Below are 114,429 nucleotides of genomic sequence, written 5' to 3'. Positions count from 1 at the left end.
TAGTGTGCGGTGGTGACGATGGCGCGCCCCAGGCCGGGGCGCTCGAGCAAGGAGGCTCCGTGGGACGACGCCCCGTCGAGGTGCTGCCGGTCGGCGACGACCTGACCCACGTGACGGCCCTGTGGCTGGAGGCCCGGGTCGAGGCCGGCACCAGCCCCGAGGTGTGCGCGCGGGCCGTCGCCGACGGCCGGTTCTCGACCGCGTTGCGCCGCCCGGGCGTCCAGGCGTTCGTGGCCACCCTCGACGGCACCCCGGTCGGGTACGCCATCACGACCGACAACCCGTTCGGGCTTGCGCCGACCGCCGAGGTGGCCATCGAGCAGCTGTACGTGTGCGCCGAGGCGCGCCGGCACGGCGTCGCGAAGGCCCTGCTCGCCACCGTGCTGTCGTGTGCCGAGCGCGCCGGGTGCGAGCAGCTCGTGTCCAACGTCCCGACCACGAGCCGCGACGCCAACCGGTTCTTCGCGCGGCTCGGCTTCGGGTCGGTCGTCACCCGCCGCGTCGTCGCCACCGGCACCCTGCGACGGCGCCTCGCACCCGAGACCGCCGAGACGGGCCTGGAGCTGACCCGCCGCCGGCGGAGCCTGCGGCAGCGGGCCTTCGTGCCGACCCGCTCCGCCTGAGACACCCGCGGCGCGGCGTCACGTACGGGCCCGCACCACCCCGAGGCGCGCGCTCGGCAGGCCGGGGAGCACCGTCCCGGCCGTCAGCCCGCAGCGCCGCTCGAGGATCTCGCCGAGCACCGACCGGTAGTCCGTCGTCGCCGGAAGGTCACCGGCCAGGAGCTGGTCCGGGGCCAGGCCGGGCCAGGCGCCGTAGACCTTGCCACCGTTGACGCCGCCACCGAGCACGAACGACACGTTGCCGTAGCCGTGGTCGACCCCGCCCGAACCGTTCTCGGCGACCCGGCGGCCGAACTCCGACAGGGTGACGAGGGTCACCCGGTCGGCCACGCTGCCGAGGTCGGTCATGAAGGCCGCGAGCGCCTTGCCCACCGAGGTCAGCTGGTCGTGCATCCACCCACCGTCGCTGCGCCCGAGGTCGGCGTGCATGTCCCAGTTGCCGGAGTCGATGGTGACGGCCCGCAGGCCGACGCCGGCCTTGACGAGCCGTGCGGTGTCGCGCAGGGCGTCGGCGAGCGACCCGGACGGGTAGGACGCGCCCCCGGAGGGGGAGTAGCCGGCGGCCTTGAGCGCCGTCGTCGTCGCGAGCGCCCCGAGGGCGGCCTCGGCCGGGACGGCGTACTGGTCGGCCGCCCCGTCGTGCAGCGCCCGCAGGGCCGTCGTCCACCGGGCCACCTCGGTGGCGTTCCCTGCCCCGGAGAGCTGGAAGGAGTCGACCGACCGCAGCGCGAGCTCGACCGACGGGCCGAGGAAGGACCGGGGTGCGCTCGTGGCGCCCATCGCGGTCCCGGCGAACGTGCCCGGCGTGGTCGTGGCCCCGACCATCCGGTCGAGCCAGCCGGTCCGCAGCGAGGAGCCCGGGGCGGCCCGCTCCATCTCGTCCATGTCGGTGAAGTGCGAGCGGGTCGGGTTCGGCTGGCCGACGGAGTTGACGACCGCCAGCTTCCCGCTCGTGTACAGCGGCAGCAGCGGCGCGAGTGCCGGGTGCAGCCCGAACCGGCTGTCCAGGGCCAGCGTCCGCGACGCCGGGACGGCGATGTTCGGTCGGGCGGCGTAGTACGCGGCCTCGGCGACCGGGACGACCGCCGAGAGCCCGTCGAAGCCGCCGCGGAAGGAGAGCACCACGAGGGTGTCGCCGCTGTAGCCGCTGTCGGCGAACGTCAGCGACGTCGCCGCCTGGGCGGTGGGGGCCAGGGCGACCCCGGCGGCGAGGGCGCCGAGACCGGTCGCGCTGCCGAGCACGCCGCGCCGGGACAGCGCGAGGCCGGCCCGGACGTAGTCGGGGCAGCCGCACTCGCCGTCGCCGGGCGGGGCGGCGGGCGCGTCGGCGGCGTCGGACGGGATGGCGAGGTCGGTCATGGGAGGCCTCAACGGGTCGCGAACTCGGGGCTGTCCAGGACGAGCGCCACGACGTAGGGCAGGCGCCAGCCGAGGACGGGGTCGGTGGACTTCAGGGTCGATGCCGCCGTCTTGTCGAGGAACGCACAGACGGCGTCCCGCTTGGCGGTCGGCAGCGGGCCGTCGAGCAGCCGGGAGGCCAGGGCGTCGACGAGGGCGCCGTAGGTGGCGGGCAGGGTGTCGGGCAGCAGGGTGCGGAAGCTCGGGTAGGCGACCCGCGGGGTCGAGGTCTGCATGGCCTCCCAGCCCTGGGCCATGTGCCAGTTCCAGGAGGCCATCGTCGTGCCGGCCCCGGCCCACGCGGCGGCCACGTCCGGGAAGCCGTTGGGGGCGGGCCAGCCCATCGGCGCCTGCCCGGCGACCTTCGCCGACCAGACGAGCTCGGCGAGCCAGCCCTTGGTGTCCTGGCCGGGCTGGACCCCCAGGGTGCGGGCGGTCGAGATCATGTTCTCGAGCGGGCGCTTGGTCTTCTGGCCGGCCGAGGCCGCGAACTCCGGGGACAGCAGCAGCGCCCGCACGACGGGGGCGATCCGGGTGTCGTGGTCGAGGTAGACCTGGGCGAGACGGTCGACGAGCGCGGCCGGGGGGTCGTCGGACACGAACCGGACCGCGAGCTTGGTCGCGATGCGCTGGGCGGTCTTCGGGTGCCGGGCCAGATAGGTGAGGTAGGACGTGGCGACCTGCTCGCCGTACGCCGAGTCGTTGGCGTCGGACCAGCCGAGCACCGAGAGCCGGCCGCGGTGGTGGCGGATCTGGCGGTACAGGTACTCCCCGCTCTCGCGCTCCGTGGAGAGGCCCGTCAGGACCAGGGCCGAGCGCAGCACGTCCGACTCCGGGTACCCGCCGCCGACGCCCACCGTGTGCAGCTCCAGCAGCTCGCGGCCGAAGTTCTCGTTCGGCGCGCGCTTGGTGGAAGAGCCGTTGTCGAGCTGGTTGAGCATCGCCGGGTGCTGCGCCGCGGCGACGAGGAGGTCCGCGTAGCGGCCGAGGGCGTGGCCCCGGATCACGTCGATGTGGTACCGGTGCACCGCATCCCAGGCGTCGCCCCACGGGGCGGTCACGACGAGGTGGTTGGTCCAGAAGTCGACCATGACCTCGAACAGCTGTCGGCGCGACCACAGGGCCCGGGCCACGTACGCCTGGATGACGTCGGTGCCGAGGTCCCCGGTGGAGCTGGGCCAGTACGCGTCGCGCACCTCCCAGATCGCCATCGCGAGGCGGGGCCACTGGGCGGCCACGAGCGACTCGGTGCTCTGGTCGGCGATCGAGGCCGGGTCGAGCTGGGCGTCGACCCACGCGGTGCGACCCATGGAGCGGATCTGGGCGACGAGGTCCGGGGTCGCCCCCCAGGAGGCTCGGCGGGCGAGGTGCACGGCGGGGTCGAGGGTGCTGGCGGCGGAGGTCTGGCGGGTCGTGCGGCTCGTCGTGCGGACCGGGGGCTGCCACGGGTAGGCGCGGTCGACGACCGCGGCGGCCGGCGCGGTCACGGCGACGGGCTCCGCGCCGTCGTAGGACAGCAGCGGCTTCGTCTCCTCCACGGGGGGCGCCGGGGTGGGGGCCGCGGCGGCGGTGGACACGGCCTCCGCGTCGGCGGGCAGCGCCCAGACAGCGGCGGAGAGCGCGGCGAGGACCGACGAGCGGCGAGGGACATCCGTGGGCACGTCGTCGATGATCCGGGGCCGCGGGGCCCCCGGCCTCACCCGTTCAGCCAGGTCCGCGTCGGTCGAAGGGGCCCGGACCCCGGGTTCTTGACCAGCGCTTGACCGAGGCTTGACCGGGCGCTGACCTCCCCGTGGAGGAACCGCGAGGTTCGGGCCGGTGCGGCCCTCAGGCGCCGGGGGCGGCGTCCCGGATGAGGCACGTGATCCGCGAGGTGCAGATCCGGCGCCCCTCGTCGTCGGTGACGACCACCTCGTAGCACGCGAGGGTGCGCCCCAGGCTCAGGGCCGTCGCGGTGCCGGTGACCATCCCGGAGCGGGCCGCGCGGTGGTGGGTGGCGTTGATGTCGAGGCCGACGACGGCCCGGTCCGCGCCGGCGTGCAGGGCCGCGCCCATCGAGCCGAGGGTCTCGGCGAGGACCACCGAGGCGCCACCGTGCAGCAGTCCGTACGGCTGGGTGTTGCCCTCGACCGGCATCGTCGCGACGAGCCGGTCCGGCGCGGCCTCGACGATCTCGATGCCCATCCGGTCCATCAGTGAGTGGGGGTTCATCGCCCGCATCCGGGCGACGGCCGCCATGCGGTCGGAGGTGTCGGTCATGGTCGTTAGGCTGCCACGCGTGAAGCTCCTCCTCCTCGACGGACACTCGCTGGCCTACCGGGCGTTCTTCGCCCTCCCCGCCGAGAACTTCTCGACGAGCACCGGCCAGCACACCAACGCCGTCTACGGCTTCACCGCGATGCTCATCAACGTCCTCCGGGACGAGGCCCCCACCCACGTCGGGGTCGCCTTCGACGTGTCCCGGCAGACCTTCCGCCTCGAGCAGTACAGCGAGTACAAGGCCGGCCGGGCCACGACCCCCACGGAGTTCTCCGGGCAGCTGCCGCTGCTGCGCGAGGTGCTCGACGCGCTGCGCATCACGCATGTGGGGGTGGAGGGCTACGAGGCCGACGACGTCATCGCCTCCCTCACCCGTCAGGCCACCGAGGCCGGGGGAGAGGTCGTCATCTGCACCGGCGACCGCGACGCCTTCCAGCTCGTCACCGACAAGGTCACCCTGCTCTACCCCGTGCGCGGGGTCTCCGAGGTGTGGCGCATGGACCCGGCCACGGTCGAGCAGAAGTACCTCGTGCCGCCGAACCGGTACAGCGACCTCGCGGCCCTCGTGGGGGAGTCCAGCGACAACCTCCCCGGCATCCCCGGCGTCGGGCCGAAGACGGCCGCGAAGTGGATCGGCCAGTACGGCGACCTCACCGGCATCGTCGCGCACGCCGACGAGATCAAGGGCAAGGCCGGCGAGAACCTCCGCGCCCACCTCGACGACGTCCTGCGCAACCGCCGCCTCAACCGTCTCGTCGACGACCTCGAGCTGCCCGTCGGGGTCGCCGACCTCGAGCGCGCCTCGTGGGACCGCGAGGAGGTCCACCGCGTCTTCGACGGCCTCGAGTTCCGGGTGCTGCGGGACCGCCTGTTCCAGACCTTCGACGTCGAGTCCGACGAGGTCGAGGGCGGCTTCGACCTCGACGGCGAGATCTTCACCGCCGACGACCTCGCGGTCCGATTCGGCGACGGGGCGCCGGGGCGGCGGCTGCCGCACGGGGTCGTCGTGTCCGGGCAGTACCGAGCCGGGTCCGGCGACGCCGCCGCCATCGCCCTCGCCGGTGAGGACGGCGCCACGGCCTCCCTCGACCTCACCGCGCTCACCCCCGAGCAGGAGTCCGTGCTCGCGGGCTGGCTCGCCGACCCCGACGCCCCCAAGATCCTGCACGACGCCAAGCCCCAGCTGCAGGCCCTGTCGACCCGCGGCCTGGCCGTGCACGGCGTCGTCAGCGACACCGCGCTCGCCGCGTACCTGGTCCGCCCCGACCAGCGCTCCTACGACCTCGAGGACCTCGTCGTCCGCCACCTCGGCCGCGAGCTCACCGCCGACACCGAGGCCGCGGGCGACCAGGGCCGGCAGGGCACGCTGTCCTTCGACGTCGACCCCGACGACGACACCGCCGAGCGCGACGCGATGGTGCGGGCCCGGGCCGTCCTCGAGCTGTCCGCGGTGCTGGCCGAGAAGGTCGAGGAGACCGGGGGCACCGGGCTGCTCCGCGACCTCGAGCTGCCGCTCGTCGACATCCTGGCCCAGATGGAGCGCACGGGCATCGCCGTCGACGAGGCCGCGCTCGCCGCGCTCGAGGCCGATTTCGCCGCCAAGATGCGCCAGGCCCAGCTCGACGCCTACGAGGCGATCGGCCGCGACGACGTCAACCTCGGCAGCCCGAAGCAGCTCCAGGAGGTGCTCTTCGACCAGCTCGGGATGCCGAAGACGAAGCGGACCAAGACGGGGTACACCACCGACGCCGACGCCCTGGCCGACCTCTTCGCCAAGACCGAGCACCCGTTCCTCGAGGCACTGCTGCGGCACCGCGACACGAGCCGGCTCCGGGTCACCGTCGAGGGGCTCATCAAGTCCGTCGCGCCCGACCGGCGCATCCACACGACCTACCTCCAGACCATCGCGGCCACCGGCCGGCTCAGCTCCACCGACCCCAACCTCCAGAACGTGCCGATCCGCACCGAGGAGGGGCGGCGCATCCGCGACGTGTTCGTCGTCGGCGACGGCTTCGAGTCGCTGCTGTCGGCCGACTACAGCCAGATCGAGATGCGCATCATGGCGCACCTGTCCGGCGACGAGGGCCTCATCGAGGCCTTCCGCACCGGCGAGGACCTGCACCGGTACGTCGGCGCCCGGGTGTTCGGGGTCGAGCCGCAGGACGTCACCCCCGAGATGCGCAGCAAGGTCAAGGCGATGAGCTACGGCCTCGCGTACGGGCTGTCCGCGTTCGGGCTCTCCAAGCAGCTGACCATCTCCACCGGGGAGGCCCAGGGCCTCATGGACGAGTACTTCGCCCGGTTCGGCGGCGTGCGCGACTACCTGCGCGAGGTCGTCGCCGAGGCCCGGGCCACCGGCTACACGGCGACGATGCTGGGCCGCCGCCGGTACCTCCCGGACCTGCTCAGCGACAACCGGCAGCGCCGCGAGGGCGCCGAGCGGATGGCGCTCAACGCGCCCATCCAGGGGTCGGCCGCCGACATCATCAAGCTCGCGATGAAGGGCGTCGACGCTGCGCTGCGGGCCGAGGGCGCCACGAGCCGGATGCTGCTCCAGGTGCACGACGAGCTGGTGCTCGAGGTGGCGCCGGGGGAGCGCGACGCCGTCGAGGCACTCGTCCGCCGCGAGATGGGCGCCGCCACCGTGCTCGACGTCCCGCTCGACGTCAGCGTCGGCGTCGGCCGCTCCTGGCACGACGCCGCGCACTGACCCACGCTCCGTCGTCGCCCTCGGCCGTGCTCAGCGCCTCGGCCACGGCATCGTCCTCCTCCAGGGGGACGGCGGGGTCGTCGGACCACGTGACGACGAGCAGCACCGTCAGGAGGGCCACGTCGACGGCCAGCACGAGCAGCAGCAGCCCCCGGCCGTCCTCGACGAACGGCACCCCGGCGAGCACCGCGACGAGGGCACCCCACACCCAGGCCACCGCGGTGCGGTGCTGGCGGGCCACGGCGGTCTGGACGAGCAGCTGCACCATCGCGGTGGCGGTGCCCAGGGAGGCGAACACCCACAGCTGCCCCCGGACGTCGGCGTAGGCGGGCCCCCCGACGAAGGCGAGCCCGAGGTCGGGCAGGACGAAGACGCCGCACACCGCCACGAGGCCGATGCCCAGAATGATGAGCAGGCCCCGGTGGTGCACGTGCCGGTGGTGGCTCCGGCGCGCCAGCACCGGGTAGGCGAGCACCGTGACGAAGGTCGGGAGGAAGAGGACGGCCTTGGCGAGGATGAGGCCGGAGGCGTAGAGCCCGGCCTCGGCCGTGGGCAGCGTGGCCCGGGCCACGAACACGTCGACCTGGGTCAGCGCGAAGAACGCCAGCAGGAGGTGCGAGTCGTGCAGCACCTCGCGGACCACCCCGAGCGCCGACGCGCCGCGCGGCGACGCACCCGGGGGGTCGGCGACGAGGACGGCACCCACCGCCACCGGTACGAGGGCCCCGAGGGCGACCCCGGCCATCGCGCCGAACGCGGACGGCCACACCCACAGCGCTGCGCCGCCCACGACGACCCGCCCGGCGCCGCTGGCGACGCTGAGCGCGGCGAACCGGCCCCACTGCCGCCGCCCCTGGGCGAGCCCGAGCCGGACGCCCGTGACGGTCAGCGCGCCGGCCGTGACCGCGACGGGCGCCGCCGTCATCCAGGAGTCAAGGCGGAAGACGGCCGCTGCGAGCGGTGAGAGGGCCAGGGCCGCGGCTGCGAGCACCACGGCGGCCCGGCGGCCCGCCGCGACGAGGGGCCCGGGGTCCCGGTCGGGGCCGGCCACCGCCACCCGCCGGGCCGTCGTCGCCTGGACCCCCAGGGCGATGACGTTGGCGACGAGGACGACCCCCATGAGCGCGGCGACGGCCGAGTACTCGGTGGGGCCGAGCCGCCGGGCCGCGACGAGGGTGAAGGCGTAGGCGGCGACGTTCATCGCGGTCATGCCGACGGCGACGAGACCGGCCCCACGGGCCAGCGACCTGCGCCCCGTCCGACTCGACACGGGAGCCAGGGTACGGCCCGCGGGTGCGGGTGCCGGAAACTAGGCTGGCGCGGTGTCGACCGAGCCCGCGCCCGCCTCGCGCCGGCCCGGTGCTCCGGCGGCCGCCGGCCACGTGGCCGCCGCCCTCGGCACCCTCGCCGCCGTGGCCCTGCTCGTGCGCGGCTCCCTGGGGGACGGGCTGTACCTGTTCCGCGACTTCGTCGGGGTGCCGTCACCAGCCGCCCCGGATGGCCTGCTGCCGACGACCTCGGCGGCGCTGCGTGCCTGGCCGCTGGACGGCGTCACGTGGGCGCTGTCCGGGGTCGTGCCGGTCGGGGTGCAACAGGCGGCGATCCTCGTCGGCGCGTTGCTGCTGGCCGGGCTCGGCACCGGCCTCCTCGTCGCCCGGTGGGGGCCGGCGCCGGCGGTGGCGGCGTCCTGGCTGGCCGTGTGGAACCCGTACGTCGCGGAGCGGCTGCTGCTCGGCCAACCCCCCACGCTGCTCGGCTACGCGTGCCTGCCGTGGGTGGTGCTCGTCGTGCGGTCACGCCGGTCCGGGCCGGCTCGGGTCGCGATGCTGCTCGTCGTCGCTGCTCCGGCTGCGCTCACCCCGTGGGGCGGCCTCCTCGTCGCCGTCGCGGCGGTGCTCGCCGACCTCACCCGCGGCGACCGCTCCCCGCGCCGGGCTGCGGTCGTCGCCGGGGTGGGCCTGGCCTGGTGCCTGCCCTGGCTGGTCCCCGCGCTGCTGGCCGACGCGCCGGCGGCAGACCCGGACGGGGCCGTCGCCTTCGCCCTGGCCGACGACTCGGGCCTCGGCACCTGGCTGTCGGCGCTCATGGGCGGCGGTGTCTGGGCCACCGGTGCCCGGCCCCCGTCGCGGACCGACCCCGTCGCGCTCGCGTCCTCGGTGGCCCTGCTCGTCCTCGCCGCCGGGGGGCTGCTCGTGCTGGCGCGCCGGTACCCTTCGCGAGCCCTCGTCGGCGCGGCGCTGCTCCTCGCCCCGGCCACGGTGGCGACGCTGGCCTCCGGCCCGCTGGTCGAGGCGGCCGCCGGGCTGCAGCGCCTGCCGGGGGTGGCGCTGGTCCGCGACCAGCACCGCCTCCTGGCTCCGGCCGTGCTGGCCGCCGCGGTCCTCGTGGCCGTCGCCGTCCGGTGGGTCGGCGCCCGCGGGGGCCGACCGGCGGCCGCCGTCGGCGTGGGCCTGGTGATCTTCCTCACCATCGCGGCCGTGCCCGACCTGCCGCGGCTCGTCCGGGCGGGCTACCACCCGGTGGCCTACCCGGGGGAGTGGGGCGACGTCGTGGCGAGCGTGCGCACCGCGGACGGCTCGCCCCCCATAGTGCTGTCCCTGCCGTGGCAGCCGTTGCGGAGCGCCACCTGGGCGGGCCCCGCGCCGTTCCTCGACCCGCTGCCGCGGGCGCTGCCCGACGAGGTCCTGACCAGCAGCTCCCTCACCGTCCGCCGGGGGGAGTCGACGGTCGTCGTCGACGACGCGCCCCGTTCGGACGGCGCTGACTGGGGTGCGGGCCGGGTGAGCCCGGAGTCGCTGCGCCGCGCCGGGGTGACCCATGTCGTCGAGTGGCTGGACACGCCGGGAGCGCCCGTGGCGGACCGCACCGGGTGGCGGGTCGTCCTCCGTGGGGAGCACTTCGCCGTGTACGACGTCGCCACCCGTCGGTGAGTCGGTACGGCCGGCGCCGTCCACCCGCTACCATGACCCGTACTGACCAGTAGGAAAGGCGTTCGACACCCATGTCCCAGGCATCCATCGCCGGCGGCGCGAGCCAGTCCGGAATCGTCCTGCTCGTCGTGAGCGTCCTCGCAGGGCTGGGGATGTCGTTCGCCGCCACGGCCAGCATCGTGGCCGCCAACGGTCCGAAGGACGACGCCGCGATCACCACCGGGCAGCAGACCGTCCTGTCCCCGGACGAGATGCTCAACTACGGCGGCTGACCGCCCCACCCTGCGCGTCGGTGCCGGACTCCGCCGGCAGCCCCGCCGCCCGATGCGCGAGCAGCGTCTCCCAGGCCTGCGTCGTCCGGGCCCAGCTGAACACCAGTGAGTGCCGCACGGCGGCCGCACCGAGCGCCTGCCGCTCCGCAGGGTCGCCGAGCAGCCGGTCGACCGCCGCCGTCAGCTCGTCGAGGTCCCCGACGAGGACCCCCGTGCTGCCGTCGACGATCGACTCCGACAGGCCTCCCGCGTCGCGGTAGGCGACCGTCGGGGTCGCATGGGATGCGGCCTCCACGACGCACAGCCCCCATCCCTCCTTGACGCTCGGCGCCAGGGCGACCCAGGCCGCCGCGAGCTCGGCGTGCTTGGCGGCCTCGTCGACGTGGCCGAGCAGGTCGACGTGCTCCTCGAGGCCGAGCCGGTGCACCTCCTCGCGCACCCGCTCGCTCCACCACCCGTCGCCCACGACCCGCAGCCGCAGCCCCGGATACCGCTCGCGCAGCCGCGCCGTGACCTCGAGGGCGTGCTCGACCCGCTTGTGCGGCACGACCCGGCCGAGAACGACGAGACGGGGCTCGGGGTGCGGCGCGGTCCCCGTCGCCAGGGGAGGCTCGGTGCCGTTGTGGATGACGGTCACGGCGTCCCGGTCGACGCCCAGCTCGACGAGCTCGGTGCGGGTGCGCTCGGACACCGCGACGTACTGCTGACCGCGGAGCAGCCGGGGCGCCAGGCGCGACTCGACGAACCAGCCGACGCGCGCGGCGACCGGGCCGAACACGATCGGCCACTGCTCGCGGTGGACGTGGTGGACGAGGACGACGACCGGGGTGCGGGTGACGAGGCTCGCGAGGAACGGGATGCCGTTCTGGGTGTCCACGACGACGTCGAAGCGTCCCTCCGCGCGTTCGAGCCGTCGGAGGCGCCGCAGCGTCGCTGCATACACCCCGAGCCGCCCACCCTGCCGCAGCACCCGGTAGTGCTCGCGGAGCTCGAGCCCGGCGGCCCCGTCGGGCCGGGCGCACAGGAGGGTGACGTCGTGGCCGAGCGCCCCCAGCCCGGCACAGACGGTCTCGGCGTACTTCTCGGCGCCCCCGCCCTCGGGATGTGTAGAGTCTCGCCAGTTCAAGAAGGCAATGCGCACGTGAGTTCTTTCCAGACGGCCGGAGACGGATGCTACCCCAGGATCTCGCCCCCGAGCGGGCGGCCGGGGACCGGCTCACCCTCGGGCGGTCGGTGGCCCTCTTCCGCGCCTTCCGGGTGGAGCAGACCGATCCCGCCCGCTTCTACGGGGCCCTCGCGGACGACAGCGTCGCGCTCCTGCGCCGCTGGCTCCCGCTCGGCGGTGCGGCCGTGCTCGACATCGGGGGCGGGCCGGGCTACTTCGCCGACGCGTTCACGCGCGCCGGCGCCCGGTACGCCGGGCTCGAGCCGGACGCCGGCGAGCTAACGGCGCGCGGCGGGGCCACCGGCAACACGGTGCGCGGCTCGGGCCTGCAGCTGCCCGTCGCCGACGGCAGCGTCGACCTCGCCTTCTCGAGCAACGTCCTCGAGCACGTGCCGGACCCCCGCCGGATGGCGGAGGAGATGCTGCGGGTCACCCGCCCCGGTGGAGTGGTGTTCCTGTCCTGGACCCCCTGGCTGTCGCCGTGGGGTGGTCACGAGACCTCGCCCTGGCACTACCTCGGCGGACGCCGGGCCGCGGACCGGTACGCGCGCCGCACCGGGCACCGCCCGAAGAACGACGTCGGCCACTCCCTCTTCCCGTGCCCGGTCGGCCCGATGCTCCGCTGGGCGCGGGCGGCCGAGGACCGCGGCGCGGCCGAGGTGCTCGCCGTCCTCCCGCGGTACCACCCGTCGTGGGCGCACTGGGTCATGCGGGTTCCCGGCCTGCGCGAGGTCGCCAGCTGGAACGCGGTCATCGTGCTGCGCGCGGGTCGTCGGTGACGGCCGCGACCGACCCCGCGACGAGGTGGCGGGCCCGGCTGGACCGTGCCCTGCCGACCGCCTTCCTGCTCGCCCTCGCCCTGGTCCAGCGCCCCGGCTGGACCGCGGCTGACACCAAGCTCGACCTCGTCGTCGACCCCGGGGGGTTCCTCGGCCGGGCGCTCGGCCTGTGGGACCCGCTGGCCGCCGGGGGCCAGCTGCAGAACCAGGCGTACGGCTACCTCTTCCCGATGGGGCCCTTCTTCTGGCTGGGCCACGCCCTGGACGTGCCCCCCTGGCTCGTGCAGCGGCTCTGGTGGGCGCTCATCCTCGTGCTCGCCTACCACGGCATGCGGCGCGTCCTCGAGCGGCTCGACATCGGGACCGGCTCGTCCCGCGTGATCGCCGCGTTCACCTACGCGCTCGCACCCCGGATGCTCATCGGGCTCGGGGCCATCAGCTCCGAGATCTGGCCGATGGCCGTCGCCCCGTGGATCCTGCTGCCGCTGCTCGCGGTCGCCCCGGGGCGCGAACGTGCGGCGGCCCTGCGCTCGGGGGTCGCGGTGCTGGCCCTCGGGGCGGTCAACGCGGTGGCCTCGCTCGCGGTGCTCGTGCTGCCGCTGTGGTGGATCCTCACCCGCCGGGGGCGAGTGCGCGCCGTGCTCCTGGGGTGGTGGTCGGTGGCCGTGGTCCTCGCGACCGCCTGGTGGATCGGGCCGCTGGTGCTGCTCGGCCGGTACAGCCCGCCCTTCCTGGACTGGATCGAGGACGCGCGGGTCACCACCGCCGTCGCCTCGGTCACCGAGGCGCTGCGCGGCACGACCCAGTGGATCGCGACGATCGGCGGTGGGCAGAACGCCGTCTGGCCCGCGGGCTGGGCGGTGCTCACCTCCCGCAACGTCATCGTCGCCGGGCTCGTCGTCGTGCTGGCGGGGCTTCTCGGGCTCGCCCTCGCCCGGGGTCCGTGGGCCGGGTTCGCGCGCGGCGGGCTCCTGCTCGGCCTCGTCCTCGTCACCTTCGGCCATGTCATGGGGCTCGCACCGCCGTGGGCGCCGGCCCAGGCGGACCTCCTCGACGGCGTCCTGGCGCCGTTCCGCAACACCCACAAGTTCGAGCCCGTCGTCCGTCTGCCGCTTGCGCTCGGCGTCGCGCACGCCCTCCCGCTGGCCGCGGCGTGGCTGCGCCGCCGGGGCGCCCCGTGGCCCGGCATCGCCCCGGCACTGGTGGTCCTGGCGCTCATCGGGCAGACGGCGGTCCCGGCCTTCGTCGGGGTAATCCAACGGGGTCCGTTCCTCGCGGTGCCGACCGCGTGGTCCGAGGCGGCGTCCTGGCTGGACGCCACCGACGACGGGGGCCGGGTCCTGCTCCTGCCCGGCGGGAACGCCCCCGCCCGGTTCTGGGGGGAGCCGAAGGACGAGCCGCTCCAGCCGCTGGCCGGGTCGCCGTGGATCGTGCGCGACGCCGTCCCGCTGGGCTCGGCCGCCGCGACCCGCATCCTCGGCGAGGTCGAGGCCCGGGTGGCCCAGGGACGCGGTGGCCCCGACCTCCGGGCGCTGCTCGAAAGCCTCGCCGTGACCCGGGTCGTCGTCGTCGGTGACCATCAGCGCCCGAGCACCGGCAGCACGCCCCCCGTCGTCGTGCGGGCCGCCCTGGTCCGCAGCGGTGCGGAGTCCGTGGCCTCGTTCGGGGAGCTCGTCGGCGGCAGCCGGGACGTCACCATGGCGTCGGACTGGGGTCTGGACCGGCCCCTGCGCGAGATCGAGGTCCTCGAGGTCGGCACCACGACGTCGGTCGCGCCGACCTTCCGCCGGCCGGCCTCGTCGGTGGTGCGGTACTCCGGGGGTCCCGAGGGCGTCGCGGCGATCCCCGACATCGCCGCGGGGGTGTCCGCCGCGGACCCGGACTCGGCGCTGGAGGACGTCGCGGCGGTCGTCACCAGCGACACCCTCCAGCGGCGGCAGGCGGGCTTCGCGACGGCGACCGACCTGTACGGGCCGCTGCTGGCGGCCGGGGAGGAGTACCCGTCCGCCCGGGCCGTGCACGACTACTGGCCGGCACCTCTCACCGAGACCACGGACACGCTCACCGACGAGCAGACCGTGCGGCGTGACGACGGCACCGCCCGGGCGACGGCCTCGTCGACGCTGGCGGAGCCCGCGCTGGGCCAGGGCCGCGAGCTGGCGAGTGACGCCTGGCGGGCCTTCGATGCCAGCGGTGAGACCGGGTGGCGGTCCGCGGGCTACGCGGCGGACGGCCAGTGGGTCCAGCTCGTCTGGGCCGACCCGGCGGCGCTCCCGCCCGCCGTCACCGTCACCCTCGACACGGTGCGGGGTGCCGACGTCGCGGCGTTCTCGGTCGTCACCGATGCGGGCACCGTCCGGACCCCCGTCAGCAGTCCCGACCTGGCGGGGGCGGACGTCGACCCCGCTCGGTATGCGGTGGACGTCCGCGTCCCGGACGGCGCGACGACCTCGTTCCGGCTCGTCGTCGAAGCCGTGCGTGACCGCGCACCGACCGTGCGGGTACTCGACGTGGGGGCCGGAACCCTGCCGCGCACCGAGCCGTGGGTCCGACTCCCGACGACCGACCGGACGCCGGACGTCGTGCGCTTCCAGGCGGGCACCGACGACCGGTCGGCCTGCTACCCGCTGTCGTCGGGGGTGCTGGCGTGCTCGCCGGACCGCCAGCGGGTCGGGGAGGAAGCGACCCAGCTGCGCCGCGTCCTCACCTTGGCCGAGCCGCGGACCTACGAGGTCACCGGGACCGCGGTCGCGCGCGCGCCGGGGGCCGACACGCTGCTGCGTCGGCTCGACGGGGTCCGGGCGGCCGGCTCCAGCCGGTGGGTGCCCGAACCGGGCGTCTCACCGGAGCTCACGGTCGACGGCGACCCCCGCACGTACTGGGCGGCGGCGCCGGACGACGCCGAGCCCACCCTCACCCTCACCTGGCCGAAGACGCGGGCCGTCGGCGGCCTGCGGATCACCACGGACCCCGACGTGGCCGGGCGCCGGCCGCTCGAGGTCGACGTCACCGTCGGCGGGCGCACCGTGCATCGGGTCCTCGACCGTGACGGCGTGGTCATGCTGCCCGAGACCCGGACCCGACGGGTCGTGGTGACAGTCACCGACGCGACGACCCAGGACGCCCTCACCTCCTCGGGCGTGCGGGCCATGCCCGTCGTCATCGGGGACGTCGCCCTCGTCGGCGACGCCTGGCCGGCTGGCCCGACCCTCGAGGATCCCGTCTCCGTCCCGTGCGGCTTCGGGCCCGCCGTCCAGGTCGGCGGGCGCACCCTGCCCACGGCGGTGTCGACGACCCGAGGGCAGGTCATCGGGCGTGACGACGTGCGCCTCCGGGTCTGCGAGACCGTGGACCTCGGGGCGGGTGAGCAGCGGTTCCAGACGCTGGCCTCCGGGCAGTTCGCGGTGCGCTCCCTTCTGCTCGACGCCCGGGAGGCGTCCGCCGCCGCGGACGCCGCCGGCGTCAAGGACCGCTCCCCGGTCCGGGTCGTCACGTGGGGGAACGCCCGGCGCACCGTCGACGTCGGGGAGGCCCGCGACGTCGACACCCTGGTCGTGGTGCGCGAGAACGCCAACCCAGGGTGGACGGCCCGCGTGGGCGAGGCGACCCTGCGGCCGATCCGGGTCGACGGGTGGGCCCAGGGCTGGGTGGTCCCGGCCGGGGCCTCGGGCGCCGTCGACCTGCGCTTCACCCCCCAGGCGGCCCTGACGGCGTCCCTGCTCGGTGGTGCGGGCCTCGCGCTCGTCCTGCTCGTCCTCGCGCTCGCCACGCCGCGTGGGAGGCCCGGTCCGGTGCTGGCGGGCGTCGACGTGAAGGCCGGGTCGGCCCTGGCCGCGCTCGCCGTCGTGGTGGTCGGAGGCGTCGTGGGCGCGGGCGTGGCCGCGGCCGCGTTCGTCCTGCGGTGGGCCCAGGGGTCGGTGCGGCTCGTCGCCGGCGGACTCGCGGCCCTGGCCTGGGTCGGCTGGGTCCTGGCGCGTCCGTGGCCGGGGCCCAACGCCACGAACCGCGACCTCGTATCAGGAGCGCTGGGGCTCCTCCTCGTGGCGCTCGCGTGCCTGGGATCGCGTGGCGCCGCCGGTGCGGCGGCGGGCCCACGCCTGGACCGGCGCCTCGAGGAGGTGCCAGCTGAGCGCGGCGACGGCCACAGAGGCCGCGAGGGTGAGCAGCACGGTGACCCAGAACCCGTACGCGAAGACCTCCAGGCCGAGGGCCTCCCGCACCCGGAACATCAGGGGCAGGTGCCACAGGAACACCCCGTAGCTGATGGTGCCCCCGTAGACGAGGACCCGCGACGACAGGACCCGTGACACGACGGTGCGCGCGCCGAGCACGGACGGGGCGATGACCAGGCCGGCCACGACCGTGTAGCCGAGGTGCTTCACGCTCGCCTCGGCCGGGGTCGGCGGGGTGAGGTCGTAGGGGCCGGCCGTGCGGGTCGTCAGCACCCAGAACACGCACGCGGCGAGGCCGTACAGGTGCCACGGCGAGCTGCGGACCACGGCGGTGACGGGCTCGCGGAGCCGGTCGTCGGCGGTGAGCACCGCGAGGACCATCCCCACGACGAACCAGTCGCCGACCGCGGGCAGGGTGCGGGTCCACGAGAAGCCGTCCGGGAGGGCGCCCACTCCGACGAGGACCCGGAAGCCCCACGTCGCGACCGCCAGCCCGCCGAGTGCCGCGAGGTGGACTCGAGGGCCACGCCCCCCGCTGACCCGGGAGACGAGCACGGCGATGACGGGCAGGGCGAGGTAGAACATCACCTCGGTCGACAGGCTCCACAGCTGGGCCAGGCCCGGCAGGTCCCACTCGAGCCGCAGGCTCTGCAGCTGGAGGAGGTTGGCGACCCACGGGACCGTGCCCGCGGAGCGTGAGAGGGGGACGAGGACCACGGTGCCGGCGAGGACCGCGAGCCAGGCGGGGACGAGCCGGGCGGCGCGGCGCACGGCGTAGGCGCGGGTGGGGGTCGGCGGGACGCCGTCGGCCAGGTGGCGGGCGTGCGGGCGGTACAGGAGGAAGCCGCTGAGGACGAAGAACACGGCGACACCGATGTCCATCCGCGCGAGGAACCCGGGCAGGACCTGCCGGCCGGTGGCCCCCGAGAGGAAACCGGCGTGGGTGAGGAGCACGGCGAAGGCCGCCAGGGCCCGCAGGCCCTCGAGCTCGACGAGGTGGTGGGCCCGACGAGCGCTGCGGGTGGCCGACGCCACGGTCGTGGCCGTCACGAGCCCGGGCCCACCGTGAGGACCTGGGCCGACGTGACGCACACGCCGGCGGTGTTGCCGGTCTCGACCTCGAGGATGACCTCGGACACCGCCACGTCGACGGGAACGAGGGCGTGGATGCGGTGCGGGCCGCGCAGCAGCTCCGGGGGGTCCTCGACGAGGAGGTCGGACGTCGCGCCGTCGCGGCCGGTGACCCGCAGGTTGAGCCGCTCGGCGTCGCCGACGAGGACCCCGAGCTCGAGCATGGACCCGCGGTAGTACGGGGCGGCGTCGTCGAACGGGATCGTCAGGGACCGCTGCCCTACCGGGACGACGAAGCCGCAGAAGCCCTCCGGAACCGGTGCGGCGGCGACCCGCCCGAACGTCGGTGGGACGAGCGATCCGGTCGGGCCGATGACCTCCACCGGCCCGTCGCGGGCGCCGGACAGCGACGCGGGGTTGAGCAGGCGCACGAGGGGACCGGTGGTGAACCCCGGGTCGACCCACCCGGGCATGATCTCCGCGGGAACCGTGGTCGGGAGCACCTGTCCGGTGCCCGAGGTGACCTCGCTGCGCACGGCGGACAGGTAGGCCGTGACGGGGGTGTCGTGCCAGCGCACCCCGAACCCCACCCACGTGACGGCGGTGAGCGCCACGACGACGGCCGCACCTGCGGCGGACAACTGCCGGGGGAACCGTCGGCCCGGCAGCCCCCGCCGGTCGAGGACGGCGCCGAGGAGGGCAGCCAGCCCGAGAGCGACCGCGGCGCTCACGTCGGGCAGGAGCCGGAGGTCGTCGGCCGCGGCGATGTCGTCGACCTGCGCGAGGCGACCGACGTAGACCATCGCCAGCACCGGCACCGCGTAGGCGGCGGCTCCCAGCAGCACCGGGGCCGCCGCCCGCAGGCTGCCGGCGGTCCGCCCGGCCACGAGCAGGCCGAGGCCGAGGAGGGCCGCCGCGAGGACGACGAGGACCGTCGGGGTGGCCGCGAACGAGTAGGGCCCGTTCCCGGTGCGCCAGAGCACGGGACCGCCGACGAACGAGGGGAGGAGGTCGACGAGCACCCACCGGCCGACCTTGACGACGGCGTCCGGGGCGCTCGGCCGCGAGCCCTCGGCGGTGTCGAAGTCACCGCTGAGGTAGGTGGCGAGGAATGCGAGGTTCAGGAGGGTGTGGGGGAGGAGCACGACGGCTCCGCGGGCGAGCCGCCGCACCGTGGTGGTGGGCCGGCGCGGTGCGGTCGTCAGCAGGACGGCGAGCACGACCACCGGGACGGCGAGGGCGCGCTCGGAGAACGTCAGGGCCACGGCGTGGCAGGCGACCGAGAGCGCCCACGGCTGCCACCGGCGGGTGCGCGCATGGTCGATGGCGAGGCTCGTCGCGAGGAGGACCAGGGCCAGCGGCAGCATCGTTGTGAGGGCCTGCCGGAACCAGGCGAAGGTCGGGACGACCGACGCGGCGAAGAGCAGCCACGACAACCCGGCGACGCGGGCCGCGGGGTGGGCCACCACCCGGCGGACCAGGCCCGCGGCGGCGACCCCGTAGAACGCGGCGATGGCGAGCGTGAGGACGGCGGCCGGCCAGTGCTCCAGCGGTGCACGGGTGGCCATGAGCCAGTCGACCGTCCGGGCTCCCGGCGCGAGGTGGGTGGCGTTGCTCTCGACGACGAACGGCCAGAGGGGCCGGCCCGCGGCGTAGGCCTGCGCCCGCAGGTCGTCGATGAACAGGTCGCCGCCGATGGTGAGCCAGCCGACCGCGAGGACGTGGAGGACCACGAGCGCGGTCGACACCGTGCGGACGGTGGGGCGCACCGCCGGCCTCCACCGCTCCCGCCGGGTGTGCAGCGGCGCAGGGCTCGCCGTGACCAGGTCCACCGTCGTCCTTCTTCCGTCTACGGGTCCACGCCGCTCCCGCGCGGCTCCGCGGGGTCGAGTGTACGGACGGCCCGGGGACACGACCGGGGCGACACAGGGTCGGTCGTCGGCGACGGATCTCTCCGGTGTGGCGCGCACGATAGTCACGATCCGCCGCCCCTACTCGCTGGTACGCTCCAGCGACTTCATCGAAGGGAACGACATGCGTCGCATCATCGGCGGCATCCTCGTGGTCGTGGGTGCGCTGCTCCTCGGCATCGGCCTCCTCGCCAAGCCCTACCTCTACGACCGCCTCGCGGTCGTGCCCCTCGACCAGGACTCGACGTCGGTGTCCGTGGGCACCGGGGTCGACGCGATCCGGGCGCACGTCGTCGACGGTGAGAGCCGGATCGACAAGCTGGCCGGCGTCGACGTGAAGAGCACCCGGACCATCAAGGGCATCCCGGGGGTCGTGCGGGACGTGGGCGTCGAGGACACCGACGCGTTCTGGCAGACGAGCGTCCAGTCCCAGGCGCTGGTCGACGGCGAGTACGTCGACCTCAGCTACAGCGACGCCGGCGTGTCCGTGGACCGCCGGACCGGTGAGACCACGAACTGCTGCGGCGACTACGCCTCGGCGGGCGACCTCACGGACCCGACCCGCGTCGAGCCGCGCACCTACGAGGGCCAGTACTTCAAGTTCCCCTTCGACACCCAGCAGCAGGACTACCAGTGGTGGGACTCGGCCGTCCAGCGCGCCGAACCCGTCAGCTTCGTCCAGGAGGACGAGATCGACGGGCTCCCGGTCTACGTCTTCCGGCAGACCATCGGCCCCGAGACGATCGACGCCCTCGAGATCCCGGGCAGCCTGCTCAGCCCGACCGAGACGGGCAACGTCCCGGTCGAGGTGGTCTACTCCAACACCCGGACCCTCTGGGTCGAGCCGGTCACCGGCGTCGTGATCCAGGGCAGCGAGGACGTCTCGGCCACCTACGAGGCCGACGGGTTCGAGCCCGTCGCCCGTACGGTCGGCACCATCGGCTTCTCGCCGGAGACCGTCGCCGACAACGTGGAGACGTGGGCGCCCAAGGCCTCGCTCCTGTCGTTCGTCCGCGACTGGCTGACCCTCGTCGGTGTCGTCCTCGGCGTGGTCCTCATCGGAGTCGGGGCGTTCCTCGTGCTCTCGGGTGGCCGGGCCCGACCCCGCCGGGCCTGAGCGCTCAGCCCGGGCGCTCGGTCACGAGGATCGCGGTGCCCGGGATGAGCCGGCCGCGCAGGGGTGACCAGCCGCCCCACGTCTCGGTGGTGCGCTCCGGCCACTCCGGCTCGACGAGGTCGGTGAGCCGGAGCCCGGCGGCGACCACCTGACGCACGAGGTCGCCCAGGGTGCGGTGGTGCTCGGCGTACGTCACCACCCCCGCCTCGCGCTCGACGTAGGGCGTGCGGTCGAAGTACGAGCTCGTCACGGTGAGGCCCTCGGGACCCGCCAGGTCGGGGAAGGCCCACCGCACCGGGTGCGAGGTGGAGAACACGAAACGGCCGCCGGGGCGCAGTACCCGGGCCGCCTCCCGCAGGACGGAGCGGCTGTCGGCGACGAAGGGGATCACGCCGTACGCGGTGAAGACCCGGTCGACGGAGGCGTCCGCGAGGGGGACGGCCGTGCCGTCGCACTGCAGGAGCGGCACGCCCGGGCCCCCGGCGCCCGCGTCGATGCGCCGGGCCGTGCGGAGCATCCCGGCCGAGAGGTCGCTGGCCACGACCTGCACGTCCCGGTGCCGGGCGAGCCACCGGGAGCACTGGGCCGCGCCGGCTCCGATCTCGAGCACCCGCATGCCCGGCTCCAGCGCGAGCAGCCCGAGCTCGGCCTCGGTCCACCCCTCGGGGCCCCACACGAAGCCGGCGTCACCGAGGAAGCGGCCGTGCTCGGCGTGGTAGCCCTCCGCCTCGGCGTCCCACCAGGCGCGGTTCGCGGCGCGGGTCTCGGCGTCGTCGACATCGCCGCGGGCGGCCTCGAAGCTCATCGGGCGTCACCGTGGTCCGGCGCGCGGACAGGCGTTTTGCCCGGGGGGTGCGCACCCGAGTAGGCTGGGAAGGCACGCGTGTGCCCTGCGAGGCCCACGCGTTCACCCGAAGCATGCCACCGAGTCCATCTGTCCACATCGGAGTTCCTACTACATGACTGCCAGCACGGTCGACACGACCGCCCCTCAGGTTGCCATCAACGACATCGGCACCGAGGAAGACCTCCTCGCCGCGATCGACGCGACGATCAAGCACTTCAACGACGGCGACATCGTCGAGGGTCGCATCGTCAAGGTGGACCGCGACGAGGTCCTCCTCGACATCGGCTACAAGACCGAGGGCGTCATCCCCTCGCGCGAGCTGTCCATCAAGCACGACGTCGACCCCAACGAGGTCGTCGCCGTCGGTGACGAGGTCGAGGCCCTGGTCCTCCAGAAGGAGGACAAGGAGGGCCGGCTCATCCTGTCCAAGAAGCGCGCCCAGTACGAGCGCGCCTGGGGCACGATCGAGAAGATCAAGGAGGAGGACGGCGTCGTCACCGGCACCGTCATCGAGGTCGTCAAGGGCGGCCTCATCCTCGACATCGGCCTGCGGGGCTTCCTTCCCGCCTCGCTCGTCGAGATGCGCCGGGTCCGCGACCTCCAGCCGTACGTCGGCAAGGAGATCGAGGCCAAGATCATCGAGCTCGACAAGAACCGCAACAACGTGGTCCTGTCGCGCCGCGCCTGGCTCGAGCAGACCCAGTCCGAGGTCCGCACGACCTTCCTCAAGGAGCTCGGCAAGGGCCAGGTCCGCACGGGTGTCGTGTCCTCGATCGTCAACTTCGGTGCGTTCGTCGACCTCGGTGGGGTCGACGGCCTCGTTCACGTCTCCGAGCTGTCCTGGAAGCACATCGACCACCCGTCCGAGGTCGTCGAGGTCGGCGACGAGGTCACCGTCGAGGTGCTCGACGTCGACATGGACCGCGAGCGGGTCTCGCTGTCGCTCAAGGCGACGCAGGAGGACCCGTGGCAGCACTTCGCCCGGACCCACGCGATCGGCCAGGTCGTCCCGGGCAAGGTCACCAAGCTCGTCCCGTTCGGTGCGTTCGTGCGCGTCGACGACGGCATCGAGGGCCTGGTGCACATCTCCGAGCTCGCCGAGCGTCACGTCGAGCTGCCCGAGCAGGTCGTCCAGGTCGGCCAGGAGATCTTCGTCAAGGTCATCGACATCGACCTCGAGCGTCGCCGCATCTCGCTGAGCCTCAAGCAGGCCAACGAGGACGGCGCCAACCAGGTCGAGTTCGACCCGACGCTGTACGGCATGGCGGCGGAGTACGACGAGAAGGGTGACTACAAGTACCCCGAGGGCTTCGACCCCGAGACCAACGACTGGCTCGAGGGCTTCGAGAGCCAGCGCGAGGTCTGGGAGAAGCAGTACGCCGAGGCGCACGCCCGCTGGGAGGCGCACCGCGCCCAGGTCGAGGCGGCCATCAAGGCCGACGCCGAGGCCGCCGGCGAGGCTGCGACGACGTCGTACTCGTCCGACAGCGCCGACAGCGCCCCGGCGGTCCGCCCGGCCGCTCCGGCCGAGACGGAGGGCACGCTGGCCTCCGACGAGGCCCTCGCCGCACTGCGCGAGAAGCTCACCGGCAACTGACCTCACAGGTCCCCCGAGGGGCCCCGGACCGTTCGCGGTCCGGGGCCCCTCGTCGGTCCCCGGCCGGGTCGCCGGCAAGGACTGGCGATGTTCGCCCCGCCGACGGAACTCGTTCACCCACTCACCCCCGCACCGCAACTCGCCCCGCTACGTTGGCCCGGTGCAGCCGACGAGCCTCGACACCGGCGCTGCGCAGGGGGAACGGACCGGCCCGCCTGCGCCCGTCGGCCCACCCCCGCGCCGCTCCAGCGGTCGTGCCTGGGAGTGGAGCCTCGCAGCGCTCCTCCTCGCGCCGAACCTCGTGCTGCTCGTCGTCTTCACCTACCGCCCCCTCGTCGACAACATCCGGCTGTCCTTCACGGACTGGAACATCTCCGCGCCGGTGGCCAACCCCGTCGGCGTCGCGAACTACGTCGAGTGGTTCGGCCGGGCGGACACCCGCACCGTCCTCGGCAACACGCTGATCTTCACCGTCGCGACGGTCGGGATCTCGATGGCGCTCGGCCTCGGGCTCGCGATGCTGCTGGACCAGCGGCTGCGCGGCCGCAACCTCGTGCGCTCGGCCGTCTTCGCGCCCTTCGTCATCTCGGGGGCCGCCATCGGGGTGGCCTTCCAGTTCGTCTTCGACCCGAGCTTCGGCCTGGTCCGCGACCTGCTCGCCCGCATCGGCGTGGAGTCCCCGGACTTCTACCAGCGCTCGGGCTGGGCCCTGTTCATGGTGACCTTCACCTACATCTGGAAGAACCTCGGCTACACCTTCGTCATCTACCTCGCGGCCCTCCAGGGCCGGCGGGCCGACCTCGACGAGGCCGCCGAGATCGACGGGGCGTCGCCGTGGGCGCACTTCCGCCGGGTCCTGCTGCCCCAGCTGCGGCCCACGACGTTCTTCCTCTCGATCACCGTGCTGCTCAGCTCGGTGCAGGTCTTCGACATCATCAACGTCATGACCCGGGGCGGGCCGGTCGGGAACGGGACGACCACCCTCGTCTACCAGGTCTACCAGGAGACGTTCGTCAACCAGCGGGCCGGCTACGGCGCCACGGTCGCGACGGTGATGTTCCTGCTGCTCCTCATCGTGACGATCGTCCAGGTGCGCGTCATGGACCGGGGGCAGCGGGCATGAGCGCCCGCGCGCACGGCGCCGAGGCGATCTCGCACCGCTCGCCCCTCAAGACGGTGGCGGGCTACACCGGCATGGTGCTCGTGCTGCTCGTCATCGCCGTCCCGCTCTTCTGGATCGTCATCACCTCGCTCAAGGAGCGCCAGGACATCTACGTCCGCCCCGCGCAGTGGTTCCCGCAGCCGGCGACGACGGCGAACTACTCCGACGTCACGACGCGCATCCCGTTCCTGGACTACATGCGCAACTCGATCGTCATCACCGGCGTCCTGTCGATGTCGAAGATCGTGCTCGGCGTCCTCAGCGCCTACGCCCTCTCGCTCCTGCGCTTCCCGGGCCGGGGCATCGTGTTCCTCGTCGTCATCGCGGCGCTCATGGTCCCCAACCAGATCACCGTCATCAGCAACTACGCGCTCGTCGCCCAGCTCGGCTGGCGGAACACGTTCCAGGGCATCATCATCCCGCTCGCCGGGGTCGCGTTCGGGACCTTCCTCATGCGCAACCAGTTCCTCAACCTGCCGACCGAGATCATCGAGGCGGCGCGCCTCGACGGCGCCGGCCCGCTGAAGCTGCTGTGGCGGGTCGTCCTGCCGATGTCGTGGCCGACCCTCGTCGCGTTCTCGCTGATCACCGTCGTCAACGAGTGGAACGAGTACCTGTGGCCCTTCCTCATGTCCGACGACGAGCGCACCGCGCCGCTGCCGGTCGGGCTGACGCTGTTGCAGAACAACGACGGCGTGACGAACTGGGGGCCCGTCATGGCCGGCACCGTCCTCGCGATGCTGCCCGTCCTCGTGCTCTTCCTCGTCCTGCAACGCCAGATGATCAAGGGGCTCACGGCGGGGGCCGTGAAGAGCTGACCACCGACGCACCACCGACGCACACCACGACGTACACACCGTGCCGGGCAGACCGCCCGGCCGATCAGGGAGGGCACACCATGAACCAGCTCACTCGCCGGGGCTTCCTCGGCCTCGCCGGCACCGCAGGCGCCGCCGGGCTCACCGCGTGCGCGGGCACCGGCTCGCCGGGGACGGGCGGAGGCGGCAGCGGCTCCAGCAACACGATCGAGTTCTGGAGCAACCACCCGGGCAACAGCAAGACGGTGGAGCAGCAGATCATCACGGCGTTCCAGAAGGAGAACCCCGACCTCACCGTCAAGCTCGTCGACGCCGGCAAGAACTACGAGGAGGTCGCGCAGAAGTTCAACGCCGCCCTCGCCGGGGGCCAGCAGCCTGACGTCATCGTCGTCTCGGACGTCACGTGGTTCAACTTCGCGCTCAACAAGCAGCTGACCCCCCTCGACGAGCTCCTCGCGAGCGCCGGCGTCGACACCGGGGACTACGTCGACGCGCTCTACAACGACTACACCTTCGACGACGGGCACTTCGCGCTCCCGTACTCCCGGTCGACCCCGCTCTTCTACTACAACAAGGACCTGTGGCAGAAGGCCGGCCTCGAGGACCGCGGCCCGAAGGACTGGGACGAGTTCAAGGAGTGGTCCGAGGCCCTCAAGGGTGCCGTCGGGTCCGACAGGTTCGCCCTCGAGCTCGCCGACGGCTCCAACTACCTCGACTGGTACTTCCAGAACATGGCCTGGGGCTACGGCGGTGCCTACTCCCAGGAGTGGACGCCGACCTTCTCCGACCCCGGCACCGTCAAGGCCGGCCGGTTCCTGCAGGACCTCGCCAAGAGCGGCGTCGTGAAGTTCAACGCGACGCCCGAGGCGGACTTCTCGGCCGGGCTCGCAGCGTGCATCCTCCAGTCCACCGGGTCGCTCGGCGGCATCAGCAAGGACGCGACCTTCGAGGTGGGCACCGCGTTCCTGCCGGGGACCGACAACTGCCCCACCGGGGGTGCCGGGGTCGCGGTCCCCGCGAGCATCTCCGACGAGCGCAAGGCGAACGCCGTGAAGTTCGCCGAGTTCCTCACCAACGCCCAGAACACCGTGACGTTCACGCAGGCGACCGGGTACATGCCGGTGCGCAAGTCGGCCGTCGAGCTGCCGGAGGAGGTCAGCTACCTCGAGGAGAACCCCAACGCCAAGACCGCCATCGACCAGCTGCCGCACACCCGGTCCCAGGACAACGCGCGAGTGCTCCTGCCCGGGGGAGGCGCGCGCATCGGGAAGGCGCTGGACCAGGTGGCGCAGGGCCAGGACGTCGCGGCCGTGTTCGCGGCGCTCGACGCCGAGAGCCAGCAGGTGTTCGACAACCAGATCAAGTCCAAGCTCTGAGGACGGAGGCCCGATGGCCACGGTGTACTTCGACGCCGCGACGCGCCGCTACGCCGGCGTGCACGCGGCGCCCGCCGTCGACGCGATCACGCTCGACATCGAGGACGGCGAGTTCCTCGTCCTCGTCGGCCCGTCGGGCTGCGGCAAGTCGACGACCCTGCGGATGCTCGCCGGGCTCGAGCCCGTCGACGACGGGCGCATCCTCGTCGACGGGCACGACCAGGCGGGGGTGCGGCCGCGGGACCGCGACATCGCGATGGTGTTCCAGAGCTACGCCCTCTACCCGAACATGACGACCGCCCAGAACATGGCGTTCGCGCTCGACAACTCGCGCACGCCGAAGGCGCAGATCCGGGAACGGGTGGCGGAGGCCGCGAAGATCCTCGAGCTCGAGGACCTGCTCGACCGCAAGCCGGGGCAGATGTCCGGTGGTCAGCGTCAGCGCGTGGCGATGGGCCGGGCGATCGTGCGGCAGCCGAAGGTGTTCTGCATGGACGAGCCGCTGTCCAACCTCGACGCGAAGCTGCGGGTGTCGACCCGGTCGCAGATCGCCGGGCTCCAGCGGCGGCTCGGGATCACGACGGTCTACGTCACGCACGACCAGGTCGAGGCGATGACGATGGGGCACCGGGTGGCGGTGCTCCGGGACGGCCGGCTCCAGCAGGTGGACGCGCCCGAGGTGCTTTACGACAAGCCGGTCAACACCTTCGTCGCCGCGTTCATCGGCTCGCCGGCGATCACGCTCGTCGAGTCGGCCGTGAGCGACGGGCGCGCCGACCTGCACGGGCTCGCCGTGCCGGTGGACCGCACCCTCGCCGCGGCCGCCACCGACCGGGTCGTCGTCGGGTTCCGCCCGGAGTCCTGGCGGATCGTGCCCGAGAGCGACGACGGCGCGCTGCAGCTCACCGTCGAGCTCGTCGAGGCCCTGGGCTCGGAGTCCTTCGTCTACGCGCGTCGCCCGGGGACGGACGGGTCGGGCGCCGAACGGGAGCGGGTGACCATCAAGACCGAGAAGCGTGCCCACGTGGAGGTCGGCGACGTCATCCGGGTCCGCCCCGTCGAGTCCGAGGCACACCTCTTCGACGCCGGGACCGGTGAGCGCCTCGTCGGCTGAGCACGTGGGAGGGTGACTGCCATGGCACGCAGCATCGCGACGAACACGACGGTCGGCCGGGACGAGCTCTTGGACTTCGTCCGCCCGCGGCACCGAATGGTCCTCATCACGACCCGCGGGTCCGACGGCCGGCCGCAGGCCTCACCGGTCACCGGCGGCGTCGACGCCTCCGGGCGGATCGTCGTCACGAGCTACCCGGAGCGGGCGAAGGTCCGCAACGCCCGGCGGGACCCGCACGCGAGCGTCGTCGTCCTCTCCGACGACTTCGGCGGCGCGTGGGTGCAGGTCGACGGTGACGTCGAGGTCGTCGACGCGGCAGACGACGTGGAGCCGTTCGTCGAGTACTACCGCGCGATCGCGGGGGAGCACCCCGACTGGGACGAGTACCGGGGCGCGATGCTGACCCAGGGCAAGTCGCTGCTGCGGATCACGCCGACCCGGTGGTCGCCGGTCGCCACCGGCGGCTTCCCCGCCCGCCTGGCGGACGGCTGACGTGGCCGGGAGCGCGCGCAGGTTGCGGGTCGGGCTCACCGGGGGGATCGGGTCCGGCAAGTCGACGGCGGCCGCGGTGCTCGCCGGGCTCGGGGCGGTCGTCGTCGACGCCGACGCCGTCGCCCGCGAGGTCGTCGAGCCGGGTCGACCCGCCCTGACCGACATCGAGGAGCGCTTCGGAGCAGACGTCGTCGCGCCCGACGGGAGCCTGGACCGGGCGGCGCTGGGCCGGCACGTCTTCGCCGACGCCGGGGCGCTGCGCGACCTCGAGGCCATCACCCATCCGGCGATCTGGGCCCGCACGGCCGAGATCGTCGCCGCGACGCCCGAGGACGCGGTCGTGGTGCACGACATGCCCCTCGTCGTCGAGAAGGGCATGGTCGGGGAGTACCACCTCGTCCTCGTGGTCGGCGCGTCGGAGGCGACGCGTCTCCGTCGGCTCCAGGCGGACCGGGGGATGTCCGAGGCCGATGCCCGGGCCCGGATCGGGGCGCAGGCCGACGACGACGCCCGGCGCCGGGCCGCCGACGTCTGGCTCGACAACGAGGGGACGCCCGCCGCGCTCGAGGCCGCCGTCCGCCAGGTCTGGCACCGCCGCATCGAGCCGTACGCCGTGAACCTGCGCACCGGCACCCGCAGCCGGCTCGTCGCCCCGGTGCTGAGCCCTCCGGACCCCGGGTGGCCCGACGCGGCGGCGCGGCTGCTGGCCCGGGTGCGGCACGCGGTCGGCGACGCGGCGGTGACCCTCGACCACATCGGGTCCACCGCGGTGCCCGGGCTGCCGGCCAAGGACGTCGTCGACCTCCAGGTCGGGGTGCGCTCGCTCGCCGCCGCCGACGAGCAGGCGTTCGTCGAGGGGATGGCGGCGATGGGCCTGGTCCGCCCACCGGGGGAGTGGGCCGACAGCGGCAAGGACGGGACGCCCTGGCCGAAGCGGTTCCACGGCAGCACCGACCCCGGCCGGGTCGCGCACGTCCACGTCCGCGAGGTGGGCAGCCCGGGGTGGGAGTTCGCGCTGCTCTTCCGCGACTGGCTGCGCGCCGTGCCGGACGAGCGTGACCGGTACGCCGCGCTGAAGACCGACCTCGCGGCCCGAGTCCCGGGCATCGAGGAGTACGCCGAGGCGAAGGAGCCGTGGTTCGACGACGCATGGCAGCGGGCCCACGCCTGGGCGCGGTCCACCGGCTGGGCCGGGCCGGGCCCGGCCTGACGGGCGTCAGCCGGCGACGCCGGCGACGGCCTGCGGGCCGAGCCGCTCCAGGGTGGCGACGAGGAGGTCGATGTCCTCGTCCCGCGTGCGGTGGTTGCCGATGGCGACCCGAATCGCGATCCGCCCGCCGAGGGTGGTCTCGCTGACGACGGCCATGCCGCTCTCCTGGACGCAGAGGACCAGCTCGCGGTTGACCGCGTCGACGAGGTCGGGGGGCAGCGTCGACGGCGCGTACCGCAGGCACACGATGTCGCAGCCGACCGGGGCGAGCCGCTCCAGGTCGGGGTGCTGGTCGACGAGCGCGGCGAGGCGCCGCGCCTGCCCCATCGTCTGGTCCATGAGCGCCCCGAACGTGTCGGCCCCGTACGCGACGAACGCCATCCACACCCGCAGGGCCCGGAACCCGCGGCTCAGGTCGATCCCGTACTCGTGGAACCACACCTCGCTCGCGGCCAGGCCACGGGTGGCGTGCCGCAGGTACTCCGGGACCACGGAGAACGTGGCGCGGTGCGCGGCCTCGTCGCGGACCAGGACCAGGCCGACGTCCATGGGCGCCTGCATCCACTTGTGGAGGTCGAGGGCGAGCGAGTCGGCGCGCTCGATGCCGCGGACCAGGTCGGCCCGGCCGCTGAGGCCGAGGAACCCGCCGATCGCGCCGTCGACGTGCATCCAGAGCTGCTCCCGCGCCGCCAGGTCGGCCACCGCCTCGAGGTCGTCGACCGCCCCGGTGTTGATCGTCCCGGCCGTCGCGATGACGGCCAGTGGCGTGATGCCGGCCGCCCGGTCGGCCACCACCGCGGCCTCCAGGGCCGCGACGTCGAGGCTCAGGTCGTCGAGCACCGGCAGCCGGCGGAGGGCGGCATCACCCAGGCCGAGGAGCTCGCAGCTCTTGCGGTGGCAGCTGTGCACCTCCGCCGAGGCGTAGACCGCGACGGGGCCCAGCCCGGCCAGACCGTCGGTGCGCACCTGCGGGCCGAGCCGCGCGGTCCGCGCGACGGCGAGGCCGACGAGGTTGGCCTCCGACGCACCGCTGACGAGCAGGCCGCTGGACCCGCCCGGGTAGCCGGCGGCCTCGGCGCACCACCGGACGACCTGCTGCTCGAGCGCCACCGGGGCGTGGTCCGCGCCGCCGAGGTTGGGGTTGAGCACGCTCGCGACGAGGTCGGCGAGGTTGCCGACCGGGTGGCCGGCGCCCATGTACCAGCCCCAGAACCGGGCGTGGTCGTTCCCCATGGAGTACGGAGCGACCCGCTGGAGCACGGCCTCGTAGGCGGCCTCCGCGCCGAGCCCGGCGCGGGGCAGACCGGTGGTGAAGGTGTCGCGGACGTCGTCGGGCATCTGGTGCCAGACCGGCTGGTCGCGGCGGTGCTCCAGGTGGTCGACCATGTCGTCGACTACGCGGTGGGCCAGGCTCCGGAACGCGTCCCAGTCCCCGGGGTCGAGGGTGACGGGGCCGGGAGGCGGAGCGGTGGTCCTCGTGCGCGCCGGGCGCTCCTCGGTCGTCATGGCGCCGATCGTCCCACCGGGGGCGCCGCGCCACCAGGGGCGGCCGGGGAGGACCGCGATGCTCCGGCCGGCGCGGCTGTCGGTGGCGCGGCATACCGTAGAGCCATGCGTCCCACCACCGAGCTCCGGCGCCGCGTCGCGCCGTTCGAGGTCGTCTCCGAGTTCTCACCCGCCGGCGACCAGCCCAAGGCCATCGCCGAGCTGACGGCCCGCATCAACGCGGGGGAGCAGGACGTCGTGCTGCTCGGCGCCACGGGCACCGGCAAGTCCGCCACCACGGCCTGGCTCGTCGAGCAGGTGCAGCGGCCGACGCTCGTCATGGCGCCGAACAAGACCCTGGCGGCGCAGCTCGCCAACGAGTTCCGCGAGCTGCTGCCGCACAACGCCGTCGAGTACTTCGTTAGCTACTACGACTACTACCAGCCCGAGGCGTACGTCCCGCAGTCCGACACCTACATCGAGAAGGACTCCTCGATCAACGACGAGGTCGAGCGGCTCCGGCACAGCGCCACCAACAGCCTGCTCACCCGCCGCGACGTCATCGTCGTCGCGTCCGTGTCGTGCATCTACGGCCTCGGCACGCCGCAGGAGTACGTCGAGCGGATGGTCCCGCTGCGGGTGGGCGACGAGGTCAACCGCGACGACCTGCTGCGGCGCTTCGTCCAGATGCAGTACACCCGCAACGACCTGGCCTTCACCCGTGGCACGTTCCGGGTCCGGGGCGACACCGTCGAGATCATCCCGGTGTACGAGGAGCACGCGCTGCGCATCGAGTTCTTCGGCGACGAGGTCGAGCGGCTCTACACGCTGCACCCGCTCACCGGCGAGGTGGTGCGCGAGGAGGAGGAGATGTACGTCTTCCCCGCGTCGCACTACGTGGCGGGCCCGGCCCGCATGGAGCGGGCGATCGCCGGCATCGAGGCCGAGCTCGAGGAGCAGCTGGCCACCTTCGAGCGGCAGGGCAAGCTGCTCGAGGCGCAGCGGCTGCGGATGCGCACGACGTACGACATCGAGATGATGCGCCAGGTCGGCTCGTGCTCGGGGATCGAGAACTACTCGATGCACATCGACGGCCGGTCGCCCGGCTCGGCGCCCAACTGCCTCCTCGACTACTTCCCCGAGGACTTCCTCCTCGTCATCGACGAGTCCCACGTCACGGTCCCGCAGATCGGGGCGATGTACGAGGGCGACGCCTCCCGCAAGCGCACCCTCGTCGAGCACGGGTTCCGGCTGCCGTCGGCGATGGACAACCGCCCCCTCAAGTGGGAGGAGTTCCTGGGCCGGATCGGCCAGACCGTGTACCTCTCGGCCACGCCGGGCTCCTACGAGCTCGCCAAGGGCGACGGCGTCGTCGAGCAGATCATCCGGCCCACCGGGCTCGTCGACCCCGAGGTCGTTCTCAAGCCGACCAAGGGCCAGATCGACGACCTGCTCCACGAGATCCGGGTCCGCACCGAGAAGAACGAGCGCATCCTCGTCACGACCCTGACGAAGAAGATGGCCGAGGACCTCACCGACTACCTCCTCGACAAGGGGGTCCGGGTCCGGTACCTGCACTCCGACATCGACACCCTCCGGCGCGTCGAGCTGCTCCGCGAGCTGCGGCTCGGCGAGTACGACGTCCTCGTCGGCATCAACCTCCTCCGCGAGGGGCTCGACCTCCCAGAGGTCTCGCTCGTCGCGATCCTCGACGCCGACAAGGAGGGGTTCCTCCGCAGCGCCCGGTCGCTCATCCAGACCATCGGTCGGGCGGCCCGCAACGTGTCGGGCCAGGTCCACATGTACGCCGACAAGATGACCCCGTCGATGGCCGAGGCCGTCGACGAGACCCAGCGGCGTCGCGAGCGGCAGGTCGCCTACAACCTCGAGCACGGCATCGACCCGCAGCCGCTGCGCAAGCGGATCGCCGACATCACCGACATGCTGCAGCGTGAGGACGCCGACACCGAGGAGCTGCTGGGGTCCGGGCGCGCCCGGTCCCGGGGCAAGGCCGACGGCGGGCGGGGCGGCCGTGGGGCCGCTGCGGCCGACGTCGACGCGGCCCTCGGGGGTCGCTCGGGGCGCAGCGTCCCCGCGAGCGAGCTGGCCGACCTCATCCAGGAGCTCACCGTCCAGATGCACCAGGCGGCGGGCGACCTGCACTTCGAGCTCGCGGCCCGGCTGCGCGACGAGATCGGCGACCTCAAGAAGGAGCTGCGTCAGATGAGCGCCGCCACCGGGTAGGCGCGGCGATCGGCGGCCCTCACCCGGTGTTCTGGAGCCCGGCGGCCAGGCCGTTGATGGTCAGGAGCAGCGGCCGGTTCCACTCCGCACCGTTCGGGGCGTCCGACCCGGTGGCGTGGTCGGGGTCGCCGGGCGCGCGCACTTCAGTCAGGCCCCGGAGCAGCAGGTGGCTCAGCATGTCGACGAAGGGCCGGCGCAGCCCGACGGCGGTGTACAGGTGGGGCTTGTGCGCGAGCATCTCGTCCTGGTCGAGCAGCTCCAGCACCATCCGGCGGGTCAGCGCCAGCTCGGCGAGGACCCGCTCGGCGAGGTCCGGCCGGCCGCCGAGCGCGAGGAACTGCGCTGCGAGGTCGTCGTCGGTCTTGGCCAGGCTCATCTCCGCGACGTCGACGAGGGCCCCGAACACCGGCCACTCGCGGTAGGCCGCCCGCGCCGCGTCGAGGTTCTCCAGGGCCGCCAGCCCACTGCCGAGGCCGTACCAGCCGGGGAGGTTGACCCGGGTCATCGACCATGCGAAGACCCACGGGATGGCCCGCAGGTCGTCGAGGCTGCGCCCCGACTCCGTCCCGCTGCGGCGTGACGGCCGGGACCCCAGCCGGAGGTCGGCGAGGAGGTCCAGCGGGCTCGACATCGCGAAGAAGTCGGCGAACCCCGGCTCCTCGACGAGGGCTCGGAAGGCACGGCGGCTCGCCACGTCGACGACCTTCCCCACCTCGGCGAACCGGTCGAAGGCCTCGTCCCGGGCCTGGGCGTGGGCCGGTGAGTCGGTGAGCAGCACCGCCGAGGCGACCCGTTCCAGGTGCTGCTCGGCGATCCGGATGTCGGCGTACCGCGCGAAGATCACCTCGCCCTGCTCGGTCACCTTGAAGCGCCCGTCGACCGACCCCGTCGGCTGGGCGGCGATCGCCCGGTGCAGCGGGCCGCCGCCCCGGCCGAGCGAGCCGCCGCGGCCGTGGAAGAGCGTCAGCTGCACGCCGTGCCGCGCGGCCCAGGTGACGAGTCCGACCTGGGCGCGGTGCAGCGCGATGGTCGCCGAGGCCGGGCCCACGTCCTTGGCCGAGTCCGAGTAGCCGAGCATCACCTCGACCCGGCGGTCGACGCGCGCCAGCCAGGTCGTGGTCGAGGGCAGCGTGACCCACTCCTGGAGGATGCGGTCGGCCGCGTCGAGGTCGGCGCCGGTCTCGAAGAGCGGTACGACGTCGAGAGCGAGCGGCCGGTCGCCGACGGCGAGCCGGGCGAGTGCCCGCACGGTGACGAGGTCGGCTGCGGACTGGCTGAACGACACGACGTACCGGCCGCAGCTGCTGCGCCCCCACCGCTGCTGGAGCCAGGCCATGACACGCAGGGTGTCGAGCACCTCGCGGGTGCGATCCCCGGGGGTCCCGACGAGCTCGGGCCACCCGTCCACGGCGAGCCGGTCGAGCACGGCGGGGTCGGTGGCGGCGGCGGCGGGGTCAGCGGGCCGGACCGCCTCGGGCAGCAGGCCGAGCGCCTCGGTGAGGGCGGCGCGGTGGACCGCCGAGTGCTGGCGGACCTCGAGCTCGGCGAGGTGGAAGCCGAAGGTCTGCACCATCCACACGACGTCCTGCAGCTCGCCGTGGGCCGTCCGGGCGTCGCCGGCGGTCACGAGGGAGTGCTGCACGAGGCGCAGGTCCGCCAGGGCCTCCTCGGGGTCGGCGTACGCGGAGCCAGCCCGCTCCTCGCGGGTGGCCGCGAGCCGTGCCGCGACGACGAGCAGCTTCTGCCGGTGCGGCTCGTTGGGGGAGTCCTTGGTCACCTCCGCGAGGAGCCTCGGGTGGGCCGCGGCGTCGTTCGCGAGCGCGTCCCGCAGCGCGGCGGTGGGGGGCGTGGACTCCTCGTCGACGGTGATCATCCGGGCGACGCGGTCGACGGCGTCGTGCAGCACCTCCAGGGCCTGGTCGGCGTGGGCGCGCACCGTCTCCCGGGTCACCTCGGCGGTGACGAACGGGTTGCCGTCGCGGTCGCCGCCGACCCACGAGCCGAAGCGCACGATGGGCGGCAGGGGGGTACGGGTGGGCCGGACGTCGTCACCGAAGGCGGCCTCGACGGCCCGCTGGAACCGCGGGACGGCGTGGACGAGGGACTGCCGGAACACGGTGAGGACGGTCTTGACCTCGTCCGCGGGGGTCGGGCGGGTGATCCGCAGCGTCGAGGTGCGCTGGAGGATGTCGATGTCCTCGAGCATCCGGCGCCGCGCCCGACCGCGCTCGGACGGGCCGGAGCCCGGGTCGTCGTGGCTGTCGAGGTGCTCGGCGATCCGCCGCAGCGCGGAGGCGACGGCCCGCCGCCGGGCCTCGGTGGGGTGCGCGGTGAGGACGGGGTGGATGCGCATGCGCTCCATCCGCTCCCGGGCGTCGGGGCCGGCGGCCGCGACGGCCGGGCCGATGTCCCCGGTCTCGGCGCCGCCGCCGTACTCGCCGTCCTCGCGGCGCAGCGACCGGGCGCGCTGCCGCTCCTCGGCGAGGTTGGTCAGGTGGAGGTGCACGGTGATGAGCCGGGCGACGCGCGCCGTCGTGTCGGGGTCGAGGGCCGCGACGAGCGCGGCCGGGTCGCCGTCCTCCTCGCCTCGGCAGCGTCGCTCCAGCGCGTCGGTGACCTCCAGGAGGTCACCGCGCCCGGACTCCTCGACGACCTGGCGGTGCAGGCTCGTGAGCAGGGACAGGTCTTCGAGCATGCTCGCCATGGCACCAGGGTAGGAGGGGCGTCGCAGTGCGCGCCGGGGCGTCCGCGCCCGGCTAGGCTGACGCGGTGCTGCCAGCGACCCTCTCCGCCGCGACGCCCTCCCTCGACCTCGAGCCGTGGGTGTGGTGGGTCACCATCGGGCTGGCGACGGCGGTCCTGGTCTTCGACGTCGCCGTCATCGCGCGTCGCCCGCACCGGCCCTCCACCCGCGAGCTGACCATCGCTCTGTCGGGGTACGTCGGCGCGGCCGTGCTGTTCGGCATCGGGATGTGGTACTTCGCCGGCGCCCAGCTCGCCGGGGAGTTCTTCGCCGGCTGGCTCACCGAGTACTCGCTGTCGGTCGACAACCTGTTCATCTTCATCCTCATCATGGCGAGCTTCTCGGTGCCCGAGAAGTACCAGCAGTTCGCCCTCATGGTCGGGATCGTCATCGCCATCGTCCTGCGCGGCATCTTCATCGCGGTGGGCGCGGCCGCCATCAACAACTTCAGCTGGGTCTTCTACGTCTTCGGTGCGTTCCTGGTGTACACGGCGGTCAAGCTCGCGGGCGAGGGCGAGACCAGCGACGAGGAGTACGAGGGGAACCGCTTCATGCGCTTCGTCGCCTCGCGGTTCCGGACCACCCCGGAGTACGTGGGGACCAAGCTCTTCACGCACGTCAACGGCGCCCGGGTCGCGACGCCGCTCTTCTTCGTGATCCTGGCGCTCGGCACCACCGACCTGCTCTTCGCCCTCGACTCGATCCCCGCCATCTACGGGCTGACCCGTGAGCCCTACATCGTGCTCGTCGCCAACCTCTTCGCCCTGATGGGGCTCCGGCAGCTGTACTTCCTCATCGGTGGGCTGCTGCGCAAGCTCATCTACCTCAACATCGGGCTCGCCGTGCTGCTCGGCTTCATCGGGGTCAAGCTGATCCTGCACGCCCTCCACGAGAACGAGCTGCCGTTCATCAACGGCGGCGACAACGTCCCGGTCCCGGAGGTGCCGATCTCGATCTCGCTCGGCGCCATCGTCGTCATCCTCGGGGTGACCACCGTGGCCAGCCTGTGGGCGACCCGGCGCAACCCGGACCTCGTCAACCGCTGACCCGGCTCAGGTGGCCGCCGACTGAGCGGGGTCCTTGCGTGCACCCACCCCCAGGATCAGCGCCGAGGCCGCGACGACCAGGGCCATCCCCGCGAGCTGGCTGGGCGCGAGGCGCTGACCGAGCACGATGAGCCCGGCGAGGGCCGCGAAGGCGGGCTCCACGCTGAGCAGGATCCCGAAGACCTGAGCCCGGAGCCGGCGCAGCGCGAGCAGCTCGAGCGAGTAGGGCAGCACCGAGGACAGCACCGCGATACCGAGGCCCTTGGCGAGGATGGCGCTGTCCCACTGCGGGATGCTCGCGACGCCGAACGGCAGGGTGACGACGGTGGCGACCACCATCGCCAGGGCGAGACCCTCGAGCTTGGGGAACTCGGCGCCGGTCCGGCCCGACAGGACGATGTAGGCGGCCCAGAACGCCCCGGCGGTCAGGGCGAGCAGGATGCCGGCCCACTCGAGGTCGGCGAACGGCACGTGCAGCGCCTCGGAGATGAGGACGACCCCGGCCGCCGCCGCGAGCACCGCGAGCCCGTCGACGAGGCGCCGGGACAGTGCCGCGGCGAGCGCGAGCGGCCCGATGAACTCGATCGTCACCGCCACGCCGATCGGCAGGTAGGCGAGGGAGCCGTAGAACGCGAAGTTCATCAGGCCCAGGGCGACACCGAACGCCCCGACGGTCACCCAGGCCCGGCGGGAGTGGCCACGCCAGCGGGGCCGGACCACGAGGAGCAGGAGGGTGGTCGCGAAGAGGAGCCGCATGACGACCGAGCCGCCGGCGCCGATGACGGGCACGAGGGTCTGCGCGAGCGCGCCCCCGAACTGGACCGAGATGATCCCCCCGAGGACCAGCAGCGGCGCGGGCACGCGGTCGGCGGCGGTGGTCACCGGGTCAGGCTAGTCACGGCCTTCCCTGCACGGGGAATCGTCCGCGGTCGGTCACCAGCCGCGCTCGCGCCACTCCTGGAGGTGGGGCCGCTCGGCGCCGAGGGTCGAGTCGCCGCCGTGGCCCGGATAGAACCAGGTGTCGTCTGCGTACACGCCGAAGACCCGCTCGACGACGTCGGCGTACAGGGACTCGAAGCTCTGGCCCGGGTCCGCGGTGTTGCCCACCCCGCCGGGGAAGAGCGAGTCCCCGGTGAACAGGTGGGTCACCCCGTCGGGGTCGCCCCACGCGAGCGCCACCGAGCCCGGGGTGTGGCCACGCAGGTGGACGACGTCGAGCACGAGGTCCCCGACCCGCAGCGTGTCGCCGTGGCGGAGGCGGACGTCCGGGGCGAGCGGCAGCGCGTCGGCGTCGTCGGCCCCGGCGTAGGTCCGGGCCCCGGTGGCACGCGCGACCGCCTCGAGGGCGCGCACGTGGTCCCAGTGCTGATGTGTCGTGACGAGGTGGTCGAGCCGGCCGGTGCCCTCGGCGACGAGGGCGAGGCAGCGGGCGGGGTCGTCGGCGGCGTCGACGAGCAGCTGCTGGCCGGTGGCGGTGCAGGTGACGAGGTACACGTTGTTGTGCATCTCGGACACCGACATCTTGCGGATCGTGGCCGCCCCGAGCTCCCGCACGTCGCTGGGCCCGCCCGGGGTGACGTCGCCGGTGTACGCCATCAGCCCACCTGCTGGAGGTGGGGGAGCGGGTCGGCGGTCACCCCGGCCGTGTGCCCGCGGGTCAGCCAGGCGAGCAGCCCCGCCCGGCTGCCCCGCACCTCGACGGTGCCGGCACCGAGCGACCACTCGTCGCCCTCGGCCGACCGCAGGGTCATGTCGGGCACGTCGTCGTCCCGCCGGAGCAGGCCGACCTTCCGGTCGATGAGGAGGGCCAGCAGCTCGGGCTCGAGGTCGGCGAACCCGAACCCGGCATCGAGGTCGACGTGGTGGATGACGACCTCGCGCAGCCGCATGTACGGGAGGTCCTCGGAGGCCACGAGGACCACCCCGGGGGTGCGTTCGAGGAGCCGGCCCGCATGCTCGGGTCGCAGCCGTCCCAGGTCCGCGCGCACCGCGGCCGCGGTGCGCAGGAGGTCCTCGCGCTGGCTCTCCAGGTCCCGCCCGGCACCGGCCTCGATCTCGGCGTCACGGTCGGCCGAGGAGGCGTACATCGTGTCGCCGGTCCCGTCGACCGCGGCCCGGACGAGCCGGCCGATCGCCTCGGCGTTGCGGGCGAGGTGGGTCACGACGTGGCCGCGGGTCCACCCGGCGCACAGGCTCGGCGCGCCGAGGTCGTCGAGGCCGGCCACCGTACGGTCCAGCAGCTCGGTGTGGCGGTCGAGGAGGGCGAGCAGGTCCGGCTCGGAGGAGGCCATGGTCCGACGCTACTCCGCGGCGCGGACCCGGTCGGCCTCCTCGATCGCGTCCGCCGCCTGCACGAGCGCGAGATGCGAGAACGCCTGGGGGAAGTTGCCGACGAGCCGCTCGGTGTGCGGGTCGTACTCCTCGCTGAGCAGCCCGAGGTCGTTCGAGACGGCGATGACCCGCTGCATCATCGCGTGCGCGTCGTCGAGGCGGCCGCACCGCGCGTAGGACTCCGCCAGCCAGAAGGAGCACGCGAGGAACGGGTTCTCCTCGCCGTCGAGCCCGTCGACGCCGCTCTCGGTGCGGTAGCGCCGGAGGAAGCCGTCCTTGAGGAGGTCCTCCTCGACGGCCTTGATGGTGCCCTGCACCCGCGGGTCGTCGCCGGGGAGGAACCCGACCGTGGGGATGAGGAGCAGCGAGGCGTCGAGCTCGTGGGTGTCGTAGTGCTGGGTGAAGGTGTTGCGGGCGGCGTCGTAGCCGCGCTCGCACACCTCGGCGTGCACCCGGTCCCGCAGCTCGCGCCAACGGTCGACGTCGCCGTCGTGACCGTGGTCCTCCACGGCCCGGATGGCCCGGTCGAAGGCCGCCCACACCATGACCCGGGAGTGGGTGAAGTGACGGGCCGGCCCGCGGATCTCCCACAGCCCGTGGTCGGCCTGGTCCCAGTGGCCGGCGAGGTCGTCGACGAGGAGGCGCTGGACCTCCCACGTCTCGTGGGACTCGCTGAGGCCGGCGGTGCGGGCGCGGTCGAGCGCGATCATCACCTCCCCGAGCACGTCGCTCTGGCGCTGGTCGACGGCGCCGTTGCCGATCCGGACCGGGCGGGACCCCTCGTAGCCCGGCAGATGGTCGAGCTCGCGCTCGGGGAGGTCGCGGGAGCCGTCGACCGCGTACATGATCTGCAGGTCGGCCGGGTCGCCGGCGACGGCGCGCACCAGCCAGTCGCGCCACAGCCTGGTCTCCTCGACGTACCCGCAGCCGAGGAAGGCCTCGAGGGTGAGGGAGGCGTCGCGCAGCCAGCAGTACCGGTAGTCCCAGTTGCGCTCCCCGCCGATGTCCTCGGGAAGGCTGGTCGTCGGGGCCGCGACGATCCCGCCGCGCACCTCGTCGGTGAGGAGCCGCAGGACGAGGAGGGAGCGCGTCACCGCGTCGCGGTAGGGCCCGTCGTGCCCGTGCCGGGAGGCCCAGTCGTCGAACCGGCGCACGGTGTCCTCGATCCGCGGGTCCACGTCGAGGGCCTCCGGGACGTCGCACCACGAGGGGACGCGGGTCATCGAGAACCGGAGCCGCTCGCCGGCGCGGACGGTGAAGCGGTCCCGGTGGTGGTGGTCCTCGGGCTCGGGCAGCCGGTCGCCCCGCAGGACGAGCAGGTCGGGTCCTGCGATGGCGCGGATGACGGTCGTGCCCTGGGCGTCCTCGATGCGCGACACCCAGGGCAGGATCTTCCCGTAGCCGGTCCGCACCACCCACTCGTGGACCATCTCGACCTCCCCGTCGAGCCCCTCCACGACCCGCACGAGGTCGGCCCGGTCGTCGTCGAAGGGCATGAGGTCGGTGACCCGGACCCGCCCGGACGCCGTCTCGTGGACGGTGTCGAGGACGAAGCTGTTCTCCCGGTAGGCGCGGGTCGAGCGGGCCTCACCGGCCGGGCCGAGGAGCCACCGCCCGTGCTCCTCGGTGCCGAGGATCGCCGCGAAACAGGCGGGGGAGTCGAACCGGGGCAGGCAGAGCCAGTCGACAGAACCGGCCCGGCTGACCAGGGCGGCGCGCTCGGTGTCACCGAGCAGGGCGTAGTCCGCGATGGGGGTGCTCACCTCCCCGACCCTAGACGGCGCACCTCCGTGGACGGCCCTGTCGGTGTCTCCGCCTAGCATTGCCCGGGTGAGTCATGACCACCTCGTCGTCCGTGGTGCCCGAGAGCACAACCTCAAGGATGTCAGCGTCGAGCTTCCGCGCGACGCCCTCGTCGTCTTCACCGGCCTCTCGGGTTCCGGCAAGTCCTCGCTGGCCTTCGACACGATCTTCGCCGAGGGTCAGCGCCGCTATGTCGAGTCGCTGTCGGCCTACGCGCGGCAGTTCCTCGGCCAGATGGACAAGCCCGACGTCGACTTCATCGAGGGCCTGTCGCCCGCGGTGTCCATCGACCAGAAGTCCACCAACCGCAACCCGCGCTCGACCGTCGGCACCATCACCGAGGTCTACGACTACCTGCGGTTGCTGTTCGCCCGGGCCGGGCGGCCGCACTGCCCCGTGTGCGGTGAGCCCATCACCCGGCAGAGCCCGCAGCAGATCGTCGACCGCCTGCTCGAGCTGCCCGACCGCACCCGCTTCCAGCTGCTCGCCCCCGTCGTGCGGGCCCGCAAGGGGGAGTACGTCGACCTCTTCGCCGAGCTCCAGACCAAGGGCTTCTCCCGGGCCCGCGTCGACGGCGAGGTCGTCTCGCTGGCCGACCCGCCGAAGCTCGAGAAGCAGGTCAAGCACACCATCGACGTCATCGTCGACCGGCTCGTCGCCAAGGGCGCCGCCGACACCTCGGCCAAGCGCCGGCTCACCGACTCCGTCGAGACCGCGCTCGGCCTCGCGGGGGGAGTCGTCGTCGTCGACTTCGTCGACCGGGACGCCGACGACCCCGAGCGCGAGCGGCGCTTCAGCGAGAAGATGGCCTGCCCCAACGACCATCCGCTGTCGATGGACGAGGTCGAGCCGCGCTCGTTCTCCTTCAACAGCCCGTTCGGCGCCTGCCCCGAGTGCACCGGGATCGGGACCGAGCTCGAGGTCGACCCAGAGCTCATCGTCCCCGACGAGGACCTCAGCCTCGCCCAGGGCGCGATCGCCCCGTGGGCCACCGCCTCGGGCGCGGCCGACTACTTCCAGCGCGTCATGACGGCCCTCGCCGACGAGATGGCGTTCTCGATGGACAAGCCCTGGCGCTCGCTGCCCAAGCGGGTCCAGGAGTCGCTGCTCCACGGCAAGAACCACAAGGTGCACGTGCGGTACCGCAACCGGTTCGGGCGGGAGCGGTCCTACTCCACGGGGTTCGAGGGGGCCGTCCCGTTCGTCAAGCGGCGGCACTCCGAGACCGACTCCGACTGGAGCCGGGAGCGCTACGAGGGGTACATGCGCGAGGTGCCGTGCCCGACGTGCCAGGGGGCCCGGCTCAAGCCGGAGTCGCTCGCCGTGCTCGTCGGGGGCCGGTCGATCGCCGAGGTCTCCGGCCTGGCTATCGCCGACGCGGCGGAGTTCTTCGCGACCGTCGACTTCACCGACCGGGAGCGGCAGATCGCGGCGCGGGTCATCAAGGAGATCGACGCCCGGCTCGGCTTCCTCCTCGACGTCGGCCTCGACTACCTCAGCCTCGACCGTCCCGCCGGCACGCTCTCCGGCGGTGAGGCGCAGCGGATCCGGCTCGCGACCCAGATCGGGTCCGGGCTCGTCGGCGTCCTCTACGTCCTCGACGAGCCGAGCATCGGGCTGCACCAGCGCGACAACCACCGCCTCATCGAGACCCTCACCCGGCTCCGCGACCTCGGCAACACCCTCATCGTCGTCGAGCACGACGAAGACACCATCGCCACCGCCGACTGGGTCGTCGACATCGGTCCCGGTGCGGGCGAGCACGGGGGCCAGGTCGTGCACGCGGGCACCGTGGCCGACCTCCTGACCCACCCCGACTCGCTCACCGGCAAGTACCTCTCCGGCCGCCGTGAGATCCCCACGCCGTCGGTCCGCCGGCCCCAGGAGAAGGGCCGCGAGGTCACCGTCGTCGGGGCCACCGAGCACAACCTCGACAAGGTCACCGTCGGCTTCCCGCTCGGCAACCTCGTGGCCGTCACCGGGGTCTCCGGCTCCGGCAAGTCGACGCTGGTCAACGACATCCTCTACAACGTCCTCGCCAACAAGCTCAACGGTGCCCGGCACGTCCCCGGCCGGCACAAGACCGTCACCGGGCTCGACCAGCTCGACAAGGTCGTCCACGTCGACCAGAGCCCCATCGGCCGCACGCCCCGCTCCAACCCGGCCACCTACACCGGGGTGTTCGACCACGTCCGCAAGCTCTTCGCCACGACCGAGGAGGCGAAGATCCGCGGCTACCAGCCCGGGCGCTTCTCGTTCAACGTCAAGGGCGGCCGCTGCGACGCGTGCTCGGGCGACGGGACGATCAAGATCGAGATGAACTTCCTGCCCGACGTGTACGTGCCGTGCGAGGTGTGCCACGGCGCCCGGTACAACCGCGAGACCCTCGAGGTGCACTTCAAGGGCAAGACCATCGCGGACGTCCTCGACATGCCCATCGAGGAGGCCGCCGACTTCTTCGCCGCCGTCCCGGCCATCGCCCGGCACATGAAGACGCTCAACGACGTCGGCCTCGGGTACGTCCGCCTCGGCCAGCCGGCGCCGACGCTCTCCGGCGGCGAGGCGCAGCGCGTCAAGCTCGCCTCCGAGCTGCAGAAGAGGTCCACCGGCCGCACCGTCTACGTCCTCGACGAGCCGACGACCGGCCTGCACTTCGAGGACATCCGCAAGCTCCTCGGGGTCCTCCAGGGCCTCGTCGACAAGGGCAACACCGTCATCGTCATCGAGCACAACCTCGACGTCGTCAAGAACGCCGACTGGGTCGTCGACCTCGGCCCCGAGGGCGGCAGCGGCGGCGGCCGGGTCGTGGCACAAGGCACCCCCGAGCAGATCGCCGCCCGCGAGGACTCCCACACGGGCCGGTTCCTCGCACCGGTCCTGGCCCGCACCGCGCGCACGACGGAGCCGAGGCGCGGTGCAGGGGCGGTCAAGAAGACCGCCACGAAGAAGACCGCGGCCAAGGGAGCACCGGCACGGCGCGAGCCGACCCGCGGCAAGGGTGCCGCCACCCGCAAGGCCGGCTGAGGCCGGGTCCCACGCGAGGCGGGGGACCCGGCCCCCGCCTCAGTCCTCGCCGAGGTAGGCCTTGCGGACGTCGTCGCTCTCGAGCAGCTCGCGGCCCGAGCCCGACAGCACGATCGAGCCCACCTCGAGCACGTAGCCCTTGTTCGCCCGCTTCAGCGCGGCCTGGGCGTTCTGCTCGACGAGCAGGATGGTCGTCCCCTGCTGCTGCAGCGTCGTGACGGTCGTCATGATCCGCTTCATCATGATCGGGGACAGGCCCATCGACGGCTCGTCGAGCATGAGCATCTTGGGGCGGCTCATCATCGCCCGGCCCATGGCCAGCATCTGCTGCTCGCCGCCCGAGAACGTGCCGGCCGGCTGCGAGCGGCGTTCACGCAGGATCGGGAAGAGGTCGAAGGCGGCCTCGAGGTCGGCGCGGATGCCCTTGTCGCGGCGCGCGAACGCACCGAGGTTGAGGTTCTCCTCCACCGTGAGCTTCGGGAAGATGCGCCGCCCCTCGGGGGAGTGCGCCAGGCCGAGCTGGACGATGTCGTGGGCCTGCACCTTCGTGAGGTCTTGGCCCTTGAAGGTGATCGAGCCCGAGACGGGCCGCAGCAGCCCCGAGATCGTCCGCAGCGTCGTCGTCTTGCCCGCACCGTTGGTGCCGATGAGCGTGACGACCTCGCCCTCCTCGACCGAGAAGCTGATCCCCTTGACGGCCTTGATCTTGCCGTAGGAGACGACGAGGTCCTTGACCTCCAGCATGGCGCTCACGCGTTCTCCTCCTCCTCGTCGTCCTCGGCGTCGCCGCCGATGTAGGCCTCGATCACCCGGGGGTCGGACTGGACCTCGCCGGGGCTGCCCTCGATGAGGACCTCGCCCTGGACGAGGCAGAGCACCCGGTCGCACAGGTTGAAGATGAACCGCATGTCGTGCTCGATGACGACGACGGCCAGGCCGCTCTCCCTGATCTTGAAGATCAGGTGCATCGTCTCCTCGGTCTCGCGCGGGTTCATGCCCGCGGTCGGCTCGTCGAGGAGCAGGATCTGCGGGTCGGTGGCGATCGCCCGGGCGATCTCGAGCCGGCGCTGGTCGCCGTAGGGCAGGTTGCGCGCGAGGATCTCGGTCGCCGAGCCGAGGCCGACGTAGTCGAGCAGCTCCTGGGCCCGCTCCCGGGTCTCGGCCTCCTCGCGCCGGAACTTCGGCCCTCGCAGGATCGAGGTGAGCGCCATCGACGACGTCCGGCAGTAGCGGCCGACCATGACGTTCTCGAGGGCGGTCATGTTGTTGAAGAGCCGGATGTTCTGGAACGTGCGCGCCATGCCGGCGCGCACCACCTTGAGCGGCTTCGGCGGCAGGGTGGCGCCGTTGAGCGTGACCTTGCCCTCGGTGGGGATGTACAGCCCGGTGAGGCAGTTGAAGAACGTCGTCTTCCCGGCGCCGTTGGGCCCGATGAGGCCGACGATCTCGCCCTCGTGGACGGTCATGCTCACGGAGTCGACGGCGGTGAGGCCGCCGAAGCGCATCGTGACGTCGTTCGCCTCGAGGACGACCTTGTCGCCGATGTGGTGCGCGGACGACTGCGGGGACTCGGTGACGGTCACTTGGACTCCTCCAGGTGCTCGGTCTGGGCGAGCTCGACGAGATGCTCGTCGTCCTCGTGGAACTCCAGCTGGCGACGCTTGCTCGGCACGAGGCCCTCCGGACGGAACCGCATCATGAGGACGAGGAGCAGACCGAAGCTGAAGAGCCGGTAGTCGTTGACCTCGCGCAGCTTCTCGGGGAGGAGCTTGAGGATCGTCGCGCCGACGAGGACCCCGGCGACCGTGCCCATGCCGCCGAGGACGACGGCGGCGAGCAGGAACGCGGACTCGAGGAAGATGTACTGGTCCGGCGTCACCGACGTGTCCTGGTGCGCCTTGATGGTGCCCGCCAGGCCGGCGAGCGAGGCGCCGACCGCGAACGCGAGCAGCTTGAGGCCGAAGACGTTGACGCCCATCGCCTCGGCGGCCCGCTCGTCCTCGCGGATCGCGACCCAGCCCCGTCCGATCCGGCTGTCGTTGAGCCGCGAGAAGACGAGGATGACGAGCGCGACGAGGAGCAGGAGCAGGAAGTAGTAGTTGCTGAAGCGGCCCAGCGGGATGCCGGCGACGGTGTGCGTCTCGCCGAAGTCGAACCCGAAGAAGTTGAGGTCCGGGATGCCGGGGATGCCGTTGGGGCCGTTGGTGAGGTCCGGGCCGTTGTTGCCGTCGAGGTTGAACATGGCGAGCCGGAAGATCTCGCCGAAGCCCAGGGTGACGATGGCGAGGTAGTCGCCGGAGACCCGCAGCGTGGGGGAGCCGATGATGAGGCCGAAGACCGCGGCGACGGCCATGCCGCAGAGCATGACGACGAAGAACGGGGGCTTCCAGCCGATCGTCGCGAACGTCGACTCCGACAGCATCGCGCCGACGTAGGCGCCGGTGCCGAGAAAGGCGATGTAGCCGAGGTCGAGCAGGCCGGCGAGGCCGACGACGATGTTCAGGCCGAGAGCCGTCGCCGCGAAGATGAGGATCTGGGTCGCGATCGACATGTTCGCGTTCGAGCCGCCCTGGGTGAACGGGAAGAGGAAGGCGACGAGGAACGCCGAGAGCACGAGCGGGCGCCGGTTGTTCTGGCCGATGAAGCCGATGTACTCACCGAGGCCCGCCATGAGCAACCCGACCGTCACCGTGAGGATGGTGACCAGGAGCGTCCCGAAGGTCGCCGAGTTCTCGACGTCGAGGGTGTACGCGGTGACGAAGAGCAGCATGGCCAGCGCCAGCACGATGATGAGGATCTCGTAGGAGCTCTTCAGGCGCGGCCAGGTGCGGACGTCGAGGTCGACCTCCGCAGCCAGGCCGCCGCCGGCGAGGACCAGGAGCGCGCCGACGAGCGCCACCCAGGCGCCCTCGTTGACATTGACCAGGCCACCGGCCTGGACGGTGATGGCGAGCAGCGCACCGGCGACGAAGACGAGCGACCCGAGGCCGATCGCCTTGAGTCCCCGGCCGGGGTCGAGCCAGCCCGGGCGACGGAACAGGAGCACCGCCAGGGCGATGGCGACCGCGCCGAGCACCATGACGTAGACCTGGATGCCCGCCGGGTAGAAGCGGATGCTGATGTCGCCGAGGATGCGGTCGTCGTAGGACCAGGACAGCAGGCCGCTGAGCAGCAGGACGACACCGCCGGCCAGGGCGAGCCCGGCCGCGCGCGGAGCCAGCCGGTTGCGGATCCCGTCGACCCGCGAGTCGTTTCCGTGTTCGAGGACGGTGCTCATGCCCGGTCCACCACCTTCGCGCCGAGGAGTCCTTGTGGTCGGAAGACGAGCACGAGGATGAGGATGGCGAACGCCCAGACGTCCTTCCACGGGCTGCCGCCGAACGTGCCGGGGACGAACTGGACGGCCATCGACTCCACGATCCCGAGGGTGAGACCGCCGAGCACGGCGCCCCAGACGTTGCCGATGCCGCCGAGGACCGCCGCCGTGAAGGCCTTGAGGCCCGCGAGGAAGCCCATCTTGAAGTTGATGTTGGTCACCTGGAGCCCCTGGGCGACGCCGGCGATGGCCGCGAGGGTCGCCCCGATGATGAAGGCGACGACGATGATCCGGTTGACGTTGATGCCCATGAGCCGCGCGGTGTCGGGGTCCTGCGAGACGGCCTGCATGGCGCGGCCGGTCTTGGTCCGGTTGACGAAGATCCACAGCCCGATGGCGCACACGACGAGCGCGAGGATCGTGAACGCCGCCGCGCGCTGGATGACGATGTTGCCGGGGTTCCAGGACTGGCCGGTGATCCCGTCGATGACCGGGAAGGGGACCTTCTGCTTGGCGTCCGGGAAGCCGGGGACCTTGCCGTACAGGAGCCGGACGCCCTCCTGGAGGAACACCGAGATGCCGATCGCGGTGATGAGCGGCGCGAGGCGGGGAGCGCCCCGCAGCGGCCGGTAGGCGGCGCGTTCCATGATCACCGCGGTGACGACCGACGCCGCGATCGCGCCGACGATCATGACGGGCAGCATCCACAGGGCCGTCTGGCCCTTGAACAGGACGATCCAGGTCGAGAGGGCGCCGAACGCGCCGATCATGAAGATCTCGCCGTGGGCGAAGTTGATGAGCTGGATGATGCCGTAGACCACGGTGTAACCGACCGCGATGAGCGCGTACAACGACCCGAGGGTCAACCCGTTGACGAGCTGCTGGGCAAAGGCGTCCACACGAACTCCCGATGGTGACGTGCTTGCTGGCTGGGGGGACTGTAGCGGGTGGGGTGTGGCCCCACGGCACGCCACTCGGGACCCGCCTCGGAGGGGGCGGGGCGCACTGTCGGTGGCGGGCATCGACAGCGGGGGTGGTCGGGAAGACCACCCCCGCCGTCGGGTGTCACGGCTGAGCCGTCACGGGGAGGTTTACTTGAACTCCTCCGTGTTGACCGCGGTCCACGCGTCGCCGTCCACCTCGTAGACGGTGAGGACGCGCGAGGTCGTGTCGCCGTACTCGTCGAAGGCCACCTTGCCGGTGACGCCGTCGAACGCGACGTTGCTCATGGCGTCGATGGTGCCCTGACGGGCGGCCTCGGCCGACTCGGCGTCCTTGAGCGAGACCTTGAGGGCCTCGATGATCGCCGTCGCCGCGTCGTACGCGTAGGCACCGTAGGCCTCGTACTTCTCGGAGTAGCCGGCTGCGTCGTACGCCGCGACGAAGTCCTTCGCCGAGGCGAGGGTGTCGGTCGGGGCGCCGATGGCGGTGCTGAGGTCACCGTCGGCGGTGGAGCCCGCCAGCTTGATGAACTCGCCCGAGTAGATGCCGTCGCCACCCATGAGCGGGACGTTGAGCCCGGCCGCCTTCATCTGCTGCGAGAACGGACCGGCCTGCGGGTACTCACCGCCGTAGTAGACGGCGCCCGGGTTCTTCGGCTTGATCTTGCTGACGACGGCGTCGTACTTGTCGTCGTCGGGGTTGATCGTCTCGGTCGCGACGACCGTGCCACCGAGCTTCTTGTACTCCTCGGTGAACGCGTCGACGAGGCCCTGGCCGTAGGTCTTCTTGTCGTGGACCGTCGCGACCTCCTTGACGCCCGCCTTCTCGTACAGGTAACGCGCCGCGAAGGGGCCCTGGATCGAGTCGGTGGTGCAGGTGCGGAAGTAGTTCGGGTACGCACGCTCCGGAGCGGTCGCGAAGTCCGCGCCCTGGGTGAGGGCCGGGTTCGTGTTGGCCGGGGAGACCATCGTGATGTTGGCCGACGCGAGGACCGGCTGCACCGTCTGGGCGACCGAGGAGTTGAGGGTGCCGACGACACCGACGACCTCGGGGTCCGAGGCCAGCTTCGTCGCGGCGTTCTTGCCCACGTCGGGGGAGGCCTGGTCGTCCTCGGCAGCGAGCTCGAGGGTCCAGCCGGGGATGGCGCCGGACTCGTTCGCCTGCTTGATGGCGAGGTCCACCGAGTGCTCGATGCCCTTGCCGAGCGCGGACAGGTCACCCGAGAGCGGCGAGATGACGCCGATCTTGGCGACCTTGTTGTCGCTGGAACCGCCACCGGTTTCCCCGCCGTCGTCGCCACCGCGCGTGCCGCAACCAGCGAGCGCGAGCGAGGCCACGAGGAGCGAGGCGCCAACGGCAACCACGGAACGCTGAGGCACGTTTCCTCCTGTATGTATCTGGATCTGGAGCAGATCTGCTCCGGCTCGCGAGGGCGAGCAGGAGGAATGTATCCACACGGGGGGCCCAGAACCGAGCATTGACGGGACAGTGGTGCCGAGTTGTTACCTGGCCGTGCGGAGCCTGGTGGACGTTCGACCGAGTCCGCGTCTGCGCGGCCGTCTCCCAGCCGGCGGCGTGATACTGGGGGACCGGCCACCCACGGAGAGGGCGAACCCATGAGTACCGAGCACGTTCCGACCCACGAGCACGAGTGCGCCTGCGTGAGCCGGCGCCAGACCTTCCGGGCGGCCGGAGGTGTCGGAGCGGCCGTCGTCGGCGCGGGCGCGCTGGCCGGCTGTGGCTCCGGGGACGTCGAGGAGGCGGCCGACTCGGTGGCGGGGGCGGCCAGCTCGGCCGCGGCCGAGGCCATCGCCGCCGCGGACGTCCCGGTCGGCGGCGGGCGGGTGTTCGAGAGCATCCAGACGGTCGTCACGCAGCCGACGGAAGGCCAGTACAAGGCCTTCTCGTCGGTGTGCACCCACCAGGGCTGTCAGGTCGGTGGGGTCGAGAACGGCGTCATCTCGTGCCCGTGCCACGGGAGCCAGTTCGACATCACGAGCGGCGCCGTCGTCCAGGGCCCGGCGACCAAGCCGCTCCCCGAGAAGTCCGTCACCGTCAGCGGCGACGGCCTCTCCGTCTCCTGAGTCGCGAGCAGCCGACGCCGGTCCGCCACGTCGACGACGACGAGCGGCGGGCCCGGCTGGCGCGCCGCCAGGGACTCGCTGCCGGCTGCGGCTTCCCGGACGCGGTGGCCGCCGCCGACGCCCTCGCCGGCCTGCACGCGACCGAGCCGGCCACCGTGCACCTCGGGGTCCTGGCCCGCGTGCCCGGTAGCGACGTCGCCGGCGTCGAGAACGCGCTGTACGTCGACCGCGACCTCGTCAAGCAGACGGCCATGCGGCAGACCCTCTTCGCGGTGCCGCGGACGCTCCTGCCGGCGATGCTCGGGGGGCCGGCGGCGCGGGTCGCGACGAGCCTCTCGGCCCGGATCGCTCGCGACGTCGAGCGCTCCGGGGTGGCCCAGGACGGCGCCCGCTGGCTCGAGGAGGCCCGGGCCACGGTGCTCGAGGCTCTCGGCGAGGGCGAGCTGACCGCACCCGAGGTCCGCGAGGCCGTCCCCGACCTCGACGTGACCATCGACCGCTCCCCGGGCACGCGGTGGGGGGCGAGCGTCCCCGTCGTGCCCCAGGTGCTGTGGGTGCTCACCGCCCAGGGGCGGGCGGTCCGGGCCGGCAACGCCGGGCACTGGCGACTCTCCAGGCCGCGGTACGCCACGGTGGAGTCCTGGCTCGGCGAGCGGCCGGAGCCGCTCGAGCCGCGGGCGGCCCACGCCGAGGTCGTCCGCCGGTGGCTCCACGCGTTCGGCCCCGGTACCGAGGACGACCTGCGGTGGTGGCTCGGCGGCACGCTCGGGACCGTGCGTGGGGCCCTCGCGGACCTCGGGGTCGTCCCGGTCTCGCTCGACGGCTCCGCCGTGGTGGGCTGGCTGCTGCCCGACGACCTCGAGCCCGTCGAGCCGCCCGACCCGTGGGCGGCCCTGCTGCCGACCCTCGACCCCACGGTGATGGGCTGGCGCGGGCGGGGCTTCTACCTGGGCGACCACGGCCCGGCGCTCGTCGACACCGTGGGCAACGCGGGGACCACGGCGTGGTGGGACGGGCGGGTCGTCGGCTGCTGGGCGCAGGCCGAGGACGCCTCGGTGCGGCTCGGTCTGCTCGACGACGTGCCGGCCGCCGGACGCCGAGCCCTCGACGCCGAGGCCGAGCGGCTCACAGCGTGGCTCGACGGGGTTCGCGTCACGACGATCTACGTCTCGCCGGCGATGCGGGACGCGGCGGGGTGACGGGCCCGCCTGTCGGGGGAGCGGCTTAGGGTTGGCGGGTGGCCGACCCGTCGACGTACCGCCCCCGTCCGGGCGAGATCCCCACCGACCCGGGTGTCTACCGGTTCCGCGACGTCGACGGGCGGGTCATCTACGTCGGCAAGGCCAAGAACCTCCGCTCACGGCTGTCGTCCTACTTCCAGGACATCTCCGCGCTCCACCACCGCACGGCGTCGATGGTGCGCACCGGCGCCAGCGTCGAGTGGACCGTGGTCGGCACCGAGGTCGAGGCCCTCCAGCTCGAGTACGCCTGGATCAAGGAGTTCGACCCCCGCTTCAACGTCAAGTACCGCGACGACAAGTCCTACCCCTACCTCGCGGTGACGATGGGGGAGGAGTTCCCCCGGGCGATGGTCATGCGGGGCTCGAAGAAGAAGGGCACCCGGTACTTCGGGCCCTACGCCCACGCCTGGGCGATCCGCGAGACGCTCGACCTCGCGATGCGGGTCTTCCCGATGCGGACCTGCTCGGCGGGCGTGTTCAAGCGGGCCGGCCAGGTCGGGCGGCCGTGCCTGCTCGGCTACATCGACAAGTGCAGCGCCCCGTGCGTCGAGCGGGTCGATGCCGCGCGCCACCGCGAGATCGCCGAGGACTTCTGCGACTTCATGGCCGGCAACAGCGGGCGGTTCCTGTCCCGGATGACGCGCGAGATGAAGGAGGCCGCCGGCGAGCTCGACTTCGAGCGGGCGGCCCGGATCCGCGACGACATCGGCGCCCTCGAGAAGGTGCTCGAGAAGTCGGCCGTCGTCCTCCCGGACGCCACCGACGCCGACGTGTTCGGCCTCGCCGAGGACGAGCTCGAGGTCGCCGTCCAGCTCTTCCACGTCCGGGGCGGCCGGGTGCGCGGCCAGCGCGGGTGGGTGGCCGAGCGCGCCGCCGAGACCACCCCCGAGGTCGTCGAGCACCTGCTGCAGCAGGTCTACGGCGGCGAGTCCAGCGAGGGCGTCCCGCGCGAGGTGCTCGTCCCGGTGCTGCCCGACGACGCCGACGCCCTGTCGGCCTGGCTCACCGGCATCCGGGGCGGCCGGGTCGCGGTCCGGGTACCGCAGCGTGGCGACAAGCGCGCCCTCATGGAGACCGTCGCCCGCAACGCCACCCAGAGCCTGGCCCGCCACAAGGTGACCCGCGCGGGCGACCTCACCAACCGGAGCCAGGCCCTGCAGCAGCTCCAGGAGGCGCTCGACCTCGAGGACGCCCCGCTGCGCATCGAGTGCTTCGACATCAGCCACGTCCAGGGCACCCAGGTCGTCGGCTCGATGGTCGTCTTCGAGGACGGCCTGCCGCGCAAGTCCGAGTACCGGCGCTTCATCGTCCGCGGCGACGAGACCGGCGCCACCGACGACACCGCCGCGATGCACGAGGTGCTCACCCGCCGGTTCCGTCGCGGCCGCAAGGAGGCCGAGGAGCACGAGCAGGAGGTCGCCGAAGGCCGCGACCGCCCGGCGCGGTTCGCCTACCGGCCCAACCTCGTCGTCGTCGACGGTGGCCTGCCCCAGGTCAACGCCGCAGCCCGTGCCCTCGAGGACGCCGGGGTCGTCGACGTGGCCGTCGTCGGACTCGCCAAGCGCCTCGAGGAGGTCTGGGTGCCGGGGGACCAGCACCCGATGGTCCTGCCCCGCACGAGCGAAGGCCTCTACCTGCTCCAGCGCCTCCGCGACGAGGCGCACCGGTTCGCGATCACCTTCCACCGCCAGCGGCGGTCCAAGGCCATGACCTCGAGCGCCCTCGACGCGATCCCGGGACTCGGCGAGAAGCGCCGCAAGGCGCTGCTCGCCCGGTTCGGGTCGGTCAAGCGCATCCGGGCCGCCTCCGTGGAGGAGCTGGCGGACGTTCCGGGCATCGGGCCTGCGCTCGCAGGCGTGGTTGCGGCAGAGTTGGGGTCGACCGACACCGGGACCCCGGCGGTCGACCCCGCCACCGGCGAGGTCATCGAGGACTGAAGGAGCAGCAGTGGCTGAGGCACCGGCGGAGCCGGAGGACCGGGCGGACTTCCTCGTCGTCACGGGGATGAGCGGCGCGGGCCGCTCCACCGCGGCGAACGTGCTCGAGGACCACGGCTGGTACGTCGTCGACAACCTCCCCCCACAGCTCATCCCCGCCATGGGCGTGCTCGCGACGCAGGCCCGCGACGACGGCCACCGTGACCTGCGGATCGCGGCGGTCGTCGACGTGCGGACCCGCCCGTTCAGCAGCGAGCTGCAGGAGGGGCTGGCCGCGGTGCGTGAGCACGGCTGGCGGCCCCAGCTGATGTTCCTCGACGCCACCGACGAGGCCCTCGTGCGCCGCTTCGAGAGCGTCCGCCGCCCGCACCCGCTCCAGGGCGAGGGGCGGCTGCTCGACGGGATCCAGGCCGAACGCGAGGTGCTCGGCGACCTCCGCGCCGACGCGCACGTCGTCATTGACACCTCAGGCCTGAACGTCCACCAGCTCGGGCGCAAGCTCACCCCGATCGTCGGGGTCGCGGGTGGCCCCAGCCTCCGTCTGGCGGTCATGTCGTTCGGCTTCAAGTACGGCGTCCCCCTCGACGCCGACTTCGTCTTCGACATGCGCTTCCTGCCCAACCCGTTCTGGGTGCCCGAGCTGCGCTCGCTCACCGGGGTCGACGCGCCCGTCTCCGAGTTCGTCCTCGCCCAGGAGGGCGCCGGGTCCTTTCTCGACCGGGTGGTCAGCGTCATGGAGCCGGTCACGGCGGGGTACCGCCGCGAGGGGCGCCGGTACGCCACGATCGCCGTCGGGTGCACCGGCGGCAAGCACCGGTCGGTGGCCGTCGCACAGGCCCTGTCGGCACGGCTCGCGGACGACGACACGGCCACCTTCGTCGTCCACCGGGACCTGGGGCGCGAGTGAGCGGCCCCGTCGTCACCGCCCTCGGCGGTGGGCACGGGCTGGCCGCGACACTGACCGCGCTGCGGTTCGTCACCGACGACGTCACCGCGGTCGTCACCGTCGCCGACGACGGGGGGTCCAGCGGGCGGCTGCGCGAGGAGTTCGGCGTCCTGCCGCCCGGTGACCTGCGGATGGCCCTCGCCGCGCTGTGCAGCGACAGCGAGTGGGGCCACACCTGGCGCGACGTCCTGCAGCACCGGTTCGCAGGGGACGGCCCGCTCGGCGGCCACGCCCTGGGCAACCTCCTCATCGTCGCCCTGTGGGAGCTGCACGACGACCCCGTCGCCGGGCTCGACCTCGTCGGGCGTCTGCTGCAGGCGCAGGGGCGGGTGCTGCCGGCCGCGGCGGTCCCGCTCGTCATCGAAGCGGAGGTGAGCGGGCTCGACCCCGCCGACCCGGCCGCCCGCACCGTCGTGCGCGGCCAGGCCCAGGTCGCCCGCACCCCCGGCACCGTCGAGGAGGTCCGGCTCGACCCCGCCGACCCGCCGGCGTACCCCGAGTCGGTGGCGGCCATCCGGTCCGCCGACTGGGTGATCCTCGGGCCGGGCTCGTGGTTCACGTCGGTGACCACGCACCTGCTCGTCCCGGAGGTCCGCGAGGCCCTCGAGGTGACCCGGGCCCGTCGGCTCCTCGTGCTCAACCTCGACCCGGCGTCCGGTGAGACCGAGGGGTTCGGGGCCGCCCGGCACCTCGAGACTTTCGCGGCGATGGCGCCGGGGCTGCGGCTGGACGCCGTACTCGCCGACCCCGAGGCCATCGACGACGGCCCGGCCCTCGCGGAGCAGGCGGCGCGCCTCGGGGCGGCCCTGCACGTCGTCCCGGTCGCCCGCCGCGACCACCGCGGCGAGCACGACGCCCTCCGATACGCCGCGGCGCTGCGGGACATCCTGTACAGCCCGCGTCCGGGCCGCTGACGCGTGGCAGGATGACGAACATGGCGATGACGGCGAAGGTGAAGGACGAGCTGAGCAGGCACGTCGTGACCAAGCCCTGTTGCCGCAAGGCAGAGGTGGCCGCGATGCTGCGGTTCGCCGGGGGGTTGCACATCATCGGTGGGCGCATCGTCGTCGAAGCCGAGCTCGACACCGCGAACGCGGCTCGCCGGCTGCGGCGCGAGCTCACCGAGGTGTACGGGCACACTCCGGAGGTCCTCGTCCTGGCGGCCGGCGGGTTGCGCAAGGGGAGCCGGTACGTCGTGCGCGTCGTCAACGACGGCGAGGCCCTCGCGCGGCAGACCGGGCTCATCGACAGCCGTGGCCGTCCCGTGCGCGGCCTGCCCGCGAAGGTGGTCAGCGGGTCGGTGTGCGACGCCGAGGCGGCCTGGCGCGGCGCGTTCCTCGCCCACGGGTCGCTCACCGAGCCGGGCCGTTCGTCGGCGCTCGAGGTCACCTGCCCGGGCCCGGAGGCGGCACTCGCGCTCGTCGGCGCGGCCCGCCGGATGGGGATCCAGTCCAAGGCCCGCGAGGTGCGTGGCGTCGACCGCGTCGTCATCCGCGACGGCGACGCGATCGGGGCGATGCTCACCCGTCTCGGAGCCCACGACGCCGTCCTCGCCTGGGAGGAGCGCCGCATCCGCCGCGAGGTCCGTGCCACGGCCAACCGGCTCGCCAACTTCGATGACGCCAACCTGCGCCGGTCGGCGCGTGCCGCCGTCGCCGCCGGGGCCCGCGTCGAGCGGGCGCTCGAGATCCTCGCCGAGGACGTCCCGGACCACCTGCGCGAGGCCGGCGAGCTGCGGCTCCAGCACAAGCAGGCCTCCCTCGAGGAGCTCGGCCAGCTGGCGAGCCCGCCGATGACCAAGGACGCCGTCGCCGGGCGCATCCGCCGACTGCTCGCGATGGCCGACAAGAAGGCCGACGACGACGGCATCCCGAACACCGAGGCCGGGCTGACGGCCGACATGCTCGACGGCTGACAGCGGTTACCCGCCCGTACTCCGGACGGTTGATCGACCCTCGGGCACGGGGTCTAGGGTGTGAGGCGGACCACGATGCCGCGCCTCAGCCGCGGCACTCCGACCCCTGGAAGGCAAGTCACAGTGACCGTTCGCGTAGGGATCAACGGCTTCGGCCGCATCGGGCGCAACTTCTTCCGCGCCGTGCAGGCCTCCGGCGCCGACATCGAGATCGTCGCCGCCAACGACCTGATGGACAACAAGACCATCGCGCACCTCCTCAAGTACGACTCCGTCCTCGGTGTGCTCCCCGACGACGTGTCCTACACCGACGACTCCATCACCGTCGGCGACACGACGATCCGGATCTTCGCCGAGCGCAACCCCGCCGACATCGCCTGGGGCGACGCGGGCGCCGACATCGTCGTGGAGGCCACAGGCATCTTCACCGACGCCACGAAGGCCCGCGCGCACATCGACGGTGGCGCCAAGAAGGTCATCATCTCGGCGCCGGGCTCCAACGAGGACGCCACCTTCGTCATGGGCGTCAACCACGCCGACTACGACCCGGACAACCACCACGTCATCTCGAACGCGTCGTGCACCACCAACTGCCTCGCGCCGATGGCGAAGGCGCTGCACGACGAGCTGGGCATCGTCCGTGGTCTCATGACCACGATCCACGCCTACACCTCGGACCAGAACCTGCTCGACGGCCCGCACCGGGACCTCCGCCGGGCCCGCGCCGCCGCGCTGTCGATCATCCCGACGAGCACCGGTGCGGCCAAGGCGATCGGCCTGGTCATGCCCGAGCTCAAGGGCAAGCTCGACGGCTACGCGCTGCGCGTGCCCACCCCCACCGGGTCGGCCACCGACCTCACCTTCGAGGCCGGGCGCGAGACCACCGTCGAGGAGGTCAACGCCATCGTCAAGGCCGCGGCCGAGGGTCCGCTCAAGGGCTTCCTCAAGTACACCGAGGACCCGATCGTCTCCGCCGACATCGTCACCGACCCGAGCTCGTGCATCTTCGACTCCGGCCTCACCAAGGTCATCGGCAACCAGGTCAAGGTCGTCGGCTGGTACGACAACGAGTGGGGCTACTCCAACCGCCTCATCGACCTCGTCGCGCTCGTCGGCAAGAGCCTCTGACGGCCGGGGCCGACCGACCCATGGCTGACATCGCCGCACTGGGCGACCTGCGCGGCAAGCGCGTCCTCGTCCGGTCAGACCTCAACGTGCCCCTCGACGGCACGACGATCACCGACGACGGCCGCATCCGGGCGTCGGCCCCGACCATCGCCGAGCTCTCCGAGGCGGGCGCACGCGTCATCGTGTGCGCCCACCTCGGGCGGCCCAAGGGCGAGCCGGAGCCGAAGTACAGCCTCCGGCCGGTCGCCGGGCGGCTCGCCGAGCTCCTCGACCGGCCGGTGACCTTCGCCGACGACACCGTCGGGCCGTCCGCCCGGGCGGCGGTCGACGCGATGGCCGACGGCGACGTCGTCCTTCTCGAGAACCTCCGCTTCAACGCGGGGGAGACCGCCAAGGCCGAGGGCGACCGCGCCGAGTTCGCCGACGCGCTGGCCTCGCTCGCGGACGCCTACGTGTCCGACGGTTTCGGGGTCGTGCACCGCAAGCAGGCGTCGGTCTACGACGTCGCGACCCGGCTGCCGGCGGCGATGGGCGGGCTGGTCCGGGACGAGGTCGAGGTGCTCGAGCGCCTCACCGAGGACCCCGCCCGCCCGTACGCCGTCGTGCTCGGGGGCGCGAAGGTGGCCGACAAGCTCGCCGTCATCGACAACCTCATGGGCACCGCCGACCGCCTTCTCATCGGCGGCGGGATGGTCTTCACGTTCCTCGCCGCGCAGGGCCACGAGATCGGCAAGAGCCTGTACGACGCCGACAGCCTCGACGCGTGCGCGGGCTACCTCGAGCGTGCCGAGGCCCAGGGCGTCGAGATCATCCTCCCCGTCGACATCGTCGTCGGGAAGGACTTCTCGGCGGACACCGAGACCGCCACCGTCGACGCGGGTGCCATCCCGGCCGACACGATGGGCCTGGACATCGGCCCCCGCTCGGCCGAGATCTACGCCGCCAAGCTCGCCGACGCCGAGACGGTGTTCTGGAACGGCCCGATGGGTGCGTTCGAGATGGCGCCGTTCGCGGCCGGCACCCAGGCCGTGGCCCAGGCCCTCGTCGACGCGACGAGCCGCGGCGCGCTCACCGTCGTCGGCGGTGGCGACTCCGCTGCCGCCGTCCGGCAGCTCGGCTTCACCGACGAGCAGTTCGGCCACATCTCCACCGGCGGTGGCGCCTCCCTCGAGTACCTCGAGGGCAAGGAGCTCCCCGGTATCGCGATCCTCACGAAGGAGAACTGACCCATGGCCACCGGCCGCACCCCCCTCATGGCGGGGAACTGGAAGATGAACCTGGACCACCTCCAGGCCACCCACCTCGTGCAGAAGCTCGACTGGACCCTGCGCGACGGCAAGCACGACTTCGGCGCCGTCGAGGTCGCCGTCCTGCCGCCGTTCACCGACATCCGCAGCGTCCAGACCCTCATCGACGGGGACCGCCTCGAGCTCAAGCACGGGGCGCAGGACCTCTCCGTGCACGACTCCGGCGCCTACACCGGCGAGATCAGCGGGGCCTTCCTCGCCAAGCTCGGATGCACCTACGTCACCGTGGGCCACAGCGAGCGGCGCGAGTACCACGCCGAGGACGACGCGGTCGTCAACGCCAAGCTCCAGGCCGCGTACCGGCACGGCCTCACCCCGATCTTCTGCGTCGGCGAGGGCCTCGAGATCCGCCAGGCCGGCACCCACGTCGAGCACGTGCTCGCCCAGGTCGAGGCCGGGCTCCAGGGCATCACCGCCGAGCAGGCCAAGAGCATCGTCGTCGCGTACGAGCCCGTCTGGGCGATCGGCACCGGCGAGGTCGCCACGCCCGAGGACGCCCAGGAGGTGTGCGCCGCCATCCGGACCCGGCTCGCCGAGCTGTACAGCGGCGACGTCGCCGACGGCATCCGCGTCCTCTACGGGGGCTCGGTGAAGTCCGGCAACATCGCGGCGATCATGGCCAAGGAGGACGTCGACGGAGCGCTCGTCGGCGGCGCCTCCCTCGAGGCCCCCGAGTTCGCGGCCATCTGCCGCTTCCGGGACCACCTCGCGACGTCCTGACGCACCGGTCGCCGCGCCCCCGGCCGGGGGTCGCGGTGACCGAGCCGGTCAGCGGTTATCCTTGACCGGTTGTCCCGACCCCCACCCGAAGGAACCATCCGTGGACGCGGTTCGCATCGGCCTCCAGGTCCTCCTGGTCCTGTCCGGCCTCTTCATCACCCTGCTCATCCTGTTGCACAAGGGCAAGGGTGGCGGTCTGTCGGACATGTTCGGCGGCGGGATGTCCAGCTCACTCGGCGGGTCGTCCGTCGCCGAGCGCAACCTCGACCGGATCACGGTCGGCGTCGCGCTCATCTGGTTCACGACGATCGTCGGTCTCGGCGTTCTCGAGCGATTCGCCTAAGAAGGGTTCGACGATGGCTGGTGGTAACGCGATCCGTGGCTCGCGCGTCGGGGCGGGCCCCATGGGCGAGGCCGAGCGCGGCGACGCCGCCCCGCGGCGCTTCGTCTCGTTCTGGTGCTCCAACGGGCACGAGACCCGGCCGAGCTTCGCCGAGGAGTCCGGGCTCGTCGTCCCCGAGAACTGGGACTGCCCGCGCTGCGGGCTCCCGGCCGGGCAGGACCAGGACAACCCCCCGGCGGCGCCCAAGGTGGAGCCGTACAAGACCCACCTCGCCTACGTGAAGGAGCGCCGCTCCGACGAGGACGGCGCCGCGATCCTCGAAGAGGCGCTCGAGACGCTGCGCGACCGCGGCCTCATCCAGTGAGGCGCTGACCCGCGTCCCGCGACGTCAGCCTCGCGCGATCCGCGCGAGGTGCCCGACGACCCCGTCGATCCACCCGGTCTCGCGCTGCATCCAGCGCAGCGCCACGAGGGTGCGGACGACGACCGGGACCCCCCGACGGGGCGGCTCGACCGCGATGTCGGTCCCGAACGGGTCGGTGCTCATGACCCACCGGTAGCCCGTGCCGACGAGGTGGTCGCCGATCGCCGTCGCGACGACCGTCACGACCTCGGCGGCCTCCGCCTCGTTCCCCGCCGCCACCGCGCGGTCCCATGCAGCCGCGATGCTCGCGAGGTCCGCGGGGTCGATGCCTCGTGGCTCGTAGCGCAGCCGGTACGCCTCGAGACGCGCCTCCTCCTCCGCGGTCAGCGGACGGGTCGCGACCTCCTCGGGGGGCTCGTCGTCGAGCGAGTCGTCCACGACGGGATCGGGCCCCGACGCTGCAGGCTCGTCGCGCCGGCGCCACCGGTCCAGGAGTCCCATCGGGCTCAGTCCAGGTCCGTGGCGGCGTCGGTGTCCACGAGCCAGAGTGTGCGCTCCCGGCCGTGCACGTGGGCGGCCGGCGTCTCCGCGAACGGTGCGCCCGCCACGCCGCGCCGCACGGCGTCCGCCTTGTCGGCCCCGCTGACGAGGAACCACACCTCGCGGGAGCGCTCGAGGCACTCCAGGGTCAGCGAGACCCGGTCGGGCGGGGGCTTGGGGGAGTCGTGGACGGCGACCGCGATGGCGCCCGTGGTCCCCGCCGCGGGGTGGTGTGGGAACAGTGAGGCGATGTGGCCGTCGGGGCCGACCCCGAGGACCATGACGTCGAACGCGTCGTGGCCGGCCGCGCGCACCGCCTGGGCGTACCTCGAGGCAGCGTCCTCGGTGGAGTCCGCCTCGTCGGGTCCGGCCACCCGGTGCACGTTCGCCGGGTCGAGCCCGAGGGACGCCAGGCCGGCGGCGTCGTTCTGGGTGTCGTTGCGGTCGGGGTCCCCGGCGGGCAGGTACCTCTCGTCACCCCACCACACGTGGACCCGGCCCCAGTCGACCGCGTGCCGCCCCGGCTCGGCCGCGAGCGAGCGGACGATCTCGGATCCCATCGACCCCCCGGTCATCGACATGTGCGCGACGCCGCGGGCGCTGAGCGCGTCGACGAGGGCGACGACGAGCCGGGCCGCGCCGGCGTCCGCCAGAGCCTGCTTCGACGGGTGGACCACGACGGTGGCAGGTGTTGGGCTCATGATCGACGCTCCTTGGCCTCGGCGAGCTGGGTGGCGGCAGCCTTCTTCACGGTCTCGGTGTCGGCGCCGTCGGCGGGCATCGGCATCTTCTCGACCATCGCGCTGCTCCCCGCGGCCCGCGCCTCGCGGCGCAGCCGCTGGGTGGCCTCCTCGGCCTCGGCGGGGGAGGGCGCCACCCCGGCGCGGACGGCCTCGCTGGCGGTGCGCGAGGAGCGACGGACACCGGCGAGCCCGGTCGTCAGGGCCTCGGCGTACACCTCGTCGGGGTCCAGTCGGCGCAGCTCGTCGGCGAGGCACTCCGCGTCGCTGCGATGGTGCAGGGCGAGGGTGCGGTCGGGCTGCCCGGGCTGGCGCAGCATCGCGGTGTTGCCGTCGAGCGGCCGGACGAGGTCGACCGAGCCGCTGGCGCGCTCGAGGCGCACCGAGATGATGCCCGTGCCCTGGCGGGCGCGGGGCAGGGACACCGGGCAGCGCAGCCGGGCCGCGAGCCACCCCGCGAGCAGCTCCCCGGAGGGCGAGTCGGGGGCCGCGACGACGGTAGCGGCCGTCACCGGCTCGAAGGGCGGCTGGTCGAGGGCGGCGGCGAGCAACGCGCGCCACAGCGTCACCCGGGACCACGCGAGGTCGGTGTCGCCGGGGGCGTAGGACGCGGCGAGCCGCTTGAGGGTCGCTCGCGGCGCGATGCTCGCGCGTGCCGAGTCGGTGATCCGCCGCTGGGCCATGGCCCCGATCGGGTCGGCGGCCGGGTCCTTGGGGCCGTCGGTGGGCCACCACACGACGATCGGGGAGTCGGCGAGCAGCAGGGGGGTGACGACCGAACGCCCGTGCTTGGCCAGCGGGCCGTAGAGGCGCAGCACGACCACCTCGGACGCGCCGGCGTCGCCACCGACCCGGATCTGGCCGTCGAGCCGGGCGGACCCGCGACGGTTGCCCATGACGACGACGATGATGCGGCACGGGTGCTGCCTGCTGGCGTCGTTCGCCACGTCGATGGCGTCCTCGGCCTCCGCCTCGTCGACGACGACGACGAGGGTGAGGACCCGCGAGAGCGCCATCGCGCCGGTGTCGGAGCGCAGCTTGACGAGCCGTTTCGAGACGGCCGCGGTCGAGGTGTTCGGCAGGTCGACGATCACGGGAGCCTCCACTGGCGGCCGTCGCGGCGCATGAGCTCGTCGGCCGACTCCGGCCCCCACCCACCGGCCGGGTACGGCTCGGGGGCCTTGCCGTTGCGGGCCCAGTAGCGCTCGATGGGGTCGAGAATCTGCCAGGAGAGCTCGACCTCCTCGTGCCGGGGGAAGAGCGGCGGGTCCCCGAGCAGCACGTCGAGGATGAGCCGTTCGTACGCCTCGGGCGAGGACTCGGTGAAGGAGCGCCCGTAGCCGAAGTCCATCGTGACGTCGCGGACCTCCATCTGGGCACCGGGGACCTTCGCGCCGAACCGCATCGTCACCCCCTCGTCGGGCTGCACCCTGATGACGACCGCGTTCTGGCCGAGCTCCTCGGTGGCCGTGTCGTTGAACGGCAGGTGCGGGGCCTGCTTGAACACGACCGCGATCTCGGTGACACGCTTGCCGAGCCGCTTGCCCGTGCGGAGGTAGAACGGCACGCCCGCCCAGCGGCGCGTGTCGACGTCCAGCCGGACGGCGGCGTAGGTCTCGGTCGTCGAGCCCTCGGGCACCCCCTCCTCCTGGCGGTAGCCGACCACCTTCTCGCCACCCTGCCACCCGGCGGCGTACTGGCCGCGGGCCGTGCCGGTCGCGAGGTCGTCGGGGAGGCGGACGGCCGCCAGCGCCTTCTCCTTCTCGAGGCGCAGGCCGTGGGCGTCGAACGACACCGGCTCCTCCATCGCGGTGAGCGCGAGGAGCTGGAGCAGGTGGTTCTGGATGACGTCGCGGGCGGCGCCGATGCCGTCGTAGTACCCGGCCCGGGCCCCGATGCCGATGTCCTCGGCCATCGTGATCTGCACGTGGTCGACGTAGTTGGCGTTCCACACCGGCTCGAACATCTGGTTCGCGAACCGGAGCGCGAGGAGGTTCTGGACGGTCTCCTTGCCGAGGTAGTGGTCGATCCGGAAGACGCAGTCGGCGGGGAAGACCTTCTCGACGATGTTGTTGAGCTCGCGAGCGGAGGCCAGGTCGTGGCCGAAGGGCTTCTCGATGACGACCCGGCGCCAGGACCCTTCGTGCGGCTGGGACAGCCCCGAGCGCTCGAGCTGCTGGCTCACCGTCGCGAACGAGCCCGGCGGGATCGACAGGTAGAAGGCGTGGTTACCGCCGGTGCCCCGTTGCTCGTCGAGGTCGGCGACCGTCGCGGCGAGCAGGTCGAAGGCGGCGTCGTCGTCGAAGGTGCCGGGGACGAAGCGGAACCCTTCGGCCAGGGTGCGCCACACCTCCTCCCGGAACGGCGTGCGGGCGCGCTCCTTGACCGCCTCGTAGACGATCTTGCCGAAGTCCTGGTCGGCCCAGTCGCGGCGTGCGAAGCCGACGAGCGAGAAGCCCGGAGGGAGCAGGCCACGGTTGGCGAGGTCGTAGATCGCCGGCAGCAGCTTCTTGCGGGCGAGGTCGCCGGTGACGCCGAAGAGGACCATCGAGCACGGCCCCGCGATCCGCGGGAGCCGCTTGTCACGAGGGTCGCGCAGCGGGTTGGCGTCCGCGGTCACCCGTGCTGGCCTCATTCGCCGCCCTGGCCGAGCAAGGAGCGGACCTGGGCGAGCCCGGCGTCGTGCGTGACGAGGTGGAGCCGCAGCACGGGCCGGTCGTGCTCGGCCAGCACCCGCGCATCGCCGGCCGCCTGGGCCGCGATGAACTCGCCGAAGGTGAAGTCCCGGCCGGGGACCGGCAGGTCCTGCGCGGGGGTGGACGTGACCTGGAGGTACACCCCGGTGGCGGGGCCACCCTTGTGGTACTGCCCCGTGGAGTGCAGGAACCGCGGACCCCACCCGAAGGTCACCGGTCGCCCGGTGCGCTCGAACAGGTCCCGGGCGAGGTGCTCGAGGTCGGCGTCGGCCTCGCGGTCGAGGTAGGCCATGACGGCGAGGTAGCCGCGGTCGGGGTCGAGCCGGCCGAGCAGCGCCGCCAGCGCGTCGTCGAGGCTCGCCGCGTCGCCGAGCCAGTCCCCGCCGAGGGCGCGGACCTCGACGGCCCCGTCGGTGAAGGCCGGGGCGTCGCCCGAGCCGATGCCCTCGCCGAGCAGGTCCCGGGCCGCGGACTTGGCGCTCTCGACGTCGGGCTGGTCGAAGGGGTTGATCGAGAGCAGCCGCCCGGCGACGGCCGTGGCCGCCTCCCACAGCAGCAGCTGGGCCCCGAGCGGGCCCGCCACCGTGACGAGCGAGTCCAGGCCCGCCCCGGACTCCGGGGCGTCGTCGGCCTCGCTCGACACGAGCCGGACGACGGTGCCGTCGGGGTACAGGGTGGCCGGCTGGTCGCCGATCGCGACGACGGGGAGGATGCCGGTGCCCTCCTTGCCCGTCGACTCGGCGATGAGCTGCTCGGCCCACGCGGCGAAGCCGACGTTCTCGGTGCCGGCGTCGACGAGGACGAGCTTGTCGCGCAGCGGACGGGTGCCCGCCATGGCGGCACCGAGCCGCAGCGCGGGGTTGGCGTCGTCGTCCTCCGCCAGGAGGTCGGCCACGGCCTCGGCGTCGTCGAGCAGGGCCTCGATGTCGGCCCCGGCCAGCCCGCTGGGGACGAGCCCGAAGGCGGTGAGCGCGGAGTAGCGGCCGCCGACCGCCGGGTCGGCGCGCACGACCCGGAAGCCGTCGCCGCGGGACTGCTCTTCGAGCGGGCTCCCCGGGTCGGTCACGACGACCATCCGGTCGGTGGGGTCCAGGCCGGCGTCACGGAAGGCCTGCACGAAGGCCCGGCGCTGGCTGTCGGTCTCGACGGTGGACCCGGACTTGCTCGACACGACGACGACGGTGCGGTCGAGGTCGGTGAGGCCCGCCCGGACGACGTCGGGGTCCGAGGAGTCGAGGATGACGATCGGGACGCCGGCGGTGGCGCAGATGACCTCGGGGGCGAGCGAGGAGCCGCCCATCCCGCAGAGGACGACGCGGTCGTAGCCGACGTCCTCGAGCTCGGCCTTGAGCGCGGCGACCTCGCCGACGAGGGGCCGGGAGGTGCGGGGGAGTGCGGTCCAGGCGAGACGCTTGGACGCCTCGTCCTCGGCGGCCGGACCCCACAGCGTGGGGTCCTGCGCGAAGAGCCTGCTCGCGACCCGGTCGGCGACGAGGGTGGGGACGTGCGCGGCCACCGCGTCGGCCGCCGCGCCCACGGCGGCGACGTCGAGGGTGCTCACGCCACGGCCTTCTCGAGCTCGTGCGCCACGCCCTGGAGCAGCTCCTCCCAGGACTTCTCGAACTTCTCGACGCCCTCGCGCTCGAGCAGGTCGACGACCTCCGAGTAGGAGATGCCGAGCCGCTCGAGGGTGTCGAGGACCTCGGCGGCCTCCGCGTACGCGCCGGTGACGGTGTCGCCGGTGATCTCGCCGTGGTCCGCCGTCGCGTCCAGGGTCTTCTCGGGCATCGTGTTGACGGTGCCGGGCGCCACGAGCTCGGTGACGTACATCGTGTCCGGGTAGTCGGGGTCCTTGACCCCGGTGGACGCCCACAGCGGCCGCTGCGGGTGGGCTCCCGCGGACTCCAGCGAGGCCCAGCGCGGCGTCGAGAAGACCTCCTCGTACGCCTGGTACGCCAGCCGCGCGTTGGCGATGCCGGCCTTGCCCCGGACGGACCTGGCCTCGTCGGTGCCGATGGCGTCGAGCCGCTTGTCGACCTCGCTGTCGACCCTGGAGACGAAGAACGACGCGACCGAGCGGATCGTCGAGAGGTCCTTGCCGTGCTCCCGGGCCTGCTCGAGGCCGGTGAGGAACGCGTTCATGACGGCGCGGTAGCGGTCGAGGCTGAAGATGAGCGTGACGTTGACCGAGATGCCCTCGGCGAGCACCTGCGAGATCGCCGACAGGCCCTCGACGGTCGCCGGGATCTTGATGAAGACGTTCGGCTGGTCGACGGCCGCGGCGAGCGCCTTGGCCTCGGCGACGGTCTTGGCGGTGTCGTGGGCCACCCGCGGGTCGACCTCGATCGACACCCGCCCGTCCTCCCCGTCGGTGCGCTCGAAGACCGGCTTCATGATCTCGCAGGCGTCGCGGACGTCCTTGGTGGTCAGGGCGAAGACGGCCTCGTCGACCGGAGTCGCGTCGCGGGCCAGCTCGTCGACCTGGGCGTCGTAGGCGTCGCCCTCGGCCAGGGCCGCCTGGAAGATCGACGGGTTCGTCGTCACGCCGACGACCCCCCGCTCGTCGATGAGCTCCTGGAGGTTGCCGGTGGAGATGCGCTCCCGCGAGAGGTCGTCGAGCCAGACCGAGACGCCGTGGGCGGCGAGGTCCTGGATGGGCTGGGGAATGGTCATGTTCACGTCACTTCCTCTTCGAGGCGGCACTCTTACGGCTCGGCGGGGTGGAGGCCCCACCGGCGCGAGACTCCTTGGCTCGGGGTGCGGTGTCGGTGACAGCGGGGACGCCGCCGGCAGCGCGGGCCGCCTTCAGCGAGTCCTTCGCCGCCTTGACGACGGCCTCGGGGGTGAACCCGAACTCGCGGAAGAGCCGCGCACCGTCGGCCGAGGCACCGAAGTGCTCGAGGCTGACGCAGCGGCCGGAGTCGCCGACGATGTCGTGCCACCCCATCGAGACGCCCGCCTCGACGCTGACGCGAGCCTTGACCTCGGGGGGCAGCACCTTGCTCTGGTAGGAGCGCGGCTGCTCCTCGAACCATTCCCGGCAGGGCATCGAGACGACGCGGGTGCTGATCTGCGCGTTCTCGAGCTTCTCGCGGGCCGCGAGCGCGATGGAGACCTCCGACCCGGTGGCGACGAGGATCACCTCGGGCGCCTGGTCGCCACCGGGCCCGCCGTCGACGAGGACGTAGGCGCCCTTGCGGACTCCGCTCGCCTTGGCGTGCGTGGAGCGGTCGACCGTCGGCAGGGCCTGCCGCGAGAGCGCGAGCCCTGCCGTGCGCCGACGCCGCAGGATCTCGGCCCACGCCTCGGCCGTCTCGTTCGCGTCGGCCGGCCGGACGACGTCGAGCTGGGGGATGGCCCGCAGCGAGGCGAGGTGCTCGACCGGCTGGTGCGTCGGGCCGTCCTCACCGAGCCCGACCGAGTCATGGGTCCAGACGAAGGTCACGGGCAGCTGCTGGATCGCCGCGAGCCGCACGGCGGGGCGCATGTAGTCGGAGAAGACGAGGAAGGTGCCGCCGTACGGGCGGGTGAGGCCCTCGAGGGCGATCCCGTTGAGGATCATGCCCATGCCGTTCTCGCGGATGCCGAAGTGCAGGGTGCGGCCGTACGGGCCGCCCTTCCACTCCGCGGTCTGCTTGCCGGTGGGGATGAAGGACTGCGCGCCGGCCATCGTCGTGTTGTTCGACTCGGCGAGGTCGGCGGAGCCGCCCCACAGCTCGGGGACGACCTCGCCGAGGGCGCTGAGCACCTTGCCGGACGCGGCTCGGGTCGCGATGCCCTTGGGGTCGGCGTCGAACGTCGGCAGGGCCTTGGCGAAGTCCGCGGGCAGCTCGCCGGAGACCAGCCGGTCGAGCAGGGCCGCGGTATCGGGGTTGCCCGTCCGCCACGCCTTGTACGTCTTGTCCCACTCGCGGTGGGCCGCGCGGCCGCGCTTCTTCACCTCGCGGGCGTGGGTGAGGACGGTCTTGTCGACCTCGAAGGTCTTGGCCGGGTCGAACCCGAGGAGCTCCTTGGTGGCGGCCACCTCGTCGTCGCCGAGGGCCGAGCCGTGCGCCTTGCCGGTGCCCCGGGCGTTCGGTGCCGGCCACGCGATGACCGTGTGCAGCCGGACGAGCGTCGGGCGCTTGCCGGGCCGGCGGCTCTTCTCGAGGGCGACGAGGAGCGCGTCGACGTCCTCGGTGTACCCCGGGGTCCCCGCGGGGTCGTCGGACTGGCGCCAGTCGACGTCGACGACGTCCCAGCCGTAGGCCTCGAAGCGCTTGGCGACGTCCTCGCTGAACGCGATGTCGGTGTCGTCCTCGATGGAGATCTGGTTGGCGTCGTAGACGACGGTGAGGTTGCCGAGCTCCTGGTGGCCGGCCAGCGAGCAGGCCTCCGAGGCCACGCCCTCCATGAGGTCGCCGTCGGAGGCGAGCACCCAGACGTGGTGGTCGAACGGGCTCTGCCCGGGCTTGGCGTCCGGGTCGAGGAGGCCGCGCTGCCGGCGCTGGGCCATGGCCATCCCGACGGCGGAGGCGAGCCCGGAGCCGAGCGGCCCGGTGGTGATCTCGACGCCGGTCGTGTGATGCACCTCGGGGTGGCCGGGGGTGAGCGAGCCCCAGGTGCGCAGCGCCTTGAGGTCGCCGAGCTCGAGGCCGTAGCCCGAGAGGAAGAGCTGGACGTACTGGGTGAGCGACGAGTGCCCGCAGGACAGGACGAACCGGTCGCGCCCGAGCCAGGCCGGGTCGGACGGGTCGTGCCGCATCACCTGCTGGTAGAGGAGGTAGGCGACCGGCGCCAGGCTCATCGCGGTGCCGGGGTGGCCGTTGCCGGTCCGCTGGACGGCGTCGGCGGCGAGGACGCGAGCGGTGTCGACGGCGCGGACGTCGAGGTCGCTCCACTTCGCCTTCTTCGCGACCGGCCGGCTCAGCTCCGGGGAGCGGCCGGCCAGGGGGGAGTCGGAGCGCGTGCGGCTGGTGGTGCTCAAGGGGAACCTCTCTCGCGGGGACGTGCTTTCGGACGTCGCCACCGGCTGTGAGGGCGCCGTGTGACGCAGCTGTCGACCACCCTAGTCCCGACATGGGCCGTGCGGTCAGGGGTGGTCGGGACGGCCGTGCGCCTCGGCAGATAGAATCGGCGGGCACCGAACCGGTCGACCCGAAGGACGACGTGGCCACCACCCCCGTGACGACCGCACCCGCGGCTGCCACCACGCTGTCCGCACGCAGGCGGGTCGCGGCGTTCGTCGCCCTCACCAAGCCCCGGATCATCGAGCTGCTGCTCGTCACGACGGTGCCGGTCATGTTCCTGGCCGAGCGGGGCGTCCCGTCGCTGTGGCTCGTCGTCGCCACGCTCGTCGGCGGCATCATGAGCGCGGCCGCGGCCAACACCTTCAACTCGGTGTACGACCGCGACATCGACCGGCTCATGCACCGCACGAGCAGCCGCCCGATGGTGACCGGCGAGGTCGGCGTCCGGGCCGCGCTCGTCTTCGGCGGGGTCCTCACCGTCGCGTCGACGGTGTGGTTCGCGCTCGTCGTCAACCTCGTGTCGGCGGCGCTGTCGCTGCTGGCGATCGCGCTGTACGCCGTCGGCTACACGATGCTGCTGAAGCGCCGCACGTCGCAGAACATCGTCTGGGGTGGCATCGCGGGCTGCATGCCCACCCTCATCGGCTGGTCCGCGGTCACCGGGTCGGTGGCCTGGCCGGCGGTCGTGCTCTTCCTCGTCATCTTCTTCTGGACGCCCCCGCACTACTGGCCGTTGTCGATGGCGTTCCGCGACGACTACGCCACGGCCGAGGTGCCGATGCTCCCCGTCGAGCGGGGGCCGGTGGCGGTCGGCCGGCAGATCGTCGCCTACTCGTGGGTCATGGTGGCGACCTCGCTCGTGCTCGTCCCGGTGGCCCCGATGGGCTGGCTGTACGCGGGCACCGCCGTCGTCGCGGGCGCGCTGTTCATCGCCGAGGCGCACCGCCTGCTCGGGGCGGCCAAGCGCGGCGTCGTGGGCCCGGCCCTGAAGCCGATGCGGCTCTTCCACTACTCGATCACGTACGTGACGGTCGTGTTCCTCGCCGTCGCGGTCGACCCGCTGGTGTACCTGCCGATCGGCTGACCTGAGCGCCTGAGGTACCTCAGGCGCTCGGTGCGGCTCCAGGTCACGCAGTTCGCCCGATGTGGCGGGGTGCCTCACCCGGCGACCGTGGACGGTGTCGGTGGCACCCGGCCACCGGCTCCGTTCGAAAGGGCGCCAGCCATGAGCAGCCTGTACTCCGACCCGTTGTTCGTCCGTGCCGAGGTCGCCTACCGCCTGGAGCGGTACGGCGTCGGGGGCCCGGGCGCCCACACCGGGGCGTGGCCCCCGCCGGCCGGGCCCTGGCGGCGCTGGCGGTCCCGGCACCGCCACCTCCGCCCTGCACCCGCTCCTCGAGGGGTCCCCGCGATGAGGCACCCCCGCCACCCGTGACCGGTGCCATGATCGGGACCGTGTCCCCCGTGTCCGCGTCCGAGCTCGTCGGCCGAGACCGTGAGGTCGGTCGGCTCACCGAGGCCCTCGGGTGGGCCGGTGCCGGCGGCGCCGTCCTGCTCGGCGGCGACGCCGGCATCGGCAAGACGGCCCTCGTCGGGCGCCTCGTCGACGCGGCCACCGACCGGCGGGTCCTCGTCGGCCACTGCGTCGGGGACGTCGGCGCGAGCCTCTCCTACCTGCCCGTCGTCGAGGCCTTCGCCGCGCTCGACGCCCGCGAGCGTGACCTCGTCGACGAGCTCGTCGCGGCCCACCCGGGGCTGGCGCCGCTCGTCCCGCGGATCGGGCTCGGGGCCCGCGACGACACCGACCGGGCCGGGCTCGTCGAGGCGGTCCACGGGGCGCTCGCCGACCTCGGCCGACGCGGGCCGCTGCTCGTCGTCGTCGAGGACGTCCACTGGGCCGACGAGTCCACGCGCGAGCTCCTCACCGTCCTCTTCACCCGGCGGCGCCTGGAGGGCGTCAGCCTGCTCGTGACCTGGCGCAGCGACGACGTCCACCGCCGGCACCCGCTGTCGGGCCCGCTCGCCGTCTGGTCCCGGCTCCCGGACCTCGCGCGCATCGACCTGGGTCCGCTCTCCGAGGCGGACCTCCAGCAGATCGTGCGGCGGGCCCGCCCCGACCTGCCCGCCGGCGCGGTCGAGGACGCGGCCCGCCGGGCCGAGGGCAACGCGTACTTCGCCGAGGAGCTCGCGGCGGCGACCGGCACCGGGAGGGCCGCCCCCGGGGACCTCGGCCGCCTGCTCCTCGCGCGGGTGGACCGGCTCGACGAGGAGGCACAGGCCCTCGTGCGGGTCGCCGCGGTCATCGGCCGGCGGGTGCCGCACGCCCTCCTCGAACGCGTCGCGGGCGTCGACGGCCAGGCGCTGCGGGCCGGGCTCCGCGCCGCGGTGGAGCACCACGTCCTGGAGCCCTGGGGCGAAGGCGGGTACGCCTTCCGGCACGCGCTCCTGGCCGAGGCGGTGTCCGACGACCTCCTGCCGACGGAACGGCTCCAGCTGCACCGCACCTGCGCCGAGGCACTGCGCGAGGACCCCGACCTGGGCACGGCCGCCGACCTCGCGCGGCACGCGCTGGCCTCCGGGGACACCCGGACGGGGCTGGACGCCTCCGTCGAGGCCGGTGAGCACGCCGCCCGGATGGGTGGCCCCGCGGAGGCCCTGAGCCACTACGAGACCGCCCTGCGGCTGGCTGCCGAGGATCCGGCCCGGGTCCATGACCTGACCCTGCGGGCGGCGGTCGCGGCGAACGGCAGCGGCCGCCCGGAGCGAGCGATGGCCCTGCTGCGGGGCGCGCTCGCGGGGCCGGCGCCGACCCCGCTGCACCGGGCCGAGCTGCTGGGCGCGCTCGCGTTCGCCGCCCGGATGACCGAGGAGCCGGTGGACCGGCTCGCGGTGACCGAAGAGGCGCTGGCCCTGCTCACCGACGACGCCCCGGTGCGGCTGCGGGTCTCCCTGCTCGCCCGGCACGCCGAGGCGCTGATGGACGCCGGATCCTCCGCCGAGGCACTGGTCGTCGCAGACGACGCGATGGCCCTGGCCGCCGAGCACGACCTCACCGTCGACCGGACCGACCTCGCTGCGATCCTCGCGCGGCTCAGCGACTCGGCGGGGGACCCGGACGAGTCGATCCGGCGGCTGGAGGGCGCCGTGGCCGCCTGGACGAGCGCGCCGGACCTGGCGGTCCTGCGGGCGATGGACATCCTCGCCGCGGTGCACCACCGCCACGGTGACCACGCGGCGGCGCGTGCGGGCTTCGAGCGCGCCCTCGGCGCGGCGCGGCGGGCGGGACTGGAGTGGTCGGCCTTCGGGGTGCACGCTCGCGCGCTGCTCGTGACGACCGCGTACGAGATGGGCGAGTGGGACCTCGCGCTGTCCGTGGCCGACCACGGGGCGGAACCGGAGATCCCGGCGTCGGCGGCGGCCAACGTCGACGCCGCGGCGGCCGGCGTGCGCGTCGGCCGCGGCCTGGCCTCGGCGGACGAGGTCCTCGCCGCCACCCGGCCCTGGTGGTCCAGCGACGGGCGGGTCGCGGTGCAGGCCGGCGCGGCTGCTCTCGACGCGCTCGGACGGGCCGGCGAGCTCGACCGGATGCTCGCGCTGCACGAGGAGGTCGTGAGCTTCCTCCGCGGTATCTGGGGCGTGGGCTGCATCGCTGCCGAGGTGCGCCTCGCCGCGCTGGGCATCGGGCACCTCGGCACGGCGGTCCGCACGCAGGCCCCGGGCCGGCGGGTCGAGCTGCTCGCCGAGGTGGACCGGCTCGAGGCCGAGGCGCGGGCCGTCTGGGGCCCCGGCTCGGTGCTCCCCCCTCCGCTGCTCGAAGGGCGGGCGTGGCAGGCGCGTGTCGCGGCTGAGGCGGCCCGGGCGCGGTGGCTGGCCGGGCAGGACGTGCGGCCGGACGACCTCGTCCGGGCCGCGCGCGAGGTCCGTGACCTCTTCGCCCGGTACGGGGAGCCCTACGAGGAGGCGCGGGCCCGGGCCCGCCTCGGGGAGGTGCTGCTCGCCTCGGGCGACCCCGGGGCCGGGGACGAGCTCGACCGCGCCCGCGCGACCGCCGTCGAGCTCGGAGCGGCGCCGCTGGTCGCCGCCGTCGACGCGCTGCGCGTCCGCAGCGCACCGGGCACCCTCACCGCACGGGAGGCGGAGGTGCTGGACCTCCTGGCCCTGGGCCGCTCCAACGGCGAGATCGGCCGGGCCCTGTTCATCAGCACGAAGACCGCCAGCGTCCACGTGTCGAACATCCTCGCCAAGCTCGGGGCCTCGTCCCGCGGTGAGGCCGTCGCCGTCGCCCGGTCCCGTGGGCTGCTGGGGGACCGCCCCCGCTGAGACCCGCGCGGATCAGCGCTCCGCGCCGGAGCGGACGCGGTGCTGCTCGGCGTCGTCGTGTCGTGCGCCCGGGGCGCCGTTCACGAGCAGGACCAGCCACGTCGCGGCGGCCACGAGCGCCGCGGCTCCGAGCAGGTGCAGGGTCACGAGGGGCACGGGCAGGCCGGTCCAGTACTGGACGAACCCGACCGCTCCCTGGGCGAGCTCGACGCCGAGGACGACGGTGGCGGCGCGGCGCAACGGGGTGCCCCGCACGGCCCACCAGAGAGCGAGGGTCACGGCCACGAGGGCGTACACGGCGACGGCGTGGATGTGGCTCCAGGTCTCGGGGGAGAGCCCGTTGCGGGGGGCGTTCGCGTCACCGGCGTGCGGCCCGCTGCCCGTGACGACGGTGCCGAGGTACACGGCGACCCACACCAGCGCGTACAGGGCGGCGGCGAGCCGTCGGACGCCGCGGTCCGCGGCCGGCCCCGCGACACCGCGGACGCGCACGACGAGCCACACCGAGAGCGCGACGAGGACGAGGGAGAGCAGGAGGTGGACGGCGACGATCCACGGGTTGAGGTCGGTGAGGACGGTGATGCCGCCGACGACGCCCTGGAGCGGGATGCCGAACGCGAGCACGACGGCGTGCTGACGCAGCGACCGGCTCGTGCCGGCCCAGCGCCACACGGCGACGACGGTGGCGAGGACGATGGCGATGAGGACGTAGGTGAGGAGCCGGTTGCCGAACTCGATGAGGCCGTGCGCGCCGAGCTCGCGGTGCGGGACGAACGAGTCGTCCGTGCAGCGCGGCCACGTGGGGCAGCCGAGGCCCGAACCGGTCAGCCGGACGAGCCCGCCGGTGAGGATGATGACGACGTTCGCGACGAGCGTCGCCCAGGTCCAGCGCCGCACCCACACGGACGAGACGGACTGTGGCAGGAGCGTCGCGGTCACAGCATCGATGGTACGTCGGGGGCGCTCGTCGCCCGGACGGGCTCCGCCTCAGCCGGACCAGCGGAACCAGCGGCCGGCGGCTGCTGCGGCCGCGAGGCCCCAGGCCGTCAGGACGAGCCATTGCTGCCAGGGCCAGGTCCCGTCGAGCAGCGAGGCGCGCACCGCGTCCCCGAGCGCCCCGGACGGCAGCGCCCGGGCCACGCCCCCCAGGGCGTCCGGCAGCTCGGCGGTCGGCAGGAGCACGCCGAGGCCCAGCAGCAGGATCCACGCGAGGTTCGCGAGGGCGAGGACCGCCTCCGCGCGGACCGTCCCGGCGAGGAGCAGCGCGAGCGCGACGAACGTGCCGGCGCCGAGCAGCAGGCCGAGGAGGGCCGGCAACAGCCCGCCCGGGTCCGGTCGCCACCCGAGCGCCGCGCCGAGCGCACCGATGACGAGGACCTGGAGGGCCAGCACCGTCAGCACCGCCACGGCCTTCCCCGCGAGCAGCCCGCCGCGCCCGAGCGGCGTCGTCCCGAACAGGCGCAGGACGCCGGCCCGGCGGTCGAAGCCGGTCGCGATGGCCTGGCCGGTGAAGGCCGTCGACAGGACCGCGAGCGCGAGCGCGCCGGCCGTGGCGACGTCGACCCGACGGCTCGGGCCCAGGTCGGGCACGGCGGCGAGGGTGAGCCCGGCCAGCGCCAGGGCGGGCAGGACGAGTGAGACGAGCAGCTGTTCGCCGTTGGCGAGGAGCGTGCGGGTCTCGAACCGCGCCTGGGCGAGGACGCGCCGGCGGGCCGGCGCGGGGGTCGCGGTCATCGGGCGTCCCGGGTCAGGGCGAAGTAGACATCCTCGAGCCGGCTGCCGCTGCGCACCTCGTCGAGCGTGCCGTCGGCGACGACCCGGCCGCGGGCCATCACGACGACCCGGTCGGCGAGCCGCTCGGCCTCCTCGAAGGAGTGCGTCGTGAGGACGACCCCGGCGCCGCGCCGGGACTCCTCGCGGACGAGGTCCCACACGTCGAGGCGGGCGTGCGGGTCCAGCCCGGCCGTGGGCTCGTCGAGGAAGAGGACGTCGGGGGTGCCGACGAGGGCGGCGGCGAGGGCGACCCGCTGCCGCTGACCCCCCGACATCCGGCGCACCGCGGTGCGGGCGAACTCGTGGATGCCGAGCCGCGCCGCGAGGTCGTCGACGGACCGTGGCGTGTTGTGCAACGCGGCGAGATGGACCAGCAGGGGCAGGGGGCGGGCGGTCGTGGGGAGCCCGCCCTCCTGGAGCATCACCCCCACCCGCGCGCGGTGCTCGGCCGGTGCCCGCCACGGGTCGGCTCCCAGGACCCGGACCGACCCGGCGTCGGGGCGCTGGAGGCCTTCGAGGCACTCGATGGTCGTGGTCTTGCCGGCCCCGTTCGGGCCGAGCACCGCGGTGACCGAGCCCGCTGCGGCGCTCCACCCGGCGCCGTCGACCGCGACCGTCCCGCCGAACACGCGGCGGAGCTCGCGCACCGCCGCCACCACCGTCATGGCTGCTCATCCTAGGGTTGGGCCCATGCCACGCATCGACCGGGAGGCCGGACCCGCCACAGCGGTCGCCGCCGTGCCCGCCGCCCTCGCCCTCCTCGCACGCCGCCCCGGCGCGGCGCTCGTCCTGGGAGCCCTGCCCCTGGCCGTGGCCGCGTTCTTCCGCGACCCGGACCGCACGCCCGACCACACCCCGGTCCCGGTCGACGACGTGCTCTCCCCGGCCGACGGCAAGGTCATGTACGCCGGGGACGGCCAGGACGGTGTCGCTCCCGAGGGGGACTGGCAGCAGGTGAGCATCTTCCTGTCGGCCTTCGACGTCCACATGAACCGCTCGCCCTACGGGGGGCGGGTCACCGAGGTGGTGCAGAAGCCGGGCCGCTGGTTCGCGGCCTACCGGCACGAGAGCGCGCACCTCAACGAGCGGTCCGAGATCACCCTCGAGCGCGAGGTCGACGGGGCGACCCGCCGGGTGCACGTGCGCCAGATCGTGGGACTCATGGCGCGCCGGGTCGTGACCCGGGTGGCGCCCGGCGACGAGCTGAGCACCGGGCAGCGCATCGGCCTCATGAAGTTCGGCTCCCGGATGGACGTCTTCGTCCCGCCCGAGTGCGAGCTCCTCGTCACCGTCGGGCAGCGGGTCGTCGCGGGGGAGACCGTCATCGCGCGCTGGCCCGCCTCGGCTGCGGCGGCGACCACGTGAGCGGCGACCCGGCCCCGCGCCGGCGGATCCTGGACCGCTGGCGGCTCGTGTCGCCGACCGGGGCCCAGGTCGTCTCGCTCCGCCAGCTGCCCAAGCGCGAACGCGCCCGGTTGCTCGCACCGAGCACGTTCACGACGTTCAACCTGATGAGCGGCTTCGCGTCGGTGCTGCTCGCGTTCCGTGGGCATTTCACCGCCGCCGCCGTCCTCATCGCGCTGTCGATCGTCCTCGACATCGCCGACGGCTTCGTGGCGCGGCTCGTCGGCGCGACATCGCCGTTCGGCCTGCAGCTCGACTCGCTCGCCGACCTCATCTCGTTCGGGGTGGCCCCGGCCGTGCTCGTGCACACCTGGGCCCTGGACGAGTGGCCGATCCTGGCCTGGCTCGTCGCGTTCCTCTGGCTGGCGTGCGCTGCCTTCCGGCTGGCGCGGTTCAACGTCACCATCGACCCGGCCGAGGACAAGCGCTACTTCGTCGGGCTGCCCTCGCCCGGTGCGGCCGCCGTCGTCATCGCGACGATCTTCGCGCTCGACTCACCGCACTGGGGGCCGGGCACCGGGCCGTGGCGCGCGTGGTTCCCGCTGCTCGTCAGCATCGTGCCGGCCCTGCTCATGATCATGACGATCCGGTTCCGGTCCTTCCGCAACCTGCTCTCGCCCGAGACGCCCCGGGCCCGCGTGGGCACCGCGGCCGTCGTCGTCGCCGTGCTCCTCGGGCTCGCCCTCGCACCGGGCCTCACCCTCGTCGTCGTCGCCTACGGCTACGTCCTCACCGCGCCGCTGGGGGTCATGTCGGCGCCGCTGCGGGAGCGGGTCTTCGGGGCGGAGTCGGTGGCCCCGCCCCGCCGGCGGATGCCCTCGGTCTTCCTCTCGATCGAGGACGACGACACCGCCGACGGGCCGGACCCGGAGCCCAGCGGCGTCCGGGACGCACCCGGACCGACCGGTTAGGGCACCCTTCCTTGGACGTCGTCCCCGCAATTACCTAACATGGGTGTGTGGTTAATACCGACACCCGCACCGATGAGTCGCGCACCCGCGACCGGCTGCTGCGTGTCGTGAGCCAGGAGGGCCCGGTCAGCATCACCGCTCTCGTCGAGACCCTCGGCTTCACCGAGACCGCGGTGCGCCGCCACGTCGACAACCTGCACGCCGCCGGGCTCGTGGAGTCCCGCGAGGCCGGGGGGCCGCGCCGCCGGGGCCGGCCCGCCAAGGTGTGGGTCCTCACCGAGGCCGGCCACCGGGCACTCGCCTCGGGCTACGACGACCTTGCCGGCGAGGCGCTGCGCTTCCTGCGCCGCACCGGGGGCGAGGACGCCGTCCACGCCTTCGCCGTCGAGCGGATGGCCGGTCTCGAGGACCGCCTCGCCGACCGCGTCGACGCGGCGGGCGAGGACGCCGAGGCGCGCACCGACGCGCTCGTCGAGGCGCTCAACGCCGAGGGCTACGCCGCCTCCGCCCGCCCGGTGGGAACACCTGGCGCCCCCGCAGCGCTCACCGGGGTGCAGCTGTGCCAGGGTCACTGCCCGGTCCAGCACGTCGCGACCGAGTTCCCCGAGCTGTGCGAGGCCGAGACCGAGGCGTTCTCCCGCCTCCTCGGCGTCCACGTCCAACGCCTGGCGACCCTCGCCCACGGCGACCACGTCTGCACCACGTTCGTCCCGACCCCCACCACTGAGAGGCCATCGCGATGACGAGCCACATCGAAGAGCTCAACCCCGGTCTGAAGGACCTCGGGAAGTACGCGTTCGGCTGGGCCGACAGCGACACCGCCGGCGAGACCGCGCGGCGGGGCCTGTCCGCCGAGGTCGTCCAGGACATCTCCGACCGCAAGAGCGAGCCGCAGTGGATGCAGGACCTGCGCCACAAGTCGCTCCGGCTGTTCGAGAAGAAGCCCATGCCGACCTGGGGCAGCGACCTCACCGGCATCGACTTCCAGAACATCAAGTACTTCGTGAAGTCCACCGAGAAGCAGGCCACCAGCTGGGAGGACCTGCCCGAGGACATCAAGAACACCTACGACCGGCTCGGCATCCCCGAGGCCGAGAAGCAGCGTCTGGTCGCCGGCGTCGCGGCCCAGTACGAGTCCGAGGTCGTCTACCACCAGATCCGTGAGGACCTGGAGGAGAAGGGCGTCATCTTCGTCGACACCGACACCGGGCTGCGCGAGCACGAGGACCTGTTCCGCGAGTACTTCACCTCCGTGATCCCCGCGGGCGACAACAAGTTCGCCGCCCTCAACACCGCGGTCTGGTCCGGCGGCTCGTTCATCTACGTACCCCCGGGCGTCCACGTCGACATCCCGCTGCAGGCGTACTTCCGGATCAACACCGAGAACATGGGCCAGTTCGAGCGGACGCTGATCATCGCCGACGAGGGCTCCTACGTGCACTACGTCGAGGGCTGCACCGCGCCCATCTACAAGTCCGACTCGCTGCACTCCGCGGTCGTCGAGATCGTCGTGAAGAAGAACGCCCGCGTCCGCTACACGACGATCCAGAACTGGTCGAACAACGTCTACAACCTCGTCACCAAGCGCGCCACGTGCGCCGAGGGCGCGACGATGGAGTGGATCGACGGCAACATCGGCTCCAAGGTCACGATGAAGTACCCGGCGGTCTTCCTCCTCGGCGAGCACGCCAAGGGCGAGACGCTCTCGATCGCCTTCGCGGGCGAGGGCCAGCACCAGGACGCCGGGTCCAAGATGGTCCACGCCGCGCCCAACACGTCGAGCTCGATCGTCAGCAAGTCGGTCGCACGCGGCGGCGGGCGCACCTCGTACCGGGGGCTGGTCCAGATCCTGGAGGGCGCCACCGGCTCGAAGAGCTCGGTCGTGTGCGACGCCCTGCTCGTCGACACGATCAGCCGCTCCGACACCTACCCGTACGTCGACATCCGCGAGGACGACGTCCAGATGGGCCACGAGGCCACGGTCTCGAAGGTGTCCGAGGACCAGATGTTCTACCTCATGTCCCGCGGGATGACCGAGGAGGAGGCGATGGCGATGATCGTGCGCGGCTTCGTCGAGCCCATCGCCAAGGAGCTCCCCATGGAGTACGCCCTTGAGCTCAACCGACTCATCGAGCTGCAGATGGAAGGAGCGGTCGGCTGATGTGCACCCCACGAAGTTCTTCCCACGCAGACCGTGGGACCCGCTCCGCTCCGCTCCCCCAGATACTTCGCGAGGACCCCACACGATGAGCCTGCTGACCCCACAGCGCCCCGCCGACGGGGCGCACACCGACAGCGCCGCGACGATGGTCCCCGACCAGTCGCGCGCCGAACGCACGTCGTCCTTCGACGTCTCCGCCTTCCCGGTCCCGGCCGGGCGCGAGGAGGAGTGGCGGTTCACCCCCGTCGACCGCCTCGGCCGGTTCTTCCGTGACGAGGCCACGGGTGCGTGCCTGGACTGGTCCCAGGACCTGCCCGCGGGCGTCACGCTGACGACGATGCCGGTCCAGGAGTGGCGTGACCTCGGTGTCCCGCAGCCCCAGGACCGGGCCGCCGTCGTCGCCGCCGAGCACAGCGGCGGCGTGGCCGTCGTCGACGTGCCGGCCGACACCGAGCTCTCCGAGCCGGTCCGCATCCGGCTGTCGGGCGCGCCCGAGCAGCTGGTCCATGGGCACCTGCTCGTGCGGGTGGGCCGGTTCAGCCGGGCCACCGTCGTGCTCGAGCACTCCGGTGTCGCCGACTACTCCGAGATGCTCACCGTCCTCGCGGGCGACGGCAGCGACGTCACGCTCGTCTCCGTCCAGGAGTGGGACGACCGCAGCCACCACCTCGCGCAGCACGACGTCGTCGTGGGCCGGGACGCGAGCGCACGGCACATCGCCGTCACCCTCGGGGGCGGCGTCGTGCGGCTCAACACCAACACGTCGTACACCGGGCCCGGCGGGTCCTTCGAGGGCCTCGGGGTGTACTTCGCCGACGCCGGCCAGCACCTGGAGCACCGCCTGTTCGTCGACCACGAGGCCCCGCACTGCCGGAGCAACGTCGAGTACAAGGGCGCCCTCCAGGGCGACACCGCACGCACCGTGTGGGTCGGTGACGTCCTCATCCGGGCGAGCGCCGAGGGCACCGACACCTACGAGCTGAACCGCAACCTCATCCTCACCGACGGCGCGCGCGCCGACTCGGTGCCGAACCTCGAGATCGAGACCGGCGAGATCGAGGGCGCGGGGCACGCGTCGGCCACGGGCCGCTTCGACGACGAGCAGCTGTTCTACCTCATGGCCCGCGGTATCCCCGAGGACGAGGCCCGGCGCCTCGTCGTGCGGGGCTTCTTCGCCAGTGTCGTCGCCCGGATCGGCGTCCCCGAGGTGCAGGAGCACCTCATGGAGGCCATCGAGCGCGAGCTCTCGGCAGGTGTCGCATGAGCGAGCAGCTGACCGAACAGGGATTCGTGCGGGTCTGCGCCCTCGACGAGCTCCCCGCCGTCGGGGCCGCGGCCGCCGACATCCACGGCCGCCGGGTCGCCCTGGTCCGCACCGAGGACGGCGCGGTCCACTGCGTCGACGACACGTGCAGCCACGCCAACGTCTCGCTGTCCGAGGGCGAGCTCGACGGCTGCACCCTCGAGTGCTGGCTGCACGGCTCGCGCTTCGACCTGCTCACCGGCCGGCCCACCGGGCTGCCCGCCACCGAGCCCATCGCCGTCCACACCGTCCGTATCGAGGGCGACGACGTCCATGTCGCCCTGTCCGAAGAGAGCTGAGCTGCCATGTCCACCCTTGAGATCAAGGACCTGCACGTCACCGTCGACACCGACCAGGGCACCAAGGAGATCCTCCGCGGTGTCACCCTGACGATCGAGTCCGGCCAGACGCACGCCATCATGGGGCCGAACGGCTCCGGCAAGTCCACCCTCGCGTACTCGATCGCGGGCCACCCCAAGTACACGATCACCTCCGGTACCGTCACCCTCGACGGTGAGGACGTCCTCGCGATGAAGGTCGACGAGCGGGCCCGCGCCGGCCTGTTCCTCGCGATGCAGTACCCCGTCGAGGTTCCCGGCGTCACCGTCTCGAACTTCCTCCGCACGGCGAAGACCGCCGTCACCGGCGAGGCCCCGAAGCTGCGCACCTGGGTCAAGGACGTCAAGGAGGCCATGGGCAACCTGCGCATGGACCCCGTCTTCGCCGAGCGCAACGTCAACGAGGGCTTCTCCGGCGGCGAGAAGAAGCGCCACGAGATCCTCCAGATGGAGCTCCTCCAGCCGAAGATCGCCATCCTCGACGAGACCGACTCCGGCCTCGACGTCGACGCCCTGCGCGTCGTCTCCGAGGGCGTCAACCGCGCCAAGGAGACCACCGGCGCCGGCGTCCTCCTCATCACGCACTACACGCGCATCCTGCGCTACATCAAGCCCGACTTCGTCCACGTCTTCGTCGACGGCCGGATCGCCGAGGAGGGTGGCTCCGAGCTCGCCGACCGGCTCGAGGCCGAGGGCTACGACCGCTTCCTCACCACGCCCGCCGAGGCCTGATGAGCGCCGCCCCCCTTTCCGACGAGGAGCTGGCCCGGCTGCGGGCCGACTTCCCGATCCTGTCGCGCACCGTGCGCGGGGGGCGCCCGCTCGTCTACCTCGACTCCGGGGCCACCTCGCACAAGCCGACCGCGGTCCTGGACGCCGAGCGGCACTTCTACGAGCACACGAACGCCGCGGTCCACCGTGGCGCGCACCAGCTCTCCGAGGAGGGCACCGACGCCTACGAGTCGGCCCGCGAGACGATCGCGGCGTTCATCGGGGCGCAGGCGTCCGAGATCGTGTTCACCCGCAACGCCACCGAGGCCATCAACCTCGTCGCCTACGCCTTCACCAACGGGGCGCACGGCGGCGGTGGCGGCACCGGTGACCGGTTCACGCTGGGACCGGGCGACGAGGTCCTCGTCACCGAGATGGAGCACCACGCGAACCTCATCCCGTGGCAGGAGGCCTGCAAGCGCACCGGCGCCACGCTGCGCTGGGTCCCGGTCACCGCGGACGGGCGGCTCGACCTCACCGACCTCGACACCCTCCTCACCGAGCGCACGAAGGTCTTCGCGTTCACCCACGTGTCCAACGTCCTCGGCACGCTCAACCCGGTGCGCGAGCTCGCCGCGAAGGCGCACGCGGTCGGTGCGCTCACCGTGCTCGACGCCTGCCAGTCGGTGCCGCACCTGCCCGTCGACGTCACCGACCTCGGGGTCGACCTCCTGGCCTTCTCGGGCCACAAGCTGCTCGGCCCGCTCGGCATCGGCGTCCTCTGGGGCCGGCCCGAGCTGCTCGAGCAGATGCCGGTCTTCCTCACCGGCGGCTCGATGATCGAGACCGTCACGATGGAGGGCGCCACGTACGCGCCGGTGCCGCAGAAGTTCGAGGCCGGGGTGCCCGTGGCGGCGCAGGCCGTCGGGCTCGCGGCCGCCTGCGACTACCTCAGCGCCCTCGGCATGGACCGGGTGCACGCCCACGAGCAGGCGCTCACCGAGCGGCTGCTGCGCGGGCTCGCCGAGCGCTCCTGGGTCCGCGTCCTCGGACCTGCGGACCTGCGCGACCGGGGTGGCGCCGTCGCCTTCGTCGTCGACGGGGTCCACGCCCACGACGTCGGTCAGGTGCTCGACGACCGAGGCGTCGAGGTGCGGGTCGGTCACCACTGCGCGTGGCCGCTGCACCGCGCGCTGCGGGCCGCGGCCAGCACCCGCGCGTCCTTCGCCGTGTACACCACGCCCGGTGAGGTCGACGCGCTCCTCGAGGCGCTCGACCGGGTGCCGGCCATGTTCGGGATGGAGGTACCGGCCTGATGGACCTGTACCAGGAGCTGATCCTCGACCACTACAAGAACCCGGTCCGGGCGGGCCTGCGCGAGCCGTTCGACGCCCAGAGCCACCAGGTCAACCCGACGTGCGGCGACGAGGTGACCCTGCGGGTCCGCGTCGCCGGCACCGGGCCGGACGCGGTCGTCGAGGACGTCTCGTACGACTCGATGGGCTGCTCCATCAGCGTCGCCTCCGCCTCGATCCTCGCCGAGGAGGTCACCGGGCGCAGCGTCGCGCACGCCCGCGCCACCTACGAGGCGATGCGCCGGATGCTGACGAGCAAGGGTGCGGACCCCGGCGACGAGGACGAGATCGGCGACGGCGTCGCGCTCTCCGGCGTCGCGAAGTACCCCGCCCGCGTCAAGTGCGCCCTCCTCTCGTGGGCCGCGTTCACCGATGCCCTGTACCAGGCCGAAGGAGCGAAGCAGTGACCCAGACCACCACGCCAGCCAACGTCGCGGACGTCGAGGAGGCCATGCGCGACGTCGTCGACCCCGAGCTCGGGATCAACGTCGTCGACCTCGGCCTCGTCTACGGGATCACCGTCGACCCGCAGAACCACGCCGTCATCGACATGACCCTCACGTCCGCGGCCTGCCCGCTGACCGACGTCATCGAGGACCAGGTGGCGCAGACCCTCGAGGGCCTCGTCACCGGCCACCGCATCAACTGGGTCTGGATGCCCCCGTGGGGCCCGGACAAGATCACCGACGACGGCCGCGAGCAGCTGCGCGCCCTCGGCTTCAACATCTGAGCGTGGGCACCCGCGCCGTCGAGGTCGCACCCGAGCGGTACGACCGGTGGCGCGAGCGCTTCGACGCGAACAACCCCGACGGCCCCCAGCGGGTCGTCGGGGTCTCGCGTTTCGAGCACGACCCGCTGGCGCTCCTGCTCGTCCGGCGCGGCGGCTACGCCACGGGCACGGCCGCCGGGGGCCGGCTGACGTCGCACAAGGCGGGCACCCGGTACGTGCAGTCCAGGACCGCCGCCGGCGGGTGGAGCCAGCAGCGGTTCGCGCGTCGACGCGCCAACCAGGCCGACGAGCTCGTCGGTGCGGTCGCCGAGCACGCGGTGCGGCTGCTGCGGGGGAGCGGGGCGCGCGGGCTCGTCCTCGGGGGCGACCGCGCCCTGGCCGAGGCCGTCCTGGAGGACGACCGCCTCGCGGAGCTGCGGGACCTGCCCCGGCGCGAGCTCTACGACCTGCCGGACCCCAGGTTCGCGGTGCTCGAGGAGGCGCTCCGGCGCGCTCGTGCGGTCCTGGTCACCATCGAGGAGTGACCCGCAGGGTCACTCGTAGACCGACCCGACGGCGAAGGTGTCGCACCGGTTGAGGTCCCCGGTCTGGAAGCCGCGCATGAACCACTGCTGGCGGGCCTCCGAGGACCCGTGCGTCCACGACTCCGGGTTGACCTGGCCGGAGGTGGCCTCCTGGATGCTGTCGTCGCCGACCGCCGCTGCCGCGGACAGCGCGGAGGCGATGTCGGCGTCGGTCAGCGGCTTGAGGAAGGGCGTGCCGGTGTCCTCGTCGGGCACGGCGCTCGCGTGCTGGGCCCACACCCCGGCGAGGCAGTCCGCCATCAGCTCGATCCGGACGGCCCCCGACTCCGCGCCCTGGGGGTCCTGCTGGGCCCGGCCGAGCAGGCCGAGCTGGTCCTGGAGGGCGTGCCCGTACTCGTGGGCGACGACGTACTCCTGGGCCAGGGCGCCGTCGTCGGCCCCGAACCGCGAGGTGAGCAGGTCGAAGAAGCTCGCGTCGATGTACACGCTCTTGTCGAGGGGGCAGTAGAAGGGGCCGACCTGGTTGCTCGCCGTGCCACACCCGGACTGGGTGGAGCCGCTGTACAGGACGGTGGGGGTCTGCTGCCAGCGGTACTTGGAGCGGGAGAGCTCGCCCTCCCAGAACGCCTGCACCGAGTTGACGGTCCCGATGACCCGGCACTCGACGTTGGCGTTGGCGTCGGCCCCGGTGCGGCACTCCGAGAACGCGTTCGCGTCCTGCTCACCGCCGGCCTGGACCTGCCCGGGGTCCAGCTGGCCGCCCCCGGTGGGGATGGACGACGGGTCGATCCCGAAGATCATCGCGACGATGAGCAGGACGATGCCGCCGAGCCCGCCGCCCACGACGAGGCCGCCCGGGCCGCCCCCGCCCCCGCCCGAGCGCACCTGTGAGGTGTCGAGCGTGACGTTCTCGTTGAAGCTCATCCCGCGGCCTCCGTGGTCCTTCGTACCGGAGCAGTCCCCGGCCCGCCTTAGACTAGGGGGGACCGCGCGCCGGTGGGCCCCTCCGCTGCCCATGTCCGTGTGCGCAGACCCCGACCCGAAGGACCCTGCCGTGCTCACCGCTGCCTCCGTCGAGCTGCGAGCGGGCTCCCGCCTGCTCCTGGACGGTGCGACCTTCCGCGTGGCCCCGGGCGACCGGATCGGCCTCGTCGGTCGCAACGGCGCGGGCAAGACGACCCTCACCAAGACCCTGGCCGGGGTCACCCAGCCGGCGGCCGGCACCATCACCCGCTCCGGCGAGGTGGGGTACCTGCCGCAGGACCCCAGGACCGGTGACCTGCACGTGTCGGCGCGCGACCGGGTGCTGTCGGCGCGGGGCCTGGACACCATCGTCCGCGACCTACGGGCCGCCGAGCAGGCGATGGCCACCGAGACCGGCGAGAAGCAGGAGCGCGCGATGCGCCGCTACGGCCGGCTCGACGCCGAGTTCACCGCCGCCGGCGGCTACGCCGCCGAGTCCGAGGCCGCGCAGATCGCGGCCGCCCTCGGCCTGGAGGAGCGGCACCTCGACCAGGAGATCGGCACCCTGTCCGGCGGGCAGCGGCGCCGCGTCGAGCTCACCCGCATCCTCTTCTCGGGCGCCGAGACACTGCTGCTCGACGAGCCGACGAACCACCTCGACGCCGACTCGATCGTCTGGTTGCGGGACCACCTCAAGGGCTACAGGGGCGGTCTCGTCATCATCAGCCACGACGTCGACCTCCTGGGGGTCGTCGTCAACAAGGTCTTCCACCTCGACGCCAACCGCGGCGAGCTGGACCAGTACAACCTCGGCTGGAAGGCCTACCTCCAGCAGCGCGAGACCGACGAGCGGCGCCGCAAGCGCGAGCGGGCCAACGCCGAGAAGAAGGCCTCGGCCCTCATGGCGCAGTCCGACAAGATGCGCGCGAAGGCGACCAAGACGGTGGCCGCCCAGAACATGGCGCGGCGGGCCGAGCGGCTCATGTCCGGCCTGGAGGCCGAGCGGGCCCACGACAAGGTGGCCCGGCTCCGCTTCCCCAAGCCCTCGCCGTGCGGCAAGACCCCGCTGCGCGCCACCGGGCTGTCCCGCTCGTACGGCTCCGCCGAGGTCTTCACGGACGTCGACCTCGCCATCGACCGGGGCTCGCGCGTCGTCGTCCTCGGGCTCAACGGGGCCGGGAAGACCACCCTGCTGCGGCTGCTGGCCGGAGTCGACCAGCCCGACACCGGGCAGGTCGAGCCCGGGCACGGGCTCAAGCTCGGCTACTACGCCCAGGAGCACGAGAACCTCGACGTCGACCGGACCGTGCTCGAGAACATGAAGTCGGCCGCGCCGGACCTCGGCGAGACCGAGGTGCGCAAGGTCCTCGGGTCGTTCCTCTTCAGCGGTGACGACGCCCTCAAGCCGGCCGGGGTGCTCTCCGGCGGCGAGAAGACGCGGCTGTCGCTGGCCCTGCTCGTCGTGTCCTCGGCCAACGTCCTGCTGCTCGACGAGCCGACGAACAACCTGGACCCGGCCTCCCGCGACGAGATCCTCGGGGCGCTGAGCACCTACGAGGGCGCGGTCGTGCTCGTCACCCACGACGAGGGAGCCGTGGACGCGCTGGAGCCCGAGCGCATCCTGCTGCTGCCCGACGGGGTCGAGGACCTCTGGGGCGCGGACTACAAGGAGCTCATCACCCTGGCCTGAACGTCGGCGGACCGTAAGGACCCGGTCGTGGTGCGACCGAGCCTGCGGGGCGCAGACTGGAGTGGACGTCCGGCGCCCCGGAGCGTGGTGCCCGTCAGCGAGAAGGGTGGCCGACCGTGGGAGCTGTGGACCGCACGCTCGCGGGCGGCGCCCCGGACACCGTGGCGGGCTGGCGGGCCGCGGCCGACGCGCTGCTGAGCCCCCCGTGCTGCACGTTCCACCGCAACATGGAGATCTCCTCCCGCTACGCCTGGCTCCACTCCCAGCAGCCCACGTACTTCAAGTGGGCGGCCATGGCCGCGATCGCGTCGCACCACGTCCGCCTCGTGCTCTACCCGTTCCGCCTCGACGCGGACCGCACCGGCTACGTGGACCTTCCCCGCAGCCTGAGCCGCCGGCGGATGCTGACCGACGACGCGAACACCATGCGCGAGGTCAACAACGCGATCTACGACGACATCGTGTGGGTCCACCTCGCCTATCTCGGCGCCCAGGACGGGATCGGGACGCTGCGGCGGCTGCTCGGCCCGTATCCCGAGCGGGCGCCGCTGCTCACGGCCTTCGAGGCGATCGACCGGGGGCGGGTGGTCCTGGCGGACGAGACGGCCACGGACGCTGCGCGCCGGGCGGCCGCCGACCTGGTCTGGGCCGGGAACCTCGCCCTGCTCCAGCACGAGCAGCGCGCCGTGGTGCAGCCGCTCTTCGACCGCCTGTCCGGGACCTTCGCCCGGCTGATCTCGATGGGCTCGACGACGACGTTCGAGGTGCGCGGTCTCCGCCAGGAGGTCAGGTACTTCACGTCCTTCTCGCTGTACTCGCTCACGCGGGGGTTCTCCGGTGCGGTCCGGACCCGGACGGTGCCGCGAGTCACCCGGTTCGAGGACCGGTGGCGGTGGCTGGAGACGAGCGTCGTGCCGCGGTTCCGGCGCTTCGACGCCGACCCGGACCTGGTCGGGCGCACCCTGCGCCGGGTCGTCGAGGAGGCGGAACGGTACGCCTCCCAGCCGTGCCTCGAGCCGACCTGACGGGCCTCCCGCGCCACCGTCACCCTGGCCCCGGGGCATGCCGGTGGACCATACTCCGGGGATGGGGCCCCGGCTGTCCGCAGCGGGAAGGGCCGCGGCGGCGGTGGTCGTCGGCGCGGCGCTGGTGGGCTGCGCGCCCGACCCACCCGTCCCGGCGGTGTCGTCGAGCCCCACCTCGCCGTCCGCCGCTGTGCCGAGCCCGACCGAGCCGGCCCCGACCGGGCCGACGGCCACGCCGCCCGCCGGTGAGCTGCGCCTGTCGGTGCTCGGGGACGTGGGGGACGGCGGGTCGGCGTCCGCGGTGCTCGAGAGCATCGCCGCCCGCCAGGACGACCTCACCCTGGCCGTCGGTGACCTGTCGTACGGGGACACCGGGGCCGAGGCGCAGTGGTGCCGGTTCGTCACGGACCGGCTCGGCGCGGAGTACCCGTTCCAGATCGTCGCGGGGAACCACGACGACGACGGGCCGAACGGGGTCATCGACGCCTTCACGGCCTGCCTCCCGAACCGGCTGCCCGGCCTCGTCGGCGACTACGGGCGGCAGTGGTACGTCGACCTCCCGGCCGGGCGCCCCCTCGTGCGGGTCGTTCTGGTCTCGCCCGGCCTCGACTTCGGCCAGGGCCACCTGTCCTACGCCGAGGGCACCGAGCACTACCGGTGGACCGAGGACGCGATCCGCTCGGCCCGGGCGACCGGCGTGCCCTGGCTCGTCGTCGGTATGCACAAGCCCTGCCTGTCGGTGGGCAAGTACGACTGCGACCCGGGACCCGACCTGACGAACCTCCTCGTCCGGGAAGGGGTCGACCTCGTCCTCACCGGCCACGAGCACATGTACCAGCGCTCCGCAGCGCTGGCGCTGGGGGCGGGCTGCCCGAGGATCGAGCCAGGCCGGTACGAGCCGGGCTGCCTCGCCCCGTCGGGGGGCACGACCTTCATCACCGTCGGAACCGGCGGGAAGTCCCTGCGCGACTCCTCGCCGGGGGACCCGGAACGCCCGTACTTCCGGGCGGTCAGCGCGGCCAACGAGAACCCCGCCCACGGCTCGCTGGCGGTGACGGTGCGACCCGACACGCTGACCGCGACCTTCGAGGCCGTGGAGGGCGCGGCGTTCTCGGACACCGTCGAGCTGCGCCGACCGTGACGGCGCCCGGGAGCGCACCGACCCGGGCGGGTCAGCCCGGCACGGCCGGCAGCCGGGTGAGGGCCCGGGCCACGGACTCCTGGAGCTCGGTGTCGGCCCAGGTGTGGTCGACGAGGTCGCCGCGCAGGTAGGCGTCGTAGGCCGGCAGGTCGAGGTGGCCGTGGCCGCACAGCGCCGTGAGGATCACCTTCTCCTCGCCGGTCTCGATGCAGGCGATGGCCTCGTCGACCGCCGCCGCGAGGGCGTGCGTGGGCTCCGGCGCCGGGACGATGCCCTCGGTCCGGGCGAAGAGCACCCCGGCGGCGAAGCAGTCCTTCTGGGTCTTGGCGCTGGCCTCGATGAGCCGCTCCTCGTAGAGGTGGCTGATGAGGGGGCTCATCCCGTGGTACCGCAGCCCGCCCGCGTGGATCGGGTCCGGGATGAAGTCGTGCCCGAGGGTGTGCATCTTCATCATCGGCGTGAGCCCCGCGACGTCGCCGAAGTCGTAGGCGTACGTGCCCTGGGTCAGCGAGGGGCACGACGCCGGCTCCACGGCCCGGATGACGGGGCCGGCACCCCCGGCGGCGAGCTTCTCGCGCAGGAACGGGAAGACGAGACCGCCGAAGTTCGAGCCGCCGCCGGTGCAGCCGACGATGAGGTCGACCGTCTCGCCGACCTTCGCGAGCTGGAGCAGTGCCTCCTCACCGATGACGGTCTGGTGCAGGAGGACGTGGTTGAGCACCGAGCCGAGCGCGTAGTTGGCGCTGGGGTCCTGGGCCGCGACCTCGACGGCCTCGCTGATCGCTACCCCGAGCGAGCCGGGGGAGTCGGGGTCGGCGGCGAGGATCGCGCGCCCGGCCTCGGTGAGGTCCGACGGGCTCGGGTGGACCGTGCCGCCGAAGGTCTCGATCATGATGCGCCGGTACGGCTTGGCGTCGTAGGACGCCCGGACCTGCCACACCTCGCACTCGAGGCCGAACTGGGCACAGGCGAACGCCAGGGCGGTTCCCCACTGGCCCGCGCCGGTCTCGGTGGTGAGCCGGCGGACGCCGGCCTTCGCGTTGTAGTAGGCCTGCGGGACGGCGGTGTTCGGCTTGTGCGACCCGGCGGGGGAGACGCCCTCGTACTTGTAGTAGATCCGGGCGGGGGTCCCGAGCGCCTTCTCGAGGCGGTGCGCCCGGTACAGCGGCGAGGGTCGCCACAGCCGGTAGACGTCGAGGACCTCCTCGGGGATGTCGACGTAGCGCTCCGTGGTGACCTCCTGTGCGATGAGGTCCATCGGGAAGATCGCCGCGAGGTCGTCCGGGCCGACGGGCTGCCCGGTGCCCGGGTGCAGCGGCGGCGGCGGCGGGGTCGGCAGGTCGGCGAGGATGTTGTACCAGCGCGTCGGCATCTCGTCCTCGTCGAGCAGGATCTTGTGGCGCAGCGGGTCGGTCACGGGGAGCCTCCGGGGCGTCGGCGTCGACGATGGTGCGAACGATGGTGCCGCCATCCTCGGCCGCGCGGCGCCGCGTCACAAGGGGGCGTCCAGCGCCGGCGCGGAACACCTGTCGGCGCGCGGTGGTTGACTGACGCGGACGACACCGACAGGAGGCCCGACCGCACGTGAGTATGAACTGGCAGGTCATGCACTCGATGACCAAGGACTCCAGCGTGGCCGAGCGGAGGCTCGCCCCCGGCACCCGGCGGCGCGTGCTGCAGTACGCGCGGCCCTACCGGCGTCAGATCGGCTGGTTCCTGCTGCTCGTCGTCCTCGACGCCATGCTCGTGGTCGCGGTGCCGCTGCTGTTCAAGTCGATCATCGACGACGGGGTCATCCCGCAGGACTCCAGCGTCGTCGTGCGCCTGTCGATCGTCGTCGCGGTGCTCGCCCTCGTCGAGGGTGCGCTGACGCTGGTCCAGCGCTGGTTCTCGGCGCGCATCGGCGAGGGGCTCATCTACGACCTGCGCACCGAGGTGTTCGGGCACGTGATGCGCCAGCCGGTGGCGTTCTTCACCCGCGCCCAGACGGGCGCCCTCGTGACGCGGCTCGGCAACGACGTCATCGGCGCCCAGCAGGCCTTCACCTCGGTGCTGTCCAACGTCGTGAGCAACGCCATCTCGCTCGTCGTCATCGTCATCACGATGATGACCCTGTCGTGGCAGCTCACCCTGGCCGCCCTGGTCCTCGTCCCGTTCTTCGTCATCCCGGCCCGGCTCATGGGCCGGCGCCTCGCCACGCTCACGCACGAGCAGATGACGGTGAACGCCGACCTCGGCACCCGGATGAACGAGCGGTTCAACGTCGCCGGCGCGCTGCTCGTCAAGCTGTTCGGGCGGCCGAGCACCGAGGACGCCGAGTACGGCGAGCGGGCCTCCCGCGTCCGCGACATCGGCGTCACGATCGCCCTCAACCGGTCCTTGTTCTTCGTGGCGCTCACGATGATCGCCTCCCTCGCGACGGCGATGATCTACGGCGTCGGCGGCGTCATGGCCGTCGGGGGGACCCTCACCGTCGGCACCCTCCTGGCGCTGGCGGCCCTGCTCGCCCGCCTCTACGGGCCGCTCACCGCCATCTCCAACGTCCGGGTCGACGTCATGACGGCGCTCGTCTCGTTCGAGCGGGTCTTCGAGGTCCTCGACCTCAAGCCCCTCGTCGCCGAGGCCGAGGACGCCCGGGCGCTTCCGCCCGGGCCCGTCCGGGTCGACGTCGACGGCGTCTCGTTCTCCTACCCGGCCGCCGACGAGGTGTCGCTGGCGTCGCTCGAGTCCGCTGCCTCCGGCGACCGCCGGGCCGGCGGCCCGGTCCTGCGCGACGTCTCCTTCTCGGTCGAGCCCGGCTCCCTCGTCGCGCTCGTCGGGCCCAGCGGCGCCGGCAAGACCACCATCACCTCGCTCGTCGCCCGGCTCTACGACCCCACGAGCGGGTCCATCCGGATCAACGGCGTCGACCTGCGCGAAGCGACGCTCGAGTCCCTCCAGGAGGCCGTCGGCGTCGTCACCCAGGAGGCCCACCTCTTCCACGACACGATCCGGGCCAACCTCGACTACGCGGCCCCCGGGGCCACCGACGAGCAGATGGAGGCCGCGCTGCGCGCCGCGCAGGTGTGGGGTCTGGTCGACTCCCTGCCGTCCGGCCTGGACACCGTCGTCGGCGACCGCGGGCACCGGCTGTCCGGCGGCGAGAAGCAGCGCCTGGCCATCGCCCGCCTGCTGCTCAAGGGCCCGGGCCTCATCGTCCTCGACGAGGCGACCGCGCACCTCGACAGCGAGTCCGAGCAGGCCCTGCAGCGGGCCCTCGACGAGGCGCTGCGCGACCGGACCGCCCTGGTCATCGCGCACCGCCTGTCCACGGTGCGGCACGCCGACGAGATCCTCGTCGTCGACGACGGGCGCATCCTCGAGCGCGGCACGCACGCCGAGCTCGTCGAGCGCGGCGGCCTCTACGCCGACCTCTACCGCACCCAGTTCGCCGAGCAGGCCGCCGACCTCACCGCCTGAGCGGGAGCCCGCTCAGGCGTCCTCCTCGTCCCACACCCGGACCTTCTTCGGCTTCGGCGGGTACTTCACCGGGTCCGACAGCCGCTCCTCGCGGCGCACCCCGAACCCGACGAGAACGAACCCGAGCACCGAGGAGATCCACCACTGGTAGGCGTAGGCCAGGTGCGGGCCGAGGCTCCGGTCGGGCGCGGCGAGCGCGGCCGGCCGCGGCGGGGTCGAGCCGCCCGGCAGGATCTCGTCCTGGAGGAGCACGTAGTCGGGGGCGACGGTGGCGCCGAGGGCCTGGGCCGCGTCCGGCACCGACACGTTGGCGATCTGCCCCGGCGAGGGCGGCTTGCCCCGCGACTCCTCCGACTGGCGCACCCACCCGACGACGGTGACTGGCCCCGCCGGGGCGGGCTCGACCTCGGGCAGGACGCTGGCGCCCCGGTCGGACGCCGGGACCCAGCCGCGGTCGACGAGCACGTCGGGGCCGCCGGCGTCGGGCGCGAACACCCACAGCGCCTCCAGCCCGACCTCGCCGTCGTTGGGCCGGCCGCGGGCGAAGAGCGGGCCCGCCAGGTACCTGCCGGTGGCGGTGACCCGGGTCCACTCCTCGCCGGGCGTGATCCCCTCGGGGGTCAGGACCTCGGTGACCGGGACGGGGTCCGCGCGGTAGTGGGCGTCGAGCAGGGCGTTGCGTTCGGCCTTGGCCTCGTGGCGGTGGTACTGCCAGTACCCGAGGTGGTAGGACGCGACGGCGAAGAGGGCCGAGAGGACGAGGGCACCCACCCATCGAGGCGATACGAGCCGGCGCAACACCCCGTCACGCTACCCGTCGTACGCTGGCCTCCTATGACCGACCTCCCCGAACCCCGCCTCCTCGACCGCTTCGGCCGCGTCGGGAGGGACCTGCGCGTGTCGGTCACGGACCGGTGCAACCTCCGCTGCACGTACTGCATGCCCGCCGAGGGGCTGGACTGGCTGCCGAAGCCCGAGATGCTCACCGACGACGAGCTCGTCCGGGTCGTGCGGGTCATGGTCGGCCTCGGGGTCACCAACGTCCGCCTCACCGGGGGCGAGCCGCTGCTGCGCCGCAGCCTCGTCGACGTCGTGCGCGCGGTCGCCGCGCTCGAGCCGCGGCCCCGGATCGCGATGACGACCAACGGCATCGGCCTCGACCGCCTCGCCGCGCCGCTGGCGGATGCCGGCCTGGACCGGGTCAACGTCAGCCTCGACACCGTCGACCCGCAGCAGTTCCGCGACCTCACCCGGCGCGACCGGTTCGCCGGGGTCGAGGCGGGCCTCAAGGCGGCCGCCGACGCCGGGCTCACCCCGGTGAAGGTCAACGCGGTCGCGATGCGCGGGGTCAACGACACCGGCGTCGCCGAGCTGCTGCAGTGGTGCCTCGACCGCGGGTACGCGCTGCGCTTCATCGAGCAGATGCCGCTGGACGCCCAGCACGCCTGGGACCGCACCCAGATGGTGTCCCAGGCCGAGATCCTCGAGCGGCTCGGTGAGCGTTTCCGGCTCACGCCGGTGCAGGAGCGCGGGAGCGCCCCGGCCGAGCTGTTCCTCGTCGACGGTGGCCCCGAGACGGTGGGCGTCATCGCGAGCGTGTCGGCGCCCTTCTGCGCGGCCTGTGACCGGGTGCGCCTGACGGCCGACGGCCAGCTGCGCAACTGCCTGTTCTCGCGGTCCGAGATCGACCTGCGGGGGCCGCTGCGCGATGGTGCCTCCGACGAGGAGGTCGCCGCGCTCGTCGTCGGCGAGATGTGGGCCAAGAAGGCCGGCCACGGCATCGACCGCCCCGACTTCGTGCAGCCCGACCGGCCGATGTCCGCCATCGGCGGCTGACCGGGGCCGAGGGCGGCCTCAGCGCGCCGGGTCGTCCGGGTGGAAGCGGTCGGTGATCTGCGGGGTGTCGTCCCGCACCGGGACGACGGGCCGCACCCGGCCACGGATCCGCGGGGCCACGGCGTTCGCCGCGACGACCGCGAAGAAGGGCAGCAGGATGGCCGCGGCCGCGAAGACCCAGCGGACCCAGCCGTCGGTGACGATGGCGAGCACGAAGCACACCGTGCGCACCGACATCGTCGCGAGGTACTGCCGCAGCCGGTGCACCTGGTCCTCGGAGCGGGACTGCGCGGCCGTCGTCACCGACTGGGTGACGGGGCGGTGACTGTGGGTCAGGGGCACCTCTCCACTGTACGTCCGGCGGGCCCGTGCGCCCCGGTCGCCGGGGCGAGGTTCGACAGCCGGTGGACGGGACGCGGCACGACTACCGCCGGGTAGTCCACTAGGTTCGGACGCATGAGCGATCCCCGCACCGTTCTCGTCACCGGCGGCAACCGCGGCATCGGTCTCGCGATCGCGCGATCGTTCGCGGAGGCCGGCGACAAGGTCGTCGTCACCCACCGCAGCGGCCCGCCACCGGAGGGGCTCGACGGGGTCCAGTGCGACGTCACCGACCGCGAGAGCGTCGACGCCGCCTTCACCGAGGCCGAGCAGAAGCTCGGCGGGCCGGTCGAGGTGCTCGTCGCGAACGCCGGCATCACCAAGGACGGCCTCCTCATGCGGATGAGCGACGAGGACTTCGGCGCGGTCCTCGAGACGAACCTCACCGGCGCCTTCCGCTGCGTGCGCCGGGCCAGCACCGGGATGATCCGGCTGCGCCGCGGGCGGATCGTGCTCATCTCCAGCGTCGTCGGCCTGTACGGGGGCCCCGGGCAGGCCAACTACGCCGCGAGCAAGGCCGGGTTGGTCGGACTGGCCCGGTCGGTCACCCGCGAGCTCGGCGGTCGCGGCATCACCGCCAACGTCGTGGCGCCGGGGTTCATCGAGACCGACATGACGGCGGCGCTGCCCGAGGACACCCAGAAGACCTACAAGGCCGCCATCCCCGCCGCCCGGTTCGGGGCCGCCGACGAGGTCGCCGGGGTCGTCCGCTTCCTCGCGAGCCCCGAGGCCGCGTACATCTCCGGGGCCGTCATCCCCGTCGACGGCGGCCTCGGCATGGGCCACTGACCGCTGACCACCCCACCCCCAGACCCTGCCGACGAAAGGTCCCCACATGCTGCTCGAGGGCAAGACGCTGCTCGTCACCGGAGTCCTCATGGACTCCTCGATCGCCTTCCACGTCGCCCGGCTCGCCCAGGAGCAGGGCGCCGAGGTCGTCCTCACCTCCTTCGGCCGGACGACGAAGATCACGACCGCGATCGCGCGCCGGCTGCCCAAGCCCGCGCCGGTCGTCGAGCTCGACGTCAGCAACGACGAGGACCTCGCCGCCCTGGCCGACCGGCTCCGTGAGCACGTCGACCACATCGACGGGGTGGTCCACTCGATCGGCTTCGCGCCCCAGGGCGCCTTCACCTTCCTGGACGCCACCTGGGAGGACGTGTCGACGGCGGTCCAGATCTCGGCCTTCTCCCTCGCGGCGCTCACCAAGGCCGCGCTGCCGCTGATGTCGGCGGGCGGCTCGGTCGTCGGGCTCACCTTCGACGCGAAGTACGCCTGGCCGGTCTACGACTGGATGGGGGTCGCCAAGGCGGCGTTCGAGTCCACGAACCGCTACCTCGCCCGGGACATGGGGCCGCAGGGGATCCGCTGCAACCTCGTCTCCGCCGGCCCGATCCGCACGACGGCGGCGAAGTCCATCCCCGGGTTCGAGCAGTTCGAGGAGGCCTGGGGCAGCCGGGCGCCGCTGGGCTGGGACGTGCGCGACGCCGAGCCGGCCGCCCGGGCCTGCGTGGCGCTGCTCTCGGACTGGTTCCCGGCGACGACCGGCGAGATCGTCCACGTCGACGGCGGGTACCACGCGATCGGCGCCTGAGCGCGCGGTCGTGGTCCGGCCGGTCAGCCCGGCTCGGTGAGGCCCTCGGCGTCCTCGATCTCCTCCCGGCTCACGCCGAGCAGGAAGAGGACGGTGTCGAGGTAGGGCACGTTCACCGAGGTGTCGGCCTGCTCGCGGACGACCGGCTTGGCGTTGAAGGCCACCCCGAGCCCGGCCACCCCGAGCATGTCGAGGTCGTTGGCGCCGTCCCCGATGGCGACGGTCCGGGAGAGGGGGAGCCCCTCGATCTCGGCGAACTCGCGCAGCGCCGCGGCCTTGCCCGGGCGGTCGACGACGGTCCCGACGACGCGTCCGGTCAGGACCCCGTCCCGCACCTCGAGCCGGTTGGCGCGGACGTGGTCGACGCCGAGCTCGGCGCCGATGGGCTCGACGACCTCGGCGAAGCCGCCCGAGACGAGCGCCACCGTGAAGCCGAGGGCCTTGAGGGTGCGGACGAGCGTGCGGGCCCCCGGGCTGAGCCGCACCGAGCCCCGCACCTCGTCGAGCACCGCGACCGGCAGCCCCGCGAGCGTCGCGACCCGGGCGTGCAGGCTCTCGGCGAAGTCGAGCTCGCCGGCCATGGCCCGCTCGGTGACGGCGGCGACCTCCGCCGCCGTCCCCGCGTGCTCGGCGATGAGCTCGATGACCTCGTCCTGGATGAGCGTGGAGTCGACGTCCAGGACGACGAGCCGGGCTCCGCGGCGGGCCAGGCCGGCGGGCGCCACGGCGATGTCACAGCCGGTCTCGGCCGACACGAGCGCCAGGTCGCGGCGCATTCGGGGCAGGTCGGCACCCGAGACGTCCAGCTCGACGGTCGTGACGGGCCAGCGGGAGAGCCGCCGGATCCGGTCGATGTTGGCGCCGTGCTCGGCCACCGACCGTGCGACCGCGGCGACGTGCCGGGTCTCGAGGGGGGCGCCCATGACGACGACCGCCGCGCGGCCCGTGCGCCGCCGGGCGTTGTCGCCGCGTCCGACGACGAGGTCGACGGTCATCCCGAGGGCCTCACCGGCCCGGGTCAGCCGGTCGGTGAGCACGTTCTCGTCGGTGCCGGGGGAGAGGAGCACCGACAGCGCGAGGTGGCCGCGGACGACGACCTGCTCGACGTCCAGGACGGTGGCGCCGACCGTGGACGCGGCCTCGAAGACGGCGCTCGTGACGCCCGGGCGGTCCCGGCCGCTCAGCGACACCAGGAGCGTGCGCGCCGTGGGATCGGGCTGCGGAGGGAGGAGCGGTGGCTCGGGGGAGGGCACGCCCGCAGGTTAGCCGCGCCCGGCGTTCCGCCACGCGACGAGGTCGCGGATCGGACCGGGGTCGTAGTGCGGGCCGCTCAGCCCGACGGTGAAGAGCCGGGTGCCGACCTCGTACAGGGCTTGCGCACCCGCGGCGTAGTCCGCGACGTCCTCCGGGAGCCGACCCGGCCGGGCGGACACCCCGGCGGACCGTTCGATCTCGGCCGGGTTCCGGCCCACCTTCGCGCACCACTCGTCGAGGACGGCGTGCTTGTGGGCGATGGTCTCGGGGCCCCCGAAGCCGTGCCAGATGTCGGCGTGCTCGGCGACGATGCGCAGCGTCTTCCGCTCGCCGCCGCCGCCGATGAGCACGGGGATGTCGCGGGTGGGCGCGGGGTTGAGCCGTGCCCAACGCTGCTCGATGAGCGGCAGGTCGCGTGCCAGTGCGTCGAGCCGCCCGCCCGCCGTGCCGAACTCGTACCCGTACTCGTCGTAGTCGCGCTCGAACCAGCCCGACCCGATCCCGAGGATGAGCCGGCCGTCGCTGATGTGGTCGACGGTGCGCGCCATGTCGGCGAGCAGCTGCGGGTTGCGGTAGCTGTTGCACGTGACGAGGGCACCGATCTCGACCCGCTCGGTGGCCTCCGCCCACGCGGCGAGCATCGTCCAACACTCGAAGTGCGCCCCGTCGCGGTCGCCGTAGAGCGGGAAGAAGTGGTCCCAGTTGAAGAGCACGTCGACGCCGAGCTCCTCGAGCCGGGCGCAGGCGCGCCTGATCTCGGGATACGACGCGTGCTGCGGCTGGAGCTGGGCGCCGATCCGGACGGGCCGGTCGGAACCGCTCACGCCGTGATCTCGTGGCCCTTGCCGACGACGACGATGCCCGACTCGGTGATCGAGAAGCCGCGCGCGAGGTCGTGCTCGTGGTCGAGCCCGATCGAGGTGCCGTCGGGGATGACGACGTTCTTGTCGATGACGGCCTTCTGGATGTGGCAGTGCCGCCCGACCTGGACGCCGTCGAGGACGACGCTGTCGTCGATCTCGGTGTAGCTGTGCACGTGGACGTCGGGGGAGATGACCGACCCGTTGACCCGCGCGCCCGAGATGACCACACCCGGCGACACGGCCGAGTTGAGCGCCTCGCCGAAGCGCCCGTTGGCGCCGTGGACGAACTTGGCGGGCGGGAAGTAACCGTACGTCGTGTAGAGCGGCCAGTCGTAGTTGTAGAGGTTGAAGACCGGGTGGATCGACACCAGGTCCATGTGGGCGTCGTAGTAGCTGTCCATCGTCCCGACGTCGCGCCAGTAGCCCATGTCGCGCTCGGTGCCGCCGGGGACCACGTTGTTCTTGAAGTCGTAGGCGTAGGCGGCGCCCTGCTCGACGAGGGCCGGCACGATGTCGCCGCCCATGTCGTGCTTGCTGCCCTCGAGCGTGGAGTCGGCCGTCACGGCGTCGACGAGGGCGTCGGCGGTGAAGACGTAGTTGCCCATGCTCGCGAGGATCTCGTCGGGCGAGTCCGGCAGGCCGTCGGGGTCGGTCGGCTTCTCGAGGAAGGCGCGGATCCGCTGCGGGTCCTCGGGCTCGACGTCGATGACCCCGAACTGGTCGGAGGTCGACTTCGGCTGCCGGATCGCGGCGACGGTGACCCCGGCCCCGGTGGCGATGTGCTGCTCGACCATCTGCGAGAAGTCCATCCGGTACACGTGGTCGGCGCCGACGACGACGACGATGTCGGGGCGCTCGTCGGTGATGGTGTTGAGGCTCTGGAAGATGGCGTCCGCGCTGCCCATGTACCAGGACTTGCCGATGCGCTGCTGCGCGGGGATCGGCGCCACATAGTTGCCGAGCATCGTGCTCATCCGCCACGTCTTGGTCACGTGCCGGTCGAGGCTGTGCGACTTGTACTGGGTGAGGACGACGATCTTGAGGTAGCCGGAGTTCACGACGTTCGACAGCGCGAAGTCGATGAGGCGGTAGATGCCGCCGAACGGAACGGCCGGCTTGGCCCGGTCCCGCGTCAGCGGCATGAGCCGCTTCCCCTCCCCACCCGCGAGGACGATGACAAGAACCTTCGGACCTCCGCTGCGGTACGCCATGACCCCACGCTATTGGGTCGGCGCCCTCGCCGGGAGGCCCGGACGCCCACTACGGTGAAAAGGTGCGCATCGACATCCTGTCCAAGGAGTACCCGCCCTCGATCTACGGAGGAGCCGGCGTCCACGTCGCCGAGCTGACCCGGGCGCTGCGATCGCGCGGCGACACCGACGTGCGGGTCCACGCGTTCGGCGGCCCCCGGGACGAGGAGGGGACGACGAGCCACCCCGACCTGCCGCAGCTCGACGGCACGAACGCCGCGCTGTCCACGCTCGGGGTGGACCTGACGATGGCGGCCGCGTGCGCCGGCACCGACCTGGTCCACTCGCACACCTGGTACGCCAACTTCGCCGGGCACGTTGCGGGCCTGCTCGAGGGGGTGCCGCACGTGCTGTCCGCCCACAGCCTGGAGCCGATGCGCCCCTGGAAGGCCGAGCAGCTGGGCGGGGGGTACCGGCTCTCGTCGTGGGTCGAGCGGACGGCGTACGAGGGGGCCGCGGCCGTCATCGCCGTCAGCGCCGGCATGCGCGAGGACATCCTGCGCTCCTACCCGAGCGTGGACCCCGAGAAGGTCAAGGTCGTCCACAACGGCATCGACTCCCAGCTGTGGCAGCCGCGCCCCGACCCCGACGCGGTCCGCCGGCACGGCATCGACCCGGACCGCCCCAGTGCGGTGTTCGTCGGCCGGATCACCCGCCAGAAGGGGCTGCCCTACCTCCTGCGGGCCGCGGCCGAGCTGCCCCCCGAGGTCCAGCTCGTCCTCCTCGCCGGCGCGCCCGACACCCCGGAGATCAAGGCCGAGGTCGAGGCGCTCATCGAGGGGCTCCGGGCGCAGCGGGACGGCGTCGTGTGGGTTCCCGAGATGCTGCCGCGCGACGAGGTCGTCGCCGTGCTCAGCGGCGCGTCGGTGTTCCTGTGCCCGTCGGTGTACGAGCCCCTCGGCATCGTCAACCTCGAGGCCATGGCGTGCGGGCTGCCCGTCGTCGCGACCGCCACCGGCGGGATCCCGGAGGTCGTCGTCGACGGCGAGACCGGGTGGCTCGTGCCCATCGAGCAGGTCCAGGACGGCACGGGCATCCCGGTCGACGAGGACCGGTTCGTCGCGGACCTCGCGGCGGCGATGAACAACGCCGTCGCCGACCTCGACCGGGCCCAGCGGATGGGGCGGGCCGGCCGGGAGCGGGCGGTCGAGTCGTTCTCGTGGGAGACCATCGGCGACCGCACGATGGAGGTCTACCGCGCGGTGCTCGGTCAGTGAGCGACACCCGCCACGACCCGGTCCGGGGGAGCGGAGCGAGGCCCGTCGACGGCCCGCTCGGTCGGCTCGTCGTCGTCTTCGACAACCACATCGCCTCCGCGCTGGGCGCCATCGCCGGGGCGACCGGCTGGGCGGTGACCACCCTGGCGGCGGCGCCCGCCGGGGACGACCCCGGCGCGATGGACGGCGTCGACGCGCTCGTCGTGTGCAACCACGACGGTGCGGGTGCGTACGACCTGCTGCGGCGGGCCATGACCGCCGGGGTCCCGTACGTGGCGATGATGGCGAGCCGGCACCGCTCGGCGGCGCTGCTCGAGATGCTGCGGGCCGAGGGGTTCGACGACGCGCAGCTGGCGCGCCTCCATGTACCGGCGGGTCTGTCGATCGGGGGCGGCTCGGCCGGCGAGATCGCGTTGTCGGTCATGGCCGAGATCGTCGCCGACGCCCACGGCCGTCCCGGCGGACCGATGCGCGGGCACTGAGCGTGCCGCCGATCCGGTTCGGGGAGCGTCAACTAGGGTCGGCTCCATGAGCGACGTCCTGGCCCTCGCAGGCGTCAGCGTCGTGCGCGGGGACACCACGATCCTCGACGACGTCTCGTGGGAGGTCGAGGAGGGCCAGCGCTGGGTCGTCCTCGGGCCCAACGGGGCGGGCAAGACGACGCTGCTCCAGCTCGCCGCCGCGCGGATCCACCCGAGCACCGGCGTCGCCGGCGTGCTCGGGGAGGTGCTCGGCGCCGTCGACGTCTTCGAGCTGCGTCCGCGCATCGGGCTGTCGAGCGTGGCCCTCGCCGACCGCATCCCGGCCCGCGAGCTCGTGCGCGACGTCGTCGTCACGGCCTCCTACGGGGTCGTGGGCCGTTGGCGGGAGGCCTACGACCGGCTCGACGAGGGCCGCGCCGCCGAGCTGCTCGACGCGCTCGGGGCGAGCCACCTCGTCGACCGCCGCTACGGCACCCTGTCCGAGGGTGAGCGCAAGCGTGTCCAGATCGCCCGGGCGCTGATGACCGACCCCGAGCTCATGCTCCTCGACGAGCCCGCCGCCGGGCTCGACCTCGGGGGGCGCGAGGACCTCGTGCGCCGGCTCGGGGACCTCGCCGCCGACCTCACCGCCCCGGCCCTCGTCCTCGTCACCCACCACGTCGAGGAGATCCCCCCGAACTTCACCGACGTCCTCCTCATGCGGGAGGGCCGGATCGTCGCGCAGGGCCCCCTCGAGATCACGCTCACCGAGCGCAACCTCGAGGCGACCTTCGGGATGCCCCTGGAGCTGGAAGTGCGCGGGGGTCGCTATGCCGCCCGGGCGCGCTGAGCACCGGCGGAACTTCACCCGGTCCCCACACGTCGGACCGATAACGGAAAGGGGAAGCCGATGGAGTGGCTGACCGAGAACGCCTGGCTCGGCTGGCTCGGGGTCGCGCTGGTCCTGGCGGCGATCGAGGCCGCTACGGTCGACTTCGTGTTCGTCATGTTCGCCGGGGGAGCGCTGGCGGCCGCCATCGCCGCCGCCCTGGGCGCGCCGTTCATCTTCCAGGTGATCATCGGCGTCGCCGCGGCGGTGCTCTTCCTCCTCGTCGTGCGCCCCATCCTCAAGAGCAAGTTCATGGACACCGAGACCGACCACCACATCGGTGCCTCGAGCCTCGTCGGGCGCGAGGCCTGGGTCCTCCAGGCCGTCACCGAGACCGACGGCCGGGTCAAGCTCGCCGGCGAGACCTGGTCGGCCCGTCTCGCCACCGGCAGCACACCCGTCGAGCCCGGCGACCAGGTGCGTGTCATCGCCATCCACGGGGCGACCGCCATCGTCGCGCCCGTGCCCCCAGCCACCCCGACCACCTGACCCGCGCTCCGGCGCTCACGGAAAGGCTCCACCATGGACGGCATCGGTCCGCTCATCGTCATCCTGCTGCTCGCGGCGTTCGCCGTCATCGTGCTCGTCCGCACGGTGCGGATCGTGCCGCAGCAGACGGCGCTCATCATCGAACGGCTGGGCCGGTACTCGCGGACCCTGACCGGCGGGCTGCACTTCCTCGTCCCGTTCGTCGACATCGTCCGGGCCAACATCGACCTGCGTGAGCAGGTCGTCTCGTTCCCGCCGCAGCCGGTCATCACCAGCGACAACCTCGTCGTGTCCATCGACACCGTCATCTACTACCAGGTGATCGACGCCAAGTCGGCGGTCTACGAGATCGCGAACTTCATCGCCGGCATCGAGCAGCTCACGGTGACGACGCTGCGTAACGTCATCGGCTCCCTCGACCTCGAGCAGACCCTGACGAGCCGCGACCAGATCAACGGCCAGCTGCGCGGGGTCCTCGACGAGGCCACCGGCAAGTGGGGCATCCGCGTCAACCGGGTCGAGCTCAAGGCGATCGACCCGCCGGCCTCGATCCAGGAGTCGATGGAGAAGCAGATGAAGGCCGAGCGGGAGCGCCGCGCCATCATTCTCACCGCCGAGGGCTCCAAGGCCAGCCAGATCCTCACCGCCGAGGGTGAGAAGCAGAGCCAGATCCTGCGCGCCGAGGGCTCGGCCCAGGCCCGCATCCTCGAGGCCCAGGGCCAGGCGCGGGCCATCCAACAGGTGTTCGACGCGATCCACCGGGGCAAGCCGACCCAGAAGCTGCTCGCCTACCAGTACCTTCAGGTGCTGCCCCAGATCGCCCGTGGCGACTCGAACAAGATGTGGATCATCCCCAGCGAGCTCACCGACGCCCTGCGGGGCATCGGCGGCGCGCTCGGTGCCACCAAGCCCGGCGCCGACGGCGACGACGACGACTGGGTGGAGCCCGAGCAGGCCATCAGCAACGCCTTCGAGGAGACCACCCTCGCCGACCCGGCCACCGCGCTGGCGGAGGCCCGGGGCCAGGCCGCGCAGTCCAGCAAGGAGGCCGAGGAGCACGCGCAGCCGGCGTCACGGGTCCAGCCGCCGGTGCGGCCCGGGGCCGACGCGGTCCCGCCGCGCCAGGCGCCGCCCGCCCAGACCCCGCCGCCGCCCCCCGCGGCACCTGCGGAGGAGCCCCCCGCGGACCGCTGAGTCCGTTCGCGGACACCGACACCCGAACACCCGGACACCCGGACATAGGGTGTCCGGGTGTCCGTCGGTGAAGCCCTCCTCGTCGTGCTCGCCGGCATCGGGGCGGGCACGATCAACACCATCGTCGGGTCGGGGACGCTTCTCACCTTCCCGACCCTGCTGCTGCTCGGGGTGCCGCCCGTGACGGCCAACATCTCGAACAACATCGGGCTCGTCCCCGGCAGCCTCACGGGGGCCGTCGGGTACCGCGCCGAGCTCGCCGGGGCGGCGCCCGCGCTGCGCCGGCTCGTGCCGATGTCCCTCGTCGGTGCGCTCGGCGGGGCCGTCCTGCTGCTCGTGCTCGACCCCGCCGTGTTCCGCACCGTGGTCCCGGTGCTCATCCTCCTCGGGGTCGTCCTCGTCCTCGTCGGGCCGCGGGTCAACGCCTGGGCGCTGCGCCGCCGCGAGTCCGGCGACGGGTCCGAACGCACCCACCTCCTCGTCATGCGCGGCGGGATCCTCGGAGCCGGGGTGTACGGCGGCTACTTCGGGGCGGCTCAGGGCGTCATCCTCATGGGCATCCTGGGCGCCCTGTCGAGCGAGCCGCTGCAGCGCCTCAACGGCTACAAGAACGTCCTCGGGACGGTCGTCAACGCAGTCGCGGCGCTCGTCTTCATCGTCGTGGCGCCCGACCGGATCGACTGGGTCGTCGTGCTCCTCATCGCCGTTGGCGCGACGGTCGGGGGCGTCGTCGGCGCCACCGTCGGCCGGCGGCTCCCGACCCCGGTCCTGCGGGGCGTCATCGTCGTCGTCGGACTCGTCGCCGTCGCCAAGCTCGTCCTCTTCCCCTGATGGACTGGCCGGTCGTCCTCACCCTCGGGGTGGCGGTGCTCGGCGGCGCCGTCGTGCAGTCGAGCATCGGGTTCGGGATGGCTGTCGTCGCGGCCCCGGCCGTCGTGCTCCTGGCCCCTGAGCTCATGCCGGCGGCCCTGCTCGTCCCCGGGGTGACGTTGCCGCTGCTCCAGCTCACGCACGGCGTCCGCGACATCGCGTGGCGGCCCCTGGGCTGGGCGCTCGGCGCCCGCGCGCTGTTCGTCCCGGTCGGGGTCGCCATCGTCGTGTGGTTCTCGCCCCGGGCGATCGGCGCCCTCGTCGGGGTGCTCATCCTCGTCACGGTGGTGCTGTCCGTGCGGTCCCTCCACCTGCGGGCCACCCCGCGCAACGCCGTCGTCGCCGGGGCGGTGTCCGGCGTCTCGGGCACGGCGGCCGCGATCGGGGGCCCGTTCCTCGCGCTCGTCCTGCAGCACGAGCGCCCCGACCGGGCGCGCTCGACCCTCGCGGTCTTCTTCACGGCCGGCTCGCTGCTGGCGGTGGGCGGGCTGGCCGTCTGGGGCGCGGTGACGCGCGAGCAGCTCCTCACCGACCTGGTGTGGGTGCCCTTCGCCCTGCTCGGGTACGCCGCGGCCGCGCCCGTCCGGGCCCGGGTCGACGAAGGCCTCTTCCGCCGGGCCGTCCTCGCGTTCTGCGTCGTGGCGGGGCTCACCGTCATCGCCCGCGCGGCCCTGGCCTAGCCTTGCGGGCGTGCCGACGCTGATCGAGGATCCCGCCGACCCGCGTCTGCTGGACTACGTCGGACTCACCGACGTCGCGCTGCGCCGTCGCACCGAGCCCGATCGCGGCCTGTACATCGCCGAGTCCGAGAAGGTCATCCGCCGGGCGCTGGCCGCGGGTCACCGCCCGCGCTCCTACCTCATGGCGGAGCGCTGGCTCACCGACCTCGCCGACCTCGTCGACGCCGCGGAGGCCGACGGCGTCCCGGTGTTCGTCGGGGACCACGAGATCATCGAGTCGCTCACCGGCTTCCACCTCCACCGGGGAGCCCTCGCCGCGATGCACCGCCCGGTGCTGCCCACCGTGGCGTCGGCCCTGGACGGGGCGCGGCGGGTGCTGGTGCTCGAGGACGTCGTCGACCACACCAATGTCGGCGCGGTCTTCCGGAGCGCAGCGGCTCTCGGGGTGGACGCCGTCCTCGTCACGCCACGGTGCGCGGACCCGCTGTACCGCCGGGCGATCCGGGTCTCGATGGGGACGGTGTTCCAGGTGCCGTGGACGCGTATCGACCCGTGGCCGGGCGGCATCGCGGACCTGCACCGCCTCGGCTTCCACGTGGCGGCCCTCGCGCTGTCCGACGACTCCGTGGGCCTGGACGCCCTGGCCGCCGACCCTCCGGAGCGGCTGGCGCTCGTGCTCGGTACCGAGGGCGACGGGCTGTCGACGCGCACCGTCGCATCGGTGGACACCGTCGTGCGGATCCCGATGCGTGGCGGCGTCGACTCGCTCAACGTCGCGGCCGCAGGCGCCGTCGCGGCGTGGGCGCTGCGGGTGCCTGCCGGCTAGCGGACGAGGCGGTCGAGGAGTCGCTGCACCTCGGCGTCCGGGTCGTCGGTGGCGCCCCCGTGGACCGGGCCGGGCTGCAGCACCGTCGAGCGGGGGGCGCTGAGCCAGCCGAAGCGCTTGCCCTGGGTCGTCAGCGTCGCGTCGACGCCCGGGGGTGGGGTGTGACACATCTCGGCGACGGCGTCGAGGGCCGCCCGCAGCACCTCCAGGTCGGCGTCGGGAGCGACCGCGCGGATGCGGTCGTCGTCGACGTGCCAGGCGCACTGGAGCACCCCGGCGGACTGGGAGTGCAGCACGACCCCGACGTTGAGGCACTCGCCCCGGTCGACGCGCGGGACGAAGCGGATGACGACGTACTGGTAGGGGTGGCTCATGCGGCACCTCCGAGCCAGGCGTCGGGCTGCTCGAGCCGCAGGACGAGGTGCTCGAGGTAGGTGGCCCGGACCGTGTCGAGGTCGGGCAGGCTCGCCGTGGTCTCGAGCCACTGCTCGGGCACCTCGGCGACGACGTCGCGCAGGACGTCCGCGGTGAGCCGGGGTGCGAGGCGGTCGTGCGTCTCGCGCAACGGGGCCGCCACCGGGGCCAGGACGTGGCCGCTGTCGTCGAACGGCTGGCCGACGAACCGGCCCACGTCCGGGGGCCGGCTGGGCCACGCGTGGTGGAACCACAGCGCGGCGCCGTGGTCGATGGCCCAGGTGCGCCCGTGCCAGACGAGCAGGTTCGGGTTGGCCCAGGTGCGGTCGACGTTGGCGGTGTAGGCGTCGAGCCAGCGGATCGCGCCGGCGTCCTGCGCCGTCGGCGGGCGGGACCCGTCGTAGCCGAACGCACCGGGGAGGAAGTCGACGCCGAGGTTGTGCCCCGGGCTCGCGGTGAGCAGGTCCTGGACCTCCTCGTCGGCCTCGTAGCGGGCGATGGCGCTCGGGAGGTCGACGACGGCCAGTCGCGGCGTCGGGATGTCGAGCCGGCGCGCGATCTCCCCGACGATCACCTCGGCGACGAGGACCTTGCGGCCCTGGCCGGCGCCGCTGAACTTCACGACGTACGTGCCGAGGTCGTCGGCCTCGACGAGCCCCGGCAGCGAGCCGCCCTCGCGGAGCGGGCTCACGTACCGGACGGCGGTGACGGTCTCGAGCACGCCCCCAGGTTAGCGATGCCGGTCCTCGGTGCCGACCGGGAGCACCTCGTCACTAGGCTGCCGTGGGTGAGCACCGACGACACGCGCCCTCTCGCGGACCGCTACGTCCTCGACACTCCCATCGGCCGGGGCGGCATGGGAGAGGTCTGGCGGGCCACCGACACCGTCCTCGGCCGCCAGGTGGCGATCAAGACCATCGACCTGCGGCGGGTGCCGGACGAGAGCGGCGCGGCCCGGTTCGAGCGGGAGGCGAAGGTCACCGCTGGGATGAGCCACCCCAACATCGTGACCGTCCACGACACCGGCGTCGAGGGCGACACCGCCTACCTCGTCATGGAGCTGCTGCCCGGCCCGAGCCTGGCCGACCGCCTGGCCGAGGGGCCGCTGCCCGTCGAGGAGGTCGTCGAGGTGGGCCGGCAGGTCGCCTCCGCCCTGGACGCGGCGCACCGGCGGGGGCTGGTGCACCGTGACATCAAGCCGGCGAACCTCGTGTACGCCGCGGACGACCGCGTGCGCGTCGTCGACTTCGGCATCACCCAGCTCGGGGAGGCCGGCGCCGAGCAGGCGTTGACCGCCACGCACACCGTCATGGGCACCGCGGAGTACCTCGCCCCGGAACAGGCCACGGGCGGGCGGGTCGACGGTCGCGCCGACCTCTACGCGCTCGGCTGCGTCCTGTTCGCGCTGCTCACCGGGAAGGCCCCCTTCCGCGGCGCCACCCCCGTGGCGACGATGATGATGCACGCCAACGACCCCGTCCCCGACCTGCAGGCGCTGCGCCCCGACGCGCCCGCCTGGCTCGTGGGGGTCGTGCGGGGGCTGCTCGCCAAGGACCCCGCCGACCGCCCCGAGGACGCCGCGGCCCTCGTCACCGCGCTCGCGTCGCGACGTGCCCCGTCGGGAGCCGCTGCGGCCGGTGCAGCGGCGGCGGCCACGTCCGTCCTGCCGGCCTCCGGCGCGGACCCGACCCAGCGCCTCGACCCCACTCCCGCGCCGCCACCGCCGCCGCCCACGTCGCCGTCGACGGCGCTGCCGCCCCCGGAGCGGGCCCGTGGCGGGTCCTCGGCGGCGCTGTGGGTCCTGGCCGCCGCGGCGCTGCTGGCGCTCGCTCTCGTCGCGTGGCAGGTCTTCGGTGGGGACGACACGGGTGGGGAGCCGGCGCCGTCGGTGACCCCGACGGCGACGTCCCCGGAGCCCGCCCCGTCGACGACCGAGCCGGAGCCCACCCCGTCGACGACCGAGCCCTCGCCGACGCCCACCGAGGAGGCGCCGGACCCGGCCCCGGTCGCCGACGCCCGGCAGGCGCTGGGCGAGGAGGTCAAGGCGCTCCAGCAGGAGGACGTCATCGACAAGGACGGCGCCAAGACGGTCGAGGACCCGCTCAAGGACGTCGACAAGGCCCTGCGGGAGGACGACCAGGAGGCGCTCGTCGAGGCCCGGGACTCCCTGCTCGAGGACTACCGCGAGGCCGTCGACGAGGGCGTCATCCCCGCCGAGGGCAGCGCCCGGCTCGACCCGCTCGTCCAGGGCTTCTCGGACGCGGTCGACACCTACGTCGGCGGCTGAGCGGGCCCGCACGACGAAGGCCCCGAACCTGTGTGGTTCGGGGCCTTCGTGCTGGTGTCCGAGGGGGGACTTGAACCCCCATGCCCTATACGGGCACTAGCACCTCAAGCTAGCGCGTCTGCCAATTCCGCCACCCGGACGAGTGGTGCGGGAGCGGCCCCTGGGGAGGGCCTCCTGCGACCCGGAACGATACACGGTCCTGCGTGTGGAACCGAAATCGACCCGGCGTCCGCGTCCCTCCTAGGGTGGGTGCCATGACCGACACGCTGCGCCCCGAGGACGAGGTCGTCCGGATCTGCCAGGAGCTGATCCGGATCGACACGAGCAACTACGGCGACGGCAGCGGGCCGGGGGAGGCCGAGGCGGCCGCCTACGTCGTCGCGCAGCTGCGCGAGGTGGGCCTGGAGCCGCAGACCTACGAGTCGGACCCGGGGCGGGTCAGCGTCGCCGTCCGGATCCCCGGGGCCGACCCCGAGCGCGGCGCGCTGTGCGTGCACGGCCACCTCGACGTCGTCCCGGCGAACGCGGCCGACTGGTCCGTCGACCCGTTCGCGGGGGAGGAGCGCGACGGCTGCGTCTGGGGGCGCGGTGCCGTCGACATGAAGGACATGGACGCGATGATGCTCGCGTGCGTCCGCGACATCGCCCGGCGCGGGGTCGTGCCGCCGCGCGACCTCGTCGTCGTCTTCTTCGCCGACGAGGAGGCCGGCGGGGTCAAGGGGTCGCACTTCATGGTCGAGCAGCACCCCGAGGTGTTCGAGGGCGTCACCGAGGCGATCAGCGAGGTGGGCGGCTACAGCGTGACCGTCACCGACCGGCACGGTGACGAGAAGCGCACCTACCTGCTCCAGACGGCCGAGAAGGGCATCGCCTGGCTGCGGCTCACCGCCGACGGCCGGGCGGGCCACGGGTCGGTGCCGAACGACGAGAACGCCATCGTCCGGCTCGCCGAGGCCATCGCCCGGATCGCCGAGCACAAGTGGCCGCGGGAGTACATCCCGTCGGTGCGCACGCTGCTCGACGGCCTCTCGGAGCTGACCGGCACCGGGTGGTCCGACGAGGACCTCGAGGAGCTGCTCGCCCACCTCGGCGGCGCCCAGGGGTTCGTGCGCGGCACGCTGCAGGACACGAGCAACGTCACGATGCTCGACGCGGGCTACAAGCACAACGTCATCCCGCAGCACGCCTCGGCGAACGTCGACTGCCGCTTCCTCCCCGGCCACGAGGAGGACCTGCTCGACACGATCCGGGAGCTGGCCGGCGAGCACGTGCAGGTGGAGGTGCTGCACCGGGACATCGCCCTCGACGCCCCGTTCGAGGGGGACCTCGTGGAGCGGATGGTCGAGGCGCTGCGCACCGAGGACCCCGAGGCCGAGGTGCTGCCGTACTGCCTGTCGGGTGGCACCGACAACAAGGCGCTGTCGCTGCTCGGCATCACCGGCTACGGGTTCGCGCCGCTCCGGCTCCCGGCCGACCTCGACTTCGCCCCGATGTTCCACGGCATCGACGAGCGGGTGCCCACCGACTCGCTGCGCTTCGGCGCCCGCGTGCTGGGTCGCCTGCTCGGGACCTGCTGACCGGCGCGGGTCACCAGCCGGAGGCCACCGAGGTCCGGCGGGCGCGGATGATGCGGCGGCGCAACCAGGTCCGGGTCCGGCCGCCCACGTAGGTGCGGGTGCGAGCGAGCTCCCAGTGGCCGTACTCGGCGTGCTCGGTGAGCGTGCGGCAGATGGCGGAACGGTCCGCCTCACGCCCGAAGTTCAGGACGAGGTACTCGTAGTCGGCCACCACCACATTCTGCGCCAGGACCGGTACGGTTCGATGCATGACCACGGATCCGCGTGCCGCTCTGGCCCAGCTCATCTCGGCGTTCGAGCGCCACCTCGAGGTGTGCAGCACGCGCCGCGGGGACGACGACCCGAACGTCGTCGCCGCGTACGACGACCTGGCCGACGCGTTCGAGGAGTACGACGCCTCGCTGTACGAGGCCTACAGCGAGATGACGCCGCTCGACATCTACGGTGCCGACGACAACGGCGACGATGACGACGACGACGACGACGATGACGACGACGACGACGAGGACGGCGTCGACGACCACGACGACGAGGACGGCGACGACAGCCGGACCTACGCGGGCCTCGACGGCGACGACGTCGACTTCGAGGACGACGAGGACGACTGAGCCGGCCGGCCGCGCCGCTCGTCAGGAGTGGTCGAGCGAGACCTCGTCGAGGGCGTCGATGATCTGCCGCGGCAGCTCGACCTCCTCGGACGTCAGGAGGACCGCCAGCTGGGCGGCCGTGCGGGGGCCGATGATCGGCGCGGTGACCCCGGGTCGGTCGCGGACCCAGGTGAGGGCCAGCACGGCGGGTGAGACCCCGAGCCCGTCGGCCGCGGTACGCACCGCCTCGACGACGCCCTTGGTGTGGTCCCCGGCGTGCCGGCCGGTGAACCGAGCGAACTCGTCCGAGGCGAGGCGGGAGTCGGCGGGGACGCCGGTGCGGTAGCGCCCCGCGAGGACCCCGCGGCCGAGCGGGGACCAGGGGAGCAGCCCGAAGCCGAGGGAGGCGGACGCGGCGACGAGCTCACGCTCGGGGCGCCGCTCGACGAGGCTGTACTCGACGGAGTTCGCGGCGAGCGGGACGCCCTCGGCGGCCAGGAGCGACATCGCGCGGGCCGCCTGCCAGCCGACGTGGTTCGACACCCCGACGTAGCGTGCGCGACCGCTGCGCCAGGCGTGGACGAGGGCGCCGACGGTCTCCTCGAGCGGGGTGTCGTCGTCCCAGGTGTGGGCGAGCCAGACGTCGACGTGGTCGGTGCGCAGGCGCCGCAACGACAGGTCGAGCTGCGCGAGCATCGTGCGCCTGGAGCAGTCGACTACGCGCTCACCCGAGGCGCGGCTGATGCCGGACTTGGTGACGATGACGACCTCGCCCCGGTCGGGCCCTTCGAGCAGGTCGCCGAGCAGGTCCTCGGCCGCACCGCCCGCGTAGCCGTGCGCGGTGTCGACGAGGGTGCCCCCGGCGGCCCGGAACGCGGTGAGGAGGTCGCGGGCGTCCTCGGGGGAGGTGCGGGTGCCCCAGGCCATCGTCCCGAGGGCGAGCCGCGACACGGTGAGCCCGGTGGCCCCGAGGCGGCGGGTCAGCATGCGGGCGACCCTACCGTCGCCGCGAGCGGGCGACCCGGAGGCCACGTGGAGTGGACGCCACGCGTCGTCCCCTCTGCGCCAGACCGATCGGGGCTCTAGGGTGACGCGATGGACGAGGGCCTCGAGTGGGACGGCGCCCCCGGTGCCGCCGTCCTTCGGCTGCCGGACGGCGCTGTCTCCGCGGGCCTGGTCATGCTGCACGGGGCGAGCGACGGCCGTGCTCGTCAGCCGCTGTTCGACGGGCTGGCCGCGGCTCTGGCGCCTCTGGGCATCGCTGCCCTCGGCTACGAGCGCCGCGCCGTGGCCGGCGGCGACACCCCACTTCGTGTGCAGGCAGCAGACGCGGTCGGTGCCGTGCGAGCCCTGCAGGCCCGGCTGGGACGCCCGGTGGGCGTGTCCGGGTTCAGCCAGGGCGCGTGGGCTGCGGCGCTGGCGGCCGCCGACGATGCGGTCGGCTTCCTCGTCGTCCTCGGCTGTAGTGGCGTCACCCCTGCCGAACAGATGCGCTTCCACACCGATGAGCTGCTGCGGCGCCGCGGGTTCTCCGACCGTGAACGGGGCCGGAACCGCGAGCTGCGTCTCAGACTCGAGGACCACCTGCGGCAGCCCGTCCTCGACCGGTCGGTGCGCGACGCGCTGGACGCCGACCTGCGTGCGGCGGCACGCGAACCGTGGTTCCCCGTGTCCTACCTGCCGTCGGCGGTGCCGCCCGGCTCGTCGGGGTGGGACGACATGGACTTCGACCCAGTCCCGTCCTTCGGCGCGGTCCGAGTCCCGGTCCTGGCCATCTGGGGAGAGGACGAGGAGTGCGTGCCCCGCGAGGTGAGCCGCGACCGATGGCAGGAGTCCGGCGCAGACGTCACCCTCGTCGACCTGCCGGGTTGCGGGCACTGGCCGGTGGTCGGCAGCAGTCACCCCGACTACGCAGGGCAGGAGGAGGACGCACTCGCGCCGAGCTTCACCGCGAGCGTCGCGACGTGGCTGGGCCGATGGCTCAGCACCGCAGGCTAGAAGGGTGGCGGGTCGGTGGCCGAGGGGCGGGCGCGTGAGCGTCGGCGCCGGTGTGGGGGTCGGGGGTCGAGGTGGAGGTTGCGGGCGGTGAGGTCGTGGAGGTCGACGCGGCAGCGGGGGGCGGTGAGTGCGCCGCTTAGGTGGTGTTCGAGGGTGAAGTCGAGGGGGGAGTGGGGGCCGTCGGGGACGGCGAGGCTGGGGGTGCCTGGTGCCGGCGGGGTGGGGTCGGTGCCGGTGTCGGGGAGGGTGGCGTGGTGGCGGTGGTCGGTGGGGTGGGTGGTGCGGTGCCGGCCGGTGGGGTCGGTCCAGGTCATGGTGGCGTCGGGGTGCAGGGTGGCGCGCCAGCCGGGGCGTTGTTTGGTGCGGTGGTGGCGGCGGCAGAGGGTGGCGAGGTTGGTGGCAGTGGTGGGGCCGGTGGGCCAGGGGGTGACGTGGTCGAGGTCGCAGAACCGGGCGGCGACGTGGCAGCCGGGGAACCGGCAGTGCCGGTCGCGGGCCCTGACGAGCGCGGTGAGGGCGGCGCCGGGTCGGTAGGCGGTGGTGGCCAGGGCGTCGCCGAGGTCGGTGAGGGCCCCGGTGCCGGGGTGGCACGGCACGACCCGGGCCCGGCCGAGGCTGTCCCGGCCGGTGGTGGTGGCGCGGATGGCGTCCTCCAGCCAGCCGCGCGGGACCAGGACCGGGTCGGCGGCCGCCGGCCCGGTCACCTCGACGAGGTCATCCGCGGCGGACGCGGTCGTCACCACCGCGGGGTCCGGCGCCAGGGCCGGGCGTGCTGGGGGAGCGACGCGTGCGGTGGTGGCTGGTGGCTCCGTGCTACCCGGGGTGGCCGCAGCGGCTGGGGTGTCATGGGCGAGGGATGTCGTGCCTGGCGTGGTCGCGGTGGCGGTAGCCGACGTGTCCGCGGTGGCTGGGGTGGCCGCTGTGGCCGCGGTGGTGAGGACGACCTGGACGTCGATGGTGGCCTGGCCGGTGACGAGGTCGGTGAGGGCCTTGGCGCGGGCCCGGTCGATCCGCTCACAGACGCCGTC

The 114,429-nt window shown here is 73.2% G+C and carries 100 protein-coding genes, 1 tRNA gene and 1 pseudogene; 60 read left to right on the top strand and 42 right to left on the bottom strand.

Annotated features, from left to right (window positions below; all coding sequences use genetic code 11):
- Positions 1 to 59 precede the first annotated feature (59 nt).
- On the top strand, positions 60 to 623 hold the full coding sequence (locus Q0963_RS10415; RefSeq protein ID WP_299445436.1) for a GNAT family N-acetyltransferase: 564 nt from the start codon (positions 60 to 62) through the stop codon (positions 621 to 623).
- An 18-nt stretch (positions 624 to 641) separates the two neighbouring features.
- Here the strand turns inward: Q0963_RS10415 and Q0963_RS10410 are convergent, their stop codons facing one another.
- The 3 genes from Q0963_RS10410 to Q0963_RS10400 all read right to left on the bottom strand — a co-directional run bounded on the left by Q0963_RS10410 (position 642) and on the right by Q0963_RS10400 (position 4,280).
- A complete protein-coding gene (locus tag Q0963_RS10410) occupies positions 642 to 1,982 on the bottom strand; it encodes a DUF1501 domain-containing protein (RefSeq protein WP_299445434.1) in 1,341 nt (446 codons plus the stop codon).
- Between the two features lie 8 nt (positions 1,983 to 1,990).
- The gene (locus tag Q0963_RS10405) at positions 1,991 to 3,682 is read right to left on the bottom strand and encodes a DUF1800 domain-containing protein (RefSeq protein ID WP_299445432.1); all 1,692 of its coding nucleotides are present in this window, start codon (positions 3,680 to 3,682) and stop codon (positions 1,991 to 1,993) included.
- Between the two features lie 166 nt (positions 3,683 to 3,848).
- The gene (locus Q0963_RS10400; RefSeq protein ID WP_299445430.1) at positions 3,849 to 4,280 is read right to left on the bottom strand and encodes a PaaI family thioesterase; all 432 of its coding nucleotides are present in this window, start codon (positions 4,278 to 4,280) and stop codon (positions 3,849 to 3,851) included.
- Between Q0963_RS10400 and polA the strand changes: the two genes are divergently transcribed.
- On the top strand, positions 4,279 to 6,990 hold the full coding sequence (polA, locus tag Q0963_RS10395; RefSeq protein ID WP_299445428.1) for a DNA polymerase I: 2,712 nt from the start codon (positions 4,279 to 4,281) through the stop codon (positions 6,988 to 6,990). The genes Q0963_RS10400 and polA overlap by 2 nt on opposite strands.
- Here polA and Q0963_RS10390 read toward each other — a convergent pair.
- Positions 6,947 to 8,260, bottom strand: coding sequence for a lipopolysaccharide biosynthesis protein (locus tag Q0963_RS10390; RefSeq protein WP_299445426.1), 1,314 nt, complete (start codon positions 8,258 to 8,260; stop codon positions 6,947 to 6,949). The two genes, polA and Q0963_RS10390, sit on opposite strands and share 44 nt — an antisense overlap.
- 52 nt (positions 8,261 to 8,312) lie before the next feature.
- Between Q0963_RS10390 and Q0963_RS10385 the strand changes: the two genes are divergently transcribed.
- Entirely contained in the window at positions 8,313 to 9,920 is a 1,608-nt protein-coding gene (locus Q0963_RS10385; protein ID WP_299445424.1) for a hypothetical protein, read from the top strand.
- Between the two features lie 71 nt (positions 9,921 to 9,991).
- On the top strand, positions 9,992 to 10,192 hold the full coding sequence (locus Q0963_RS10380) for a hypothetical protein (RefSeq protein WP_299445422.1): 201 nt from the start codon (positions 9,992 to 9,994) through the stop codon (positions 10,190 to 10,192).
- On the opposite strand, the gene Q0963_RS10375 is transcribed toward Q0963_RS10380, so the two are convergent.
- Complete coding sequence (locus Q0963_RS10375) at positions 10,176 to 11,333, bottom strand: glycosyltransferase family 4 protein (RefSeq protein WP_299445420.1); 1,158 nt, start codon at positions 11,331 to 11,333, stop codon at positions 10,176 to 10,178. The two genes, Q0963_RS10380 and Q0963_RS10375, sit on opposite strands and share 17 nt — an antisense overlap.
- 29 nt (positions 11,334 to 11,362) lie before the next feature.
- Here Q0963_RS10375 and Q0963_RS10370 point away from each other — a divergent pair, with 29 nt between their 5' ends.
- Both Q0963_RS10370 and Q0963_RS10365 read left to right on the top strand, forming a co-directional pair.
- Positions 11,363 to 12,136 carry a class I SAM-dependent methyltransferase gene (locus Q0963_RS10370; RefSeq protein ID WP_299445418.1) on the top strand — a complete coding sequence of 258 codons (774 nt, stop codon included), beginning with the start codon at positions 11,363 to 11,365 and terminating at the stop codon, positions 12,134 to 12,136.
- Positions 12,049 to 14,139 (top strand): annotated as a pseudogene (locus Q0963_RS10365) (alpha-(1->3)-arabinofuranosyltransferase family protein); the annotation flags it as partial. The gene Q0963_RS10370 and the pseudogene Q0963_RS10365, both read left to right, overlap by 88 nt.
- A 2,013-nt stretch (positions 14,140 to 16,152) precedes the next feature.
- Here the strand turns inward: Q0963_RS10365 and Q0963_RS10360 are convergent.
- Entirely contained in the window at positions 16,153 to 17,358 is a 1,206-nt protein-coding gene (locus Q0963_RS10360; protein WP_299445416.1) for an acyltransferase, read from the bottom strand.
- Positions 17,355 to 19,211 carry a hypothetical protein gene (locus Q0963_RS10355; RefSeq protein ID WP_299445415.1) on the bottom strand — a complete coding sequence of 619 codons (1,857 nt, stop codon included), beginning with the start codon at positions 19,209 to 19,211 and terminating at the stop codon, positions 17,355 to 17,357. The genes Q0963_RS10360 and Q0963_RS10355 overlap by 4 nt, the downstream gene beginning before the upstream one ends.
- Positions 19,212 to 19,413: 202 nt before the next feature.
- Between Q0963_RS10355 and Q0963_RS10350 the strand changes: the two genes are divergently transcribed.
- Positions 19,414 to 20,406, top strand: a complete 993-nt coding sequence (locus Q0963_RS10350) for a DUF3068 domain-containing protein (RefSeq protein ID WP_299445413.1) — start codon at positions 19,414 to 19,416, stop codon at positions 20,404 to 20,406.
- A gap of 4 nt (positions 20,407 to 20,410) precedes the next feature.
- Here the strand turns inward: Q0963_RS10350 and Q0963_RS10345 are convergent, their stop codons facing one another.
- A complete protein-coding gene (locus Q0963_RS10345; protein WP_299445411.1) occupies positions 20,411 to 21,211 on the bottom strand; it encodes a class I SAM-dependent methyltransferase in 801 nt (266 codons plus the stop codon).
- Between the two features lie 154 nt (positions 21,212 to 21,365).
- Between Q0963_RS10345 and rpsA the strand changes: the two genes are divergently transcribed.
- The 7 genes from rpsA (at position 21,366) to coaE (ending at position 29,022) form a co-directional block, all read left to right on the top strand.
- The gene (gene rpsA / locus Q0963_RS10340) at positions 21,366 to 22,850 is read left to right on the top strand and encodes a 30S ribosomal protein S1 (RefSeq protein WP_299445409.1); all 1,485 of its coding nucleotides are present in this window, start codon (positions 21,366 to 21,368) and stop codon (positions 22,848 to 22,850) included.
- Between the two features lie 160 nt (positions 22,851 to 23,010).
- Positions 23,011 to 23,973, top strand: a complete 963-nt coding sequence (locus Q0963_RS10335; RefSeq protein WP_299445407.1) for a carbohydrate ABC transporter permease — start codon at positions 23,011 to 23,013, stop codon at positions 23,971 to 23,973.
- Positions 23,970 to 24,830, top strand: coding sequence for a carbohydrate ABC transporter permease (locus tag Q0963_RS10330; protein WP_299445405.1), 861 nt, complete (start codon positions 23,970 to 23,972; stop codon positions 24,828 to 24,830). Before Q0963_RS10335 ends, Q0963_RS10330 begins: the two co-directional genes overlap by 4 nt.
- 80 nt (positions 24,831 to 24,910) lie before the next feature.
- A complete protein-coding gene (locus Q0963_RS10325; protein ID WP_299445403.1) occupies positions 24,911 to 26,206 on the top strand; it encodes an ABC transporter substrate-binding protein in 1,296 nt (431 codons plus the stop codon).
- A 13-nt stretch (positions 26,207 to 26,219) separates the two neighbouring features.
- A complete protein-coding gene (locus tag Q0963_RS10320) occupies positions 26,220 to 27,320 on the top strand; it encodes an ABC transporter ATP-binding protein (protein WP_299445401.1) in 1,101 nt (366 codons plus the stop codon).
- A gap of 21 nt (positions 27,321 to 27,341) precedes the next feature.
- Positions 27,342 to 27,812, top strand: a complete 471-nt coding sequence (locus tag Q0963_RS10315; protein WP_299445399.1) for a PPOX class F420-dependent oxidoreductase — start codon at positions 27,342 to 27,344, stop codon at positions 27,810 to 27,812.
- Position 27,813: 1 nt separating this feature from the next.
- The gene (gene coaE, locus Q0963_RS10310) at positions 27,814 to 29,022 is read left to right on the top strand and encodes a dephospho-CoA kinase (RefSeq protein ID WP_299445397.1); all 1,209 of its coding nucleotides are present in this window, start codon (positions 27,814 to 27,816) and stop codon (positions 29,020 to 29,022) included.
- 6 nt (positions 29,023 to 29,028) lie between these two features.
- Here the strand turns inward: coaE and Q0963_RS10305 are convergent, their stop codons facing one another.
- A complete protein-coding gene (locus tag Q0963_RS10305; RefSeq protein ID WP_299445396.1) occupies positions 29,029 to 30,528 on the bottom strand; it encodes a pyridoxal-dependent decarboxylase in 1,500 nt (499 codons plus the stop codon).
- 105 nt (positions 30,529 to 30,633) lie between these two features.
- Here Q0963_RS10305 and uvrB point away from each other — a divergent pair, with 105 nt between their 5' ends.
- Entirely contained in the window at positions 30,634 to 32,751 is a 2,118-nt protein-coding gene (gene uvrB, locus Q0963_RS10300) for an excinuclease ABC subunit UvrB (protein ID WP_299445395.1), read from the top strand.
- Between the two features lie 19 nt (positions 32,752 to 32,770).
- Here uvrB and Q0963_RS10295 read toward each other — a convergent pair whose 3' ends face one another.
- Positions 32,771 to 35,455, bottom strand: coding sequence for a phosphoenolpyruvate carboxylase (locus Q0963_RS10295; RefSeq protein ID WP_299445394.1), 2,685 nt, complete (start codon positions 35,453 to 35,455; stop codon positions 32,771 to 32,773).
- A 65-nt stretch (positions 35,456 to 35,520) separates the two neighbouring features.
- On the opposite strand from Q0963_RS10295, the gene Q0963_RS10290 reads away from it, so the two are divergent.
- A complete protein-coding gene (locus Q0963_RS10290) occupies positions 35,521 to 36,540 on the top strand; it encodes a TerC family protein (RefSeq protein WP_299445392.1) in 1,020 nt (339 codons plus the stop codon).
- A 6-nt stretch (positions 36,541 to 36,546) separates the two neighbouring features.
- Here the strand turns inward: Q0963_RS10290 and Q0963_RS10285 are convergent, their stop codons facing one another.
- The 4 genes from Q0963_RS10285 to Q0963_RS10270 are packed head-to-tail and all read right to left on the bottom strand — an operon-like array spanning position 36,547 to position 40,634.
- Positions 36,547 to 37,422: a DMT family transporter gene (locus tag Q0963_RS10285; protein ID WP_299445390.1), complete on the bottom strand. Its 876-nt coding sequence runs from the start codon at positions 37,420 to 37,422 to the stop codon at positions 36,547 to 36,549.
- Positions 37,423 to 37,473: 51 nt separating this feature from the next.
- Complete coding sequence (locus tag Q0963_RS10280) at positions 37,474 to 38,136, bottom strand: MBL fold metallo-hydrolase (protein ID WP_299445388.1); 663 nt, start codon at positions 38,134 to 38,136, stop codon at positions 37,474 to 37,476.
- Positions 38,136 to 38,831 (bottom strand): maleylpyruvate isomerase family mycothiol-dependent enzyme, encoded by a 696-nt coding sequence (locus tag Q0963_RS10275; protein ID WP_299445386.1) that lies wholly within the window; start codon positions 38,829 to 38,831, stop codon positions 38,136 to 38,138. Before Q0963_RS10275 ends, Q0963_RS10280 begins: the two co-directional genes overlap by 1 nt.
- Before the next feature lie 9 nt (positions 38,832 to 38,840).
- The gene (locus Q0963_RS10270; RefSeq protein WP_299445384.1) at positions 38,841 to 40,634 is read right to left on the bottom strand and encodes a glycoside hydrolase family 15 protein; all 1,794 of its coding nucleotides are present in this window, start codon (positions 40,632 to 40,634) and stop codon (positions 38,841 to 38,843) included.
- On the opposite strand from Q0963_RS10270, the gene uvrA reads away from it, so the two are divergent.
- Positions 40,621 to 43,698, top strand: a complete 3,078-nt coding sequence (uvrA, locus tag Q0963_RS10265) for an excinuclease ABC subunit UvrA (protein WP_299445382.1) — start codon at positions 40,621 to 40,623, stop codon at positions 43,696 to 43,698. The two genes, Q0963_RS10270 and uvrA, sit on opposite strands and share 14 nt — an antisense overlap.
- A 39-nt stretch (positions 43,699 to 43,737) precedes the next feature.
- Here the strand turns inward: uvrA and Q0963_RS10260 are convergent, their stop codons facing one another.
- The 5 genes from Q0963_RS10260 to Q0963_RS10240 all read right to left on the bottom strand — a co-directional run bounded on the left by Q0963_RS10260 (position 43,738) and on the right by Q0963_RS10240 (position 49,335).
- Positions 43,738 to 44,451, bottom strand: a complete 714-nt coding sequence (locus Q0963_RS10260; RefSeq protein WP_299445380.1) for an ABC transporter ATP-binding protein — start codon at positions 44,449 to 44,451, stop codon at positions 43,738 to 43,740.
- On the bottom strand, positions 44,448 to 45,281 hold the full coding sequence (locus tag Q0963_RS10255) for an ABC transporter ATP-binding protein (protein ID WP_299445378.1): 834 nt from the start codon (positions 45,279 to 45,281) through the stop codon (positions 44,448 to 44,450). Before Q0963_RS10255 ends, Q0963_RS10260 begins: the two co-directional genes overlap by 4 nt.
- Complete coding sequence (locus Q0963_RS10250; protein WP_299445376.1) at positions 45,278 to 46,975, bottom strand: branched-chain amino acid ABC transporter permease; 1,698 nt, start codon at positions 46,973 to 46,975, stop codon at positions 45,278 to 45,280. The genes Q0963_RS10255 and Q0963_RS10250 overlap by 4 nt, the downstream gene beginning before the upstream one ends.
- Positions 46,972 to 47,913 (bottom strand): branched-chain amino acid ABC transporter permease, encoded by a 942-nt coding sequence (locus Q0963_RS10245; RefSeq protein WP_299445374.1) that lies wholly within the window; start codon positions 47,911 to 47,913, stop codon positions 46,972 to 46,974. Before Q0963_RS10245 ends, Q0963_RS10250 begins: the two co-directional genes overlap by 4 nt.
- Positions 47,914 to 48,105: 192 nt before the next feature.
- A complete protein-coding gene (locus Q0963_RS10240) occupies positions 48,106 to 49,335 on the bottom strand; it encodes a branched-chain amino acid ABC transporter substrate-binding protein (RefSeq protein WP_299445372.1) in 1,230 nt (409 codons plus the stop codon).
- Between the two features lie 237 nt (positions 49,336 to 49,572).
- On the opposite strand from Q0963_RS10240, the gene Q0963_RS10235 reads away from it, so the two are divergent.
- From Q0963_RS10235 to Q0963_RS10185, 11 genes are all read left to right on the top strand, one after another.
- Positions 49,573 to 50,040, top strand: coding sequence for a Rieske (2Fe-2S) protein (locus Q0963_RS10235; protein ID WP_299445370.1), 468 nt, complete (start codon positions 49,573 to 49,575; stop codon positions 50,038 to 50,040).
- Positions 50,041 to 50,144: 104 nt separating this feature from the next.
- Complete coding sequence (locus tag Q0963_RS10230; RefSeq protein ID WP_299445368.1) at positions 50,145 to 51,239, top strand: winged helix DNA-binding domain-containing protein; 1,095 nt, start codon at positions 50,145 to 50,147, stop codon at positions 51,237 to 51,239.
- 38 nt (positions 51,240 to 51,277) lie between these two features.
- On the top strand, positions 51,278 to 53,218 hold the full coding sequence (uvrC, locus tag Q0963_RS10225; protein WP_299445366.1) for an excinuclease ABC subunit UvrC: 1,941 nt from the start codon (positions 51,278 to 51,280) through the stop codon (positions 53,216 to 53,218).
- Positions 53,219 to 53,285: 67 nt separating this feature from the next.
- Complete coding sequence (rapZ, locus tag Q0963_RS10220; RefSeq protein ID WP_299445604.1) at positions 53,286 to 54,125, top strand: RNase adapter RapZ; 840 nt, start codon at positions 53,286 to 53,288, stop codon at positions 54,123 to 54,125.
- Positions 54,122 to 55,078: a uridine diphosphate-N-acetylglucosamine-binding protein YvcK gene (yvcK, locus tag Q0963_RS10215; protein ID WP_299445364.1), complete on the top strand. Its 957-nt coding sequence runs from the start codon at positions 54,122 to 54,124 to the stop codon at positions 55,076 to 55,078. Before rapZ ends, yvcK begins: the two co-directional genes overlap by 4 nt.
- Before the next feature lie 20 nt (positions 55,079 to 55,098).
- Positions 55,099 to 56,079, top strand: coding sequence for a DNA-binding protein WhiA (gene whiA, locus Q0963_RS10210; RefSeq protein WP_299445362.1), 981 nt, complete (start codon positions 55,099 to 55,101; stop codon positions 56,077 to 56,079).
- 123 nt (positions 56,080 to 56,202) lie between these two features.
- Positions 56,203 to 57,207, top strand: coding sequence for a type I glyceraldehyde-3-phosphate dehydrogenase (gene gap, locus Q0963_RS10205; protein WP_299445360.1), 1,005 nt, complete (start codon positions 56,203 to 56,205; stop codon positions 57,205 to 57,207).
- A gap of 20 nt (positions 57,208 to 57,227) precedes the next feature.
- Entirely contained in the window at positions 57,228 to 58,433 is a 1,206-nt protein-coding gene (pgk, locus tag Q0963_RS10200) for a phosphoglycerate kinase (protein WP_299445358.1), read from the top strand.
- A 3-nt stretch (positions 58,434 to 58,436) separates the two neighbouring features.
- Entirely contained in the window at positions 58,437 to 59,234 is a 798-nt protein-coding gene (gene tpiA, locus Q0963_RS10195; RefSeq protein ID WP_299445356.1) for a triose-phosphate isomerase, read from the top strand.
- Positions 59,235 to 59,334: 100 nt separating this feature from the next.
- The gene (secG, locus tag Q0963_RS10190; RefSeq protein WP_299445354.1) at positions 59,335 to 59,577 is read left to right on the top strand and encodes a preprotein translocase subunit SecG; all 243 of its coding nucleotides are present in this window, start codon (positions 59,335 to 59,337) and stop codon (positions 59,575 to 59,577) included.
- 13 nt (positions 59,578 to 59,590) lie between these two features.
- Entirely contained in the window at positions 59,591 to 59,941 is a 351-nt protein-coding gene (locus Q0963_RS10185) for an RNA polymerase-binding protein RbpA (RefSeq protein WP_299445352.1), read from the top strand.
- A gap of 24 nt (positions 59,942 to 59,965) precedes the next feature.
- Here Q0963_RS10185 and Q0963_RS10180 read toward each other — a convergent pair whose 3' ends face one another.
- The 7 genes from Q0963_RS10180 to tkt form a co-directional block, all read right to left on the bottom strand.
- Positions 59,966 to 60,379 carry a hypothetical protein gene (locus Q0963_RS10180; RefSeq protein ID WP_299445351.1) on the bottom strand — a complete coding sequence of 138 codons (414 nt, stop codon included), beginning with the start codon at positions 60,377 to 60,379 and terminating at the stop codon, positions 59,966 to 59,968.
- 68 nt (positions 60,380 to 60,447) lie between these two features.
- A complete protein-coding gene (pgl, locus tag Q0963_RS10175; RefSeq protein ID WP_299445350.1) occupies positions 60,448 to 61,182 on the bottom strand; it encodes a 6-phosphogluconolactonase in 735 nt (244 codons plus the stop codon).
- Entirely contained in the window at positions 61,179 to 62,315 is a 1,137-nt protein-coding gene (opcA, locus tag Q0963_RS10170; protein WP_299445349.1) for a glucose-6-phosphate dehydrogenase assembly protein OpcA, read from the bottom strand. The genes pgl and opcA overlap by 4 nt, the downstream gene beginning before the upstream one ends.
- Positions 62,312 to 63,856 (bottom strand): glucose-6-phosphate dehydrogenase, encoded by a 1,545-nt coding sequence (gene zwf, locus Q0963_RS10165; RefSeq protein WP_299445348.1) that lies wholly within the window; start codon positions 63,854 to 63,856, stop codon positions 62,312 to 62,314. The genes opcA and zwf overlap by 4 nt, the downstream gene beginning before the upstream one ends.
- Positions 63,853 to 65,478, bottom strand: coding sequence for a glucose-6-phosphate isomerase (locus Q0963_RS10160; protein WP_299445347.1), 1,626 nt, complete (start codon positions 65,476 to 65,478; stop codon positions 63,853 to 63,855). Before Q0963_RS10160 ends, zwf begins: the two co-directional genes overlap by 4 nt.
- Complete coding sequence (tal, locus tag Q0963_RS10155; RefSeq protein WP_299445346.1) at positions 65,475 to 66,590, bottom strand: transaldolase; 1,116 nt, start codon at positions 66,588 to 66,590, stop codon at positions 65,475 to 65,477. The genes Q0963_RS10160 and tal overlap by 4 nt, the downstream gene beginning before the upstream one ends.
- 7 nt (positions 66,591 to 66,597) lie before the next feature.
- Positions 66,598 to 68,883, bottom strand: a complete 2,286-nt coding sequence (tkt, locus tag Q0963_RS10150; protein WP_299445345.1) for a transketolase — start codon at positions 68,881 to 68,883, stop codon at positions 66,598 to 66,600.
- A gap of 197 nt (positions 68,884 to 69,080) precedes the next feature.
- Between tkt and Q0963_RS10145 the strand changes: the two genes are divergently transcribed.
- Positions 69,081 to 70,010 carry a heme o synthase gene (locus Q0963_RS10145; RefSeq protein ID WP_299445603.1) on the top strand — a complete coding sequence of 310 codons (930 nt, stop codon included), beginning with the start codon at positions 69,081 to 69,083 and terminating at the stop codon, positions 70,008 to 70,010.
- 371 nt (positions 70,011 to 70,381) lie between these two features.
- Positions 70,382 to 73,246 (top strand): AAA family ATPase, encoded by a 2,865-nt coding sequence (locus Q0963_RS10140; protein ID WP_299445344.1) that lies wholly within the window; start codon positions 70,382 to 70,384, stop codon positions 73,244 to 73,246.
- A 12-nt stretch (positions 73,247 to 73,258) separates the two neighbouring features.
- Here the strand turns inward: Q0963_RS10140 and Q0963_RS10135 are convergent, their stop codons facing one another.
- The 3 genes from Q0963_RS10135 to Q0963_RS10125 are packed head-to-tail and all read right to left on the bottom strand — an operon-like array spanning position 73,259 to position 75,684.
- Complete coding sequence (locus tag Q0963_RS10135) at positions 73,259 to 74,185, bottom strand: heme A synthase (RefSeq protein ID WP_299445343.1); 927 nt, start codon at positions 74,183 to 74,185, stop codon at positions 73,259 to 73,261.
- Positions 74,186 to 74,233: 48 nt separating this feature from the next.
- The gene (locus Q0963_RS10130; RefSeq protein WP_299445342.1) at positions 74,234 to 74,980 is read right to left on the bottom strand and encodes an ABC transporter permease; all 747 of its coding nucleotides are present in this window, start codon (positions 74,978 to 74,980) and stop codon (positions 74,234 to 74,236) included.
- Positions 74,977 to 75,684: an ABC transporter ATP-binding protein gene (locus Q0963_RS10125; RefSeq protein ID WP_299445341.1), complete on the bottom strand. Its 708-nt coding sequence runs from the start codon at positions 75,682 to 75,684 to the stop codon at positions 74,977 to 74,979. The genes Q0963_RS10130 and Q0963_RS10125 overlap by 4 nt, the downstream gene beginning before the upstream one ends.
- Positions 75,685 to 75,709: 25 nt before the next feature.
- Here Q0963_RS10125 and Q0963_RS10120 point away from each other — a divergent pair, with 25 nt between their 5' ends.
- The 11 genes from Q0963_RS10120 to Q0963_RS10070 all read left to right on the top strand — a co-directional run bounded on the left by Q0963_RS10120 (position 75,710) and on the right by Q0963_RS10070 (position 84,456).
- Complete coding sequence (locus Q0963_RS10120) at positions 75,710 to 76,384, top strand: phosphatidylserine decarboxylase (protein WP_299445340.1); 675 nt, start codon at positions 75,710 to 75,712, stop codon at positions 76,382 to 76,384.
- Positions 76,381 to 77,334 carry a CDP-diacylglycerol--serine O-phosphatidyltransferase gene (gene pssA / locus Q0963_RS10115; RefSeq protein ID WP_299445339.1) on the top strand — a complete coding sequence of 318 codons (954 nt, stop codon included), beginning with the start codon at positions 76,381 to 76,383 and terminating at the stop codon, positions 77,332 to 77,334. The genes Q0963_RS10120 and pssA overlap by 4 nt, the downstream gene beginning before the upstream one ends.
- Before the next feature lie 47 nt (positions 77,335 to 77,381).
- Positions 77,382 to 78,077: a metalloregulator ArsR/SmtB family transcription factor gene (locus Q0963_RS10110; protein WP_299445338.1), complete on the top strand. Its 696-nt coding sequence runs from the start codon at positions 77,382 to 77,384 to the stop codon at positions 78,075 to 78,077.
- Positions 78,074 to 79,495: a Fe-S cluster assembly protein SufB gene (gene sufB, locus Q0963_RS10105; RefSeq protein ID WP_299445337.1), complete on the top strand. Its 1,422-nt coding sequence runs from the start codon at positions 78,074 to 78,076 to the stop codon at positions 79,493 to 79,495. The genes Q0963_RS10110 and sufB overlap by 4 nt, the downstream gene beginning before the upstream one ends.
- Before the next feature lie 85 nt (positions 79,496 to 79,580).
- The gene (sufD, locus tag Q0963_RS10100; protein WP_299445335.1) at positions 79,581 to 80,759 is read left to right on the top strand and encodes a Fe-S cluster assembly protein SufD; all 1,179 of its coding nucleotides are present in this window, start codon (positions 79,581 to 79,583) and stop codon (positions 80,757 to 80,759) included.
- Positions 80,756 to 81,097 carry a non-heme iron oxygenase ferredoxin subunit gene (locus Q0963_RS10095; RefSeq protein WP_299445334.1) on the top strand — a complete coding sequence of 114 codons (342 nt, stop codon included), beginning with the start codon at positions 80,756 to 80,758 and terminating at the stop codon, positions 81,095 to 81,097. Before sufD ends, Q0963_RS10095 begins: the two co-directional genes overlap by 4 nt.
- Before the next feature lie 6 nt (positions 81,098 to 81,103).
- The gene (gene sufC / locus Q0963_RS10090) at positions 81,104 to 81,868 is read left to right on the top strand and encodes a Fe-S cluster assembly ATPase SufC (protein WP_299445333.1); all 765 of its coding nucleotides are present in this window, start codon (positions 81,104 to 81,106) and stop codon (positions 81,866 to 81,868) included.
- On the top strand, positions 81,868 to 83,163 hold the full coding sequence (locus Q0963_RS10085) for a SufS family cysteine desulfurase (RefSeq protein WP_299445331.1): 1,296 nt from the start codon (positions 81,868 to 81,870) through the stop codon (positions 83,161 to 83,163). Before sufC ends, Q0963_RS10085 begins: the two co-directional genes overlap by 1 nt.
- On the top strand, positions 83,163 to 83,609 hold the full coding sequence (gene sufU, locus Q0963_RS10080; RefSeq protein WP_299445329.1) for a Fe-S cluster assembly sulfur transfer protein SufU: 447 nt from the start codon (positions 83,163 to 83,165) through the stop codon (positions 83,607 to 83,609). Before Q0963_RS10085 ends, sufU begins: the two co-directional genes overlap by 1 nt.
- Positions 83,606 to 83,932, top strand: a complete 327-nt coding sequence (locus tag Q0963_RS10075) for a metal-sulfur cluster assembly factor (RefSeq protein WP_299445327.1) — start codon at positions 83,606 to 83,608, stop codon at positions 83,930 to 83,932. Before sufU ends, Q0963_RS10075 begins: the two co-directional genes overlap by 4 nt.
- Positions 83,933 to 83,934: 2 nt before the next feature.
- Entirely contained in the window at positions 83,935 to 84,456 is a 522-nt protein-coding gene (locus Q0963_RS10070) for an acVLRF1 family peptidyl-tRNA hydrolase (RefSeq protein ID WP_299445326.1), read from the top strand.
- A 9-nt stretch (positions 84,457 to 84,465) separates the two neighbouring features.
- Here Q0963_RS10070 and Q0963_RS10065 read toward each other — a convergent pair whose 3' ends face one another.
- The gene (locus Q0963_RS10065; RefSeq protein ID WP_299445325.1) at positions 84,466 to 85,380 is read right to left on the bottom strand and encodes a neutral zinc metallopeptidase; all 915 of its coding nucleotides are present in this window, start codon (positions 85,378 to 85,380) and stop codon (positions 84,466 to 84,468) included.
- Between the two features lie 130 nt (positions 85,381 to 85,510).
- Between Q0963_RS10065 and Q0963_RS10060 the strand changes: the two genes are divergently transcribed.
- The 3 genes from Q0963_RS10060 to Q0963_RS10050 all read left to right on the top strand — a co-directional run bounded on the left by Q0963_RS10060 (position 85,511) and on the right by Q0963_RS10050 (position 89,275).
- A complete protein-coding gene (locus Q0963_RS10060) occupies positions 85,511 to 87,109 on the top strand; it encodes an ABC-F family ATP-binding cassette domain-containing protein (protein ID WP_299445324.1) in 1,599 nt (532 codons plus the stop codon).
- Positions 87,110 to 87,234: 125 nt separating this feature from the next.
- A complete protein-coding gene (locus Q0963_RS10055) occupies positions 87,235 to 88,134 on the top strand; it encodes a DUF2515 family protein (RefSeq protein WP_299445323.1) in 900 nt (299 codons plus the stop codon).
- 61 nt (positions 88,135 to 88,195) lie between these two features.
- Positions 88,196 to 89,275 carry a metallophosphoesterase gene (locus tag Q0963_RS10050; RefSeq protein WP_299445322.1) on the top strand — a complete coding sequence of 360 codons (1,080 nt, stop codon included), beginning with the start codon at positions 88,196 to 88,198 and terminating at the stop codon, positions 89,273 to 89,275.
- A 31-nt stretch (positions 89,276 to 89,306) separates the two neighbouring features.
- Here Q0963_RS10050 and Q0963_RS10045 read toward each other — a convergent pair whose 3' ends face one another.
- On the bottom strand, positions 89,307 to 90,692 hold the full coding sequence (locus tag Q0963_RS10045) for a TrpB-like pyridoxal phosphate-dependent enzyme (protein ID WP_299445321.1): 1,386 nt from the start codon (positions 90,690 to 90,692) through the stop codon (positions 89,307 to 89,309).
- Between the two features lie 173 nt (positions 90,693 to 90,865).
- On the opposite strand from Q0963_RS10045, the gene Q0963_RS10040 reads away from it, so the two are divergent.
- Positions 90,866 to 92,734: an ABC transporter ATP-binding protein gene (locus Q0963_RS10040; protein ID WP_299445601.1), complete on the top strand. Its 1,869-nt coding sequence runs from the start codon at positions 90,866 to 90,868 to the stop codon at positions 92,732 to 92,734.
- 12 nt (positions 92,735 to 92,746) lie between these two features.
- Here the strand turns inward: Q0963_RS10040 and Q0963_RS10035 are convergent, their stop codons facing one another.
- The gene (locus tag Q0963_RS10035) at positions 92,747 to 93,505 is read right to left on the bottom strand and encodes an SURF1 family protein (protein ID WP_299445320.1); all 759 of its coding nucleotides are present in this window, start codon (positions 93,503 to 93,505) and stop codon (positions 92,747 to 92,749) included.
- Between the two features lie 63 nt (positions 93,506 to 93,568).
- Between Q0963_RS10035 and moaA the strand changes: the two genes are divergently transcribed.
- Positions 93,569 to 94,570 carry a GTP 3',8-cyclase MoaA gene (gene moaA, locus Q0963_RS10030; protein WP_299445319.1) on the top strand — a complete coding sequence of 334 codons (1,002 nt, stop codon included), beginning with the start codon at positions 93,569 to 93,571 and terminating at the stop codon, positions 94,568 to 94,570.
- Positions 94,571 to 94,588: 18 nt separating this feature from the next.
- Here moaA and Q0963_RS10025 read toward each other — a convergent pair whose 3' ends face one another.
- Complete coding sequence (locus tag Q0963_RS10025; RefSeq protein WP_299445318.1) at positions 94,589 to 94,912, bottom strand: DUF3099 domain-containing protein; 324 nt, start codon at positions 94,910 to 94,912, stop codon at positions 94,589 to 94,591.
- A gap of 114 nt (positions 94,913 to 95,026) precedes the next feature.
- Here Q0963_RS10025 and fabG point away from each other — a divergent pair, with 114 nt between their 5' ends.
- Positions 95,027 to 95,740, top strand: coding sequence for a beta-ketoacyl-ACP reductase (gene fabG, locus Q0963_RS10020; protein ID WP_299445316.1), 714 nt, complete (start codon positions 95,027 to 95,029; stop codon positions 95,738 to 95,740).
- Between the two features lie 46 nt (positions 95,741 to 95,786).
- The gene (gene fabI / locus Q0963_RS10015) at positions 95,787 to 96,545 is read left to right on the top strand and encodes an enoyl-ACP reductase FabI (protein ID WP_299445314.1); all 759 of its coding nucleotides are present in this window, start codon (positions 95,787 to 95,789) and stop codon (positions 96,543 to 96,545) included.
- Positions 96,546 to 96,568: 23 nt separating this feature from the next.
- Here fabI and serB read toward each other — a convergent pair whose 3' ends face one another.
- The 3 genes from serB to glgC are packed head-to-tail and all read right to left on the bottom strand — an operon-like array spanning position 96,569 to position 99,873.
- Positions 96,569 to 97,798 (bottom strand): phosphoserine phosphatase SerB, encoded by a 1,230-nt coding sequence (gene serB / locus Q0963_RS10010; RefSeq protein WP_299445313.1) that lies wholly within the window; start codon positions 97,796 to 97,798, stop codon positions 96,569 to 96,571.
- 9 nt (positions 97,799 to 97,807) lie between these two features.
- Positions 97,808 to 98,623: an LLM class F420-dependent oxidoreductase gene (locus tag Q0963_RS10005; protein WP_299445311.1), complete on the bottom strand. Its 816-nt coding sequence runs from the start codon at positions 98,621 to 98,623 to the stop codon at positions 97,808 to 97,810.
- Entirely contained in the window at positions 98,620 to 99,873 is a 1,254-nt protein-coding gene (gene glgC / locus Q0963_RS10000) for a glucose-1-phosphate adenylyltransferase (RefSeq protein ID WP_299445309.1), read from the bottom strand. The genes Q0963_RS10005 and glgC overlap by 4 nt, the downstream gene beginning before the upstream one ends.
- A gap of 62 nt (positions 99,874 to 99,935) precedes the next feature.
- Between glgC and glgA the strand changes: the two genes are divergently transcribed.
- From glgA to Q0963_RS09960, 8 genes are read left to right on the top strand one after another with little or no spacing between them, the layout of a single operon-like run.
- A complete protein-coding gene (gene glgA / locus Q0963_RS09995) occupies positions 99,936 to 101,129 on the top strand; it encodes a glycogen synthase (protein WP_299445307.1) in 1,194 nt (397 codons plus the stop codon).
- Entirely contained in the window at positions 101,126 to 101,611 is a 486-nt protein-coding gene (locus Q0963_RS09990) for an XdhC family protein (protein ID WP_299445305.1), read from the top strand. Before glgA ends, Q0963_RS09990 begins: the two co-directional genes overlap by 4 nt.
- Positions 101,612 to 101,657: 46 nt before the next feature.
- Entirely contained in the window at positions 101,658 to 102,440 is a 783-nt protein-coding gene (locus Q0963_RS09985) for an ABC transporter ATP-binding protein (protein WP_299445303.1), read from the top strand.
- 60 nt (positions 102,441 to 102,500) lie between these two features.
- Positions 102,501 to 102,968 carry an NfeD family protein gene (locus Q0963_RS09980; protein WP_299445301.1) on the top strand — a complete coding sequence of 156 codons (468 nt, stop codon included), beginning with the start codon at positions 102,501 to 102,503 and terminating at the stop codon, positions 102,966 to 102,968.
- Between the two features lie 33 nt (positions 102,969 to 103,001).
- Positions 103,002 to 104,162, top strand: a complete 1,161-nt coding sequence (locus tag Q0963_RS09975) for an SPFH domain-containing protein (protein WP_299445299.1) — start codon at positions 103,002 to 103,004, stop codon at positions 104,160 to 104,162.
- 57 nt (positions 104,163 to 104,219) lie between these two features.
- Positions 104,220 to 104,993, top strand: coding sequence for a sulfite exporter TauE/SafE family protein (locus Q0963_RS09970; RefSeq protein WP_299445297.1), 774 nt, complete (start codon positions 104,220 to 104,222; stop codon positions 104,991 to 104,993).
- The gene (locus Q0963_RS09965; RefSeq protein ID WP_299445295.1) at positions 104,993 to 105,712 is read left to right on the top strand and encodes a sulfite exporter TauE/SafE family protein; all 720 of its coding nucleotides are present in this window, start codon (positions 104,993 to 104,995) and stop codon (positions 105,710 to 105,712) included. Before Q0963_RS09970 ends, Q0963_RS09965 begins: the two co-directional genes overlap by 1 nt.
- A gap of 10 nt (positions 105,713 to 105,722) precedes the next feature.
- Positions 105,723 to 106,538: an RNA methyltransferase gene (locus Q0963_RS09960; RefSeq protein WP_299445293.1), complete on the top strand. Its 816-nt coding sequence runs from the start codon at positions 105,723 to 105,725 to the stop codon at positions 106,536 to 106,538.
- On the opposite strand, the gene Q0963_RS09955 is transcribed toward Q0963_RS09960, so the two are convergent.
- Positions 106,535 to 106,912, bottom strand: coding sequence for a DUF3037 domain-containing protein (locus Q0963_RS09955; RefSeq protein WP_299445291.1), 378 nt, complete (start codon positions 106,910 to 106,912; stop codon positions 106,535 to 106,537). The two genes, Q0963_RS09960 and Q0963_RS09955, sit on opposite strands and share 4 nt — an antisense overlap.
- Positions 106,909 to 107,673 carry a HipA family kinase gene (locus Q0963_RS09950; RefSeq protein ID WP_299445290.1) on the bottom strand — a complete coding sequence of 255 codons (765 nt, stop codon included), beginning with the start codon at positions 107,671 to 107,673 and terminating at the stop codon, positions 106,909 to 106,911. The genes Q0963_RS09955 and Q0963_RS09950 overlap by 4 nt, the downstream gene beginning before the upstream one ends.
- Positions 107,674 to 107,739: 66 nt before the next feature.
- Here Q0963_RS09950 and Q0963_RS09945 point away from each other — a divergent pair, with 66 nt between their 5' ends.
- A complete protein-coding gene (locus tag Q0963_RS09945; RefSeq protein WP_299445289.1) occupies positions 107,740 to 109,239 on the top strand; it encodes a serine/threonine-protein kinase in 1,500 nt (499 codons plus the stop codon).
- Between the two features lie 52 nt (positions 109,240 to 109,291).
- Here the strand turns inward: Q0963_RS09945 and Q0963_RS09940 are convergent.
- Positions 109,292 to 109,379 (bottom strand) — tRNA-Leu (locus tag Q0963_RS09940).
- A 114-nt stretch (positions 109,380 to 109,493) separates the two neighbouring features.
- Here Q0963_RS09940 and Q0963_RS09935 point away from each other — a divergent pair.
- Positions 109,494 to 110,816, top strand: coding sequence for a M20/M25/M40 family metallo-hydrolase (locus Q0963_RS09935; protein ID WP_299445288.1), 1,323 nt, complete (start codon positions 109,494 to 109,496; stop codon positions 110,814 to 110,816).
- Between the two features lie 10 nt (positions 110,817 to 110,826).
- Here Q0963_RS09935 and Q0963_RS09930 read toward each other — a convergent pair whose 3' ends face one another.
- Positions 110,827 to 111,027: a DUF5703 family protein gene (locus Q0963_RS09930; RefSeq protein WP_299445287.1), complete on the bottom strand. Its 201-nt coding sequence runs from the start codon at positions 111,025 to 111,027 to the stop codon at positions 110,827 to 110,829.
- Between the two features lie 37 nt (positions 111,028 to 111,064).
- On the opposite strand from Q0963_RS09930, the gene Q0963_RS09925 reads away from it, so the two are divergent.
- Positions 111,065 to 111,424 (top strand): hypothetical protein, encoded by a 360-nt coding sequence (locus Q0963_RS09925; RefSeq protein ID WP_299445285.1) that lies wholly within the window; start codon positions 111,065 to 111,067, stop codon positions 111,422 to 111,424.
- Between the two features lie 21 nt (positions 111,425 to 111,445).
- Here Q0963_RS09925 and Q0963_RS09920 read toward each other — a convergent pair whose 3' ends face one another.
- A complete protein-coding gene (locus Q0963_RS09920; RefSeq protein WP_299445284.1) occupies positions 111,446 to 112,390 on the bottom strand; it encodes an aldo/keto reductase in 945 nt (314 codons plus the stop codon).
- Positions 112,391 to 112,498: 108 nt separating this feature from the next.
- Here Q0963_RS09920 and Q0963_RS09915 point away from each other — a divergent pair, with 108 nt between their 5' ends.
- The gene (locus Q0963_RS09915; RefSeq protein ID WP_299445283.1) at positions 112,499 to 113,401 is read left to right on the top strand and encodes a hypothetical protein; all 903 of its coding nucleotides are present in this window, start codon (positions 112,499 to 112,501) and stop codon (positions 113,399 to 113,401) included.
- On the opposite strand, the gene Q0963_RS09910 is transcribed toward Q0963_RS09915, so the two are convergent.
- The coding region (locus Q0963_RS09910) for an HNH endonuclease signature motif containing protein (protein ID WP_299445282.1) at positions 113,398 to 114,429 on the bottom strand (1,032 nt) is incomplete at its 5' end. The two genes, Q0963_RS09915 and Q0963_RS09910, sit on opposite strands and share 4 nt — an antisense overlap.

It is taken from the genome of uncultured Phycicoccus sp. (genome assembly GCF_947495705.1).
In the GTDB taxonomy this organism is placed as follows: Bacteria; Actinomycetota; Actinomycetes; order Actinomycetales; family Dermatophilaceae; genus Phycicoccus.
This window is presented reverse-complemented; position numbering and strand designations above follow the sequence as displayed.

Excerpts from the sequence above, each read along its gene's own strand:
- Q0963_RS10410 (WP_299445434.1), bottom strand. The coding sequence starts at position 1,982 with ATGACCGACCTCGCCATCCCGTCCGACGCCGCCGACGCGCCCGCCGCC.
- polA (WP_299445428.1), top strand. The coding sequence starts at position 4,279 with ATGGTCGTTAGGCTGCCACGCGTGAAGCTCCTCCTCCTCGACGGACAC.
- Q0963_RS10400 (WP_299445430.1), bottom strand. The coding sequence starts at position 4,280 with ATGACCGACACCTCCGACCGCATGGCGGCCGTCGCCCGGATGCGGGCG.
- Q0963_RS10380 (WP_299445422.1), top strand. The coding sequence starts at position 9,992 with ATGTCCCAGGCATCCATCGCCGGCGGCGCGAGCCAGTCCGGAATCGTC.
- Q0963_RS10370 (WP_299445418.1), top strand. The coding sequence starts at position 11,363 with ATGCTACCCCAGGATCTCGCCCCCGAGCGGGCGGCCGGGGACCGGCTC.
- Q0963_RS10350 (WP_299445413.1), top strand. The coding sequence starts at position 19,414 with ATGCGTCGCATCATCGGCGGCATCCTCGTGGTCGTGGGTGCGCTGCTC.
- Q0963_RS10345 (WP_299445411.1), bottom strand. The coding sequence starts at position 21,211 with ATGAGCTTCGAGGCCGCCCGCGGCGATGTCGACGACGCCGAGACCCGC.
- rpsA (WP_299445409.1), top strand. The coding sequence starts at position 21,366 with ATGACTGCCAGCACGGTCGACACGACCGCCCCTCAGGTTGCCATCAAC.
- Q0963_RS10330 (WP_299445405.1), top strand. The coding sequence starts at position 23,970 with ATGAGCGCCCGCGCGCACGGCGCCGAGGCGATCTCGCACCGCTCGCCC.
- Q0963_RS10325 (WP_299445403.1), top strand. The coding sequence starts at position 24,911 with ATGAACCAGCTCACTCGCCGGGGCTTCCTCGGCCTCGCCGGCACCGCA.
- Q0963_RS10320 (WP_299445401.1), top strand. The coding sequence starts at position 26,220 with ATGGCCACGGTGTACTTCGACGCCGCGACGCGCCGCTACGCCGGCGTG.
- Q0963_RS10315 (WP_299445399.1), top strand. The coding sequence starts at position 27,342 with ATGGCACGCAGCATCGCGACGAACACGACGGTCGGCCGGGACGAGCTC.
- Q0963_RS10305 (WP_299445396.1), bottom strand. The coding sequence starts at position 30,528 with ATGACGACCGAGGAGCGCCCGGCGCGCACGAGGACCACCGCTCCGCCT.
- uvrB (WP_299445395.1), top strand. The coding sequence starts at position 30,634 with ATGCGTCCCACCACCGAGCTCCGGCGCCGCGTCGCGCCGTTCGAGGTC.
- Q0963_RS10295 (WP_299445394.1), bottom strand. The coding sequence starts at position 35,455 with ATGGCGAGCATGCTCGAAGACCTGTCCCTGCTCACGAGCCTGCACCGC.
- Q0963_RS10280 (WP_299445388.1), bottom strand. The coding sequence starts at position 38,136 with ATGGCGTACACCGGCGACGTCACCCCGGGCGGGCCCAGCGACGTGCGG.
- Q0963_RS10275 (WP_299445386.1), bottom strand. The coding sequence starts at position 38,831 with ATGGCCTCCTCCGAGCCGGACCTGCTCGCCCTCCTCGACCGCCACACC.
- uvrA (WP_299445382.1), top strand. The coding sequence starts at position 40,621 with ATGGGGGTGCTCACCTCCCCGACCCTAGACGGCGCACCTCCGTGGACG.
- Q0963_RS10250 (WP_299445376.1), bottom strand. The coding sequence starts at position 46,975 with ATGAGCACCGTCCTCGAACACGGAAACGACTCGCGGGTCGACGGGATC.
- Q0963_RS10235 (WP_299445370.1), top strand. The coding sequence starts at position 49,573 with ATGAGTACCGAGCACGTTCCGACCCACGAGCACGAGTGCGCCTGCGTG.
- rapZ (WP_299445604.1), top strand. The coding sequence starts at position 53,286 with ATGAGCGGCGCGGGCCGCTCCACCGCGGCGAACGTGCTCGAGGACCAC.
- whiA (WP_299445362.1), top strand. The coding sequence starts at position 55,099 with ATGGCGATGACGGCGAAGGTGAAGGACGAGCTGAGCAGGCACGTCGTG.
- pgk (WP_299445358.1), top strand. The coding sequence starts at position 57,228 with ATGGCTGACATCGCCGCACTGGGCGACCTGCGCGGCAAGCGCGTCCTC.
- tpiA (WP_299445356.1), top strand. The coding sequence starts at position 58,437 with ATGGCCACCGGCCGCACCCCCCTCATGGCGGGGAACTGGAAGATGAAC.
- Q0963_RS10185 (WP_299445352.1), top strand. The coding sequence starts at position 59,591 with ATGGCTGGTGGTAACGCGATCCGTGGCTCGCGCGTCGGGGCGGGCCCC.
- pgl (WP_299445350.1), bottom strand. The coding sequence starts at position 61,182 with ATGAGCCCAACACCTGCCACCGTCGTGGTCCACCCGTCGAAGCAGGCT.
- zwf (WP_299445348.1), bottom strand. The coding sequence starts at position 63,856 with ATGAGGCCAGCACGGGTGACCGCGGACGCCAACCCGCTGCGCGACCCT.
- tal (WP_299445346.1), bottom strand. The coding sequence starts at position 66,590 with ATGACCATTCCCCAGCCCATCCAGGACCTCGCCGCCCACGGCGTCTCG.
- Q0963_RS10130 (WP_299445342.1), bottom strand. The coding sequence starts at position 74,980 with ATGACCGCGACCCCCGCGCCGGCCCGCCGGCGCGTCCTCGCCCAGGCG.
- Q0963_RS10125 (WP_299445341.1), bottom strand. The coding sequence starts at position 75,684 with ATGACGGTGGTGGCGGCGGTGCGCGAGCTCCGCCGCGTGTTCGGCGGG.
- Q0963_RS10120 (WP_299445340.1), top strand. The coding sequence starts at position 75,710 with ATGCCACGCATCGACCGGGAGGCCGGACCCGCCACAGCGGTCGCCGCC.
- sufB (WP_299445337.1), top strand. The coding sequence starts at position 78,074 with ATGACGAGCCACATCGAAGAGCTCAACCCCGGTCTGAAGGACCTCGGG.
- sufD (WP_299445335.1), top strand. The coding sequence starts at position 79,581 with ATGAGCCTGCTGACCCCACAGCGCCCCGCCGACGGGGCGCACACCGAC.
- Q0963_RS10095 (WP_299445334.1), top strand. The coding sequence starts at position 80,756 with ATGAGCGAGCAGCTGACCGAACAGGGATTCGTGCGGGTCTGCGCCCTC.
- sufC (WP_299445333.1), top strand. The coding sequence starts at position 81,104 with ATGTCCACCCTTGAGATCAAGGACCTGCACGTCACCGTCGACACCGAC.
- Q0963_RS10085 (WP_299445331.1), top strand. The coding sequence starts at position 81,868 with ATGAGCGCCGCCCCCCTTTCCGACGAGGAGCTGGCCCGGCTGCGGGCC.
- sufU (WP_299445329.1), top strand. The coding sequence starts at position 83,163 with ATGGACCTGTACCAGGAGCTGATCCTCGACCACTACAAGAACCCGGTC.
- Q0963_RS10065 (WP_299445325.1), bottom strand. The coding sequence starts at position 85,380 with ATGAGCTTCAACGAGAACGTCACGCTCGACACCTCACAGGTGCGCTCG.
- Q0963_RS10050 (WP_299445322.1), top strand. The coding sequence starts at position 88,196 with ATGGGGCCCCGGCTGTCCGCAGCGGGAAGGGCCGCGGCGGCGGTGGTC.
- Q0963_RS10040 (WP_299445601.1), top strand. The coding sequence starts at position 90,866 with ATGAACTGGCAGGTCATGCACTCGATGACCAAGGACTCCAGCGTGGCC.
- moaA (WP_299445319.1), top strand. The coding sequence starts at position 93,569 with ATGACCGACCTCCCCGAACCCCGCCTCCTCGACCGCTTCGGCCGCGTC.
- fabG (WP_299445316.1), top strand. The coding sequence starts at position 95,027 with ATGAGCGATCCCCGCACCGTTCTCGTCACCGGCGGCAACCGCGGCATC.
- fabI (WP_299445314.1), top strand. The coding sequence starts at position 95,787 with ATGCTGCTCGAGGGCAAGACGCTGCTCGTCACCGGAGTCCTCATGGAC.
- glgC (WP_299445309.1), bottom strand. The coding sequence starts at position 99,873 with ATGGCGTACCGCAGCGGAGGTCCGAAGGTTCTTGTCATCGTCCTCGCG.
- Q0963_RS09985 (WP_299445303.1), top strand. The coding sequence starts at position 101,658 with ATGAGCGACGTCCTGGCCCTCGCAGGCGTCAGCGTCGTGCGCGGGGAC.
- Q0963_RS09980 (WP_299445301.1), top strand. The coding sequence starts at position 102,501 with ATGGAGTGGCTGACCGAGAACGCCTGGCTCGGCTGGCTCGGGGTCGCG.
- Q0963_RS09975 (WP_299445299.1), top strand. The coding sequence starts at position 103,002 with ATGGACGGCATCGGTCCGCTCATCGTCATCCTGCTGCTCGCGGCGTTC.
- Q0963_RS09965 (WP_299445295.1), top strand. The coding sequence starts at position 104,993 with ATGGACTGGCCGGTCGTCCTCACCCTCGGGGTGGCGGTGCTCGGCGGC.
- Q0963_RS09955 (WP_299445291.1), bottom strand. The coding sequence starts at position 106,912 with ATGAGCCACCCCTACCAGTACGTCGTCATCCGCTTCGTCCCGCGCGTC.
- Q0963_RS09935 (WP_299445288.1), top strand. The coding sequence starts at position 109,494 with ATGACCGACACGCTGCGCCCCGAGGACGAGGTCGTCCGGATCTGCCAG.
- Q0963_RS09925 (WP_299445285.1), top strand. The coding sequence starts at position 111,065 with ATGACCACGGATCCGCGTGCCGCTCTGGCCCAGCTCATCTCGGCGTTC.
- Q0963_RS09920 (WP_299445284.1), bottom strand. The coding sequence starts at position 112,390 with ATGCTGACCCGCCGCCTCGGGGCCACCGGGCTCACCGTGTCGCGGCTC.
- Q0963_RS09915 (WP_299445283.1), top strand. The coding sequence starts at position 112,499 with ATGGACGAGGGCCTCGAGTGGGACGGCGCCCCCGGTGCCGCCGTCCTT.